Below are 115,343 nucleotides of genomic sequence, written 5' to 3' on the forward strand. Positions count from 1 at the left end.
GTTGTCCCCATTTACCTGTAGGATCCACTCTTACACCATAAATGTCACTACCTCCAAATCCTCCAAGTTGGTTACTGCTGAAGAAAATTGTTTTTTCATCTGCAGCAATTGCAATAGTTGCACCCGGTTCCCATGTAATATTGTTAAAACTCTCATCTAGAAGTATGGGCTCAGACCAATGATTCCCCTCAAGAATGCTCACCATTATACTGCCACTTCTCACCTTACCTATATGAGATCTGTAAAGAAATAGTTTATGTCCATCTGGAGATATTCCAATACAGGCATCATGCAACTCTGTATTCAGTGATACAAGATCTTTTGGAGTCTTCCATCTTCCTAACGAATCTTTGTTACTTATATAAATATCTTCATAATAATGATTATCCTGAAGATCAATTTTCCCACCTGTAGTGCTAGCTCTTCTAGAAGTAAACACAAGAGTAGAACCATCAGCTGATGTCAATGGTACAATATCCGGATAAGAACTATTAATTCCTGGTCCCATATTTTTAACCACCAGAGATAATGTATCTTTTACAAGCTCCTTACCGATTTGACACATTTCAATGTATTCTTCTACCGGAAGCCTATCTTTAACTTTAGTTTTTGCAGTAAGCGTGTCGCCCAAGGCTGTCTGATAAGTTTTGTAAAAATTTATAGCTTCGTCAAACTGATGATTTAAATGAGAAATTCTTCCCAAATAATAATTTAAATCTAAAAATGAAAAACCTTGGCTTTGAGCTTTCTTGAAATAAGGCAATGACTCCCTTCGATGCTGAAGATTAAACATACAGACACCTATACGGAATGGTATTTCGGCATCTCCGGGTTTTAAACTGTCCAATCTTTCATACAATACCAAAGCTTTCTGGAATTGCTCCGTTTGGTAGTAACTAATTGCCTCTTGCTCTAGTTTTTTCACTGCACGACTTTGAGCATTCGCTTTTGTAAAAGATGCGAAAAACACAATAATACAGATCAGACTGTAAAAGTTCCTTTTCATAGTAAGATTAATCGTTAAAAATTTTTAATTGGTAGATACAAACTTACAAACCATCAAAAATGGACAAAATCTACCAATCAATAGCGAAATTAACTCACTTTGAACAATTAAAAAAGGAAATTCAACTCAAAGAATTGTACTATTAAATTAAAAATTTAAACATTATTACAAAATTCAATAAAAATCTTCTGGGTCTTCTACTTCCATTAAAGAATCAGATACAATACTATCTGCTAATATTGGCTCTGGTCTGGGTGGACAATTTATGTTTATAGACAGCTTTTTAGGTCTCTTGAAATAGCCTTTAGGGATGTTCAAACTATCATCTGAATAAACTTTTTCCATGTATAGGCCAAAAATTGGCAAGGCAATTTTTGATCCTTCGCCCAATTGAGAAGTTCTAAAGTGAATACTTCTATCTTCTCCTCCAACCCATACACCCGAAACTAGATTTTTAGTAATCCCCATATACCATCCATCAGAGTGATTGGAAGTTGTTCCTGTTTTTCCCCCAACCTCATTTCCTCTGAAAATATTGTATTTAAATAAAGCCTGAGAGGTTCCTCCCCTTTCTTCAACTCCACCTTTCAGCATGTGTACCATAACATAAGCAACATCTTCAGACAGTGCGTCACGGGTTTTTGGAATTACCTCATGAAGAATATTTCCATTGCGATCTTCTATTCTTGAAATAAAATACGGCTCTACCCAGACTCCGCTATTTACAAAGGCACTGTATGCACCCACCATTTCATAAACACTAACATCACTAGATCCAAGACATATAGATGGCACTGGTTCAAGCTTGCTTGTTATTCCCAGTTTTTTCGCTTCATTAATAACGGCATCAATACCGATCAATTTAAGTACTTGTGCTGCTATAGAATTAATAGACCGGCCTATAGCCTGCCTCAAAGTCATGCTGTCACCAGTAAATACCCAATCTGCATTTTTCGGTGACCAGGTTTTCATTTCGCCATTTTCTTCGTATCTAAAGGTAATTGGAGCATCAGGTAAGAGATAACAAGGTGTGTATCCCTTCTCAATAGCAGCGGCATATACAAAAGGTTTAAATGAACTCCCTGGTTGCCTTTTTCCCTGTTTTACATGATCATATTTAAAGTACTTATAATTGATTCCTCCAACCCATGCTTTAATTTCTCCACTTGATGGATCCATTGACATGAAGCCAGAATGAAGAAAATGCTTATAGTACTTTAAAGAATCTAAAGGGCTCATTATTGTATCTTTCTCCCCTTCCCAGCTGAATACGGTCATTTGTACAGGTGTATTCATCACAATATTTATTGAATCATGACCTTCTCCAAATTTCTTTACAAGCATTTTATAAGTCAATGTTTTTTTGGATGCATCCTCAATAAAATTGGTTATTTCTTTCTTATTTTCATACCTCCATGGATTTTGCCCTTTCCAATGTTCAAAAAACTTCTTTTGAACAACTTTCATGTGCTCAGCTACTGCATCTTCTGCATGTTTCTGCATTCTTGAATCAATAGTAGTGTATATTTTTAATCCATCTCCATACAAATCTTTCCCATTCTCTTTACACCATTTCAATAAGTATTTATTTAAAACTCCTCTGAAATAGGTAGCAATACCGTCTGTTGAATTTTCTACTTTGAAATCTACTTTAAGTGGAATTTTCCTAATAGAATCATAGTCTTTTGCATCCAGAATATTATTCTGAACCATTAAATCAAGCACAACATTTCTTCTCTCCAAAGAATTTTCAGGTCTGTACACCGGATTATAGAGAGTGGTTGCTTTTAATGCTCCTACCAAAGTGGCAGATTGTTCTATTGTGAGGCTATCTGGTGAGGTATTGAAAAATGTTCTTGCAGCTACTTTAATTCCAAAAGCATTACTTCCGAAATCAACAGTATTCAGATACATATTAATAATTTCTTCCTTCGTATAATTTCGTTCTAATTTTATTGCCAACATCCACTCTTTAGCTTTATATAAAAGGACATTAACTACAGGTACATAGCCCAGTATACCTTGAAATTCATCATTTCTTGTTTTAAAAAGATTTTTGGCCAACTGTTGACTCAATGTACTTGACCCTCGCTGATCCCCCTTAACCATATACCAGAATATTGCAAAAAATCCCTTCGCATCTATTCCAGAATGTTCATAGAATCGGACATCTTCCGTTGATACCAGCGCATTGACAACATTAGGCGAAATTTGAGTTAAATCAACCGGACTCCTGTTCTCTCTGAAGTATTTTCCAAGTAAAATATTATCTGCTGAATAAATTTCAGAAGCTTGATCTGAAGACGGATTTTCAAGATCTTCAACACCAGGCATTTGCCCAAATAACCACAAAAAATTCATTTGTAACAGTATTACAAATCCAATAATATAATAAAGAATTCCACCAGCTATAATCCAAACGTATTTGGCTATTTGTTGAAAATCGAACTTCCTGTTATTCTCCATGACCCCGCAGCTAACTTCTAATCTTAATGACTGACTGTTATTGGTTGAAATTTACTCTTCATCTACGATGATAAAAACGTCCTCGTTCTTCTTTTTCATTAAATAATTTTCACGAGCAAATCTTTCCAATTCTTTAGGATTATTTAAAAATGCTTCCCGTTCTTTCTTCACTTCCTCTATCTTCTCTTCATAAAAGGTTTTCTGACTTTCCAAATCTTTAATCTTTCTACTAGCTCTGAATTGATTAATAAAATCATTTGAATCGAAAAATATCATCCATATTAAAAAAATGATACTTGAAATAAAAAAGAAGTTTTTTGTAAATGGCGGAAGTTTTGATAACATGTTCTTTGCAGGAGATATTTTGCTAAAAATAGAAAATGAGAGGGTAAAAAAAAAGTCCCTGTTAAAAGGGACTTTCTAATATTAGATTTTTCTGAAGTTTTTACCTGGGTAATAGGCAATCTCTCCAAGTTCTTCTTCAATTCTAAGAAGTTGATTGTATTTAGCCATACGATCAGAACGTGAAGATGAGCCGGTTTTAATTTGACCAGTATTCAATGCTACTGCTAAATCTGCAATAGTATTATCTTCAGTTTCACCAGATCTGTGTGACATAATGCTTGAATAAGCATTTCTCTTAGCTAAAGTTACAGCATCAATAGTTTCTGAAAGTGAACCAATTTGATTAACTTTAATAAGAATTGAATTAGCAACACCTTTATCAATACCTTCTTGTAAACGTTTAACATTTGTTACAAAAAGGTCATCACCTACTAGTTGAGTTTTCTTACCTGCAAGATCAGTTAATTGCTTCCATCCAGTCCAGTCATCCTCAGCCATACCATCTTCAATAGAAACGATTGGATATTTATTAACCCAGTCATTCCAGAAATTGGCCATGTCTGAAGATGATAATTTATCTCCTGTAGACTTTTTGAAATGATACATTTTAGTTTCAGCATCATAAAATTCAGAAGCTGCAGCATCTAAGGCAATAAACACATCTTCTCCTGGTCTGTAACCAGCAGTTTCAATAGCCTGAAGAATGATTTTTAAAGCCTCTTCATTTGATGGGATATTTGGAGCAAAACCACCTTCATCTCCAACATTTGTAGACATCTTCTTAGATTTCAACACCTTTGCAAGGTTGTGGAAAATTTCAGATCCCATTCTCATTGCCTCAGAGAATGACGCTGCGCCCGAAGGAACGATCATGAACTCTTGAAAATCTATCGAATTATCAGCATGACTACCACCATTCAAGATATTCATCATTGGAACTGGCAAAGTTACTGCATTTACGCCACCTACATATCTGTAAAGGGGCATACTAGCTTCCTGAGCGGCAGCTTTCGCAACAGCAAGAGAAACTCCTAGTATTGCATTAGCACCTAACTTTCCTTTGTTGTGTGTTCCATCCATTTCGATCATTATCTGATCAATTAGCTTTTGCTCAAAAACTGATGCACCAACTAATTCTGCAGCAATCTTATCATTTACATTTGCAACAGCCTTCAAGACTCCTTTGCCCATGTATTTTGATTTATCACCATCTCTCAATTCTACAGCTTCGTGGCTTCCTGTTGAAGCTCCTGAAGGAACGGCAGCACGCCCAAGGAACCCATTTTCTGTAATTACATCTACTTCTACAGTAGGGTTACCTCTTGAGTCAAATATTTGACGGGCAACGATTTGTTCTATTAAGCTCATTTTTTTGTTAAAAATTTAATTAAAAATTTATTTTCTAAGTAATGAAATAAATTCCTCAAATAAGTAATGGGAATCATGCGGTCCCGGAGATGACTCAGGATGATACTGAACTGAAAACGCTTTCTTATCTTTAATCCTAATCCCTTCTACCGTGTTATCATTAAGGTTAATATGAGTAACCTCAACTGATGCGCTATTCTTAACTGCGTCAGCATCAACGCTAAATCCGTGATTTTGTGAAGTAATTTCACTTTTACCTGTCAATAGATTCTTAACCGGATGGTTTAACCCTCTGTGCCCATGGTGCATTTTATAGGTTGGAATTCCGTTGGCTTCCGCCAAAATCTGATGCCCTAGACAAATACCAAACAAAGGTAAATCTAAATTCAAGATCTTCTTAACAGTATCAATTGCATATTTAGTAGCAGCAGGATCTCCAGGGCCATTAGAAATAAAATAACCATCAGGCCCCCATTCCTGCATTTCTTCAAAAGAAGTAGTTGCAGGGAATACTTTACAAAATACATCTCTACTGGTAAAATTATTCAAAATACTTCTCTTAATACCTAAGTCGAGCACTGCAACTTTTAAAGTAGCATTTTCATTACCTGCAAAATATGCATTTTGTGTACTAACAATACTGGATAACTCTAAGCCATTCATAGAAGGAATATTTTTTACCTCTTCCAGTAATCTATCTGCATCAAGTATTTCGGAAGAAATAATGGCATTCATTCCACCTTTACTTCTAATGTGTCTTACCAGTTCTCTTGTATCAATCTCACTGATACCTACAATATTTTGCTTTTCAAAATACTCCTGAAGCGTGCCCTCTCCATTTTTTCGAGAATAAATATCTGAAAAAGTTTTGCAAACGAGGCCACTAAATTTAACAGAATCCGACTCCTGCTCATCATCAACAACACCATAATTTCCTATGTGAGCAGTAGTATTAACTATAATCTGACCATAATAAGACGGGTCAGTATAAATCTCCTGGTACCCAGTCATTCCTGTGTTAAAACAGATTTCGCCACGGGTTGTACCAATTTTACCCACGGCCAGGCCTTTATAGAGAGTGCCATCTTCAAGAACAAGGAGAGCCTCCTTGCGAGTGTTGTATTTCATTGAGGAATATATTTGCGCAAAATAAAAAAAGGATTTGACAAAAGTCAAATCCTTTTTTTATTTATACTATTTTAAAATAGCTATATTATTCGCTGTCTTTAGATTCTGAATTTTCACTTGACTTAGTTTCTGAAGACTTTTCAGCTTTACCTTTAGATTTAGCTTCAACAGCTGTTTCATCAGGTTTAGAAGTTTTTCTACTTCTTCTAGTTTTAGTTTTACCAGCCTCTTTTGCAGAAGATTTAGTATAAAGTTCGTTGAAATCAACTAACTCAATAATACACATTTCTGCATTATCGCCTAATCTATTTCCAGTACGAAGAATTCTTGTATATCCACCTGGACGATTAGAAATTTTTTCTATTACATCAGAGAATAACGCGCTAACAGAATCTTTATTCTGAAGGTAGGAAAATACAACCCTTCTTGAATGAGTAGTATCATCTTTAGCCTTTGTAATCAGTGGCTCAACATACTTTCTTAAAGCCTTAGCTTTTGCAACAGTAGTTGAAATTCTTTTATTAATGATTAGAGAAGAGGCCATATTTGAAAGTAAAGCCTTTCTATGACTATGGGTTCTCCCCAAATGGTTATCTTTTTTACCGTGTCGCATTGTAATTAATCTTCATCAAGTTTATACTTAGCCAAATCCATCCCAAATGTTAGGTTTTTATCGGCAATTAAAGCTTCTAATTCAGCTAATGATTTTTTTCCGAAATTTCTAAATTTCATCATGTCTGAAATATCCAAAGCGGCTAAATCACCAAGAGATTTAATATCCGCGGCTTTAAGACAATTATAAGCCCTTACTGACAGATCTAACTCAGAAATTGGAGTTTTTAACAATTTCCTCATGTGTAATAATTCCTCATCAACTGTTTCTTCTTCGTCCGGTTTCGCGGTCTCAAAAGTCATAGTTTGATCAGAGAACAACATGAAGTGCTTAATAAGAATATTGGCAGCCCCTTTTAATGCGTCTTCTGGGTGAATTGAACCATCTGTCTCGATATCAAGAATCAGTTTCTCATAGTCCGTCTTTTGCTCAACCCTAGTATTTTCTACGCTATACTTAACATTCTTTATAGGCGTGAAAATTGCATCAATTGGAATAAAACCAAATACTTGTTCAGCTGGCTTATTTTCTTCTGCCGGAACATATCCTCTACCCTTCTCAAGAGTAAGTTCAACATCCATACTAACAGAATTATCAAGATGGCATATTACATGCTCAGGATTTAAAATCTGAAAAGAAGAAGTAAATTTACCTATATCTCCAGCTTTAAAAACTTCTTGCTTTTTTAGGGATACTACAATTTTACTTTCATTTGTATCAGCAACCTTTTTAAACCTTACCATTTTAAGATTTAATATAATTTCTGATACATCTTCCATTACACCTTCTATTGTAGAAAACTCATGAAGAACTCCTGGAATTTTGATTCCAGTTACAGCGTAACCTTCCAAAGAAGAAAGCAAGATTCTTCTGAGTGCGTTACCTATCGTTACTCCATAGCCCTTTTCGAGAGGTTTAAATTCAAACAGACCATGAAAATCGTCTGCTTTTTCCATTACAACCTTCTCAGGCATTTGAAATGCTAATATTGACATATTCCGTTATTTCTTTTGGATCCGATAAAAAGAAAATATAAAACAATATATTATTTGGAATAAAGCTCGACGATAAGCTGCTCCTGAATATTTTCAGGTATTTCCTCTCTCTGAGGATAGTTAATATACTTACCTGTCATTGAATTGCTATCCCACTCAAACCACGCAAACTTCTTTCCACCTTTTGCAGATAAACTTGCAGTTATTACTTCCAAAGATTTTGATTTTTCTCTAACAGCAACTATATCACCAGGTTTCATAGAATAACTAGGAATATTAACAACCTCCCCGTTTACAACTATGTGATGATGTAACACAAGCTGTCTAGCCGCCCTTCTTGATGGTGCTATCCCTAATCTATAGATAACATTATCAAGTCTTGATTCAAGAAGTTTAAGTAAGTTTTCACCAGTAACACCACCCATCCTGGCAGCTTTATCGAATGTATTAGAGAATTGTCTCTCTAAAACACCATAAGTATACTTTGCTTTTTGTTTTGCTGATAGCTGAACCGCATACTCAGACTGCTTCTTTCTTCTTCCTCTACCGTGCATTCCAGGAGGATAGCTCTTCTTTTGTAGAGCCTTACTCGCTCCTAAGATTGGTTCACCGAACTTTCTTGAAATTTTTGTTTTCGGGCCTGTATATCTTGCCATTTCTGAACAATTATTTATTATAAATACTTAAAAGTAAAAAGGATTAAACCTTTAAACGGTAATTAAACTCTTCTTTTCTTTGGAGGTCTGCATCCATTGTGTGGCAGAGGAGTTACATCTTTTATAATCGATACTTCGATACCAGCATTTTGAATAGTTCTGATTGCAGATTCCCTTCCGGAACCAGGTCCTTTAACAAAAACTTCTACCTTTCTTAATCCTAAATCAAATGCTACCTGGGCACAATTCTGAGCAGCTACCTGAGCAGCATAAGGAGTATTCTTTTTAGAACCTTTAAAACCCATTTTTCCAGCAGACGCCCAAGAAATTACTTGACCTGCATTATTAGTAATGGAAATAATGATGTTATTAAAGCTAGCCTTAATATGAGCCTGACCTGTAGATTCTACAACTACTACTCTCTTTTTGGCTTTATCCTTTCTTTTGCCTGCTTGTTGTTGTTGAGCCATATAATTTATCTATCTAGATATTTATTTATTATTTAGTAGCCTTTTTCTTGTTAGCTACTGTTTTACGTTTACCTTTACGAGTACGGCAATTATTTTTAGTTCTTTGCCCTCTAACTGGAAGTCCCTTACGATGTCTAAGGCCTCTGTAACATCCAATATCCAATAAACGTTTAATGCTTAGTTGAACTTCTGATTTAAGAACTCCCTCAACTTTAAACTCAGCACCAATAATATTCCTAATTGCAGTTGATTCCTCTTCGGTCCATTCACTTGCTTTTTTATCCCAATTAACGCCTGCTTTTGATAAAATAAATTGCGCAGATTTTCTACCTATACCGTAAATATAAGTTAATGAAACTTCGCCACGTTTGTTATCCGGAATATCTACACCTGAAATTCTAGCCATAGTAATAATTATTAACCTTGTCTTTGTTTAAATCTTGGGTTCTTTTTATTGATTACGTAAAGTTTACCTTTTCTTCTGATTACTTTACAATCAGCACTTCTTTTCTTAATAGATGCTTTAACTTTCATTTTTTGATAAATTTAAGTAGCTCTTCGCTAAAACCTATTTATATCTATATACAATTCTTCCTTTTGATAGATCGTATGGAGACATTTCCAAACGTATTTTATCTCCTGGCAAAATTTTAATGTAATTCATTCTCATTTTACCAGAAATATGAGCTATAACTTGATGTCCATTTTCCAACTCTACTTTAAACATAGCATTAGACAATGCTTCTACTATTGTTCCATCTTGCTCTATAGAGGACTGTTTTGCCATTATATTACTTCTTCTATGTATTTAAATGTAGTTAGTATTTCTGCTTTTCCTTTTCTAATGGCAACAGTATGTTCAAAATGAGCTGATGGTTTTCTATCCTTCGTTCTAATAGTCCAACCATCCTCTTCCTGAACGATCTCCTTTTTCCCTAAATTAATCATTGGTTCAATGGCAATAACCATTCCTTCCTCTAACTTTACCCCTTTACCTCTTTTTCCATAATTAGGTACTTCTGGACTTTCATGTAATTTCTTGCCTACCCCATGACCAACTAATTCCCTTACAACCGAATACCCCTTAGCCTCAACGAAATTTTGTATTGAAAAACCGATATCACCAGTCCTTTTACCAACAATAGCTTCTTCAATACCTAAATATAATGATTGCTTAGTAAATTCTAATAATTGTTTAACTTCTTCAGCAACATTTCCGACACCATACGTATAAGCACTATCACTATGATATCCATTCAAATTTACCCCACAATCAACAGAGATAACATCACCGTCTTTTAATATATAATCGCTAGGAAATCCATGTACAACTTGCTCATTGACAGAGATACATAATGTGTAAGGAAATCCATTATATCCTTTAAATGAAGGAATTCCTCCATTTTTTTTTATAAAATTAAATGCTATTTCATCTAATACCTGAGTTGTTACTCCAATCTTGACAGCCTTTGCAATTTCACCATGCACTTGACCTAAAAGATCTCCACTCTTTTTAATTAGATCAATTTCTTCTTCAGTTTTATAATAAATCATTAGTTAGAAGAAGAAATCGCAACATTTTCTGACCTTCCTTTAATTCTTCCAGATTGCATCATACCTTCATAATGTCTCATAAGAAGATAACTTTCAATTTGTTGAAGTGTATCTAACACAACTCCTACCATTATCAAAAGTGATGTACCTCCAAAGAAATATGAAAACTCTCTAGTTACACCAGCAACATGTGCAATCGCTGGTAATATTGCGAGGGTTGCTAAAAATACAGCTCCTGGTAACGTTATTCTAGATAAAACATCATCAATATAGTCCGAAGTTTGTTTTCCTGGTTTAACTCCAGGAATAAAACCTCCATTTCTTTTCATATCATCTGCTATCTGATTAGGATTAACCGAAAGTGCAGTATAGAAGAATGTAAACAAAATGATTAGTATAGCAAACGTTAGATTATATTGCCAGCTTGTAAAATCTGAAAACGTAGCTCCAATAGATCCTGCAAAATCACTGGTATCAGAGAACATTGATGCTATCATTGCTGGCAAAAACATAATTGATTGTGCAAAGATAATTGGCATAACACCAGCAGCTATTACTTTTAATGGGATATATTGTCTTTGCCCACCGTAAACTTTATTTCCAATTACTTGTTTCGCATATTGAACAGGAATTTTTCGTGTCGCTTGAGTCAGCATTACAACTCCCATTATAATAAAGAATAAAACACCCAGTTCAATTATAAAAGGCAAGGCGCCCTTCATTCCTTTCGCAGCACCTTCAATTACAATAGCTTGAGGGAATCTAGAAATAATACCTACCATAATTAACATAGATATACCGTTTCCAATACCCTTATCAGTAATTTTCTCACCAAGCCACATACAAAACATTGTACCCGCAGTAAGAATAAGCATAGCACTTATTGTAAAGAATGCTCTATCAACTCCAGGAAATAACATTTCTTGATTTACTGTAGCTGCTAGATATCCAACAGATTGAGCCAAGGTTATGAATATGGTAAGTACCCTTGTAATTTGGTTGATTTTCTTTCTTCCAGATTCTCCCTCTTTTTGCAACTTTTGAAAATAAGGAACAGCAAATGTTAAAAGTTGCAAAACTATACTCGCTGAAATGTATGGCATGATACCCAAACCAAAAATAGAGACATTGCTGAATGCACCTCCAACCAAGGTATCCAACAATCCCAAAATGTTGTCCTTATTAGATCCTCTTTCTATAGAAGCAGGATCGACACCAGGAAGGACTACATAAGATCCTAGACGAAAAATCAAAAGAAAACCTATAGTATTCAGAATTCTGATTCTTAGGTCTTCTATTGAAAATATATTCTTAATGGTTTGGATAAACTTTTTCATTATGCAATTTTTATTGCTTTACCACCTGCATTTTCAATTGCCTTTACAGCTGATTCAGAAAAAGAATGAGCTTTAACCTCCAATTTAGTTTTTAGCTCTCCTCTTCCTAAAACTTTGATTTTATCAGATTTAGATACTAATCCATTCTCTAAAAGAACCTTGTCATCAACTAATGACAGCTTCTTTTCAGAAGCAAGATTATTAATAATATCAAGATTTATTGGTTTGAAAACCACTTTGTCTGGATTATTAAATCCAAACTTCGGTATTCTTCTTTGAAGTGGCATTTGTCCACCTTCAAAACCTGACTTTTTAGAGTATCCCGATCTTGATTTAGCTCCTTTGTGACCTCTCGTTGAAGTTCCACCACGTCCAGATCCAGTACCTCTACCTATTCTTTTTCTATTTTTAACGGACCCTTTTGCAGGAGTCAAATTACTTAAGTTCATAATTAGATTTTGCTAACAGTTACCAAGTGATTTACTTTTTTAACCATTCCTTGAATTTGAGGAGTTGACTCTACCTCAACACTCTTATTGATTTTACCAAGTCCTAAAGCTTTAATAGTAAGCTTTTGATCGATTGGACGATCTATAGTACTTCTAACTTGAGTTATTTTAATCTTAGCCATTTTACTTACCGGTAAATACTTTTGCCAATGTAACACCTCTTTGTTGAGCAACAACATGGGGAGCTCTCATTCTTAATAACGCATCAAAAGTAGCTTTAACAACGTTATGAGGATTTGATGAGCCTTTAGATTTAGCTAATACGTCTTTTACGCCAGCGCTTTCAAGAACCGCTCTCATTGCACCACCCGCAATTACACCAGTACCAGGAGCAGCAGGTTTTAAGAATACAAAACCTCCACTATATTTTCCATGTATTGGATGCGGCACAGTACCTTTTAGAACTGGAACCTTGATAAGATTCTTTTTTGCATCATCTATACCTTTTGTTATAGCATCTGTTACTTCATTAGCTTTGCCTAAGCCATACCCAACAACACCATGTCCATCTCCAACTACAACAATTGCAGAGAAACTAAATCTACGACCTCCCTTAACAACTTTTGCAACTCTTTGAATAGCTACTACCTTTTCTTTAAGGTCAATTTCGCTAGCTTTTACTGATCTAATATTTACCTGAGACATATCGATTAGAATTTAAGGCCTCCCTCTCTAGCTCCTTCAGCTAAAGCTTTGACTCTACCATGATAAAGATATCCACCTCTATCAAATACTACTTCTGAAATACCATTACTTTTTGCTTTCTCAGCAATCTTTAAACCAACACTTTTTGAGAGTTCTGATTTAGTTCCTTTTTGGGATTTTAGCTCTACAGAAGATGCACTGATAATTGTTTTTCCTGCTATATCATCTATAATTTGAGCGTATATACCTGTATTGCTTCTAAAAACTGAGAGTCTTGGCTTAACCCCTGTACCAGAAATTTTCTTTCTGATACTTCTCTTTATCCTCAGTCTTCTTAAATCTTTTTTAGTAGCCATCTTAAAACAATTTATTATTTAGCAGCAGTTTTACCAGCTTTACGTCTAACAATTTCGTTAACAAATCTGATACCCTTACCTTTGTATGGTTCAACTTTTCTCAGTGAACGAATTTTTGCAGCCACTTGTCCTATCAATTGTTTATCAATTGATTCCAAGGTTACTATAGGATTTTTACCTTTTTCAGTTAAAGTTTTTACTGCAACTTCTTTAGGTAAAGCAACAAATATATTGTGGGAATATCCTAAGCTTAACTCTAATACTGAACCAGTAGAAGTAGCTTTATAACCTACCCCAACTAATTCCAGATCTATTTTATAACCTTCACTGACTCCAAGTACCATGTTACTAAGCAATGATCTATACAAGCCATGTAGAGCTTTATGTCTCTTTTGATCTGTAGGTCTTTCAACATTCAAATTGGATCCATCTACAGATACTTTAATATCTAAGTCAACAGCTTGAACTAAAGTCCCTTTCGGACCTTTAATTTCTACCAAATTTCCAGAACCAACTTTTACTTCAACCTTAGCAGGTATTGCAATTGGTTTTTTTCCAATCCTTGACATATTATTTTTTTATAATATTAATAAATATAACAAAGTACTTCACCACCAATATTTAATTCTCTAGCTTCTTTATCGGTAATTACCCCTTTAGAAGTAGACAAAATTGCAATACCTAAGCCATTTAAAACTCTAGGCAAAGTAGCTGATTTAGAATACTTTCTTAATCCTGGAGAACTAATTCTCTCTATTTTAACAATTGCAGATTGTTTAGTTAGAGGGTTATATTTCAAGGCGATTTTTATTTTTCCTTGCTTATCATCGTCCTCAAATTTATAATTCTGGATATAACCTTTGTCAAAAAGTACCTTGGTTATCTCTTTCTTTATATTTGAAGCAGGAACCTCAACTATCCTATGATTCGCTTTAATAGCGTTTCTCAATCTTGTTAAATAATCTGCGATAGGATCCATTTTAAACTTTTCTTTATATATTAAAATTAAAAGCCCCGAATCAGGGCTGCAAATTTAAGAAGATTTTTTGAAAAAGAAAATCTTTATTAAAAAATTACCAGCTTGCTTTAGTTACTCCTGGAATTTTACCGGCAGATGCCATTTCCCTGAATGTGACCCTTGAGATACCAAACTTTCTCATATAGCCTCTTGGTCTACCAGTTAATTTACATCTATTATGTAATCTTACTTTGGAAGAATTTCTAGGTAATTTATCTAGACCTAAGAAATCACCATTAGCTTTAAGTTCTTCTCTTTTTTTAGCGTATTTAGCTACGAGTTTGATTCTCTTTCTCTCTCTAGCTTTTACTGATTCTTTTGCCATTTCAATTATTTTTTCTGTCCTGCGAAAGGTAGGCCGAATGATTTTAATAACTCTAGACTTTCTTCGTCTGTATTTGCTGTAGTAACAAAAGTAATATCCATACCTGAAATTTTGCTTACTTTGTCAATACTAATCTCTGGGAATATAATTTGCTCTTTAACTCCTAATGTATAATTCCCTTTGCCATCGAACCCTTTATCACTAATCCCTCTGAAGTCACGAACCCTAGGTAAAGCAATTGACATAAGTCTATCCATGAATTCATACATTCTATCTCCACGTAGAGTAACTTTTGCTCCAATTGGCATATTTTCTCTTAACTTAAAATTAGAGATAGCTTTTTTGGATTTAGTAGCTAGGGCTTTCTGACCAGTAATTATTGTTAACTCCTCAACTCCAACATCAACAATTTTCTTATCTGAAACAGCAGCTCCCATTCCTTTATTAACAACAATCTTTGTTAATTTTGGAACCTGCATCTGAGATTTATACTGAAATTTGCTTCTTAACTGAGCAACAATCTCTTTGTTGTATTTATCCTTTAATCTTGGAATAGCCATATCCTTACTTTATTATGTCTCCAGTTTTCTTTGAATATCTCTGAAGCTTACCTTTTGAATCTAATTTTCTGCCTATTCTTGAAGCGGTTCCTTTAGAATCTACAACCATTAGGTTACTTACATGAATAGGAGCCTCTTTTTTTACGATTCCTCCATTTGGATTCGTAGCAGTTGGCTTTGTGTGCTTTGTTACCATGTTAAGGCCTTCAACTATAGCCTTATTGCCCGCAACATCAACACCTTTAACTGTTCCTGTTTTACCACGAAAATCGCCAGCAATAACTTTTACAGTATCACCTGCTTTTATATGTAATTTTTTATTTGTAGTTGCCATAATATTATAATACTTCAGGAGCAAGTGATACAATCTTCATAAACTGTTTCTCTCTAAGTTCTCTTGCCACAGGCCCGAAGATACGAGTTCCTCTTGGCTCATCATTGTTGTTTAGTAAAACAACTGCATTATCTGAGAATCTTATATAAGAACCATCAACTCTTCTCACTTCTTTCTTCGTTCTAACTATAACAGCTTTAGAAACTGTTCCTTTTTTTAAATTGCTAGACGAAAGCGCATGCTTCACAGTTACTACTACTTTATCCCCGATGGAAGCATATTTCTTCTTTGTTCCACCTAAAACTCTAATAACTAAAACCTCTTTAGCTCCGCTATTATCAGCTACATTTAATCTTGATTCCTGCTGTATCATGGTTATTTCGCCTTTTCAATAATTTCAACTAATCTCCATCTTTTTAATTTGCTCAGCGGACGAGTTTCCATGATCTTTACGGTATCACCGATACCACATTCATTTTTTTCGTCATGAGCCATAAATTTGGTAGTCTTGTTAAGAAACTTACCATATTTAGCATGCTTAACTTTTCTTTCTACAGCTACTGTAATTGATTTTGTCATTTTATTACTAACGACTTTACCAATTCTCTCTTTTCTAAAATTTCTTTGCTCCATAATAATCTAAAGATTAGGATTTGGATTTAACCTTTTCACTCAAAGCTGTCTGAAGACGAGCTATTACTTTTTTTGCCTCCCTAATCTTCATAGGATTTTCAATTGGAGAAATAGCATGTGCAAATTTTAATTTTGCAAGAGCCTCTTGCTCTGCAGAGATTCTACTCTTTAAATCAGCAGCGTTTAGAGATTTTATATCAGAAGTTTTCATTGAATTAACCTTCGTAATCTGGACGAACAACAAATTTAGTTTTTACTGGTAATTTTTGTGCTGCAAGTCTTAGTGACTCCATTGCAGTTTCTTTCGAAATACCTGTTGATTCGAAAAGAATCGTTCCTGGCTTAATCACAGCCACCCAATATTCAGGAGCTCCTTTACCTTTACCCATACGAACCTCAGCAGGCTTCTTAGTTATTGGCTTGTCTGGAAAAATTCTGATCCAAACTTGTCCTTCTCTTTTCATTGCTCTAGTCATAGCAATACGAGCAGCCTCTAACTGACGGCTGGTTATCATACCAGGCTCCAGAGCCTTGATAGCGAAAGATCCAAATTCTATACTAAAACCTCTTGTCGCAATCCCTCTGTTTCTACCCTTTTGTTGCTTCCTAAATTTTGTTCTTTTTGGCTGTAACATTCTTTTAAACTTTTACAGTTGCCTAACCAACTCTTTACTATTGCAGTAAAAACCTCTTGTTATTTTCTTTTTCTTTTTGGTCCGCCTTCGGACTTTTTCTTTCCACCTCTATTTTGTGGAGCTCCACCTTCTGCAGGGGCACTTGCGGATGTACTAGCAAGACCTACATTAGGAGACAAATCCCTTTTTCCAAAAACTTCACCTTTGAAAATCCATACTTTAATACCGATCTTTCCATATACTGTCAATGCTTCAGAAACAGCATAATCAATATCAGCTCTTAACGTATGAAGTGGGATTCTACCTTCTTTATATTGCTCATTACGAGCCATTTCAGCACCACCTAAACGTCCACCTAACTTTATCTTAATACCTTGTGCACCTACTCTCATAGTTGAAGCTATCGCTTGTTTCATAGCTCTTCTATAAGAAATTCTAGCTTGCAACTGCTGAGCTATTGATTCACCCACAAGTTTAGCATCAAGCTCTGGTCTTTTTATTTCAAAAATATTAATCTGAACGTCTTTACCAGTAACTTTCTTTAGTTCCTCTTTAATCTTGTCTACTTCAGCACCACCTTTACCAATGACAACACCTGGACGAGCTGTATTTATTGTTAGAGTAATTCTTTTAAGAGTTCTTTCGATGATGATTTTAGCAATACCACCTTTTGGAATTCTGGCAAAAACATATTTTCTGATTTTTTCGTCTTCAACCAATTTATCAGAGAAGGTTTTTCCTCCATACCAATTAGAATCCCATCCTTTTACGATTCCTAATCTAAAGCCAGTAGGGTTTACTTTTTGTCCCATTGTATATTACTTTTCGGATTTTTTGGTAGCTTTTTTAACTTCTGTTTTTGCTGCAGTCTTAGCTTTCGGAGATTTTGCCTTCGCCTCTTTCTTTTCTCCTTCAACAGATTTTGACTTAGTCTCTTCTTTCTTAACTTCTGTTGCTGGAGCAGCAACTCCGTTAAGGCTAGCTAATACTAGTGTTATATGGTTAGATCTTTTTCTAACTCTATGAGCTCTTCCTTGTGGCGCGGGACGTAATCTTTTAAGTATTCTTCCACCATCAACAAATATATCCTTTACTACTAGATCAGCATCTTCAAGTCTTTCATTAGGATATTTGATTTGCCAGTCAGATATAGCTGATAATAATAATTTCTCTATTTTCTTAGCACCAGACTGAGGCTGATATTTTAGCAAAGCTAAAGCGGCGTTTGCTTTAATACCTCTAACTAAGTCAGCAACTAATCTCATCTTTCTTGGAGATGTTGGAACATTGCGTAGTTTCGCAACTACAGATCCATCAAAAGAAGCTTTTAAAGCCGCTTCTTTCTTTTTCTTTTTAACTACAGATCTTCTTTGTTTAACAGCTGCTTCCATAATTATTTTTTACCTTTGTCTTTTTTAGCTGTGTGACCTCTAAAGTTACGAGTAGGTGCAAATTCACCCAGCTTGTGTCCTACCATATTTTCTGTTACATACACAGGAATAAATTTATTACCGTTATGTACTGCAAATGTATGGCCTACAAAATCAGGAGAAATCATTGATCTACGAGACCAAGTTTTGATAACTGATTTTTTTCCTGATTCATTCATAGTCTGAACTTTCTTATCCAGACGAAAATCAATATATGGCCCTTTTTTTAGAGAACGTCCCATCGTTTAGCCTTTATTTTCTCCTTGAAACAATTAGATCCTTGGAATATTTATTATTATTTCTAGTCTTTTTGCCTTTAGCTAAAAGTCCTTTTCTTGATCTTGGATGACCTCCTGAAGCTCTACCTTCACCACCTCCCATAGGGTGATCAACAGGGTTCATTGCAACACCTCTAGTTCTAGGTCTAACCCCCAACCATCTTGATCTACCTGCCTTACCTGCTGTAAGGTTCATGTGATCCTGGTTAGAAACCGATCCAACTGTTGCTACACAATCAGCAAGAACTAATCTCATTTCGCCAGATGGAAGTTTTACTGTTGCGTATTTTCCATCTCTAGCAACTAATTGAGCATAAGTACCTGCACTTCTCGCTAATGCTCCTCCTTTACCCTTTTTAAGCTCCACATTATGTATAATGGTACCTAATGGTATATCTGAAAGAGCTAAACTATTTCCTATTTCTGGTGCTATTCCTTTACCTGAAACTACCTTTGTGCCAACTTTTAATCCATCTGGAGCAAGAATATATCTCTTTTCTCCGTCAGCATAATAAAGTAGTGCTATTCTTGCGCTTCTATTTGGATCGTACTCAATAGACTTTACAGTAGCTGGAATATTATTTTTATCCCTTTTAAAATCTATAATACGATATTGTTTCTTATGACCACCTCCAATATATCTCATGGTCATCTTTCCGGAGTTATTTCTACCTCCACTTCTTTTAACCGAAGCTAAAAGGGATTTTTCAGGAACATCTGATGTAATCTCATCGAAAGTAGAACCGACTTTAAATCTAGTTCCTGGAGTTATGGGTCTGAATTTTTTAACAGCCATCTTGATTAAATTCTATAGTCCTCCGTAAAAATCAATAATTTCACCTTCAGCAACTTTAATAATTGCCTTTTTATAAGAAGAAGTTTTACCAGCCATTATTCCAGCTTTGGTATATCTAGTTTTCTTCTTTCCAGGTGCGATCAATGTTTTAACTTCTTCAACATTAACACCGTACTGTTTCTCAACAGCCTGCTTAATCTGGATCTTATTAGCAGATTTATCTACAACAAACCCATATTTTCCCTTTTCATTAAGGACTGTAACTTTTTCAGTTACAAGGGGTTTAATTAAAATATTTTTCATATTAACCCAGTAATTCTTCTAATTTTGCAACTGAACCTTCTGCAAGCACAACTTTATCAGCTTTTAGAACATCGAATGTTTTCAATTGATCAAAAGTTATAACTTTAGCATTTTTCAAATTTCTGCTTGACAAAAATACATTCTTGTTTGCGTCCCCAAGAACTAAAAGTGTTTTCTTATCGTTTAAGCTAAGATTTTTTAGTAGGTCAATGTATACTTTAGTTTTAGGTTTATCAAAAGATAAGTTTTCTAATACAGAAATATTATTTGATTTAGCTTTGTAAGTCAATGCAGATCTTCTAGCAAGAGTTTTTAGCTTTTTATTCAGCTTAAATCTGTAATCTCTTGGTCTTGGTCCGAATATCGTACCTCCTCCGACAAATACAGGAGATTTTCTACTTCCCGCTCTTGCTCCTCCAGTACCTTTTTGCTTTTTCAGCTTTTTTGTTGAGAATGCTACTTCGGCTCTTTCTTTTGCCTTATGCGTTCCTTGACGTTGATTTGCCAGAAATTGCTTAACATCTAAATATATTGCGTGATCATTGATCTCAGTTGCGAATATATCATCTGATAAAACAACTTTTCTACCAGTATCTTTTCCTTTATTATTTACTACAGAAAGTTCCATTGTTATTTCTCCAGAATTACGAATGAATTTTTAGCGCCGGGAATTGAACCACTAACCAATAGAAGGTTTTTCTCCGGATAAATTTTTTCTATTCTAAGGTTTTGAATTTTTACTCTATCTCCTCCTGTTCTACCTGCCATTCTCATACCTTTAAATACTCTAGAAGGGAAAGAACATGCACCTACAGAACCTGGGTGTCTCTGTCTGTTATGCTGACCGTGAGTTTGCCCTCCAACTCCTGAAAAGCCGTGACGTTTAACAACACCTTGAAAACCTTTACCTTTTGATGTTCCAATGGCATCAACAAAGTCTCCTTCAACGAAAACATCTGCAACTGCTATTGAATCTCCTAGATTTAAAGCCTTTTCAAATTCTTTAAACTCAACTAATTTACTTTTAGGCGTAGCTCCTGCTTTTTTAAAATGTCCTAACAAAGCAGCTGGAGTATTTTTTTCCTTTTTATCTCCATATGCTAATTGAACTGCAGTGTAACCATCTTTTTCGATAGTTTTAACCTGAGTTACCACACAAGGTCCTGCTTCCACCAAGGTAACTCCGATTGATTTACCATCTTGGAAGATGCTTGTCATGCCTATTTTTTTACCTATAATCCCTGACATTTTCTTGTCGCTTTATTTCTTAATCTAAGGACTCTTTCCGTTAACTTCTTAGTATTTCTAAAAACGGACTGCAAAGTTAACAAAATTTAAATTCCCAGCAAATTTGTTTTGAACAATATTTTTAAAAATGGGTATTGGAGGGGAAAAAAAAGACCAATATTGTTATTATTGGTCCTTTTTGTAGTACCTTCTATATCAAATCAGACTTTGATCTCAACATCAACTCCGCTTGGCAATTCTAATTTCATCAAAGCATCTACAGTTTTTGTGCTAGTTGAATAAATATCAACAAGTCTTTTGTAAGTGCAAAGTTGAAACTGCTCACGAGACTTCTTGCTCACGTGTGGAGATCTCAAAACAGTAAAAATTTCTTTTTCTGTTGGAAGAGGAATTGGTCCGCTTACAACCGCTCCAGTTGCTTTTACTGCCTTCACAATTTTTTCAGATGATTTATCTACCAAATTGTGATCGTAAGATTTTAATTTAATTCTTATCTTCTGATTCATAAAATTATTTCGTTACTGCTGCTCCTTTTACTTTTGCTATAATTGAATCTGCTAAGTTACTAGGAACAAATTCATAATGAGAGAATGTCAATGTTGCTGTTGCACGACCTGAAGAAAGTGTTCTTAAGTCTGTTATGTACCCGAATAGTTCACTTAATGGAACATCAGCTTTGATAACTTGACCACCTGCTTTAGTATCCATCCCTTTCATAAGTCCTCTTCTTCTGTTCAAGTCTCCAGTGATAGATCCCATGTATTCATCAGGGCAAATTACTTCAACACTCATGATTGGTTCCATCAATTTAGGCCCTGCCTGTCTAGCAGCTTCTCTGAAACCACCTCTCGCAGCAAGTTCAAATGATAGTGCATCGGAATCGACATCATGGAAAGAACCATGGAATAATCTAACTCTCATTGCCTCAATCGGATAACCTGCTAAAGGACCATTTTTCATGGCATCGTTAAAGCCTTTTTGTATCGGAGCAATAAATTCTCTTGGAATAACACCACCAACAATTTCGTTAGCAAAGTCAAGACCTGTTTTATCATCCAATCTAGGTCCAAGTTCAAAATTAATGTCGGCAAATTTACCTTTACCTCCAGTTTGTTTCTTGTAAACCTCTCTGTGTTCAAAGTTTTTAGTAAGAGCTTCTTTGTAAGCAACCTGAGGCGCGCCTTGGTTGATCTCAACTTTAAACTCTCTTCTCATCCTGTCGATGATAATCTCCAGGTGAAGTTCTCCCATTCCTCTAAGGATCGTCTGACCAGTTTCTTGGTCTGTAGAAACATGTAAAGTAGGATCTTCTTCTACGAGTTTAGCTATAGCCATACCCATTTTATCAACATCTGCTTGAGTTTTTGGCTCAATAGCATATCCGATAACAGGGTCAGGGAAGGTCATTGATTCTAGAACGATTTTCGCTTTCTCATCACAAAGAGTATCTCCTGTCTTGATATCTTTAAATCCAACTACAGCTCCGATATCACCTGCACCTAAACGTTCTATTTGATTTTGCTTATTTGCGTGCATTTGGAATACACGAGAAATACGCTCCTTACTTTCAGATCTAGAGTTAAATACATAAGATCCTGACTCTAGTACTCCAGAATATGCTCTGATGAAACAAAGACGACCAACATAAGGGTCAGTAGCAATTTTAAATGCTAGTGCTGCAAATGGTTCTTTTTCATCTGGCTTGCGGGAAATTTCATTTCCTGAATCTGGATCTGTTCCTTTGATATTTTCTTTATCTAAAGGAGAAGGAAGCAAGGCCATAACATAATCCAACATTGTTTGAACTCCTTTATTCTTAAAGGAAGAACCACAAAGCATTGGAACCACTTTCATTGCAATAACTGCCTTTCTAAGGGCGGTAAGAATTTCTGCTTCAGTGATAGAGTTAGGATCATCGAAATATTTCTCCATGATCTTATCATCAAATTCAGCAACAGCTTCAAGTAATTTTTCTCTATACTCTACAGCCTCATCCATCATATCTGCAGGGATAGGTACTTCTTTGAAAGTCATACCTTTATCATGCTCATTCCACTCAATTCCGCGGAAGTTTACAAGATCCACAACACCTCTAAAATTGTCCTCAGATCCAATTGGTAGCTGAAGAGCTACAGCATGGCTGCCAAGAATTTCCTTAACTTGTTTGCAAACATTTAAGAAATCAGCACCAGCTCTATCCATTTTATTTACGAAACCTAAACGAGCAACATTATAGTTGTTTGCAAGTCTCCAGTTCGTTTCTGATTGCGGCTCAACACCGTCTACAGCGCTAAATAAGAAAACAAGACCATCCAATACACGTAGGGAACGGTTTACTTCAACAGTAAAATCCACGTGACCCGGCGTATCAATAATATTTACATGATATTTTTCGTTTCTATAGTTCCAGTTAACTGTAGTTGCAGCAGATGTAATTGTAATACCTCTCTCCTGCTCCTGTGCCATCCAGTCCATAGTAGCCGCACCATCGTGAACCTCCCCTATTTTGTGGCTCACTCCTGAATAGTAAAGTATACGCTCAGTTGTTGTGGTTTTTCCAGCATCAATGTGCGCAGCAATACCTATATTTCTTGTATATTTTAAATCGCGTGCCATTTAATTTCTATAGAAAATTATATTCTGAAATGTGAAAATGCTCTGTTCGCCTCAGCCATTCTGTGAGTATCGTCTTTCTTCTTCACAGCAGCTCCCTCACCTTTAGACGCAGCGATGATTTCGCCTGCCAGACGCTCAGTCATAGTTTTTTCACCTCTGCCTCTTGCATACTGAATAAGCCATTTCATACCCAGCGCCGCTTTTCTTTCTGGTCTTACTTCAGTAGGAACCTGGAAAGTAGCACCACCAACACGACGGCTCTTTACTTCAACATGAGGACTTACATTATTTAACGCTTTTCTCCAGACTTCAAGCCCGTTTTCTTTGGTTCTGTTTTCTACTAAGTCGCATGCAGAATAAAAAATATCATATGCGATACTTTTCTTTCCATCATACATCAAAGAGTTTACAAATTTAGTCACCAATGTATCCCTGAACTTAGGATCAGGCAGAAGGTATCTCTTTTTAGGTTTAGCCTTTCTCATAACGTATTATTTCTTTTTACCTTTTGCAGCAGGGGTTTTAGCAGCAGCACCTGGCTTAGGTCTTTTAGCACCGTATTTTGATCTTGATTGTAATCTTCCATTTACACCTGCGGTATCAAGGGCACCTCTTACAATATGGTATCTTACTCCCGGCAAGTCTTTTACTCTTCCGCCTCTGATTAGCACTATCGAGTGCTCTTGTAGGTTATGACCTTCTCCCGGAATATAAGCGTTAACTTCCTTTCCGTTAGTCAACCTTACCCTGGCAACCTTTCTCATTGCAGAGTTCGGCTTTTTAGGAGTGGTGGTGTATACCCTTGTACATACTCCCCTTCTTTGTGGACACGAATCCAGCGCGGGAGATTTAGATTTAGAGGTCAGTTTCTCTCTACCTTTTCTTACTAATTGTTGTATAGTAGGCATTTACTTAAAAAGAATTAAATCCCTTATTTTTTTTGGAAGGGCAAAGATACGGAAATTAGAATCTTTTGCAAAAACTATATTTTATATTTTTTTGAAAAAATTGTTATTAAACTTCTAAAAAAAGCATAACTATTTATTTATAAGCATTTTATAACAAAAAACTATCTTGATCATAAGAGAAAATTTATTTTTTTATTCTGCTCCCACCATAATAAAAGCTCCCCAATAGATCGGATCCTTATATTTCTCTTTAATTAATCTCTTAGCTTCCAAAAATGATTTTCTTTTAGATCCTGTAGTGATCCATCTATCATAAAATGCAGTCATAAGGTCCTTTGTCACTTCATCTGAAACTTTAAATAAACTCATTATTACTGAATTTGCTCCGGCAATCAAAAAGGCTCTTTGCAAACCACATACTCCTTCGCCTAACTGTATCTTACCTACGCCTGTTTCGCAGGCACTCAATACCACTAAATCTGTATGATCGAGATATAAATTCATTGCTTCATAGGCAGTTAAAATACCATCCTCTGAATTCAATTTATATATATTATCTTTTGCAAGTAGTACCCCGCCATTTTTTAGCAATAAACCTGACCTCAATAAAGGATTTTGTAAGTTCTTGTCTGTAAATCCGTCGTGATATCCTTTCTCCATGTCCTCCATGAAAAATCCATGAGTTGCAATATGGAATACTTTGGGATCTTTTATTGCTTTGAGATTTTCTTCTGTGGCTTCATTATTCAAATAAGTTTCCGTTTCCCATCCGCTTTTGATAAGCAATTCACTTAAGTGTTTTATCTCTCCTTCTGCTCCTGGAAGTTGGGGTATCTTTTTACCATCTGCTAAACTTAGTGATGTCTTAAAATATAAAGAATCTTTAGTCTTTGAGTCATTAGTGTCTTCATAATACGTTGGATTACCAAATAACCTTATCTTGTTCACCAACTCCGTAGCGGTAACATTCTTTTTCTCCGACTTGATTTTATTAACTCTTATCAGATCCTTTGTATTGCTGACAAGAACAATGTCGTACTGATTTAATAAATAAGTTTTATCAGGAGCACAAATTGTTTCCAGGTTTATCTGGTTATAGACACCATCACCAGAAAGGTAAACTGTGGAATTTTGTTTTATGGAGTTATTAAAAGGCTTCCAAAATTTTTCAAAAGAGAATTGATCCTCTACATTAAGCTTGATACAATTTCTATAATAGTTGAGATATTTATTCTCCAGGTCATTGCCATTAGGTATTAGAATCAACTCTGGTAACTTTGAATTCTCATTGACAATAAGGCCAGCATAAAGTACTGAATCAGAAAAGTCTTTTTCGAAGTATCTGAATCTTATTACTTCTACAGCATATTCATTAGGCTTCAAAAGGCTTTTAACCTGTTTCCAATCTACATCCGACTTTTCGTAATTCACCTGGAAGGATTCAGACTTTTCACTTAAGTCTTTTTCAAGAATTTCTATTTCTTTTTCTAAAAGCTTTACATCTATATTATTCTCCTTCTGTTGCTCTACATTCATAGATAAAGCTGATGTCAGAAATTCTTTCTTTTCTATCCAACTTTCATATTTTTTTATTAACTCCTGATTGTTGCTGCTAAGAATTCTTTCTTTTACTTTAATTGATGAATTTAATAAAATTGCTTTTGTTTTAAGATTAAAGTTGTAGACGTTTTGAAGCAACTCGGGATTTTCCTTTGAGAATTTTATTGCAAGTGTGTTATAAAATTCAAAGTCATCTTTGATCAGGTTCCAAAATTTATTTTTCTCTCTATCACTTAGTGAAGGGAAATACTTTTTGATAAATTTTAAATCAGCAAGAGTGGTTTCGTCAAGGCATTTAACTGCTGCTTTGTAATCATTTAAAATGAACGCCATCTGTCCTTCTTTACTGAGAGCTTTGATATAATCCGGATGTTCACTATCAAAAATTTTCCCATAGAGATTCTTACTGTTCGCAAAGGATTCTTTGGCATCTGAAAATTTCTCTTCTTTTGAGAAGTATATACCTCTAGTAAATGCGGCCTCTGCAGAATGGATATTTACACTTCCCAGCTTTGAAATCCAGATTTTATTAGCATTGCTAAGAAATTCTTCGGCTGATTGATTTTTCCCATTTTCAATGTAAAACATTGACAAGTTTTTCAACACTTCTGCATAATTCAAATTATTGTTCCCTAGACAAGTATTGATTATAGAAATTGCTTCAGTGAATAATTTTTCTGCTTCAGGATCATGTGGGTTGTTATAAAACTTCACCATAGCAAGGTCGTTCAAAGTTGAGGCGACCTGTAAGTGATTTTTACCGTAACAGACTATCTGGATTGCAAGTGCATTGTTTCCTGCTTCCTCAGCTTTATCATAATCACCAATTGCAGTATAAATTTTCAACAGCAATTTGATATTTTCAGCATGAATGACTGAGTTTGTTCCAAAAATTTCTTCACTGATTTTATATGCTCTTCTTACTAATTTTTCTGCTTTATTATAATCTCCAGTAATCAGGTAAAGGTTACCCAGCTGGCTCAGAGGATTGATAAGACTTCGGTGTTTTACCCCGAATTTCCCTTCACGTATCTTAATAATCTCTAATAGGGATTTCTCCGTTGCAGCATAGTTCCCTATAAGAATATTTAAGTTTGTAAGTTCATCTGAGATGGTAGATACTTTTTCATTTTCATTCGCATTCTTAGTAATCTTTATTGCTTTTTTCAAAGTCTTCTCCGCTTCACGGAGTTTGCCTTGTACAGTGTAGAACTTTGAAAGTGTTTCAAGACTATGTGTATAGTCTATATTTTTGTCATTGTTATTTTGCGAATTAAAAAATGCTAGAGATTTATTAATATTCTCTTCTGCTTCATTGTACTTTCCTAGCAAAAGCTGTAGGGACGCATATTTTTCCAGGAAAATCGCATATTGCATGGAAGGATTTCCATAGTTTCTTTCTACTATTGATTTTGCATGGTCAAGTGTAATTAATGCCTTCTCATATTTATCCCTAAATTGATAAAGTTTAGCCTGACTATATAATCCTTCAATGTATTGAAGATTATTGTGAGGCACCTCTTTTTCCAAAACATCATTCAGACTGGATACAAAGATCTTTTCTGCTCTTGAGAATTGATCACCATAGCTAACAATATATTTAGCCTCTTCCACCAGTCCCATATGATAATTTGGGGCATCTTTTCCATATGCATTCAGATTAATTTCTGAGATCTTCTTTAAAGTTGATTCTGCAGCAAGGAAATCTTCATTTTCAATTTGAGATTTATACAACAGCTCAAGGACTCCAGCTCTTTTTATATGATTTTCCGGAAAAACAATCTTCTCTCTAAGAATAGATTGAAATTTTGCCTGAGCTCTGGGATAATCTTTTTCCCGAAAAATCCTAGCTGCAACAATAAGCTGAGTTCTAACGAAAGCGTAGTTTTCTTTGCCATAAAATCTTTTTATTCTAGCTTCTAATTGTTTTTCCCGCTTACTGGCCTTTCTGGAATGTCCTGCTTTTCTGAGTGTGGGAATCAGCTTTTCATAATAGCTAATTGCATGCTTACTATGGACTTTATATTTTACATCTTTGCTTTTGTATGAGCTTTTTAAAGCTTTGGCAAATTTGGTCCCGGCCCTGGAAGCATCTCCCCTATTTTCATAGATTAAACCTTTTAAATACAGAGCTCGCGAATATTCAATCTTCTTCTTACCTAGGTTTGATGAGATCCATTTTAAATTTATACTAATAAGAGAATCTGCATTCTTAAAATCTGAATTTTTAATTTTTATTTCACTTAAAAGATTTACAGCTCTGGCTATATCAGACTTTTTATCTTTTATTTCTTTCGAGCTCAATTTTGCTTTGACACCAAAAGGATTTGCCAGAATATCCTTCCGAAGTTTTACCAATTCAACTGAAGACAACTCTGCTTTCTTGTAATATCCCATTTTAAACAGGACCAGACTTTCTCTTTCTTGAATATCCGCCTTGAGGTCAGGATGCTTGATTTTGTTCTCTAATAGCTTTTTTGCACTTTCAATAAGGCTTGCAGCTTTTAAGTATTCTCCATATTCGCTAAATGCAGAAATTCCTTCAAGGCAAGTGTGAATATATAAAACCGTATCTTTTTGGTCTGCTTTCGTCAGATTTGCAGATCCAGTCTCTGCACACTGCTTATATTCTTCAAATCTGCCAAGCGCATCATAAACTTTGGCTATTTTAAAATTTATTCGAGCTGCTGTCAGGAAGTCATTCGGGTTTTCTGAGGATTTGGCAAGAATATTTTTTGCTTTTTGAAGCGCAAGCTTGTAATCTCCCTTGTTATAATCTCTATCAACCTTTGCAAAGTCTTCTTCTTTAATACCTGAGGAAAATGAAAACTGAAATGAAACAAAAGATATGAATATCAAAAGAAGTTGGGACTTTCTCATAGAAAAGTTTTGATCAAAATACTGAATTGTGACTAGTTAAATTTACAGTATTTTGATCTACGGGAAAAGTCCTATTGAAGATTTGGCATAAATGACTGTTAATACTTCCCAATAAAATCAGTCCTTAAAAATTCAATTTATACGGTTTTGGTAAGTAATTTGACCACCTTTGCGGGAATACCTTCGACTACGGAATATTCCGGCACATCTTCGGTAACGACTGAACCAGGAGAGATTACGGCCCATTTACCTATTTCAACATTTGGAGATACAATAGCTCCCGCTCCAACAGCCGCTCCCTCTTCAATTTTGGCATAACCTCCAATTATAGCTCCTGGACCTATATTTACATAATCACCAATCTGGCATTCAAAATCAATTTTTGCCCCCATATTGATTATGCAATGTTTCCCAACAGTCGTTCCCGCCTGAATTATAGCCCCTTGAAAAATAATTGTCCCTTCTTCCTGACTTACATATTTAGAAATAATAGCTTGAGGATGAATAACAGAGGCAAATTCATGCACAATTTTGGGAACCAAATTTTTACGCAGTAAATTATCTTCTATTGCAATGAGAATAGATTCATTTATGCTGAACTCTTTATTGTAAGGTCCGATAATAGGGGTATTATCTAATTCCAAATCGCGTTTGAAGTCGTCAAAAATAAAATAAACTTCCTTTTCAGAGGCTTTAGCACATTCTTTAACAACTTTTGCAAAACTGTCGGCACCGTATAATAGCATATCTCAATTCCCTTTAAACTTTTCAACTAACTCACCGGAAGCTGTGTTTACCCCATGTCCGGAAATAATTCTTCCGACGGTTAAATAGGTAATTTTCGCATCCAGTAAGAAAGAGCAATTATTAACATAAAAAATATCTAATTCAAATTTTCTTTTCCAGTTAATGGCGTTTCTTCCATTTACCTGTGCCCAGCCTGTAATTCCAGGTTTAACGTTGTGGCGTCTCGCCTGGTCCTCATTATACAGCGGTAGATATTCAATCAGCAAGGGACGAGGACCAATAAGACTCATATCTCCCTTAAGGACATTTATTAATTGCGGCAATTCGTCAAGGCTAGTCCTTCTTAAAATTTTACCAATAAATGTAAGGTCAGGAATTTCCTCATTGGCTACATTATGCCTAGTTCGGAATTTAATGATTTTAAATGACTGGCCTTTGAAACCTGCACGATTTTGAAGATAAAATATGGGGCCAGTATTAAATATCAATATCAGTGCTGCAATTAACAAAAACAAGGGTAAAAAAAACACTAGTGCCAAAAAAGAAAAGGTCACATCAAAAACAGGTTTTAGAATCCTTTGATACATTGTTATTTTTTGGTCTAACGAATTTTAAGCGTTTTTTCTATTTTTGTCTTAAAAATAGCTTCTATTTAATTAATGATTGCTTTCCCTAATGCCAAAATTAATCTTGGATTAAATATAGTTTCCAAAAGACCTGATGGTTTTCACAATCTTGAAACATGTTTTTATCCTGTAAAAATTTTTGATTCCCTTGAAATTCTTCATTCCGATCAGTTTGAGTTTACTCATTCTGGTATAGAAAGTTCTTCCGGAGAAGACAATCTTGTGATAAAGGCTTACAGAGCAATGCAAAAGAAATATGGTATTGGTCAAGTAAAGATTCATCTTCACAAGGCAATTCCAATGGGGGCTGGCTTGGGTGGAGGTTCTTCAGATGCCGCTTTTGCAGTCAAGCTTCTCAATGAATTATTTCAACTTGATCTTTCAACAACTGAAATGGAAGCTATAGTTGCGCCAATCGGCAGTGACTGTCCATTCTTTGTGAATAATAAAGCAGTAATAGGAAAAGAAAAAGGAAATGTATTTTCTCCCGTAAATCTGTCTTTAGATGGTTATTATGGATTATTAATATTTCCCCCTTTTGGAGTTTCTACAAAGGAAGCTTATAGTAAAGTTAAACCCATCCTCCCTCGATATCCAGTGCAAGAAGTTATACAAGGTGACATTTCACAATGGAAAGATAAGTTACATAACGACTTTGAAGATTCCGTTTTCGGAATTTATCCTATGCTAAATGATATCAAGGAAAAACTGTATTCCTCTGGAGCGATATATGCCTGCATGAGCGGAAGTGGATCTACAATGTTCGGAATATTTACCGACAAAAATCAACTTCATAATATATCGATATCAGGCTGCACTACGTTTTCTTTTCCTTTCTAATTACCTGGGAAGTGTTTTATACATTATTAACCCTATCGAAGCAAACACCAAATTAGGAAGCCACGCAGCCAACAGAGGACTGAGGGTTCCTGCATTTGCAATACTTCGGCTCATAATTACAAATATGATATAGATAAAGGCTAGTAGGAACCCAAATGCAATCTGAAAGCCTGCCCCTTCTCTTGTCTTTCTTGCAGAAACCACCACTCCAATTACCGTAAGGATAATGATAGCAAAAGGATATGTATACCGTTCATACATCTCAATTTCATATACTGCTACACTTTCAACACCTTTTTCTCTAAGCTCCTTTATATAGGATTTGAGCTCTGGTAGTGTAAATGTTTCATGAAGCAAATAAGTACTTTCAAAATCTTTAGGATAGAGGTTTATCGTAGTATCAGTGCGGGTTCCAAAACTGATAGATTCCTTGCCATCTACAAACTTTCTGATCATGTAATTTTCCAGTTCCCACTTTTTCTTTTCAGGCAACCAAGTAATCCTCATCGCTTTCAGTTTGCTTTTCAAATTTTTTCCGTCAATTGATTCTAAAGTAAACTGATAACCAGTGCTGATCTGGTTATTATAACTTTCCATGTAGACATAGGTCTCTGGGGCTATCTTGAGATGCACATTTCTGCCTTCATAGAAAAACTGATCTTTTACATATACATTTTCAAAAGCAACCCTTTCCTTATTGGCTCTTGGCAAAAGCCATCCGATAAGAATGAAGATAAAAACTGCAATCATGCTGGCCCCCATAATGTATGGTAACAACATCCTTCTAAAGCTGATGCCTCCGTTCAGAATTGCAATAATTTCAGTATGCGAGGCCATCTTTGCTGTTACGAACACCGTCGCTATAAATACAGTAATCGGGCTCAACATATTAGCTATGTATGGCGCAAAATTCATATAATACTTCATTACCAGGTGAAAGGGTGCATGGCTATTAATGAAGTCATCATTTTTCTCAGTAAAATCAATCACACATATAATCGCCACTAAAAGTATTACTGTAAAAAAGAAAGCACTTAAAAACTTTTTTAAGATGTATCTGTCTATAATTTTCACTTTAAATCAGTTTATAGTCTGGTCATTATTTTTTTAACAGTCAAGTCTTTCCATTCAGAAAATGTTCCCTCTTCAATTTTAGTTCTGGCTTCGTTCATCAACCAAAGGTAAAATGTAAGGTTTTGTAAAGTTGCAATCTGGGCACCTAAAATTTCTTTTGAAGCTACCAGATGTCTTAGATAAGCTTTTGTATAATAATTATTTAAGAAAGAAGGCAGTCCTGGATCAATTTCTGAAAAGTCACTTTTCCATTTTTCATTTTTTATATTGATAATTCCCTCTGTTGTAAAAATCATTCCATTTCTGGCATTTCTAGTAGGCATAACACAGTCGAACATATCAATTCCCAAAGCTATAGACTCTAGTAAATTTGCCGGAGTTCCAACTCCCATTAAATATCTTGGTTTTTCCCAAGGAAGGACTGAACAAACGATCTCCGTCATTTCGTACATAATCTCAGCAGGTTCTCCCACAGATAATCCACCTATAGCATTTCCTTCACGATTAAATGAAGCAATTTTCTCAGCCGAAGCCAGCCTCAGATCTTTGAAGCAACTTCCTTGAACAATTGGAAATAAAGTCTGATTATAGCCATAATTAGGTTTTGTAGAATCAAATCTATCGCAACATCTTTTCAACCAGCGATGGGTCATGTCCATAGACTTCCTTGCATACTTGTATTCACAAGGATATGGTGTACATTCGTCAAATGCCATGATGATATCCGCACCAATGGTTCTTTGAATATCCATTACATTTTCCGGAGTAAAGGTATGTTTGCTCCCGTCTATGTGAGAAGCAAAAGTTACACCTTCTTCTTTAATTTTTCTGGTGCCAGATAATGAATACACTTGATATCCGCCGCTATCTGTTAAAATAGGTCTGTTCCATCCATTGAATTTATGAATACCTCCAGCCTGAGACAGAACATCTAAACCTGGACGCAAATATAAATGATATGTGTTCCCTAATATGATCTGAGCGTTAATATCGCTTTCCAGTTCTCTTTGGTGGATACTTTTAACTGTTCCGGCAGTTCCCACAGGCATAAAAATAGGAGTTTTGATTTCTCCGTGGTCTGTTTGAATTGTCCCTGTCCTTGCTTTACTTTTTTTGTCTGTTGATTGTATTTTAAATACCATTCTTCCTAATTCAATTCCACAAAAATATCGTAATTCTTATTAATTTTAATTTTTAATTTTCGCCTGATGGGGATTCTTACTGTTTTATTTATAATATCCGCGATCATTCAGGTTGTCTATATACTTTGTGTATTTTCCCGGCTTTGGTTTTATACCGAAAATCTAAAGTCAGGAGAAACAGTAAAAGTAAGCCTAATTATCTGTGCCAGAAACGAAAAAGAGAACTTAGCCAAACTTATCCCTAATCTATTAAATCAAAAATACCCCGATTTTGAAGTTATTCTTGTTAATGATCGGTCTGAAGATGATACTCAGGAATTTATTGAAAAACATTTTTTGCAAGATTCAAAGTTCAGATTAATAAATATAGATTCTTTGCCGCTCGGTTGGAATGGGAAAAAATATGCTTTAAAACAAGGGAGCAATCTTGCAGAGGGTGAAATCATACTTCTTACAGATGCCGATTGTCTCCCTGCTTCAGAATTCTGGATTAAATCGGTGACTGAAAATTTTACTTCAGAAATTTCATTGGTCCTTGGTTATTCCCCTTATTCAAAAGAAAATACTTTTTTGAATAAAATAATACGCTATGAAACCGTTTATACAGCAATGCAATACTTCTCCCTGTCATTAGCCGGGATGACATATATGGGAGTTGGCAGAAACCTTGCCTACCGAAAACATACTCTTGTACAATCCAACTCCCTGGATAAATATAGGAGTGTGCAAGGAGGCGATGATGATCTTACAGTACAGGAAATTTCAAAATATTCACAAACAGCTATCACAATTAAAAAATGTAGTCAGACTATTTCCATACCAAAAAACACTTACAGACAATGGTTTAAACAGAAACTGCGACACCTAGCCGTAGGAAAACTTTATACCCCAAAAAGCAAACTAATTTTAGGAACATTCGTAATGGCCAATTTGGGATTTTATGCTAGCTTTTTGTTGTTGGTTTATCTTGAAAGTATTCATCAAATTATTATAATTGTATTTATTTTGAGAACTTTGTTGATAATTTCTAATTTTGTGTTGATAACTCGAAAGCTAAAAGATTCCTTAGCATGGTATTGGTTCCCCATTTTAGATTTCTTTTATTATCTAAATTATCTTTTGGTTGGCATATCTGCCTTATTTTCAAGAAAAATTAAATGGATTTAAGTAATAAGCAATTTTCAGAAAAGGCTAAAAAAGATTTTCAACTTATAGAGCTTGCCAAGGAGCACGGAGATGAAAAAGCCTACGCAGAATTAATGCAAAGGTATAAAAAGCCTGTTTACCATATGATTCTCAAAATGGTAAGAAATGTTGACGATGCCGAAGATCTTACTATTGAAGCATTTGCCAAAGCATTCAAAAATCTGAAAAAATTCAATCCTGAGTTTACATTCAGTACATGGCTTTTCCGGATTGCTACCAATAATTGTATCGATTTTATCCGAAAGAAAAAGCTTGACACATTTAGTATCAGCAATACTTTCAAGGATGACAATGGGGACAATGTTGACATTGATATAAAAGATGCCAGCCTAAATCCTCAGGAAGAGGCTATCAAATCTGAGAAAGTTGAAATCATTCAGACAATAGTAACGAAACTACCACCAAAGTATCAGGTACTGGTAAAGCTGAGATATTTCAATGAACTTTCTTATGAAGAAATTGCAGCCGAAATAGATGCACCTCTAGGAACTGTAAAGGCCCAATTACACAGAGCACGAGAACTTCTCTATGACCTGGTAAAAAACAGAAAAGACGCTATCTAGACTTTGGATTTAATTAAAAAATACTTTCCTGAATTATCTCCGGATCAAATTGCCAAATTTGAAAAGTTAGGAGATCTTTACAAAGAATGGAATCAAAAGATCAATGTTATTTCACGTAAAGACATTGATCTTTTGTATGAACGTCATATCCTTCACTCTTTGGCAATTGCCAAAGTCATTCAATTTAAACCTCAGACAACCGTTCTTGATATTGGCACAGGAGGAGGATTTCCAGGAATACCATTAGCTATATTCTTCCCGGAAACAGACTTTTTACTAGTCGACTCTATTGGGAAAAAGATAAAGGTGGTAGAAGAAGTAAGCTCTGGAGCAGGTTTATCTAATGTTACAGCAAGGCAAGCGAGGGCAGAGCAAATTCCCGAAAAATTCGACTTTGTTGTTAGCCGCGCCGTTACTACGCTAGCTGAAATTGGGAAATGGGCAAAAGGCAAATACTTAAAAGGTGGATTTAATGATCTTGATAATGGTCTTCTTTACCTTAAAGGCGGAGATCTTACTGAAGAGGTGAAAAATATAAAATCCTTTCAGATTACTGATATAAGTAAATTCTTTGAAGAAGAGTTTTTCGATACAAAAAAAGTAGTCTATGTACCTGCTACAGGATGGAAATAAAAAAAGCCCCGAATCGGGGCTTTTTTTATTTTAGTATCTGTAAGAATCAGATTTAAACGGACCTTCCACCGCGACACCAATATATTTGGCTTGATCAGGAGAAAGGACATCCAACTCAACCCCAATTTTTGCAAGGTGAAGACTAGCAACTTTTTCATCCAGGTGCTTAGGCAAAGTATAAACTTTGTTTTCATACTTAGATGCATTCTGCCAAAGTTCAAGCTGAGCCAGAGTTTGATTAGTGAAAGAGTTAGACATTACAAAAGACGGGTGACCTGTTGCACAACCAAGATTTACAAGTCTTCCTTCTGCAAGCACGATAACATCTTTACCTTTTACAGTATATTTATCAACCTGAGGTTTAATGGTATCTTTTGTAGAACCATAGTTTTTATTTAACCATGCCATGTCGATTTCATTGTCAAAATGACCAATGTTACAAACAATGGCTTTGTCTTTCATTGACTCGAAGTGTCTTCCTACAATAATATCCTTATTTCCTGTTGCAGTAACAACAATATCAGCTCTCTTTACTGCATCATCCATTTTCTTCACTTCAAATCCATCCATTGCAGCTTGAAGAGCACAGATTGGATCTATTTCAGTAACAATAACTCTTGCTCCTGCACCTCTTAAAGACTGTGCAGAACCTTTTCCTACATCTCCATAACCGGCAACTACAGCTACTTTACCAGCCATCATAATGTCTGTTGCTCTTCTGATAGAATCTACCAGAGATTCTTTACATCCATATTTATTGTCAAATTTAGACTTTGTTACAGAATCATTGATATTGATTGCAGGAAGAGGAAGTGTTCCTTTTTTCACACGCTCATGTAATCTCAATACTCCAGTTGTAGTTTCTTCAGAAATTCCTCTGATGCCTTTAACTAGTTCAGGATATTTGTCTAATACCATATTAGTTAAATCTCCTCCATCATCAAGGATCATGTTGAGAGGTTTTCTTTCTTCACCAAAAAACAATGTCTGCTCAATGCACCAGTCAAACTCCTCCTCGTTCATGCCTTTCCAAGCATATACAGATGTTCCTGCAGCAGCAATTGCAGCAGCAGCATGATCTTGTGTAGAAAAGATGTTACAAGATGACCAGGTAACTTCTGCACCTAATTCGATAAGTGTTTCAATTAGTACAGCAGTTTGAATTGTCATGTGAAGGCAGCCTGCAATTCTGGCACCTTTCAAAGGTTTAGAAGGACCAAACTCTTTTCTTACAGACATTAAACCCGGCATCTCGGCTTCTGCCAGTTCTATTTCTTTTCTACCCCACTCAGCCAGGGAAAAGTCTTTAACTTTGTATTTGATATACGTCTCAACCATTGATAGCAAAAGTTTAAATTATGTTTAGATTTATTTTTTTCTCTTTAGCAAATATACCCACTTGGCTTGTTAAATTCAACGAAAGCAGATCATTTGTCCATAAAATTCAGGAATTCAACCTCTTTAAACTGAAATGAGTGTGTATTTCCATTTTCTTTAATTAAAAGTTGACCTATTTCATCTACCCCAATAATCATCCCCTTAAAAACAGTTTCTTTTGTCTTATAAAAACCTGCTTCACCTCGCTTGTATAAATCCTCAATATACCTGCTTTTTAGCCTATCGATTCCACCAGTTCTAAGTTGAAGGTAATTTCTTTCCAGAATCACGAAAAATTCATTTACTAGAATATTCCTATCAAATTCTTTTTCGAGCTCTCTGGCCAACGAAGTAGCTTTGCCTTCTGAAAATTCGATCTGATTGATATTTATGCCAATTCCTACTATTGAAGTTTCTATTGTAGAAGATTTAATAAAATTTTGTATTAAAATTCCGCAAATTTTCTTATCCTCAAAAAAAATATCATTGGGCCATTTCACCTTGACCTTTTTTCCCAGATAAGTTGTTAGCAACTCAGATACTGCAAGTGAGATTGTAATATTCAGCTGAAACTGCTCTGTAGGAGAAAGAAAAGAAGGTTTTAAAATGATTGAAAACATCAGATTTTTTCCTTCTTGAGATTCCCATGAATTTCCCCTTTGCCCCTTTCCTGCTGTTTGGAAATTAGCAATGATAGTTGTTCCTTCCGTAGTACTTGGATGATGAATCATTTCCGCAGCGATGTCATTGGTCGAATGACAAGATGGCAGATAAATCAAAGGTTTTCCGATAAAAAGCGTGTTGGCTGTAATATTGTACAAGGTATTTATATATTTGTAGATGAACTAAGAATCAAAATTAATTTTAATTTAAGAGTGAAAGAAAAAATAGTTAAAGAAAAAGAAGATCTGAAAGACCTGATAGTATCAGGAATGAAGGAAAAAAAGGCTACTAATATAACAATAATAGATTTAAAAAGTATTAAGAATGCGGTGGCAGATTATTTTATTATCTGTACAGGTGGTTCGGATACACAAATTGATGCAATTGCAGACTCAATAGAAGAAGAAGTTTATAAAGGAATAGCTCAAAATCCATGGCGCAAGGAGGGTAAAACCAACAAAGAGTGGATACTTCTGGATTATGTACAGGTGGTAGCCCACGTTTTTAAGCGCGACAGAAGACAATTTTATGGACTTGAAGAACTTTGGGGAGACGCTAAAATCATTAATATTGAAGATTAATTTAATTTTTTTATAATAAGCAAGATGACTGATAATAAATCCAAGAAGAAGATCATTCCAAAATCACCACAAAAGCCAAATTATCAGATATGGGTTATAATTATCCTCCTGTTGCTGGTATTTGGTATTACCTACTTTAACAAGAACAATTCTGTCATTGAAATTGACAAGAAAAAGTTCGAAGACATGTACCTAAGCCATGATGTAAAAAAGGTAGTGGTTGTAAACGGGAAATATGTAGAGGTATATCTTAAAGATACGGCTCTTGAGAATGAAAAGTATAAAGATAAATTTGCTCAGAGGGGGCCATTTGCCCTTACACAAGGTCCTCATTTTCAATTTCAGATAAGTTCTGCCGAAAAATTTGAGGAAGATCTGGATAAACTTTCAAGTAAGGTTCCGAAAGACCAAAGAGCTGCTTTTGAAGTTGACAATGAAAGATCCGATTTTTCAACCTTCCTTGTAAACTGGGGATTACTATTCCTTATTTTACTAGGTTTCTGGTTCCTTATGAGAAGAATGACCTCTGGAGGTCCTGGAGGACAGATCTTCAATATAGGAAAATCTAAAGCGGCATTGTTTGATGCAGAAAATAAAGTAAAAATTACTTTCGCTGATGTGGCTGGGCTGGAAGAAGGTAAAGAAGAAGTAAAAGAAATTGTAGACTTCCTTAAGAATCCTACAAAATTTACTAAACTAGGAGGTAAAATTCCAAAAGGAGCTCTTTTAATTGGCCCTCCAGGTACAGGTAAAACTTTGCTTGCTAAAGCTGTTGCAGGAGAAGCGGGCGTGCCGTTCTTCTCTCTTTCAGGTTCTGATTTCGTGGAAATGTTTGTCGGAGTTGGAGCAGCAAGGGTTCGTGACTTGTTCAAACAGGCTAAAGAAAAAGCGCCTTGTATCATATTCATAGATGAGATAGACGCTATAGGACGTTCAAGAGGTAGAGGACAGATTCCTGGAGCTAATGATGAAAGAGAAAATACTCTTAACTCGCTCCTTGTTGAAATGGATGGATTTTCTACTGATTCAGGTGTTATCATACTTGCAGCGACGAACCGACCAGATGTCCTTGACTCTGCTCTTTTGAGACCTGGACGTTTCGACAGACAAATAAGCATTGATAAACCAGATATTGTCGGAAGAGAACAAATTTTCAATGTTCATTTAAAACCATTGAAATTATCTAAAGAACTTGATGCGAAAAAGCTGGCAGCTCAAACTCCCGGATTTGCTGGAGCTGAAATAGCAAACGTGTGTAACGAAGCCGCTTTAATTGCAGCAAGAAAAGATAAGCAGGAGATTGACATGAATGATTTTCAGGATGCTATTGACCGTGTTATTGGTGGTCTTGAAAAGAAAAATAAAATTATTTCTCCTGAAGAAAAAAAGATCGTTGCATACCATGAGGCGGGACATGCAGTTGCAGGATGGTTCCTGGAGCATGCAGATCCTTTGGTAAAAGTAAGTATTGTTCCAAGAGGTATAGCAGCCCTTGGATACGCCCAATACCTGCCAAAAGAGCAGTTTCTTTATACAACAGAGCAGTTGTTTGATGAGATGTGTATGACACTTGGAGGAAGAGCTGCAGAGGAAATTGTTTTCGGTAAAATTTCTACCGGTGCATTAAGTGACCTTGAAAGAATCACTAAAATGGCATACAGCATGGTAACCATGTACGGTATGAATAATAAAATCGGGAATATTTCATTCTATGATTCAAAACAAAGCGAATACTCTTTTAACAAGCCATATTCAGAAGCAACTGCTGAAACAATTGATCAGGAAGTAAGGACAATTATCCAAGAAGCTTACGATAGAACCAAACAACTTCTTTTGGATAAAAGAAACGAGCTTGAATTAATTGCTCAGGAACTTCTTAAGAGAGAAATTATTTTCCAAACTGATCTTGAAGTGTTAATCGGAAAAAGACCATTTGAAAGAGAAACAACTTATCAAGCATATACGAATAGAAAAGTATCTGGCGACGGTAGTGTTGATTTGAACACAAATGCATTAAAAAATCTTGAAGATGAACACAAAGCAAAGATTTCAGAGCAGGAAAAAAAGAAAGAATCAGAATCTCAGTCTCCTGAGAAGGTAAAACAAGAAGGAGATCAGCCGAATAATTAATGGGATTCAATTTATCAAAAGACAAAATATTTAATAAAATCAGGAGTGCGAGTTCTACCGTTCAGGGAGCAGCTCGCACTCCTGACTTTTCCTCCCCTATCTATAGTATCAATAATATGGAAGATTGGGGAATATCCTTTGCGGAAAAATTCACTCAGGCTGGAGGTACTTTCATCTATTGCGAATCAACTGTTCATTTTCAAAACGCCCTGGTTAAATTTGTAAAGCAGAAAAAAAACTCTACTTGCTATAGTGCCGAAACTCTTATAAGTGAAATGGCTGGAGATTTTGGAATAAAATGTCAAAGTCAGATCGATAAGCTTACAGATAATAACCTCTTTATATCGAGCTGCGAATCTCTTTTGGCAGAATCGGGGAGTATTATCGTTTCTTCCAATCAACAGCAAATTCAATCTCCACTTTACTTTCATTCCAACATTCATATCATCATTGCATTTGTTGATCAGATCTTACTTTCCCGAAATGATGGAATCAGGCATCTTGAAGAAAAGTATCAGAAAAATTCACCATCTTTGATTTCAATAGTAACAGGATCAAAATCTTCTTCAAATGCAGAGCAACGACCAAAAGAAGTTGTTTTGTTCTTAATTGATGAAACAGATAATTAATTCGCTTTCCCCCGGAAAAAAAATATTTTTCGCTTCCGATTTTCATCTTGGAGTTCCGACAGCAGAGGAAAGCCTTCTTAGAGAAAAGAAAATTGTAGCTTGGTTGGAATCCATCAGAAATGAAGCTCAAGCAATTTATTTATTGGGTGACCTATTCGATTTCTGGTTTGAATACAAGCATGCAATTCCAAAAGGTTTTATCAGAATTCAAGGTAAACTGGCAGAATTATCCGATGCGGGGATTCCCATTTATATTTTTACAGGAAATCATGATATGTGGATATTTGATTACTTCACAGAAGAATTAAATATTCCTGTTTTCCGAAATCCAATAGAGCTTACTGTTTCCGGCAAAGAATTTCTTATAGGACATGGAGATGCGCTGGGCCCTGGTGAAAGAACCTTTAAATTGCTCAGAAAATTCTTTCATAACCCAATGTGTCAGTTTCTTTTCAGCTGGATTCATCCGGATATTGGTATAGGACTTGCAAACTATTTTTCCAAAAGCAGCAGAAACAAAACTCGCAAACATGGAGAGGAATTTCTTGGTGATAAAGAATTTCTTTATCAGTATTGTATTGAACAGGAAAATCTAAAACATAGAGATTATTATATTTTCGGACACAGACATTTGAAGTTAGAGATGAAAGTTGGGTCTAATTCCGTTTATATAAATATTGGAGACTGGATTAACTATTATACCTATGCAGAATTTGACGGAAGGAAACTTGAGCTTAAAGAATTCAAAGGTTAAATTCTTTATTTCCACGATCCTGTTATATTTTTTTGTCCAAAACACATTTGCACAGGAAAGCCATCTCAATTTCCTAAAATCAGTAAAGATCAATACTGCAGTAAAAAAAGTCTCCATCGATACCTATTTCAATTTTTATACAGCTGACGCAAATGGCAATGTTAGCAAATTTGATTCGGAGGGTAATTATTTATTAACCTTTTCTCCTCAGAAAAAAAGTAATGTTACTTTGCTTGAAGCATGGCGAAATGTGAATATCTTCGTCTTCTATAGAAATTTTCAGCAGTTTTTGTTTTTAAATAGATTTCTCACCCCCTCACCCAACACAGATCTAAATCAAGAACTTGTAGGCTTTGCCAGAATCGCAGCACCTTCATCCGACAATAATTTATGGCTGGTGGATGAGACCGATTTTTCTCTGAAAAAATACAATCTTACTTTCCATAAGCTAGATATAAGAAATCCTCTTGAGCTTATTCTTAATCCCCAGAATTATGATCTAACGTTTTTAAGAGAGTATCAGAATTTGCTATTTATAAACGATAAAAACTCTGGAATTTTAATCTTTGACAATATGGGTAATCTGAAAGAGCGAATTTCAGTTAAGGGATTAGATTATTTCAGTTTCATCAAAAACAATCTTTATTATATTCAGGACAACAAGCTTATAATTCTTGATCTTTACACTAAAAAGGCAATGGAAATTGACCTTCCTTCAGAAAAAGCATATAATTTTGTCCTCTTAAGCGAACAAAGAGCTTTTCTTTTCGATCAGGAATCAGTAGACATTTTTTCTTTCTCTCTTCCCTAAAGACGCTACATAACTAACTCAATACCAACACACATCATTTCAATAAAAAACATTTCTTTAGAATCACAACTTAATTTTATAAAAAGGAGGTATGTGATGAGAAGGATATTTTATAGCATGATAATTTTTTCCCTGGTATTGGGATCCTGCAGCTCCAAAGGTAGGTCAAGAGGCAGATCCTATATGAATACAAAAGGTGTAAATAAGGGAAATATCGCAGCTAGTTCACCAACCAAAAAACAACAAGAGACTGAAGAAAGCAATGTTGATTCTGATGGCTATGCATACAGCTTTTCTAGGACTAGAATAAATTTTCAAGGGGCTTCTGGGATGGGTATGGGAGGAAGTTATGCTTCTACCTATTTCGCTGGTGAAGACAAGAAAATTGCAGCAGAAAAGAAACATCCTTCAAAGCCTTCACCAACTGTAAAAAAATCTTATGCTGACACTACTGCATATATACAACAAAGTTATCCAGAGACAGACTCTGCATATAGTAGCAATAAAGACGCTGATACCAGCGCTTATAAGCAGGAATGGCAGCAATATAACTGGTAAAAACTATGAAAAAGATTATAATAGCTCTTTCATTGGCAATGGTAGTTTTCGGATTTGGATGTAAAAGCCAAACTGGTACTGAAAGCTATAGCATCAATACAGAGCGGGAGTTGCCTGAAGGAGCATCTCAAGACACGGAATATAATTATAATAGCGCGAGTCCCGAAGCCGAAAACGGTCCTGTTGAGGGACAGCAGGGGGCACACGGTACCAATGCATGGTTTTTCAATGGGAGAACGAGAGAATAAAATCAAAATAGCAATGAGATGAAAAGGATTTTCAAATCGGGATTGTTTCTGATAGCCTTGGGTACAATCTTTTCTTGTGGCAGAGACTATGAAACCGTCGATGCAGCATTTAAAGATACATTAAAGGTCAATGATGTACCCAATAAAGAGCTTCAGGAAAAAGATCCCGCAAATCTTGTGGATACCAAACCGTCTGCTCCTGGAGCAGCTGAATCAGACACAAAGAAAGCTGATGCTCAGGCTAGCGAAAGCGTTAGTGATAGTAGCGACAAGAAATAAATGTATAAACTATTCTGGTATTTTAATTCGATCCAACATACCAGAATAGTTTTAAAACATTATTTTATCTTAAGGGTAATTTTTATTAAAATGTATTTCCTCTTCTAATCAAAGAGATTTATTCGATAAATTAGTTTACAGACATTTTTATAACAAATTGCAATGCATCTAACTATTTAAAAAGTACGTTAACATGATGGTGAGAAATAGCATTCTAGTTTTGATTTTAGCAATCCTTGCCTCATTATTCAACAACCTGTATTCAGGAACGGGTCACCTGGTGCTGACCAAAAATGAGGTCAGAAAGGAATATAAAAAAGCAGACTATATTTCCAAATATGACAGCCTTATGAAAGAGTTTGGGCAAAACAAAATTTTGCCTCAAGGTTATGAATTGCAGGCATTAATAGCCTTATCTCATTTCCCTGAACTGAAAGGAGTGAAAATTAAATTTGTCATGAAGCCTGCATATATTCCACTTACCTCACAGCCAAACCTCTGGACAATTCTGAGGAAAACTGATCATAGGGAATATTTGGTAATTATTAGTAGTCAGAGCAGTCCAATTATGGATAATATCATCCTCAAAAGTCTGTCATTTAATGCTCAGATAGGAGTTATTGGTCATGAACTCGCTCATACAGCTTTTTACATCAATAAAAGTGGGGAAGAATTAGCATCTGTTGCTCTGGATTATATATTCCCCAATACAAGATCTCAATTTGAAAAAGATACCGACCGCCGGACAATAAGACATGGTTTGGGTTGGCAACTTTATGAGTATGCTGCTTATGTGAGAAGTCTTCCCGAAATGGAAGGTGATAATGACTGGATTGATCAGTATTATATGAGCCCAAAAAGAATTCTGGATTATATGGCATTATTACCAGAATATTCTCTTCACCAATAAATCTCCAGCTTAATAAAATTTGTTACCTTCTTTGTTGCTCAAGGAATGATTGTAAAATAATAGTAGCGCTTATTTTATCTATATTGCCTTTCTCTCTCCTATCCTTCTTTTTCATTCCTCCGGCAATCATAGCATCTAAAGCCATGGAACTCGTAAATCTTTCATCCACAAAGTGAATAGGAATTGAAGGTAGAGCTTTAATTAATTTCTCTGAAAAAGCTTTTACATATTTTGCATTTTCAGAGTCATTATTATCTAGGGTCTTGGGCATACCAACTACGAAGGTTTCAACATCTTCTTTACTGCAATATGCTTTTAAAAAATCAAGAGCCTTGGATTCTTCAATTGTATCAAGTGCTGTTGCTATAATTTTTAATGGATCTGTTACAGCTAGTCCCACTCGCCTTCTTCCATAATCAATAGCTAGAATTCTACCCATATTCTTATATCATTAATATTCATATACCCAGATATCAGCCCAATTACGGTTTACTTCTGGATTGTGATGAAATGCCGTCACCTTTTTAGGGTTTCGTTTTAAAAGAAAAGGTCCTTCACCTATAGTTATGACTTTTCCCATTTTTAGTCTACCTATCTTTTCCTTGTCCAACTCCACACTATAAAACTTCCCTTTCACCTTTTGAGCCTCGAGGTAGTAATTGATCGACTGAACAGAAATAAGATTCAGGGAATCATTTTTACCATCTTCTATCTCATCTACATACATTTTTGCCTGAGCAAGAGCAGTGGGATTCATATGTTGAACCACAAGGTAAACAGTAATGCTAATATTTGTAAACAGAAAAACCAGAACCATTAGTTTTGCTGATAGATAATTATAGTTTACTATGAAATAAATAATACCATAAGAAATCGTAATCAGAAAAAAAGGGATAAGAGGCAAAACATCTACCGATCCATGATATTGATTTGGAAAGATAATAGCCCAGATTCCATATAGCCCCAAGGTGCCCGAAATGACGTAGTTTTTGGCTTTTGGATAGTCAAAACTTAATAAAATGATGATTCCAAAAAAAGTACAGAAAAGAATTCCTACAGAAATGATGAGCGTAAACGGGCTACTGTCAATCCAAAAGCCTCCCAATCCATCTCTCCAAAGATGTTCTACAAAACTAAATATTTGAGTTACTTTAAAATTCGTTAACCCGAATATGAAATAGTTTTTTGTGTAATCAGTGGAAAGATTAATAAAATCTGTCCACCCCGTAGCAATAATAACTGGCATTAACCATAGCAACACCCCTATTATAAAGTACCCCAAACAAGGAATGAATTTATTATTACTAATAAAAGCATACACTAGAGGAACTATCAAAAATGGGAAGTAACCCAATTTAATACCTAACACCAATCCAGCAGCAAAGCATCCTTTGTAAACCTGCTTTATTTGATAGTGATCTGGAACGAGGTAGTAAAAACATGCCATCAATCCGGCCACGGCCAAGACATCTGGGAGATACCTGTTACTTGCAAGCCAGATTGCCTGACTAAAGAATATTAACAATGCTGTAAGGCTACCTTCTAAAGACACTAAAGGAACTTGAAGAACATTTAAGGTAAAATAAATAAGTAAAAAAAGCCCAAATGCACCAATCACGGAAAAAGCGACCGGCATGTTACCTGTAATAAGATATGTAACCTTGGTAATTGCAACAAACAAAGGGGCTCCTGCATAATCAGCCTGAGAAAGCGCCCAATCAAAATCCATGACATTTAAAGCATAATGAAGATTTTCTACATCTTCCACATAGTAAAGTGATGTGAGAATCCTGCTAATCAAGCACAGCAAAAGAAGGATAATATTTGGAATATAAATTCTCAAAAATAAAAATATTATATATTATTATATTACAATTTTTTCCAAAACTAAGCAAATTAAATACATCATTTGTAACGATAAGTATAAATTATTTGCTGATAAACAGAAATAAAAACAAGCTTAATTTGCTTAATTCTGAATGATTAATATGAATGAACCTTTATACTCAAAGAGAGAGTATTATTCGGAGGATATTCAACAAAGGTTGTATTAAACTCATTTTAATAAATTATCTACAATCCTTTTTTTTAATCCAGCTTTCTATTCCATATATTAACCTTTACATTTCATCAGTTTGAATAATAGTTAGGGAGAAAGATTCAACAAACTGCAAGAATTTATGATTTGAATATCTTAAATTAATAACTTTACAAGCGATAATTGGTTATAGAATGTACAACAAATAGTTAAATTTTTTTACACGTGACTCAAAAAACGAATCCAAGAAAATACTACAAATTCCCAATTTTTCTGGCTCTAGCTGTGATTTGTGGAATCTTTATCGGTGCTGTCATGAACAGCGACGGAAGCAAGAATAATATTACTCAAAGCTTTAAAAGGTATTATGAAATTCTCAATTATGTGGAAAATGATTATGTTGATACGGTCAACATGGATGAGCTGGTAGATTTTTCCATAGTAAAAATGCTGGAAAAATTGGATCCACACACAGCATATATTCCAAAAAAAGATATCGACATTGCCAGATCTCAGCTAGAAGGTGATTTCGAAGGGATCGGGATTGAATTTAATATTATCAAAGACACTATCTACGTTGTCGCTCCCATTAGTGGCGGACCATCTGAAGCTGTTGGACTAATGGCTGGAGACAAAATAGTAAAAGTCGATGATAAATCAGTTGCCGGAGCTGGCATCACCAATGGTGATGTGTTCAGCAAGCTCAGAGGCCCTAAAGGAACTAAAGTGAAAGTAACGATTGTAAGAAAAAATGCCAAAAAACCTCTGGATTTTGTGATTACTCGTGATAAAATACCTACTTATTCTGTAGATGTATCTTATATGGTTGATCAGACAACAGGTTACATCAAAGTCAGTAGATTTTCTGCAAATACTTATACAGAATTCAAACAAGCGCTTACTGGCTTAAAAGCCAAAGGTATGAAACAGCTGATTATAGACCTGAAAGATAACCCTGGAGGTTACATGGACAGGGCTACAAGAATTGTAGATGAGCTTTTGGATGATAGAAAACTGATTGTTTATACAGATGGAAAGGATCCTCGCTATGACTCCAGGATAGAAGCTTATATGAATGGTGATTTTGAAAAAGGTCCTGTTATTGTATTGATAAATGAAGGTAGTGCCTCTGCTTCAGAAATCGTTTCTGGCGCATTGCAAGATAACGACAGAGCTCTTATTGTAGGCAGAAGATCATTTGGAAAAGGATTGGTTCAAATGCCTATCCCACTGAGTGATGGATCAGAACTAAGACTGACAATTTCCAGGTATTATACACCAAGCGGCAGAAGTATTCAGAAGCCATATGATAAAAATAATACTGATGATTATAGCTCCGATCTTCTGAAAAGATACCAACATGGAGAATTTTTCCATGCAGACAGTATTAAATTCAATGACTCATTAAAGTATAAGACTACGAAAGGTAGATACGTTTATGGAGGCGGAGGCATCATGCCTGATATTTTTGTTCCAAGAGATACTACAGCATTTACCACCTATCTTGTAGAGCTTTTTAACAAGAATATTATCAGAGAATATACTCTTGACTACTATTCAAACAATAAAGAGGAACTTCAGAAAATGACTTTTGAAGAATTTAAAAAGACTTTCACAGTCACCGACAAAATGCTGAAAGAAGTAGTTGATCTGGCTACAAGGTCAGGAGTGAAATTCAAAGAAAGCGACTTTAATAAATCTAAGAATATGCTTAAAAATAATATCAAAGCATATATTGGAAGAAGCGTTTGGGGCAATAGTGGATTCTACCCAATCATCAATGAAACTGATGAAATTTATCTTTCCGCATTGAAACAATGGGATAAGGCAAAAGAAATTGAATTAGGGAAAAAGAAGAAATAAAAGTTGAAAGCTCAAAGTTAAAAAGTAAAAGGACCGTGCGATCGGTCCTTTTTTTGTATTTGGTCATTTTGTATATTATAATTCACCCCAATAATATCTTTTGTTCAACTTGTAGCAATGATTAACTTAACTAAGTTCAGTTCTCTGAAAGTATTACTCAAAGAAAAAGGTTGCCTATACTTAAGCAACCTTTTTCTTTTAAAGCACTTTTCACTTGGAAAATCAAACCTGTAAATATTTTAAAATTCCGGTTCAAAACCTCTGTCCTGATAAAGGATCGAAATTATCTGCTGGGCAAGGTATTTCACCCTTCGGCTGCTGGTATTATTTAAAATAACAATACAATTATTATCCTTTGTAAATCTGATAATGCAAGTATTAGCTCCCCTCCAGTGTCCAAAATGATAGACGATGTCCGGCTCATTTTTAACTTTTCTCCATCCAAACCCATAATTTATACGCTTACCATTAGTCAGCACAGAATAATCGAATGCTTTTTTTATTGTAGAATCAGCCACCAGAATGTTTTTTGCCAAGGCACGGTCCCATTTAAAAAGGTCAATTGCTGAGGAATAGATTCCTTTTTCACCAACCATTCCATTTCTGAGATCATTTTCATCTGAACTATGTCCGCCCCTGTAAGGACCATAGATTCTTACCCTATTTCTGATTTTACCCTCATCATTAATATTATATACATGAGAATTATTCATTCCCAAAGCCTTAAAAATTCTATCTTCTATGAATGATTCATAAGATTGCTTGGAGACTCTTTCTATAATTTCAGCCAGAAGTACATAATTGCTGTTATTATATGAGAATCTACTCCCGGGTCTGAATTGCACCGGTGGATGAAAATTTTTATATATGTAAATCAAATCTTTGTTTTTGGCAATTTCGCAGCTATCCCAATAACAGAAAAAATTAGGAAGATAATTGAGAATATTAGGCACTCCGGAACTATGATTCAACAAGTTTCTGACTTTAATATCCTTGTAAGGAATTTCGGGTAGGTACTTTTGAATGTCATCATCTAAAGAAATTTTCTTTTCTTCACTCAACATCATTATTCCCATCGCAGTGAACTGCTTCGAAACAGATGCGAGGTGAAAGGAAGCACTGTCAGAAAGAGGAGTTTTTTTTCTCCAATCAGAAAATCCATAAAAATTATCATAGATGATTTTCCCATCTTCGGAAACTAGGACACATCCATTAAACTGTTTTGACCGTCCCAGTTTTTGAACAAGGTCTTCTATTTTGGCGGATTTTGTTTTTTGTGACTGCGACAGGTTTACTTTAAGAGTATAATAATTCTCTGCAATTTTTACATTATTAGAAATATCACTTTTTTTATTTAAAAAGGACAATTGCCCCTGTGGTCCCTTCGAGTCACATCCACCCAAAAACAATGTAACCAACAGTAAATAAAGGAGTTTTCTCATAAATACTTTTGAAGTGTTAACAAAATCTGCGAAAATCCGTATATGATTTTGCTTTTATCGTGTCTCTTTTAAGAAATATTTAACCAAAACGGTTTAAATTGGTTTTTAATTCAAATATGTTATTAAAAATTGATTATTATTATTAATTTTAAACTGGAAAAGAATTTTCAGTTTTTTGATCTTTAAGACAAAATGAAATCAAGGAAAAAACTTTACATTTTTACAATATTTTGTTTATTGTTTTCCCACTTGGGTTTCTCTCAGGCAAGACATAACCGACTGGTAAACAGGTCTGGATATTTAATGCAGGAGAAGCTTAGCGTTACAGCCCAGCTGGGTCTTTCATCTTACTATGGTGATTTGTGTGATAAGTTTGATTGTATGCAATTCCGACCTAATTTCGGAATCGGCATGGCTTACAGGTTTAATCCCAACATATATGGAAGAGCGGAAATAAACTATGTAAGATTAGCATCAAATGATGTGCATAAGGAAAGAAATCTTGATTTCAGATCCGGAAATTTGGAAGCATATGTTGCAGGAGTATATGACTACTATCCATATACCAAACATTTCAGACGTAGAAAACTTATAAATCCTTACGCATTCTTAGGAGTAGGAATTACTTACTTCAACCCTTACGGTTCACTGAATGGGCAATGGTATAAACTTAGACCTTTGCATACAGAAGGTAAATCATATAGCCCGGTCACAGCAATCATCCCAGTGGGAGTAGGTTTTAGAATTAAGTATACAAGACAATTAGAGTTTATGGTTGAAGGTGGTTACAGGTTCACTTTCACAGATTATCTGGATGACGCAAGTTCTTATAAATTCTTGGATGACAGCCAATTTACAAATCCTGTAGCCAGAGATATTTCGAACAAGATAAAATCAGGAGAAACTCAAAATTTCCAGAGAGGTAATCCGAAAAGAAATGATGGATATTTTGTATTTCAGGTAAAAGCAAGATACACCTTTGTATCCAATATCAATAACTTTAGAGGCAGAAGCCCAAGATTCTTAAGAAAGACATACTAGTAGATTGTGATTACAATCAATTAATTCCTAAAAGCCCCAAAATAATTTTTGGGGCTTTTTAATTTAAAATTAAATTAATATTTCATTTAAAATCCTTCTGCTGAACAGAAGAATTTTAAATGATCTTAAAACAATAAGTATTCTATCACTTTTCTGCCTGTTGGAGAATACTCTCGCTTAACGATAGTATTATTCCTATTTTTTCATTTTAAAACACATAAATCAGGCCTTTTTTTTCATTTTTCCAATTGAGAGTTAGTCCCTACTTTATAAATAATTCATTAAATCAAGTCAACTTTTAATAAAACAATATGAACGATTACCTGGATTTTATTCAATTGCAGTACTTCAGCTGCTTATTCAACAAATTACATCTTACCAAAAATCATTGACCTTCTTGATAAAAAAAACAAATGCATATTGGATCTTGGCTGTGGCAATGGCTTGATGACAAAAGCTATTCGGGAAATGGGATATGATATTTATGGAATTGATGCTTCTGAAACAAGTATAAACATTGCCTTTAAAAACCATCCAAAGTTTTTTTTTCAGCATATTTCAGACAACAATCTTCCAGTTGAAATTATAGATAAGAAATTTGACACAATTATCTCTACGCAAGTGATACAATTGGTACATACTTATCGAATGCGGATATAAAGTAAAAAAATATTCAGGGGGCAGGGACGTTTTCCCTATTTTTGGAAATCAATGATTGTTGAAGGTGAACTAAACAAGAAACCTTGATTATTTCTGATAATAGTTAAAAGTCATAATAAAAATTCTGCAAATTGGTAGAAAAACCAACTGAATAATAGTGAGTCATACTGTTTGGATCTCCATAACCAGTTATTATCCTGTTAACATAGCTGAATGTTAATCGCATGTTGGTTTTAGGATTTATCAAATAACCAGCTTTAAACTCCAGATAATGCAGGTTATTTTTAGGACCTTGTGCCGGATGTTTTGCATAAGGGAATTGGTAATTCACTCCATTGTAAATTCCTCCATAATCTGGAATAAAAATATTCTTGCCATAACTCACATTCCCAGTGTCTACTCCATATTGAGTATAGATATACTTTAATTCAATAAAAAATCTCCTATATCGATAATCAACAATTGTCACTAACTCTTTAAAATTAGCACCAAGAGGATGTGCAAGGGCTTGATTATAATGGCTGTAATTCTGTTCTATTGTCCGATGAGAATAAGTATATGGCATTACTACATTGTATTCTCCCTGAAGTGCTAGATTCTTAATATTTAAAGGATCAAAGACCCTTGTGCCTATCTGATATCCATATTTCTGTTGGTACCTATAATCTTTATTCTTGAATTCATCCAGTTTAAAATCATCAAGAATAAATTGTCCGTAGAAATACCATTTACTGTTTATCTTATATTTCAGATTTAACCCCATTAAAGCATTGTCTGAGCTTCCCTGTGAAAACTCAACGGATCTATAAAATATTATCGGATTAAGATAAGCCAAATCATATCCCCTTTTCGAGGTTGAATCGCCTCCCGGCCAGATAATACTTTCAAAAAGACCGACTGTCAATGACTTTCCAATATCAATGCTTAGAAAATGAAATGTCCCGAATTTTTTGGGATATCCAGTTCCTTTACCATTCACAACTAACTGGCTTCCCCTTATATCCTGGAATTGTGTAAAAAGATTCACATATTTAATCTTCCATACAGATGTGGTGACTTTTAAAAATGGATAAGCAAAAGAATTATCCGATAGCAACAGAGACCTATAACCATCTCCAATAAAATTCTTTCCCTGCCCAAACTGAAAATTAAAGTATCTGCTCGGTGTATAAGTAACCCAACCATAGGCCATATTAAAGTCATAAGCTCTTGATAATTCCCCTGGTTTAAATGGTTTTGACTCTCCCTGACCCGGCACTACTTTATATTCTGTGATAAATGTGTCAATGTAAGGCGAAAAAGTTGCCTGATTTTCATAATAAGAAGTATAAAAGGACACTTTCTTTCCTATTGATCCAAATACCTGAATTCCACGCGTATTAGTATAGACCTTTTTCCCGGAAACAGTTTCTCTTCCTAAATCTACGTTTAACAATGGATCTGCATGTAGGACTAAACCTGCAGTATCAACATTTACAAGATGTCTGTTCAGCAAATTATCCGCTATTCGACCCATCAGTCTTTTCCTGGATATATTAAACGGTCTAAAATCATACAACGAATCTATATTGATAAGGGTATCAAGCTCCGCAGAATTATACGGTTTTATTGCAGTATGAAATTCAATTTTCTTTTGAGCTAGAGCTCTGTCATAAGGTAGAAGGAATTCTCTATTAAGAGGCAAAAAATCTTGAGCATGCAAATGTTCCACAAAAAAAATAAACACTATAAACAGGGATCTCCAATAGTTCATATCAATTTATTTGGCATTTTCTTCGCCTCTTATCATATTAAATACAGTAAGAAAGATTATTTGGAGATCAAGCAACAGACTCCAGTTTTCAATATACCAGACATCGTATTTCACTCTTCTGATCATTTTTCTAGGGTCCTCAGTTTGTCCACGAAGACCACTTACTTGAGCCCAACCTGTGATTCCCGGCTTCACAAGGTGCCTTACCATAAATCTGTCTACTATTTTCGAATACTCTTGAGTGTGTTTAAGCATATGAGGTCTTGGACCTACTACTGACATATTACCAATGAAAACATTAAAGAACTGGGGCAATTCATCAAGATTGGTTTTCCTCATAAACTTCCCGATTTTAGTAACACGAGGATCTTCTGCTGTTGCTTGTTTAGAGTCAGCCTCTTGATTTACTTTCATAGATCGGAACTTATAGCAAGGAAATACCTGATTATTCTTTCCAGATCTTTTCTGAATAAAGAAAATAGGCCCCTTCGAACTGAGCTTAATAAGTATAACAAAAAGAGGGAACAACCATGAAAAGAGGAATACAATCACAAATAGAGAAAAGAGGATATCAAAAGTCCTTTTAACAAACCTGTTCAGGACATTTTCTAAAGGCTCTTTTCTGATAGTTAAAATAGGCACTGAATTGTAAAATTCCAGATTAACCTTCTTGCTCAGAAATCCTCTGAAATCCGGTACTATTTTAAATCGAATTAGATTATTGTCAGAAAACTCGGCTAATTCTCTTATCAGCTTTGAAGAGTTTAGGGGAAGTGCACAAAATATTTCGTCTATTTTGAATCGTTTGGCCACTGTTGGTAAATCACTCACTTTGCCGATAATCAGGTTCCGGTGAAGACATTTATCGGGATTATCATCTAAAAATCCAAGAAACCTGTATCCTGCAGAATTTTCAGATCTGAAATAATTAAGCATAGAATTACCTGCTGAACCAGCACCAATAATAATTACATGTCTGAAATTAGCACCTTTTCTCCTATACCTTTTCAGCAAATAATAAAAAACAAGCCTCCAAAATACCATTCCAACAATACAAATTGCATAAGAAAGCAAAAGGTGACTTCGGGAATAGTAATATCCATGAATTATGGCAATAAATGAAAAAATTGTGAGAGCATGAAGGACAAGAGCCTTGAACATATTCCACAAAATCCTTTCTATTCTGGTAAAACGTTCGATATCATATATCCTGAGCAAAAGAACAATTACCAGCCAGAGGAGATTCAAGAGAATAGTTAAAAATACGAAATGGTCATTATACCCAAGGTAATAACGTAATTTCAGATAAAGATAAGAACCCAGAAATCCTGCATTCAGAATCGCCAGATCCCCCAATAAACTTATTAACTTTAAAAACCTACTGTAACCTTTTCTCATTTTGAGCTGCTTGCTCGTTTTATATATATATTGTTGGGGCGAAGATAAAACAAAATTCTTTACGAAAGACCTGAAATTACGTTTTGAAAATCCTTCAGTATCTCATCTTTATTTAGGTATTTCAAGGCATACTTCCTTGCGTTTTCTTTTTTAAGAGTATTTTCTAAAGGGGAATCAATAGCTTTTTCCAATATACTGATCAAATTTCCTATATTTTCAGGCTCTGCGAGCCATCCTGCATTTGTTTCTCCTATCATTTTATGAAGTGAGGAGTTGTCCACAGCCGTCACAATTGCACATCCTCCCGCGGAAAGGATAGACAAAAGCTTTGAAGGCAACAATAAATCCGAAGCAGCTTTTTTCTGTAATACAAGATGAAAATCGGCGATAGCAAGAAATGCGGAGAGCTTTTCATAAGCCTGAATAGGAAGAAAGGTTATATTCTTCAAACGATTCGCTTCTGTTTCTTTCATCAATCGTTCTTTTGCGGCACCCTCTCCCGCCAAAACTATTTTCACTTCTGATCTATCCGCAAATTTCTGAGCTATGGGAATCACAGCTTCTAGTCCTTGCTTTTCACCCATATTTCCGGAATATAAGATGATAATATCTTTCTCCTCAAACCCTAATTCACTCCGCATAGAGTCATTTTTGGGCATAGGTCTGATAAAATCAGTATCCACCCAGTTCGGAAGCATGATATATTTTCCTGCATCGATTCCCTTCCCGAGAATTTTCATTTTCATTCCATCGCTTATTGAGGAAACGTAATCGGCCTTTCTGAGGAAAAACTTCTCCATGTACTCAAGTACATTTAATAAACGGTCATTTTTAATCAAGCCAAGGTCTCTGGCTGCATCTACCTGTAGATCCTGAATATGAAATACCCATTTCGTCTTATGAAATCTTGAGTATATATATGGCCAAGCCCCAATGATCAATGGTGGATAGGGAGATATTACAAGATCATATTTTCTAAACAGGGATTTAAACCACCAGATTGAAGAGGATAATAAGAAGGAAAATTCGTGAGCAATTCTAGTTGTCCCCGTCACTTTCTCCGGAACATAAAAAACAGTTCTTCTGACTTTTACTTTATTAATCGTTTCGGTAAACCACCATCTGCCCTGATAAGCTTTTCTGATCTTCCATTCCGGGTAATAAGGCATGGAAGTAATCACCTCTACTTCGTGACCATGTTCAGCAAGCCACTCGCACATCTCTCCTGTATATTTACCAATCCCTGTTAACTCAGGTGCATAATTTATTCCAAATACTAAAATTCTCATTAATCTGCTTTATCCGGCCAGTTTAATTCCACCTCAATCACGAAATGGGTTTTCAAGTTATTATTTATTTCAGATATTTTAACGCTAAAAATACTTATTCAATCAGTTAAATCTAAAAATTTATATTAAAGATTATTTAATATAATCAGGTCCCGAAACATCCACGTTTTTTTTCTGAAATATTTGAAAAAAGGCCACTATTTGAAAACTTGAATACTAACTGAAGAAATACTGGGAGTATTATGATTATCTTCCATAAATCATTATCTGAAAAAATCCAAGAACATATTATAATAGAAACAATATATAAAATTAGTATTATTCAAAGCTGGAAATTATAAATACTATTTCTATACTTAATTTGAAGAAGGTAAAGTTTTGATTGCAAGTGTTCTTTCTTGTCCATACCTTCAGCCAAGAAGGGCGGTTATTGAAAGATGATCTTTACATTTATTTACTAACCTTCACAGACATCACATTTGTGTTAGTAGAAAGAAGTCCTTTTTTACGTATTTTTTGCCCAAATGAAATACTTCTTAACTCAATTAATTTATAAAACAAATATGATATTAGAATTATTGTAAGATATGCTAAGGTAACACCTAATACAGTATTTATAATGGGTCCCTCTGTACTAGGTTTATAAAATTGTATTAAACCTTCGAGAATTGGCTGATGAATTAAGTATATACTATAGCTTATCAATCCGATGAATGTCAATACTTTTATAAATAGCCTATTTATTGTAAATCGACTCAAACTCTCATTTTGTAAAAAGGTTTCAATTAGTGCTAAGCACGTAAGTGAAGCAGGAAGTAACATAAAAAAGGATGTAACTTTAAACAGTTTAAAACTTAAAAACAAAGCATAGAATAATAGAAACCATACAAAAGGTTTGTAAAATATTCTTTTTTTATTGTAGTATCTGTCTGCTAGAAATGCCCCAGAACACCAAACAATCCAAAACTTTAAAACAAAAGCAGTGTAGGTTAATGAATTGTATCCCGATACACATCCAAAAATAGATAAAGCTAAATTTAATGATAATACGATAATTGTAGTTTTTGAAGCACTGAAATACTTAAGTAAAACTAAGTATAAAGGGTAGATTAGATATAACTGAAATTCAAGAGCTAAGCTCCAAAAGCTTGGATTTATTGCAAAAAATGTTCTATTACTTAAGTTATGAACAAAAAAAACGTGAGTAATTATATCAAAAAAACCTTTTAATGAGAAATCTTTTTGCATGAAGGAAAAGAAAATAAGAACTAAAAAATATGGAGGATAAATTCTCCAAAACCTTTTACTAAAAAATTCCTTTGCGCTAAAAGAGCTGCCGTTTTTCAAGTAATTTAAATGTATCAAAAAGCCACTTATTACAAGAAAAAGTTCTACACCCATCGCACCTTGTCCTATTGGATTAAAAGTTAAGATAAGCGATTTTATATTATTAATAATTAAAAATCCACTGTCTGAATATGTTTTAGCCTCAAAATTAGGACAAATTATAAGTAAAGTATGATATGATAATACCAATAAGATAGCAATTCCTCTTAATGCATCAATCTTCTCAATGTATAGTTTATTCATTATATTTCAGGTAACTTTGACTTTTTTACTTATTAAACTTTAATCCTCATTTACACCTCGAAGTCCATTATATGATTTCAACAGAAACGTCCTTTCTCTTTTTGATCCTCCTTAAGGGATTGCCTGCAAAAACATATCCGCCTTCTATATTTCTAAATACAGAACTTCTTGCTCCCACCACCGCACCTTTACCAATTGTTACTCCAGGACCAATAAATACATCTGACGCAATCCAGGCTTCATCTTCAACAATAATTTCTTTTGCAAAAATATCAAATGTAGTTTTCTCAAAATCGTGAGAGCCGGTGCACAAATAAGATTTCTGAGAGACTACGGCATTACAACCAATATTAATTTTCCCTAAGCTATAAAGTACTACATCATCTCCTATCCATGAATAATCGCCTATGCATACTTTCCAGGGATACGTTGTTTTTACCGAAGGTCTTATTATGACACCTTTTCCAATTTTTGCACCAAAAACTCTTAGCAAGAAACGTCTCCACCCATATAAAATTTGGGGAGAAGGATTGAAAAATAATGCTTCAACAACCCACCAGATTTGTACAATAATACCAGATCTACCACGAAAATGTGGAGGGACTGAGAAGGTATTTAAATTTTGATAATGCTCCTCCATAATTCAACTAAGAATTGCTCATTTTAACTTTTGCCGTTCTTATTCCAAGCTGGTTGATATATTTTTGAAATTTCATTTCCATCAAATAGGAAAACCCTCCAACAAAAAGTAAAACTATTAGTATCTTAATATAGATCGGAAAGTTTATTGGTAAATATGAAATTCCTTTAACTAATGGATAATGAAAAATATAAATTCCAAACGAAATTGGAGCTATTCGAGAAAAAATCCCAAAAATTAAGTCAAACCCTAGAAATTTAAAATGTTGCCACGTTATGGCAATCACAATAAAAAATATTGAACCTAGAAAATGCCTTAACTCAAGAACCGGATGTAAGCCTATTTGAAGCGAACCAGGATATCTAATAACTGGAATTAAAAGCATTAATGAAACAATGCTTAATCCTATAAGAATAGGACCAATATCTTTATACCTAATGAAGCCTTTGATTAAATATAATTTAGCAAGTTCAGCTCCTGTCCACCAAACTATTAAGTATGTCAAAATTAAAGAAGCCGAATTGGGAAATATAGAATATGATATAAAACCTACCATAGAAATTGCTAATACACCTATAAATTGTCTGGTGATAGAAATTTTTATAATAATCCAAAAAATCATATAAAACCACCATTCATAGCTTAGTGACCACAGGGGTAAATTTCCATAATATGGATCAACCCAAACTCCAGGTTTGCCTGCCGAAAAATCCTGCAAATTAAGTAAGTTACCAATTAAAATTTCACTTTGAGGAGGCAAAATTTTTCCTGAATACATACAACTTGTTATGTATGACAACAACAAAGCTATAATAAATAATGGATAAATTCTTTTGAACCTCTTCACGAAATAACTTTTAAAATCTCTCAGCTGATTCTCCTTGGAAAATATTGAATAATAAATCACGAAACCAGACATCAAAAAAAATAATATTACAGCTTCTTGTCCGAATCTGAATAAATAATTCAAGTAATTCCATTTAAATGGATAAAGCTGATTTATATGATGAAAAACAACATACAATGCAGCCATTCCTCTTATGCTTTCAAGTTTTGCTAATTTTTTATTGGACATTTCAGATTTAGCTATAAGTATTTATTTTCTTTTCAGCTTTAATACCTATCCTGGTCAATATACTTATTTTGGTAGGCTATAATTGTAATTTTTTCTTAGAACTTCTTTTAAATCTTCATTTGCTGACTTCGTCTTAAGCTTAATCTCCAACACTTTGGCATCTATTAAAAAACGAAACCAGAAAGCCTGAAGCACATGAAATACTAATCCTTCTTTTCCATCCAAAAATCCCATCTGAATAAAATACCTGTAGAAAAAATATATAAAGCTTCTCATGAAAAGAGGGGTTTTATGAAATAAATTGTTCTTCATCCACCTCTTTCTCTCTATAGGGCTGCCCCAAAATGATGCCTTTACTTCTCCTCCTTCTTCATTTTGGATTACATCAATAGCTTCCAAAAATGCCCACTTATTATGACTTGCAATGAAATTATTTAAGTTATCAGCTACTTCACTGGTTATATCTTTTCTTTTAATTACCAGAGTCTTCCCATTAACAATAAAATGCTGATCATAGGCTTTGGCTTCACATCCACCTTTTTGAGATCTATAGAGTCTTAGATGATAATTATAATGCGACTTAATCCATCTTTCCATAAAAATTGCCCTTCTGCCAAACATATATCCATCAATCTCCGGAGTGGGCTTAAAGTCATTGATTAACCAACTTCTTAATTCATCTGTTAATCTTTCATCTGCATCAAGATGAAAGACCCAGTCTGTTTTAAATGGATTATTTTCCTGAGCCCAGTTTCTTTGTAAAGAGTAGTTTTCAAAAGGGTGTTGCAGAAAACATACGTTCCTTTCCTTTACAATATCAATAGTCTTATCGTTTGAATATGAATCTACAACCAAGATCTCCCCAGGCAGATCTTTAAGATTGCCCAGAAGCTGTCCTATATTCTTTTCTTCGTTGTACGTTAATATAATAAATGTGATGTTATTCATTATTTTTTAAACTTCTTTCAATTTTCTTCTAATGGCCTAGGCCAAGCTATTGATTATCTATTCCCAGTAATAAGATTATAAAACCGCAGCTGGTACTTTTTAAATAACATAGCAAAAAATAAACTTATTAATATCGTTAAAAATGGAGATAAAAAATAAATAAGTAGGACATTTATCTCTGAAAATCCCAAAATATAGAATAACATCTTTTTTATAATAGTCATGACCGGTTCGTGAAATGCATATATAAAAAAGGAAAAAGAAAACAATTCAAAATACCATTTTGATGAAAACTCAACATTTTGAAGAAACAAATCATAAAGTCCCCATACTGCCACAATGCCTATAAGGTTGGCTACCTTTATAAAAGGGCCGTTTTCCGGCTCCTTGATAACTAAAACTCTAATTATCAAAATAAGAATCCAAATTATTGAAAGTATAATTGATGTCCTTTTAATCCATAATCTATTGACAACAACTTTTTTTATAGCAAGAAATGAACCTAAGGTAAAGAATAATAATGCTTCTCCTGTAATTATGTAAAGATTCTTATTAAGAAAATAAAGAGACAGAATTGGCACTAAAATTAAATAGGATAACTTATTGATGGTTAATTGAATGATTGGAGTTAGTAAAACTAAAAAAATTAAATTTTGCATAAACCACAGCTGGTAAGGTAATGGATTAACAAACAATTTTAATATTATTTCATAACCTGATAGCTGCCTGATTGGCTGATTTCTAAAAAACTGGCTCGAATATGGCATAGACTGTAATCCCCAAAAGAACAAAAGCCCCCAAAAAGACCATATCAAATAAGGAATTAGCAAGGTTTTTATGCGCTTATTTAATTTCTGAATGTACAATTCGGATGTTAATGACGTATTGTAAAAAAACAGAAAACCAGAAATAAGGAAAAATATTGGTACTGAGATTCTGGCAAGCCCTCCAGAAATAAACCCTTGTACAAAAGTATTATATTGGTTAGTAGAAACTAAAGAGGATGAATTAAATTTAAGAACAAGGTTATAACTATGTATAAAAACTACCATAATCATAGCCCAAAATGAAATAACCTTAATTTTATCACTTGTATAACTTGTAAGTTCCATAATTGCCTTTATCTATATTATAAGGGTTTCTTACTTATAAATCTCAATCATCTTGTTTGCAATATTTTCCCAGTCGAATTGAGCTGCAAACTTTTTTGCATTTAATTTCAGACTATCATTTTCAGTATTTAATAATTTAGACATAGCACAAATTAATTCTGGTTCTGTATTTGAAATCCAATCTCCACAATTATGATTAACGATGCCTTGCCAGGGTGTATAAATACTTGTAATAACTGGAGTCCCGGAAGCTAATGCTTCAGCCACAACTATTCCAAAATTTTCATTATAAGATGGCAATACGAACAAATCTCCCACTTGGAGAAATTTTATTTTATCTTCTTCATACAATGCAGGAAGTAAAAAAACTTCATCTTTAAGGTCTAATGCCTTAATAAGATTTTTTAGATTGCCCTTTTCACCTTCATCTTCTCCTGCAATTAATAATAGTAACTTTTGACTACTTTGTTCTGACAATTTCTTAAATGCCTTAATCAAAATATCAAACCCTTTCTTTTTATGCATCCTACTCATCCCAATGATGATCTTATCCGCAATGATTTTTTTGCCTACCACTTTTTCAAGAAAGGCTTCCTTCGAGATTGAAAGAGCTTTTGAGTATTCGTTTACATATATTCCAGCTGGAATAACTTCTATTTTTGCTTTAGGATAATGAGATAATATTTCTTTCCTTTCCTGTTCAGCTGTTGCATGCCAAATTACTTTGTTTGCGTAAGGCTTTATAAACGTATTCAGCCAGACTCTTTTAAAAGGCAATCCCTGATTAAGTATCCAGTCACCTAAAACTCCATGAGGTGACAAAATTATTTTCTTGTTTAATCGATTAGCCCAAAATAAAGCCACTGCAGTTGAAGAATTAAAAATCGCATTAATATGGACCACGTCAGATCTTTCAATATCCCTTTTAATATTAAAAAATAGAGGCAAGGAAAACCTGTTTAATAAAGTATCATGGTAATACCGTACAAACATTCCGTTATCTAACTCTATGGATTGCTTAGTATCTACTTCCAGATAGCCCTTCATATTTGTGTTAGTCGTTGAAACATGCACCTCTATTCCCTTTGCTGCAATAGATTTACATAAATCTAGTGAATAAAAAATCGTTCCTCCGAATGAAGTTGCAGGATAAAATGAGGGTATGATAAAGGAAAGCTTCATGTGTTCTGTATCAGTTCTAGAAATCTGTTTTTAAAATGAGCCGTTGTAAATTTCTCCTGATATCTCTTATATCCATTGAGACCATAGTTTTTAATCTTTTCTGGCTCTTCATCAATTTCCAGGAGCATTTTATAAAGCGTTTCGGGATCATTATCAGACAATAATCTTCCTGTTTCATAATCTGAAATTATTTCCTCAGCAGGCTGATTTGCGATACCAATACATGCTTTCTTAAAAAACATTGCTTCAAGAAATACTAACCCAAATCCTTCTCTAATACTTGGAAAAAATAGTGCAATTGACCTTGAATAAAAATTTATTAATTCGTTGTCGGAGACTTTTGTAAAAACATGTACCGAACCTTCTAGATCCAATTCTTTGATATAAGACTTCACTGCACCTTCATCATCACCATTGCCTATTATTGCTAATCTTAAACCCAGTTTATTATTTTTTTCGTAATACTTTTTAAAAGCTTTAATTAGCTCAAAATGGCCTTTATACCTATGTTCTTTCCAAAGTCTTGACACGAAAATACAAAATGGTCTTTCGCTATTAATCCATTCTGCATTATCCATATCGGTAATATTAGCCTTAAACGCTTCTGGTACTCCAGCTAAAAGGCAGACTTGTGTCTTATTTGCAAATGCTGAATTATTTTCTATAAATCTTTTAAAGGTGTAGTTTGAATTACAGAGCAACAAATCAGACCTAAGAAGACCTAGTTTATGCCTTCCTGTTACGCATTTCCAGGCCTCTTCGTCATGCAGAAACGTTACAACCTTTGTGGTAAGTATCTTCGGCATAAACGCCAGAATGCTAGCTATTCCTACGTGATCACAAACAACAAGTGATGGTCGTTTTCTAATTACGTAAGAAAAAACATCAAGCATAAATCTCTTTCTGTTATTATTAAAGTATGAAATTGAATTTTCAGAATGTCCGTTTCCATGAAGCGAAAATATCTTATCAAATTTGGTTGAATTATTTATAAGATTTGAAACTCGCGCAATCCCTCCTTTCCCAGGACGAAAGTCCATCGATAAAAGAATTCTATAACTTTTTACCATATAGTCTGTAACTTTTCAATCAAAAATTTCCGATTCCAATTACTTTAATTCATGATAATTACCACGAAAATTTTATTGTTAATGCGCCTCCGTCTTCAAACTGGAGAGCAGCAAACCTGCTGGAAAAACTGCAAAACCCAATGCAGTAGGCTGCGCCCACGTTCCCATCAGAACTAATGTCCCACAAAAACTGAATAGCAACCAGGGTAAATAATTCCCATGATTAATCATTTTCCATGCATTTACAAACATACTTGAAGCTAGGGCAAAACGCATAGCTATAGCAATAAAACCTAATAATATTCCCATCTCCCCAATCAAACGTCCCAATTCTCCTTCAGATATTAAAAAAACGCTTTTCCCTGTCAATAAATTTGCGCCTGCGTTTGTTCCCATCCCAAGGCCTGCACCCCAAAAGCCTATATCAATATCATTAGTTAATGCTGATAGAGACCCTCCAAGATATCTGTCAATCAAAGTCCCTTCCAATCCCCCTTCTACTTCCGAAGCTTTAGTATATCGATCAGTAAATGCCATCATTGCCGTTTGGAAAAAACTGAACATAGTTAATAAATAAAAGAGGATTGCACCACTCAAGAAAGCCCCCAAAATTTTAAAAAGAGTCTTGGGTCTTTTAGCAGTTGCAAATATGGAGAATATTGCAGTAACTATAACTTGAAAAAAAACACCTCTACTAATACTTAATGGTATGGCGGCAAGTAGGCAGAAAGATGCCAATAAGAGCAACCATTTAGGAATTTTCCCTTCATCATCCAGCCAAAAATAAAAAACAAAAACATTAACAAACCCAAAAAAAGAGGATAGTCCATTTGTAAATGAAAAGGTTCCTGGAACTCTGAAATATCCGCCTCCTCCGGTAAAGCCCGAACCTTCCATCTCACCTCCAATACCACGGTTTACCCACGCCGTCTGCGGACTAAAAAATTGAACTGCTACCAATAATGTCATTCCGATATGAATCCAGAGTAAGACCTTTCCCATCTTAACAACGTCACTTTTGTCGAATATTTGGGCGACTAAGAAAATCACAGGAAACTGTAAGAAAAAAATACGAAAGCCGTATAGCGCAACAATTGCATTTCCATGACCCCAAAATAAAGTTGTATAAAGGGATAGTGTGACTATAGTCCAGGCTAAAACAATGTATCCATTTACTTTAAATATTCCCTTCTGATAAGCTTTTACCAAAAGCCAGGCAACTAATGGATCTCTAATAATCAACAAAGGGGTAGAAAGGCTGGGCAAGACCCATTTGCGAAGAGCACCTTCAAATATGAGGAGTAGGAAATAAAGCCATACTCCTTGTTTTAACATAAACAAAGGGTCGGATTTTTTTCCTTCATGCAGCTGTACCTCCTCCTTTTTTAATTCAGGAGTAATAGAGGAAATCAATGAAGCTTTATTCGCTCGCATTTTTTATAGTTTTACTGTATTGAATTCTATTATCACTATTCCCAAAGTTGATGTTAATAGAAACAATAATAATTAATAATTTATAATGCATTCAGACAATTCCCGACCATAAACATGCCATGGGCGCTTTATCGCAGTTTCCATTGCTCCTTTTCCTACTGAAACAATCTTTCCTGGATTGTACAGCAACTCTTCCAATGCCTTAATTAAGGCGTCAGTAGAACCCGCCTCAATAATCCATCCGTTTTCTCCATTTTCGATCAAATCGGGACCTGCTGTGCGATCTGTAGTTATAACAGGCGTCCCCTGAGACATTGCTTCTGTTATGACTAGGCCAAATCCTTCAAAAAGAGACGGAAAGACCAGCACATCCTGCTCCCTCATAATTTTTAAAATATCCCCGTGAGATAAACTTGGTATCCATTTATGTTTACTCAAGGAGGCATTTAAAGGCTGGCAATCCTCCACAGGTCTCTGGCCAACTATAGTTAATTCAACTGCCGCACCTAAATAATCTGCTGCTTCAAACAAGTATGCAATACCCTTTCTTTGTGACAATCCCCCTACAAATAAAACCTTAAGAGATTTGTGGTGTCCATATTTCCTTGATTCTCCAACTGTCGGAAATCCATAAGGAATAATATCAACTTTTGCTAAATTTCCGGGGTAATCTTGAAGTGTTTTTGCAGTAAAAGTACTGGCTACAAAAATTCTATCTGCAAGTTTTAATTCTTTGTCTTTGTTAGATAGTTTCTCATCAGAGTCTTTAAACCCTGTGAGAGTCCCGGCCCATTCTGGCCATTTTTCCAACTCGGATTTCATTAGATTTCTTGCGGTCCTCCAATATCCAATCGGCAAATCATAATAACAACTCAAGCCTAAGTGCTTTGCAATGTCAAAAGAATGCAATGCTCCATCTTCATATGCATATACAGCACTGAAACCATTATTCTTTTTTATTAAAGTTTTAGCTACAATCTTATCTACCCTCCTGTAAACTGAATCTACACAAAAGAGGCCTTTTTCATGTTCAATAAGGGAAGAAAAACCAACCTTAGAAGAAATCAACCGGCCAATTTCCCAAAGAGGGGATGAATATGTTAAATCTTTTAAAGAAGGATCAAATACCCTTCTACCCATTTCAGAAAAGGGGCCTCTTAATCTGGACAATTTAAACAAAGGATCGTCTGGGAACACTGCAATTGACGTATGAAACTCATTCAATAATCCAGCCTCTTTCATTCCAACTGCCGCCGCCCTGACATTGGCATTCCCCGTCGGATGGGATAAAATTATTTTCATTTTTTATGTCCTTGCAGATTCAATAACTTCCAGATACTTTTGTGCGACGACCTCTGGCAAATGATTTCTTAAATGATTAACTGAATTACTTTTTAATTTCCCTCCTAGCTCTTCATCAGAATAAACCGCTTTCATCGTTTTAATCAAGTCATTCAGATTCCCTCGTTCGAATACTAAACCGGCATCTCCTACCGCGTCCGGTAATCCCCCTCCATTCGATACAATTGGAATACACCCACAAGCCATCCCCTCCAATGCTACATTTCCAAATGGCTCTTCCCATAAAGAGGGAACCAAAAGGAATTTATGTTCATTAATCGCTTTTACCAATGCTTCTCCTGTTAATGGTCCAGTAAAACAAATATTTGATTTCATCTCAAGTTGATTTACTAGTGAATTTAAACTGCCAAATTCAGGTCCATCTCCAATAATAGTCAAAGTAGTTTTTTCAACTGAGTCATTTTCTTTTATTATTGAATGCAAGGCTTTAATTGCAAGATCTGCTCCTTTGTCTGAAACTAATCTCCCAATAAATACAAAATCTTTCGACCTTTTCAAACCTAAATCTTTGAACAATCCGTTTCGAAATGGATTTCCAATAACTATAGCTCTGTTGCTTGAACGTTTTTGTACCGAATTACTAATCGCAATGATACCATTAGCGTATCGTAACCAATAAAGTTTCAAATAATCTTGCCAAGCCTTGCTACCGTCAATTCTTCGGATCCAGGTTCTTATTGCTACTACATTCTTTTTTCTTAGAATAAGTGCTGGCCAAGCTAAACGAATACAAGGGTTATTTTCAAATACTACATCCGCCCAGATATGCAACTTCAACAAGTTAAAAAAATCAGGATTTCGAATAACTTCAAATGGGAATTTTTTTGTGCTGTCTCGATCCTCTGTCCAGGTTACTACGATAACTTCATGTCCCTTTTTTTGGAATTCGAATGCTAATATTTCTGAATTTATCTCTATACCACCAATAAACGGGTAAAATTTATGTGTAATTAATAAAATCTTCATAGTGAAATATGGCGTTGGAATTGTTTTTTAATCCAATCCATTTTTCCAACATTTCTGGCTTGGTTAAAAATTGGATCATTTTCTTCATAACCACTTTTATAAACCGGATCTTGCCAATCCACAACTTTGTCTTTTAATCCAATTAAATGAATAGCAAAAGTTGTCTCATCAGGTCCCTTATAAGGATTTCGACAGATAAATTGATTAATATCCGGACAATCAATTCTCTTTTTACTTCTTCCAAACAATAATGCCCAACAAGACTGTTCTGAGAGCCAATTTATCTTTCTGACATCTGGCAATCCAAGATAGTATTCAATAAAATCCAAATCAAATTCATCTGTATGGTAGGAAAAATAACCAGAATTAAACTGTAAAGGTATTTTCCATTTGTATTTAAATAAGCCATCTCTGAGAGTAAATGATAATTTTATTCCATCAGTAATCAGATAGGTATTTTCTTTGCGTTGAAAATATGCTTCACATTTTTTTAGATAAAGTATATCCCCGTCTGTAAATATAAACCTAGGACTTTCGTTCATGGCCAATAATGGGACATCTAATAATTTAAATGCCAAAGGAAAACTTTCTCTATATCTAAGACAATTTGGATGTTTAGAAAGAATAGTTGTTATCAATTGTTCCCTTTGAGAACGCAGAATTACTGTTATTTTAGGAGAAATGGAGCGGACCTCATGGGCATTTTCTTCAGAAAAAGAACCGTCGTCAATAACAATAAGTTTTTGATCTTGAGATAAAAATTGTATAATCTTTGGCAATGTGATCTTCGCCATTTCTAAATCTCTCTTACACAAAAGAGTATATATATTAGGATTCATATTACTTCAAATAGTTTTCAATTGTGCCATAAATTGAACTGCGATATTAGATAACCTTTCTTCTGGTCCTAGCTTTTCAATTCGACGAACTGCTTCGTATAAATTGGAATAAATGATTTCCCTTCGAAAATCAAAATCCAGAAGATCATTTCCATTTAATTTGGGGAGCCAAACAGGCAAACCATGTTCAAGCATTGATATAGCAGAACCACTTTTTCCTAACAAATCAGGCTCAGATCGAGCAATCCCTACAGTTGCTCCATACTGCATTATGGAGCTTAGATCCTTTTCCTCCAAGAACCCTAAATCAATAATTTTAAATTTATCGGGTATTAGTTCCAATAATTTCTGGACAAAAATAGTTTTGTCTAAATTTTCATTGGTTGCTAATAAAAGTTCGCATGACACCCCGATGCCATATACAAATTCTACAATCTTGTTGATCAAAACATCTCTGAAGTCTGCTCTAGGTGAGACTCCAAAATAAAGTAATTTTATAGAATCAGAATTTGTAACTAAACAATCATGGGATATATCAGATGTAACAGGAATATTTCCAAACAATTCTAAAATAGAAGAAGATATTCCATTTTGAGTTAGCTTATTTTGATTTTTCTTGATTGAAACGTTTATAACCGAAGGCTTTATCTTTCTTACCAATGTAGCAATAATTTTTTGTTGCAAAATTGAAATTATCCTTTGCTTTAATGCACCTCGATTTTCTAACCATAGTTCGTGGAACATGATGTGCCAATTACAGCACTTATAGATTTTCTTAAGATCATTTACCAATTGATATGGTAATCCTCTGGATTGATATGCATATGGAACAAATTGGAGTGAGATATAGTCCGGTTTAAATTCTACAGCAAAGTTGTGGGCTATTTGTATCTTTTCATTCCTGGAAATAGTAGAGGAAAATCGCAAAACATCAATAGGAGTTTCACGGTCTAAATGAACCTCACGAATTGAGTTATTTACAAAATTATCATTTAATGCAATTATCTTCGCATTGTGTCCTATTCGGATTAACTCACCTGATAATCTCCTACAATAATCTCCTACCCCGTCTTTGCCCACTTCCAGAGATCCACTTAAAAACAATATTTTCAAAGTCAAATTTATTTATTACCCAACAATTCCTTTTTTATAAAAAAAGTCCGGACCTTTTCAAATCCATTATTTAGCATATTGGTCCAGAGCACCCTTTGAGAATCCAAAATCTTGCCGAGGAAAGAAACCACTATTAAAACTACCATCGATGCGATAGCCATATCTATATAATCATTTACCTTAATTCCAAACACTACCTTCCACAGTGATAAAAATGGAAAATGTAGAACATAAATCGGGAATGTCAGATCTGCTAATTTTCTGACCTTCTTGGCTAATTTATCTTTTTGGATCTTTTTTTCATCTTGAACAGGTATGAACCAAAGTCCAATTGACACGAGTACTCCAATAGTCCAATCAGTCACAAATTGAGCGGCAAAAACCAATGGAAATGTTCCAAGGGGGGCAGGAAATGACGGCATAAAAGAAACTACGATACCACAAATTCCAAAGAATAATATAACCAATAACCAGGACCAAATTGCTTTAATATTTATTGGTTTCAATTTATAGGAGAAATATCCCATAAACCATATTGGCATTAAGACCATAATTTTCGGCCCGGCACATAAAACTGCGACAATTGGTAGTATTATTCCTTTCCATCCTATACTTCTATAAAACCAAAATCCGAATATAAGATAATACCAACCTTCAAAACTAAGTGACCATAATGGTCCATTCATTCTGGGACCGGCGCACAAAAACCAAGTCTCATTCTGAAAAAAAAAAGTCAAAATATATCTTGGCCATGATAGTCCCCTTGAGTAATCAAGACTATGAATCTGAGGATCTAAAAGATAAATATTAAACTCTATTAAAGCTGTGATTAGAATTGCAGGTATGAGTACTGAATATAACCTACTGAGTCTGGCGATTGTGTATTGCCTCCACCCTCTGTTATTGGCAGTAGTAGTGTATCCGATTACATAGCCAGATAAAACAAAGAATACGACTACAGCTACGTGAGATAAATTTACTCCGGTAAAAATCTCTGATTTTGACTGAAACCAGATTTCATCTGCATGCACCCAAAATACAAGAAGAGCAGAACTCAGCCTCAAAAAATCAAGTACGATACTTATATTTGCTGAAATTGGCTTTACCTGACTTTGCTTGATATTCATTAGAATTTTATTACGAATAAATAGATCAGTTAAATGAAACTGAATTAATTATAATTTTTCTACCTTCCATTTTTTCCTTATACATTTCATTATTGGGTTTTACCATTAATAACCCCTTCAATAACACCCATTCGAAATATAATCTACTCAAAATTACTTTTTTTACAATGCTAGAAACCCCCAGTTTATTGTGTTTTTTTAATAACCTCCATCGGCTGTTATAAAACAATAATACCCTTTTATAATTAATCTGGTAGGAATTGCCGCCTTTATGAGAAACTGTTATGTCTGAATCATACTTTAAGATCCAATTTGAACGATGTATTCTCATACTTATATCATGGTCAGCATCTAATACAGGGAAATTTATTTCATCCAGATACTCCATGTCTTCAAGGCATTTTTTGCGAAAGGCAACGGCACAGGAATAAGGTAAAAGATTTCCTTTTTTACCATTTAGAAAACTTAACTTTGCTTCTAATTTTTGTCCCAACATTAACCCATATACATTGGGCTCATATCTAAAATTTCCAACGGGGCTCCCTTCGTCATCAACCGTAGCAAATCCAATACACCCTAATCGCTTATTCTTTCGAAAAGCATCAATGACTTTCCTTATAAATGATTCAATTGGGTAAGCGTCAGAATCTAGTAAGACAACAATATCTGAGCTTGCTTTTTTCAGTCCAACATTTACCGTTCCAGCATATCCTTTATTAGTAATATTTAAAACCTCCTTAACGATCGAATCATCAAATACATATGGATTTTTTTCTGGAGAACAATCATTTACAAAAATTATTTCATGAATTAAATCCTTATCAAACTTAATCAATGAATCTATATTTCGCTTTAACAAGTGCCATTGTCCATATACAGGAATTACAATAGAGACCTTATCCATAATTAAATCAAATTACCATACTTAAAACTTCAAACTGACCCATCTTAGGATTCTTTCAGTCAATCATTATTGACGAATCCCTATTCTTTTTGCAGGGACCCCTCCCCAAATTTCATTCGCGGGAACCGATTTGGTAACTACTGCTCCTGCAGCTATTACTGCTCCATCTCCAATTGTTACTCCTTTTAAAACGGTTACATTTGTGCCTAGCCATACATCTTCACCTATGCTTATAGCAGCCTTTACTGACTCCTGGGGGCCAATTCGCATTCCTAACTTTATGCCATGATCATGGTCAATAAAAGAACACCTTGATGCTATATTACTATATTTTCCAATATTGATACCAGAACTAATGTTGAACTCTGTATCAAAACCAATAAATACATTGTCTTCAATTACGATTGAAGGACCTTTTTCCCAAATTCCATCATATTTAAATTTGATCCCGGTTTCAAGAACACAATTACTTCCAATCGAAGTCTGATGCGGCCACGTAGTAAAGATAGAAGGCAATAAAGTATTCTTTCCTACCTGCATCCCTTGTAACAAATAATATTGAGTCCTTACTAATTTAAACAGAGGATTAAAATACCTATACCTAAGTACAAAAAAACACTTATGAATAAATTTCATAATGAATCCAATTTACTTTATAACGCATACTAGGAGTTTTTCAAGACAAAGTTAGCTACCTCATCTGACACCAATTTCCAATTAAAATTCTTCATTTTTTCTTTTGCGCTCAACCCAATTGTTTGACATAGTAGTGTATCTAAAACACAACGTTTAATTAATAAAGCAAGCTCTTCATGATTTCCAGGTTCAAAAAGCAAACCATCAATATCATTTGTAATTATATCTTTTTGTCCACAACAATTAGTCGTAATACAACATTTCCCTATTGCCATTGCCTGAAGTAAACTTAAAGGTTGTCCCTCTGAAAAACTGGGAAGTATGAATAATAAAGCTTGACTTAGCAATTTGACTTCCTCGTTCTGAACAAATCGAGGAACTACAGTGATAAATGAGTGCAAATATTCTGGCCAATCAGCTAATACTTCTTCTTTATTCTTAATAGTACCAATTAATAAATACTTTATTATAATATTTTCTTGATATAGTAAATTGGCAGCTTTTATTAGAGTATGTATACCCTTTCTTTCTATCCAGGTACCGTTAAAAACAATAGTATAACTAAAATTCTCCTCAATTTTAGCATCAATATCAGGAACGAAATTTACTCCATTCTTGAAAACAAATATATCTTCATTATTCCTTTTATACTTATACTTCACGTACTGACTATCATCACTATTAATTAGCAATAATTTATCTGCATGTTTCAGCCCTTTATCACAATTATGTAATCGCCATAATGGAAATAGGAGTCTCGTCTTATATGACGAAATCTGCTCCTTTAAATTGTTACTTTTAAAATTCTTATTTTCCCATGCACGCCTTTCCACTCCATGACTTTCCACAAAACAAGGAATGCCTCTATTTACAAATAACCCGGAAGTTGGTTCATGGGCAATGATTGCACGTGGATGGATGTTAAGGTTCTTAAAATATTTAAAAGCAGCATAGGGAAATAATCCTTTATGGGAAACATGCCCAACTTCCTTTGGACCAATATGAATGAAATTCATTCCAAAATCTTCAAACGCCTTTTTCCAATGCGTTTCAACTCTTCCCATCCCTGTCTCTAGAGAAATATCAACCTCTGAAATATGAACAATAGATTTCATTACCTCCAACTTTTCTGCAATTTTCTGACTGATTATTTTACTGTATATTCCTCTCTAAAATGTTCAAAATATTTAATAATCTTGATTCAACTCTGTCAATTCACTTTCAAGATATCCAACAACCTTTTCCCATTATATAAAATATCCATTAAACGGGTAAGATGTAGGAATTTAATTATCTCGTTCGATTACATTTTAGAACTTTCTAGTCTATATTTTTCAAATGCATTCAATAATATTCTAAATGAAATTTTGCCTTTGATTAATTCAAAAATTAATTGGGATGTTGTTGAATATACATTAAAGATAGAAACTTGATGTTTAAATGTTAGCATCAGCATGCAGAAGATTCTACATTCTTCAATTGTTTTATTCTGCAATTCAGAGGCTGTGGTTGCATAACTTTTATGAATTACAAAAGTAGATTGAATATGCTTTATGTTAAAGCCATTCTTTTTCAATCTTATTCCATATTCTAAATATAATATTCCAAATTTATAAGTCTCCAGATTTAAAACCTTGCTTTCAATCACAGACCTAGGATATATAGTTGCTCCGCATGAAATTCCAAAATATCCATTCATATCTGCAGGAACGCAAGAATATCCTTTGGGATGCAATTGTCCTGGTATAGGTGCCGGCAAGGATCTTTCTTCATTGGGAGGACAATATTCTCCAATCGTCCAAATTGCATCAGGGTCTCTTGCTATTGCATCAAAACACTCCTTCAAATGGTTTTCAGGGAATTCATGATCATCATCCATTGTCCTGATATGAGAGCCATTGCACTTTTCCGCCACAAAATTCCGATTTGCATATAATCCTTTTCTAGGACCTGTAAAATAAATACAATTATAAGATTTACATATCTCAATGTTCTGTTTAATCACAGAATCAATATCAGAATCATCTGACACCAATATTTCATAAGGTTGAATTGATTGCCCCTTTAGAGACTCAATAGCACTTTTCAAATTTTGAGAGCGATTCCTTGTCACCAAAGCAATAGATAATTTATAAAAATCAGACTCCATAAAATCTATTTAAGAGTGAATATATTTTTATAAGAATTTTTTTTCTCCTGATACTGTTTTTGGAATAACATTTAATCACACTGCCTTCGGCAAAATCCCAGTATAGTTTATGAACAGGCGCTATTTTTCGTCCTGAAATGAAAGTTTTAAAAAAATTGATATTCCATGGCTTGACACTCCCAGTAGCATGAAACATTGTCCAACCGCCTGGTACAAACCCCATTGCTTCAGGCCCCATTTCAGAAAGCGGCACATCGCAACACATTGCAGTAATATTTAGAGCGTCCTGATCCTGGGCCTGAAACGGATGTGTTCTATCTAATTTATGTTTCCATTGATTGTTTGCCAATTGAAAATGCGCCTTTCCAGTTTCAAATATTCTAACCCATGTATGCAAGAAAGACATATTGCCTCGGGAGACTCCTACAAACCCACCATTAAAATAGCTGTTAAGGTTATTATTAATTACTTTTAAACCGGCTTTATCAATTACATTTCGCCAAATTCCTCTAATGGGATGGTTACTAGGCATATCTAACAACGCTATTTCATGAACTAAAGCTACACCGAAACTGGCCCATTGTTGGTAAAAGTGCCAAGGTGCGGTATTAACAATATCAGGGTCAAAATAAAAAATAGATTCAGCATCTTTAGCAGGCCCCTCCCATAACTGAAGCATAAAATTAGGTTTATAATTTGTAAGGTGCCAATCAATTTCTAGTGGTAGAAAATGAATTTTGAAATCATTCGTCACTTCCAGTGTTGTTCCGCCATTCCAATCAGGGAATCGACTATTTTTTCCTGAAGAAACCCAATCAGGTAGCGTGCCTCGATATCCTGCATAAATGGCCCCCCGGAAACCATGTTTGTAAAGAGAATTTGCCAATGCAGCTACTCCATAATGATAATTCCCTTCAAACAAAGTACAAATAATTGATTGCATATATATTAATAAAAATTAGAGAGTTTCAGAACCTTTTTTCAATTGATTATCTGCGTTTATAACTTAAGTATCCTAAATATGCAGTAAGAGCCATTTAATAAAACCTGAACTGAGCATATAAAGATATTGAAAGTTAAAAACCCCTGAAGGGTTGATATATCTATTAGTAATAAACCTGATATAATAGACAAAATGCTTACGGGAATTGACACGAATGGACTTATTATCCATCCTCTGCATGTCAGTAATGAAAATGAAAGACCAGCAAATAGTACTAAGCAGCTTCCGATTATATTGAGGAATAATTCAATTTGTAAATTTGAATATTCACGACCTAATACCCATAACACCTCTTCCGGAAATAACCAAACTACTCCAATTATAGAGAGTAATAAAAAAAATAAACCCGTATGGAGTTGGATCGCACGGGATAAAAGTAACTTTTTATTTGCCTCCAGGCGCGCAAACCGGGGAACTGCAAGAGTAGTTAAAATAGTACCTACAAGACTAAGAATCATAGCTAATCGGCTTAGTGCTCCTATCTGTGCAACCGAATCTATAGATCCAAAGATTGAAATAAGCCAAATTGTAATCTGACCATAAAGGCAATAATAAACTGCTCCTGGAAGAATCCGCTTAACTATTACCAGCATTTCTTTTTGAACACCCTCATCTACTTTTTGATCCCAGTCTGCGTGCTCATCAGAAATTTTCCTCAATCCGATATTCGCCCAAATTTGGGATAGCCCTCCTGCCAATACTGCAATCCATGCAAAAGGGAAAAAAAACAATAAAATTGACAGTAATATTAAACGCAAAACATTTACACTTACTTGATTTTTCTGCAATGGCAGGATGTCTTGCCGAAGTTTAGGGGTAACCTGAAGCAATGAACCAGTAAGAGATGTAAAAAATGAAGGTATAAGCGCAGCAACAATTAGTAATGACATTTGCCATTTTATATCATGTTTATAAAACATATACATGAGTACAGGAACAGCAATAGCCAAACTTCCTATTGCAAATTTTCGTCGTAGACTTAATCCTGTAACTAAAACAGCACCCAATTTCCCTCTATCCCTCCATACTTGTCCTCCAAGAGCCATTACTCCAGATGAAATACCCCCGTCGGCAAGAAGTATCATTGTTCCCAGCATTGAATTTGCTAAGGTATATAATCCGTATTCCTGCGTTGACAATAATCTTATCACTAAAATTCCCGAAACAAACCCTATTGCTTGAATGATAATCTGAGCACTACCACTGATTGCAAGAAGTTTACTCCATTCAGTAACTTTTTGAAGAGAAAGATTATTTTCTCCTGAAAAACGATTAAATAGGACTTTCATTCGCATTTTTTAAATCCCTCCCTTATATACTTCGGGTTAAGATTTTACTTTTCTAAATACCTTCCGCACCACAAATGTGGGTAGTTTTAAACTAGAAAATGAAAACAATTCATTATCGGAAGCTTTTAACAATTGCCATCCGCTTGGCTTTCCTTTTAGAATGTCTTTTATACCCAGATAATATAGCATAAATCTGCAATCTCGAATTTTCTTATGAAGAATCATATCGCAAAATCCATAATTATCAGACTTTAGCAGACTTGTATAAAAATAGTACATTGCCAACAAGCTTTTATTGTTTGCAAACTCATGCGACACTTGGGTTGGATGAGACCTGTTTTGGGTTAGTATTTCATCAATTATAAATAGGTTTCCATTCAACAATAACCTAAACCATAAGTCCATATCAGACCACCAAGTAGAAGCAATATTAAACGTTCCTAAATATAAATGATCTCGTCTGAAAATGACCTGAGTGGGACATCCTATATAATTTTGAGTTTGAAGCAATTTACTAATTGCTATTTTTCCATCTTGTTTTTCCGCTCCTTTAGATGTGATATACATTTTTTCTTCATCACCGAAAGATTTGTAATGGGATGTCACAAGACTCACATCTTTATGTTCATCAAGAATTTTAACAAAGCATTCCAAAGCTCTGTTATTTAAAATATCATCAGCATTTAGAAATTTTATGTATTCGCCTTTTGCATAATACAAACATGAATTCCAATTCTGAACCATGCCTAGATTTCTTTCATTCTGATATATTTTTATATTAGGGTTGTTATTGTATTTGCTTAATTTCTCATATGTATTATCAGTCGACTTATTATCTACAATAATTATTTCAAAGTGAGTAAATGTCTGATTTAAAACTGAATTAATTGCATCTTCAATATATGATTCCATGTTATACACAGGTATCAATACTGATACTTTGGGAGTATTATCTAATGACATAAATGGTTCATATTTCAACTTTAAGATTTAAATATTTGAATTGCAGTCTTTCCATAAATTCAGTCTCTAATTTTTATGTTCGACTTGCTTAAATATTTTCAATCTGTTTAATATCGTAGCATTGCAGAAGCTCTATTAATTGGTCCAACAGATATTGAGAAGATCTTACGAAGCGACATTATTTCAAATATTGGTTTATGACAGATGCTAAATATTCATAATGTTTCTCCTCAAGACCTGGCCATACACCTAACCAAAAAGATCTGTTCATTACAATATCTGTGTTTGTCAATTCACCAACAACCCTATATTGAGTATTCGAATATGCCGGCTGTTTAATCAGATTACCAGCAAATAATAATCTTGTGCCAATTTTATTACTTTCAAGATGCCTGGTCAACGCCGTTCTGTCTATTTTACTGTTTTCCCTTACGGTTACCATAAAACCAAACCAGCTCGGATTGGAATCCGAAGTTGGCTCATGAAGGATAAATTCATTTTCAAATGGTTTTAGATAAGAATAGAGTAACTTGTAATTCTCCCTTCTTCTGGCTATAAATCTGTCTGCTTTATTCAATTGACTCAAACCAAGTGCGGCCTGCATATCTGTTGCTTTCAGATTGAATCCTATATGAGAATAAATATATTTATGATCATATCCGTCTGGCAATTCACCTAATTGATGTCCGAAACGCTTGCCGCATGTATCATCTTTACCTGGCGCACACCAGCAATCACGCCCCCAGTCTCTGAAGCTTTCTACTATCTTCTTTAATTGAGCATTGTTAACAAGCACTGCCCCGCCTTCTCCCATTGTAATATGATGCGCCGGATAAAATGACAGAGTTGACAAGTCTCCGAAAGTCCCTGTCTTTATACCTTTGTATTCTGCACCCAAAGCATCACAATCATCCTCTATCAACCATAGGTTATACTTCTTTGCAATAGCTGTTACTATCTCCAGGTTAAAGGGATTTCCCAATGTATGAGCCATCATGATTGCCTTGGTCTTGGGCGTTATAGCTTGCTCTATCAATTCTGCCTTTATATTATAAGTGGGGATGTCTATATCCAGAAATACAGGAACACAGCCAAATTGCACCATGGGATTTATTGTAGTCGGAAATCCTGCTGCTACTGTAATAACTTCATCTCCTGGCTTCAATGCTCTTTCACCTAATTTGGGAGATGTTAATGCGTAAAATGCTACCAGGTTTGCCGACGATCCGGAATTTACCAGATAAGCCCATCGTGCGCCGGTCCACTTAGCCAACGCCTTTTCAAAAGCCTCACCATACCTTCCCGTAGTAAGCCAACCATCTAGAGAGGCATCTACTGAATGTAATAAATCTTCTGCATCCAATACTTTACCTGTAACAGGAATATAGTCCTTTCCAGGCTCAATGGTTTTACAAGTGTTTTTTTCGGCTATAGCTGACAACTCAGCTTGTAATTCTGGATGAAAATTTTTATACATCTTTAATCTACTTTTAAATACTCCTTTATTCCCTCTGTTATATTAATTTTAGCATTCCAATTTAGCTGATTTCTAGCCTTTTGGGTATCTAGCATTAAAACATCCATCGATTGATCCTGTTTTTTTAATGTCCCAAAGTTAAACTTCCCGTCTACTCCTACCACTTCGCTTATTTTCAAAACTAACTGCTTTACAGTTACCACTTCTTCTCCCGCAAGATTATAAATTCCTTTCAACTTTTCACTCTCTATTAATTCCGCAATAAGATTATTCACATCTTCAATATGAATATATTGTCGTATTTGTTCGCCAGAGGTAAGAGATATTTCCTCATTTTGAAGAAGTTTATCTATTACAAAAGGTATAAGTCTGTTCTCATTTTCACCCTTACCATATACTGTAGCGAGCACTAAATGATAATAACAGAAGGGTAGCGATGTACTAGCAAAAAAACGGGTCAATATTCTTTTAGAAATACAATAGTCATTAGGAACCAGCGATTCGGCCGATATTACCTCCTCCTCACTGTAATGGTCTTTTTTAGTGTTATAACCAATTTCAAAGTAGGAGCCGAAACTGATAAACTTTCCTTTGAAGGATTTTTCTGATAGAAAATTAAGTATCCTGATTGGTTCAAAAGCGTTCACCTCATAGATAAGGTTTTTCTCATAAGTCTTACTAGATTGAACACCTGCACCTGCTGCGTAAATAATTACATCAGAATTCAATAATCCTTCATATTTAAGCGGAGCATCTGGGATTCTAAATAAATGAAAATCGCCATCAGTATACAAATTTTGGCTACCGAACAATTGGAACCTAAAATTACCTTTCTTTTTGAAGGAAGCAATAACTCTCTTTGCGAGAAATGAATTACATCCAATTATAGAAATTAATTTTTCCAATTGAAATAAGAATTGATTTGACTTTCGGTAAACTCTACTGGATTCGCTTCGAAATGTCGATACCATTCCATAGTGAACTCTATTGCTTTTTCAGCATTTAATCTGGGATACCAACCTAACTCATTAATAGCTTTGTTAATATCAAGTTTCAATAACCCAGCTTCATGAACTGCATTGGTCAATTGCAAGTGTTCAAATGTTCCCTTCCCCCATTTGGAAATAGCAATCTCTACCAACTCATGGACAGTCCGGGTATCTTCTATAAAAGGGCCAAAATTGAACGAATCCGCAAATTTTACCGGATTTTCAACCATTCGTGCACCAAGAAGCAAATATCCTGTTAATGGCTCCAGAACATGCTGCCAAGGTCTGACAGCTTTGGGGTTCCGGATCTTAATCGGATCATCCTTTTGTAAGGCCTTTACTATATCAGGTATTATTCTATCTTTTGACCAGTCTCCACCTCCGATTACATTTCCTGCCCTGGTGCTTGCTATCGATTTCTTATGAAGATGATAATCATTCGGATTAAAAAAAGATTGTCTGAATGAATTGATAACAATCTCTGCGCATGCCTTGCTTGCACTATAAGGATCATAACCTCCTAATCTGTCATTTTCCCTGTAAGGATAAACCCATTCCTTATTCTCATAAACCTTATCTGTTGTAATCAGAATAAGCTTGCATTCTTTATTCAGAGCTCTTACAGAATTAAGTAAATTCGCTGTCCCAATTGAATTTACAGCAAATGTTTCCACAGGTATCTCATAGGATAATCTGACTAAAGGTTGTGCGGCAAGATGAAAGATAAAATCCGGTTGAAAATTTAGTATCTCCTCACCAAACTTCTTCGCGTCCATAATATCTCCTATGACGGAGTCTGCGTAACTTTTTATGTTCAAAAGGTTATAAAGATCGTTGTCATGTTCAGGGTCCAAAGCATATCCTTTTATCTGCGCACCTGCCATTTTTAGTACTTGGCAAAGCCAAGCTCCTTTAAAACCAGTATGGCCAGTAACAAGGACTTTTTTATCTCTATAGGTTGACTTTAAAAGTTCTTTTAAGTCCATAGCTTCCATTTAGCGGTTCCGTTATTCCATTCATCTTCCAATTCAATCTTATCCCTCAACGTGTCCATTGGTTTCCAGTAACCTGTATGCTTAAATGCTACCATCTGACAATCTTTGGCGATTCGTTCCATAGGATCTCGCTCCCAGATTGTAGCATCATTGTCTATATAATTAATAACTTCTGGTTGACAAACAAAAAATCCACCATTAATCCATGCACCATCACCTTTAGGCTTTTCATAAAAGGAGGTTACCTCGTCGCATTCTCCCAAATTCAAAGCACCAAACCTTCCGAGGGGTTGTACAGCTGTCACTGTCAATAACCTTTTACTCTCTTTGTGAAATTCTACCAACTTCTTAATATCGACATTACCAACGCCATCTCCATAAGTCAATAGGAAAGGCTCATTATTCAGATATTTACTTGCTCTTTTAATCCTTCCTCCGGTCATGCTATTATTTCCTGTATCAGCAAGCGTTATTTTCCAGGGTTCTGCCTCTGAGGAATGAACTTCCATTTTATTTTCCACCATATTAATTGTTACATCTGATTGATGTAAAAAATAATTGGCAAAATATTCTTTGATCACATATCCTTTATATCCCAGACATATAACAAATTCATTAAATCCCTGCTGAGAATAAATTTTCATAATATGCCATAATATTGGTTTACCTCCAATTTCAACCATAGGTTTAGGCTTTAAAGAAGTCTCTTCAGACAATCGAGAACCAAGTCCCCCCGCAAGTATTACAACCTTCATTGATCTAAAAATTATGACAAACTAATTTAATAAAATCATTTTTTTATTTGAGTCCATTTGAATAGATACCTTTTCAAACTATTAATCCTTTTATATTTTGTATCCCCTTCCTCATAATACCCATAGCCGTAACCATAACCATAATCGTAACCATACCCATACTTGCCATCACTACTATAAAGATCATTAATAATAATATTCATATTATTTATTTTCCCCTCACTGACAAAGTTATTGACCTTATCCAGTAATTTTATTTCTGTATACTTGTGTCGTACGATGTATAAATTGATATCAGAATACTTCATCAGGATAAAACAATCCGATACCAGTCCTATTGGTGGTGTATCAATAATTATGTAATCGTATTTCTGTTTCAAATCCTCCATCAGTACATTTAATCGGGTTGACAGAATCAACTCTCCTGGATTAGGTGGCACTGGTCCTGCAGAAATAATATCAAGGTTATTCACTTGTGTCTTGAGTATTATTTGTTCCATTTTATGCTTACCTGCAAGGTAAGTGCTTAGTCCGTTAGAATTTTCCAACCCAAAATCTTCAAAAATTTTGGGTTTTCGTAAATCACCACCGATTAAAATCGTATTCTTTCCAGACATGGCAATAATAGAGGCAAGGTTAATTGATGTAAATGTCTTTCCTTCACCGCTAATGCTGGAGGTAATACAGATAACCTTTTTTTCTTTATCTGGAGCAAGATATTGCAAGTTAATTCTTATGGACCTAAAAGATTCCGCTATTCCTGACTTAGGACTATTTAATACAGCCAGATTTGAGAGATTATCATTATGGCCAACTATGCCTATAACAGGTATATCTGTTCGTTCTTCAATACTTTTTCTAGATTGAATCTTGTTATTAAAATAGCTCCTGAAAAATAAAAATACCAATGGTATTGATAGACCTACAAATAAAGCATTTGTGTAGATCATATTTGTCTTAGGGCCAACTTGAAAAGCATTAAAACTCCTAGCTTTTTCGACAATTCTGTTATCTGGAATATTGGAGGCTTTAGCTATTCCCGATTCTGCCTTCTTTTCAAGTAGATAATTATATAGGTGATCGTTGAGGTTAAACCGCCTTTGAATATCAACCAGTTCACGTTCATTCTTTGGAAGATTTCTGACTTCTTTTTCCAATTTTACAATTCTCTTTTCAATATCATCAAGGGAAATTCTGGAGCCATTAATGATATTTTTAACGTTTTCCAAAAGAGCTTCCTTAGAGTTTTTTATTTTGATTTCAAGAGAATTTAGAAATGGATTGTTTCCTGTCGTATTTCTTCCTAATGAAGACTTTTCCCTATTCAACTCAACAAGATTTAATGTAAGACTATTTAACAGTGGATCCTCTATACCCATAGTTGAAGGAGCTACAACGCTGCTGAGATCCTTGTTGGTACTTACATATTCAAGAACATAGTGATAATACTTATCTTTCAGCAATAATATTGCCTTTTCCGCTTCCAGCTCGTCAAGTTTGGCAAATACTGAAGTTGCCGCGGAAGATATGTCCATCACCTTATTGTTCCTCCTGAAGCTCTCCAGTTCTGTCTCAGCATTATTTAAAGAAGAAGCTATTGATGCCAATTGACTATCTATGAAATTAATAGTATTACTCGCTATCTGATTTTTTTCATCTAATCCGCTTTGAATATAGACTTCAGTAAGCTTATTCAGATAATCACACTCTCGCTGAATATTATTTCCAACCGTAGATAACTCAAGAATACTGGATTCTTTTCCTCCCGAATTAGTGATTTGCAATTTATTTCTATAAAGGATTGCCAAACTTGCCGGATCATGTAGCTTAAAGTAATAATGATCTGAGACCTGAAGATTTTCCTCTGTCTTGACAATTGTGAAAGATAAATTTTCGAGCTTTACCGGTTCTCCAAAAGAAAAGGTTTCTTTTAATTCAGCGGATTTCCCTATTGTCAATTTATAATCATTGGAAGAAATTATATTTATAAAAATTGGGATATTATAACCCTGTTTTTTAAAAGTAGTATCAATGATTACCTTGAAAGGAGTTGCCTGATATAATTCGATATCCCTTACTTGTCCCTTATGAAAATATGAAACATTAAATTCCAACTGGAGTAGTGTCTTATAAGCCATTTCATAAGAATTCAGAATCGCCATTTCATTGGCCTTCTTTTTATCCTGCCGAAACAAGTCTATCTCTTGAAATCCTGAGATCTTTTCATTTGGTTTTATAAGTATTGTAGATACAACATTGTAATAAGGTTCTGTATAATACCGGATGTATATATAAGCATAACCAAGTGACAGGAAAAGACTTAAAGCAAATAAAGGCCAATACTGGTAAGCCTTACTTAAAATTGCTTTAATATCAATTGTTTCATCTTCTCTCTTTTTCACTTTAGTTTGATTTAATAAAATTTATAATGAGAAACAATGCAGAAAGTCCTGCAAATACTGTCGTAACTAATACTAGGTTATTCCTGTCAATTTTTGCCTTCATTGGAGCAACGTAAATTACATCGTTCGGTTTCAAATAAAAATATTGAGACTTCAGGAGATCCTTATCAGTAAGATCCAGATGTACTATTTCCATTCCACTTTCTTTAGGGCGCATTAACTTAATATTTTTTCTGCTCCCATACTCAGATAGATCACCAGCCATCCCTAACGCCTCCAACAGAGTAAAACGTTCATTGTACATGTAATGCATTCCCGGATTTCTCACCTCTCCAAGCACTGTTACTCTGTAACTTAACAACTTAACAACGACAGTTGCATCCGAAACTTGTTCTCTTACAATTTTTTCAATATTACTTTGAATCTCTGATAATATCTGGTCTTTAACTCTCACTTTCCCAATTATTGGAATATTCACAAATCCGGAATCACTTACTAAGTAGCCATTTAAATATATGCTACCCGGAGTTACAGTTTGACTTGGGGTCTGTTGAATATTATAAAAAGAAGTCACTCTTGTATCAGGACTGACAATACTAATATGCAAAATATCCCGTGGTTGGATTTTATAAACAAACTGCTCCTGCTCAATAAACATTGAATCATTTTGCTTACCTTGAAAATAAACGACTTTTTTTTGCGGAACACAGGAAAAAATGGAGATGGCTAAAAGAAAAAGATATATAAATCTTAAATAAAATTTCTTATTCATTTTTACAATTCTAAACTTAGATATTTTCGAACTCGAAAGGCAAACTACGTTCTGACAAATGAAAGGTTCTTCAGCAGTGTAAATTTTTCCTTTGATTTTATGACAATAACTGCAAATATATATAAAAAGACTTTATCGCCTAAACTTAATTTTGTTATAATTTTGAATAAGGATCTGAGACAAAACAGTCTTCATAAAGTGAATTACCATCATGAAGCGGATACATTTTTTCCGTAATTATAACTTTCACATAATTAAAATATTACACAGTGATGATTTAATTTTTTCGGAAATCATTTCCAATTAAAGGTCAACCCAAATTGAATAATTATCTAACATCTACGAAGAGGTATAAAAAAATGAAATATACCAATTCCTCGTCTAAACAAGTTTTATGACCGGAGAATTTAATATCCTGCGCTTTCCGAATAATAAAAGTTACTTCAACCTATACAATTATATTTCCGTATACCTGTCAACTGCATAAATCTTAAAAAAAGACAAAAAAATCAGCAATAAATTCACACCTTAACTCTCATTACAGAGAATCTCTTTGCCTGATAAGTAAAACAATTTCCGAAGTCATCGATTGTATAATGATTTTGGTCTAAACTGCATAGAAAAATCATAAAACTATTCGTATATTTCCTTGAAAATTACTGCCCATCAAAAGGGATATTTTTCAGGGAATTGGCTTCTAACTCATTAAAAAAATAGACCATCATATAATTAACTAAAATCTATTCAGTTCTTTTGTACAGAAAATAAATCATAATTATGAAAAAAATTTTTACACTTTTGGTAATAATCTTCCTACTGTATGCTGGGCCGGGGTGGGCAACAGTGTATTATTCCAAAGCTACTCTAGGATTTGTAGGTTTAACCTCCAGTTGGGCTGATGGATCAGGAATTTCTCCTGCAAATTTTTCTAATCCTGCAGATGAGTTTCATATAAAAGGAACTCATATAATGAGAGCAAACAATATCTGGACTGTAGCAGGAAAAGTTGTTATTGAAACTGGAGGAACATTTAATGCGGCGACCTATGATCATGATATCACTATAGATATGTGGGCAAACGCAAAATATAACATAACGGTCCCAGAATTTGATATTTATACATATGACAATTTGAAATTTGGGACTTTGGATAACTCAAGTACTATCAGGATAACCCTTTCAGGTGCAGGAGATGGAGCTATAGTTTTAAGAAGTCTCACCTATCCCACACTTACTTTAGCAGGAGCTGGGTTTGCAATCATCGATTCTGATATCCAAACTAATAAAGATTTTAATATCGAAGGAGCAGTAAACACTTATTTAACCAGCTCTCTAATTATTAACCAAAATCTTTCTGTAAAAGGTGGGATTTTAAATATAGATAATCCTGCATCTATATCAATTGGAGGAAATTTAAATGTTATTGGAGGGGAACTAACTGGAAATACGGCTGGAGGAGGAGCAACAACAATCAATATTACTGGAGATTTAATTATTTCATCTGGTATTCTTAGTGGTTCTTTCTCTGATGATGCTTTAGGTAATTCTATTTTTAATATTGGAGGCAATTTTAATATGACAGGGGGAACTTTCAATGGTGTTGGAGGGAACTCAAATTCAATCTTTAATATAACAGGAAGCTTTTTATATCAAGGGGGAACATATAATGGAAAAAGTGGGGTTGGAACTGGTTTAACGACTCTTTCATTAAATGGCACTGGAGATATTTCGAGTCTAACGATGACCAATAGAAACCAAAAAGTTAACATTGCTGGAAGTTATGGACTACAAACTGACTTTACTGTGGGAAATGTATTAACACTTTCTTCTGGAAATTTGAGCTTAAATGGTCATACTTTAACCCTGAATAATGCACTTACAATAACCGGAGGTACTCTTACTGGAGACAATAGTGCGGGAATGACTTTTGGCCCAGCCTCAGTTGGAGCAAGTCTTCCAGCTGTAACACTTGGGACATTAACGATAAACAGAAGTGGACAAACAATTTCACAAGCTGGAAATGTGACTGTCGCTAACACATTGAGCTTATCCACCGGAACCCTTTCAATTGGGGCAAACACACTTACCTTAGCAGGTTTAATCAGTGGCACTGGGGCAATAACCGGAGGAATTAGTTCAAACTTAGTTTTGAATGGATCGGGTTCATTAACCTTACCTTCCATCATATTGCAAAACCTTACAATCAACAGAGGAACATCAGATATTGTAACGCTTTCAGGAAATGTCACTGTTAATAATTCTCTAAACCTTACCAAAGGGCAATTAGATAATTCTAGCTTTTTATTATTACTGGCTAATAATGCTACAATTTCTAAGGACCTTGGAGAACTTGTAGCAATACCAACCTTTGGAACCAAAGTAAATTTGATCTACGTTGGAAATGTAGCTGTAAATACCGGTTTTGAACTCCCTACAGATCAGGTAACCTTAAATAATTTAACTGTTTCTAAAACCGGAGCTACGGGGTTAACTCTTAATACAGATGTTACTGTTAACGGAAGCCTAACAATTGCAGCTTCTTCAAAATTGAACGGAGGTTCTCAGGTATTAACAGTAAAAGGTAATTGGATTAACAATGGGACATTCACTCCTTCGACAGGTACTGTGGAATTTGCTGGTTCTACAGCTTTGTCTGGTACGGTAGTAAATACAACCTTTAATAACCTTTCATTAGCATCCGGAGCATCTTTAACTGTACCTGTTGGCTCCATAACTTCTATTACTGGAGATTTTACGGTATCACCAACAGCTTCCTTCAATCATAATAACGCTACAATTGCATACACTGGGACTGCGACACAAAACATAGCAGGTATAAACTATTATAACTTAAGTAGCTCGAATACCGGTGGCAGAGTTTTAAACGGCACGATTGGAGTAGCTAATACCTTTACTCCTGGCACCAATGTCTATATAACAACCGGAAGTACCGTTAACTATAATGGGACCAACCAAACAATCAGCACATTTACCTATAATAATCTTAGTCTGTCTAACAGCGGCACCAAAACTCCTGCCGGTATTAGTTTAACTACTAATGATTTGACACTAGCAGGTTCTGCTGTATTGGATGGCAATGCTAAAACCATCAATGTAGCCGGTAACTGGATAAGCTATGGAGCAACAGCATTCTCTGAAACCGGCAGCAAAGTTGTATTCAATGGATCTGCACCACAATCAATTACAACTGCAGGAGGAGAAATATTTAATGATCTTACTATAAATATGACCATCTCTTCTACTGTTTCTTTAAATTCTTTAGTTACAGTAAACGGAATACTTGCACTTACAAACGGTACCCTGGCATCTGCAGGAAAACTGACAGTTAACCTAAACTCTGGAAGTGTTGCGTATGCACCTACTGATGCCGGAATTGTTACCGGCAACATTAAGATCTCAAAATCAATAAATTCAACAAAAACTCATTACCTTGCATGCCCACTTACAGGTACTACAGCTAACGATTTTGCGGACAACACTCCAGTAACTGATCCATCTAAACCTGGCGGTACGAGATTGTTTGAATATATAAATGGTTCTTGGTCTCAAATCACAGATATGAACACAGGGTTGGCTCCGTTTAAGGCGTACTCATTATACTTTACAGCTCCAACTACACTTGATTTCACAGGCAATTACGAACATGGATTTAATCCATCCGAAATTACGTTTCCTAATTCGACTTCTGAATTCAGAATGGTTGGTAACCCATTCCCTTCTACAATTGACTGGTCAAAGGCTGGATGGACAAAAAATAACATCAATAATGCTATCTACTACTGGGATGCTGCGACTAGCAAATATGCTACTTATGTTAATAATTCAGGGACCAACGGTGGAACTCCATATATTCCGGCTTTGCAGGGGTTCTTTGTTACAACAAGCGGCTTAGGTGGTACTGCAAGTTTATCGATGAATAATAATGTAAGAACATCAACTCAGAATCCTTCCTTGTGGAGAACTTCGATTGAAAATCAGCCTGTATTAAATTTAACTGCTCAAAATGGAACTTATTCTGATGAAACTGTTTTAAAATTTACTGAAGACGCCTCTGATTTATTTGACGGCAATCTTGATGCACTGAAATTAAAAAATGCTGGTGATAACCCAAATTTATCAACCTTGACCAATGGAAAAAGCTACTCAATCAATAGTCTACCTTTAAATTACATTGATTCTACTATCCCTCTTAAACTTGAAGCTCCAGTAACAGGAAACTATGTAATTGCTGCGAATCAATTCTCAGGTTTTGATACAACAGACATCATTCTTATAGACAAATTGTTAAACATTTCATATGATTTAAAGTCTTCAAATGGCTACTCTGCTGCAATCACAAAAGGAGATACAACATCTAGATTTTATATAAAATTCAGGAAATCAGACGTTGTTACTGGAATAAGTGACCAAGTTGAAGGAAAGGTAGCAGTAAATGCTAATGGAAAAACAGTAAATGTATATTTTTCAAATATTGAAGAAAAAGAAGCATCAATTGTATTCCTTAACATTATAGGTCAGGAAGTAGATAGGGCAGAGAATGTGAATATTTCACAAGGTCTTTACACAAAGAACCTAAATGTATCGACTGGAGTCTACATTGTAAAGGTAAAAGCCGGAGCTAAAGTATATACAGAAAAAGTTTACATAAACAACTAAGAATCAATTGATAATTTTTATCTTTGATATAATGAAAAGAACAATAAAATTTCTGACACTAATCACGTTGTTTACAACTAGTATAGTGTTTTCAGCAAGTGCTCAGGATGAACCTCCTTGCCCTCCAGGAGGCTGTGATGACGAAGACCCTATCGACATCCCTTTCGATGGCGGAGCCAGCTTACTGCTTGCTGCCGGTCTAGGGATAGGTGGAAAGAAAATCTATGACGGTTTTAAAAACAGAAAATAAGAAATATTCTACCCCATATGAGAAAGTTCCTCAATGGGGTAGAATTCCTTTATTTATTTTTTTTACCCTCCTAATTTTCTTCTCTTTAAAATATACTTTCTATGCCTATGTGGGTCTGTTAGATCCTAAAGGTGAATATTCATTGCCTTTCCTGGAAAAATTCAGCCTTATTCAAGGTATCCTTAATCTTTTAGTTTATCCCTCTGGATTTTTCTTAAATCTTCTGGGCTATGATACAATCCTGACCTATAACTCAGTAAAAATCGCAGGATCCGGGGCTGTTAGAATTGCCTTTCCATGCATGGGGATTGAAATCATGCTTTCCCTCATAGCTTTGATTCTTGCTTACCCAGGAAAAAACAAGAAGATTTATCTCTTCGCCGGAGTAACAGGAGTTCATACTATCAACATCATACGGGTTACAGGTTTAGCTCTGTTAAGACACTTGGATACAAAGGTGAAATTCCCAGGTCATGATGTATTTAATTTCATTTGCTACTCTTTCATTATAATAATTTTTTATTGGTGGGTAAAAAATCACTCTACAGATTTGTTGTATTCCCCAAAAAGGAAGCAACAGCAATAATCTAAAAGCCATACCTATTTTAGTGTATAACTCAAATATAGTTCTCACTTACTTTAACCGTTTCTTTATAATAAGCTACTTCTTACTGTTTGCTTTATGAATTAACCACACCTTCACCCAAAATTCAAAAACTGCACTACGATTCTCCTTACGTTTTGTTACATACTTTTTCCTCCATCCAGAAATTCTAGTGGCTATTATCTGTAACTTTATACCCAAAATTCCCCCCTCCACCGAAAGCTTCTTTCTGTGTTACAACCTTTTTTGTAAATTAAACTTTTTAAAGGCTACTAAAAAATCTTTTATATGATCAAAAATTACCGCATCAGGCTAATATTTTTTATCCTGATAATTTTTCATTCATCATTAGTCTTTTCTCAAACTACATTAGGCTTATACCAGTTCACCGGTAATACCTGTGCGTCTCCGAAATTTGGAGTAACCACTCAGCCTGCTTATGCTACGTTTGGAAATTTGACTACCAACCTTATCTGCAATGAAGCTGCAAATAAGTATCTGTCCTCTAACTGGAGTATGAATAATTCCGGACCGAGTAATACCTATGTTCAGTTTTCTTTAACAGCAAATTCGGAAACCAATCTTATTATCTCCGGAATAAAATATACCAGATATAGATCCGCTACAGGTCCTGGTGCCGTGATTCTAAAATACAGCACTGATGGTGTAAACTTTTCTGACTATGCCACAACTGTTGATTCTGTTAAAACCACAAGCTCCAGAAAGTCACTAACAAAATCTATTATCACTGAAAAAGGAGCAACCTTAACCTTTAGACTTTATGGATGGCTGGCTACTGACGCTGCAGGACAATTATCTTTGGATGAAATAGAGGTATTGGGAACAATCCTTACCGGTCCAATTACCTTTTACAGCCAGGCTTCAGGAAATTCCAATGCCAGTATCTGGGCGACCTCTGTTACAGGTACAAAAATACCAGCAGTCTTCAACTCCGAGAACTCTTTTGTAATTCAGACAGGGCATTCCGTAAAGGCTTTGAATAACATAGTTGCAAAAGACCTCTCTATTGCCAGCACTGGTAAGCTTTATGCCGGTTCAGCTACAGAATTTTCGGTAACTCTTTATGGCAACTTGGTGGTGAACGGAAACTTCGGAAACGGAGCATCTGCTTCTGATAAACTGACTCTGAAAACAATTAACAATGCGACTATAACCGGGACCGGAATATTTCATACCTATGGCCTGCAAAACTCTGGGACTCTATCAGTAGGTCTTCCAACCTATATTCAGGGGAGTTTAGTAAGCTCGCAGCCAGTAAACTTTAATAATTATCCCGTAACTTTCAAATCTCCTTCTTCTCCTTATGAAGCCCAATATATTTCCGGAAGCCCTCTGACTGTTAAAAATATCTATATTTCCAATTCAGTTGGAGTTACCAACCAGACTTCCATTACTATAACAGGAGTCCTTAATTTAACGTCAGGAACATTCAATACTTCCAATAATGTAATACTTGACCTGAACACTGGTTATATCTCAAGATTTGGTACTGGCACGTTGTCAGGTAAGATCAAAATAAAGAAAAATATTTCAGGAAATGAACCAGGGTATCACCATGTATCATTCCCACTTACTAATGTAACATTATCAGAACTTGCAGATAATGCAACCCTGGAAAAGGGCGGATATTCTTGGATTTACACTTACAATGAAGCTGATAAACATCCCAGTATCGACAGCGGCTGGGTGGCGGTTTCAGGCCTAAGCACACCTTTAGTAAACACTACCGGTTATACTTTCTACTTCAACAAACCGACTTCACTTGATTTGTCTGGTAACTTTGTTAATACCAGCTCTCCGGTTAAATTCAATGTAACGAATACGAATTCTGGAGATAGTCAGAGCGATGGATGGAATCTGATCGGGAATCCTTTTCCTTATCCAATCAGTTGGGTGCAGGATACCGGGTGGAGTAAAACCAATGTAACCAACGCCATCTATATCTGGGATACAAAAGCCAACAAATACAGAACATACATCAATGGTGCAAGCCTTAATGGCGGCAGCCCAGTCATTCCTTCGATGCAGGCTTTTTTCATAAAGGCATCAACAGGTTTAAAACCAACTTTGTCTGTTAACAGAAAAGCATTTACCAACCTGTCCAACCCAGCAGTGACCAGAACAGAAGTAGTTTCATCCGGGTTAAAGCTTAGTGTTTCAAGCAACATTGGCTCTGACGAGACCCTTATTCGCTTAAGTACAGAAGCGGACACCTCATTTAACGAAGAATTTGATGCTTATAAATTATTAAACTCCGGTAACTGCCCGTCAATCTTCACTCAATTGAATGGGATTGATTATGCAGTAAACTCAATTCCCGATGAATTTAATTCAGTTGAAATTCCATTAGTGATTGCTGCAGCATCTGCTGGTAATTATCTGATTTCAGCCTCAGATCTAAGCTCAATCGGAGAGGATTACAATATATCTCTTACTGACAAACAATTTGAAAAAACACAAAATCTAAGAACTAATCCGAATTACTCTACTTATATTAATCAAAATGAAAACCCGGAAAGGTTTTATCTGACATTGGAAAAAGCAAGAACAGATGTTGTAACTGGAGTGAATGGTAACACTGCTCAAAACCTGAGTCTGTATTGTTTTGACAAAAAAATATTCTTCAATTTACCTGAATCGGTAAATTCATCTTTAAGCTTAAGTATTTCAGACGTCTCAGGGAATCAATTGCTAAGCAATAAAGAATTGACTGTTGATGGCTCAACCGCGGTTTATAATGTTGAAAATTTAAAACCAGGGATGTACCTTGTTTCCGTTTTTGACGGACAAAAGTTTGTGACTAAAAAAATTATCCTTTATTAATTTTTCACATATGAAGATGAAATCAATAATTAAAATAGTATCAAAAGTTATATTTATAGTATTGCTTGCGATAGCCGCAGAAACAGCATATGCACAACCTGGCGGTGGTGGAGGTGGCCCTGGAGGATCTGGAGGTCCGGGTGGAACGGGTAACATACCAATGGACGGAGGTATTGGAGCTTTTCTGATCGCGGGTGCTGCATTTGGAGCAAAAAAAATTCACTCTCATTATAAGAAAAACAAAGAATTGAAATAGCACTAAAAGCGCAGTCAACAAGGCTGCGCTTTTTATTTAATGATATCTATTTATCCAAAGGCATGATAGATGTTTAGTAATCTCATATATACTGCGATTTCAGTGGGAGACCCTAACATAAATTTAAGCTTCCAGATTTTAAAACCTATTCAACTCCTTCCCTACAATACAGTAATTCATTGGAATATCATATTGATCCACATCTTCAATAATATCTACCGGGGGGAAATAAGCCAAGCCTACTTTTAATACATCCACACGACAGGTAGCCAAAAACCTGTCATAAAACCCTTTACCATACCCCACTCTGAACCCATGGTTATCAAAGGCAAGCATAGGTAAAAACACAAGGTCTATCAACTCATGGGGCGTAGGGCGAGCATTGATAGGTTCAGGAATTTTCCAGGGATTTTCTTCTAAAACAGTGGTAGGTGTAAAATAATAACTATCAATTGTATGATTATCCACATTAGATTTAGGAATTGAAATATCAATCGAAGGATAGTTTTTCCAGAACCTGTCGATAATGTATTTGGTATTTATTTCAGCTTTTAAAGGAATGGGGAGAAATATGTGAGCACATTTCACATTCTTCAAATCAAAGTTATTAAAAAAACAATCTGCAGATTCCTGGCTCAGCTCTTCGAGCTTTTGGGAAGAAATGTTTTTCCTTTCATTTAAAAAGTGTGACCTTATTTCTTTCTTTGTCATTCCGGCAACAAAACTTTAAACCTGAAATCAAATGGATCTGCAGTCATCAATTTGTTTATCAAATCCGGATCATTGATGTAAAAATTAAGGAAATTATCATAACGTTCCTGAAGTGTATTTGCCGGAAACAACTTCTCTTTCAAACCAAGTAATTGGTGAATTCCTTGTTCATGCTTTTTCTCCAAAGCTTTCTTAAATCGCTTTTCTACATTATTAATTATATCACCTGCCCTCTTTGCTTCTGCTTCTGTAAAGGCAACCAGAGTCGGGTCTATATCAGCAGCTTTAGTCTGAAGCATTTTAAAAATATATTCCAACAGTGCATGCTCCTCTACAGTTTCAATATGCTCTGAAGAATGCTTTTCCAGATATAATTCTTTTAATTCAAAAGCTGATTTAAATAAGTCTTCTTCTGTAAAATTTAGTTTAGCTATCTTTTTACTATTCGCTGAATTGATAATTAAGAAAAACAATCTCGGCATCAACATTGGAAATGTTATTCCGAAGTGATTGAATACGCCTTTAAGCTGCAGCCAGTATGTCACCTCTGCTGGTCCTCCGACATAAGCAAGGTTAGGTAGCAACATTTCCTGATACAATGGCCTCAAAGCCACATTAGGACTAAAAACTTCCGGCTGTTCTTCTGCAAGCTTATATATTTCTGATTTACTGAAAACAATGTCTGTATTATTAACACTAAAATGATCTCCCTCATTGATAATTCTTTCTCTCAAGCCTTCTTTTAAGTAAAAAAGATTTATCTCTCTTGGAAATATCTGTCTATCATAGCCAAGATCTTTCAGAGCTGTGGTTGTTTTTTCTACAATTTTACAAACCTTATCTCCTTCAATTTCTTCCTTGATTACTGGCTTCAATACTTGCTTTAAAGATTGATCATCACCATCAAGTACTACCAATCCATAATCTCCGAAGAGTTCATTAAGAATGTAGCGTGTAGCATCTGTTAAAGTTCTGCCGTTTTCTAAATATGCTTTTTCAAACAGCTCAACCTTTTCCGGAAGTTCATTTAATATCTTTTCAATACCTTCGCAAGTCAACCTCCCTACTGCTCCTTTTTGCTTGGTTTCCCAAGTATATTTTTTTCCGAAAAGATGAAAATGGTTAATTTCTTCGAAATCATGATCCTCAGATGCGATCCAGAATATGGGAACAAATGAACATTTCGGATATTTACGTTTTAAAATCTCGCAAGCTTTAATGATAGCAACAGTCTTGTAAATCAAATACAAAGGGCCTGTAAACAGATTTAACTGGTGGCCAGTGGTAATTGTAAATGTATTTTCTTTTAATAAATCTCCAATCCCCTTACTTGCTGTGTCCTTTATTACAATATTTGAATATTGCCTTTTCAAAGCATCAGTCAAAAGCACTCTTTGATCTGCATTAAACTTCTTCTGAGCTATTTGCTGCTCAATATTTTCTATTGAAGGAAAAAGATTATAAAAAGGCGAGAGATCCTCTTTCTTTGAAATGTAATCAATATATAATTTTGAAAAAGCACCGGTTTTTTCAGCTTCAACAGGAAGTATTTTCATTGATGGTGGTGGAAATTTAAGGCCAATTTAAGCCTGATTTTTCAATAGACAAATACAACGAAAAAAAATGAAATTCTGGTAACATCGGAAGGTATTGGAAACGGAGGACTTAAGCATAAAAAAAAATTGGTTCTGGTGAAATGCCAGAACCAATTTCGTACTTTAATTAATCCTAAGTTTTATCTGATTAGCTGACAATTTTACCATAAAGATCAAATTCAGAAGCAGAATCGATTTTTACGTTTGCAAAATCACCAACTCTTACATAAGTATTTTCTGCTGAAACCAAAACTTCATTGTCTACTTCAGGAGAGTCTGATTCTGTTCTTCCAATGAAATATCCACCTTCTTTTCTGTCAAAAAGTACTTTATATGTATTTCCAACCTTTGCCTGATTTAATTCAAGAGAAATGCCTTCCTGAATACCCATAATAGTGTCTGCTCGCTCTCTTTTTATTTCAGCAGGGATATCATCATTTAAAGTATATGCATGAGTATGTTCTTCGTGAGAATATGTGAATATTCCCAGCCTGTCAAATTTCATTTCCTCTACAAACTGGCAAAGCTCTTCAAAATCCTCCTCTGTTTCACCTGGATGCCCGGCAATCATCGTTGTTCTTAAAGCTATATTCGGCACTTTATCTCTAATAGCTTTTATCAACTCTTCAGTTCTGTTGCGGGTGATGCCTCTTCTCATAATCTTCAACATATTTGAAGAGGCGTGCTGAAGCGGCATATCCAGGTATTTGCAGATGTTATCTCTTTCAGCCATTACATCAAGTACATCCATTGGAAACTGAGACGGATAAGCATATTGTAAACGTATCCAGTCAATTCCATTAACGTCAGACAGTTTCCTTAACAGTTCCGCAAGATCGCGTTTGCCGTAAATATCAAGACCGTAATAAGTAAGATCTTGAGCAATCAGAATTAATTCTTTCGTTCCATTTTTGGCCAGGTTCTTTGCTTCCGTTACTAATTCATCAATACCTCTTGATACATGTTTGCCCCTCATTACTGGTATTGCACAAAAAGAACACGGACGATCACAGCCTTCTGCTATTTTCATAAAAGCATAATGTCGAGGAGTTGTGATCAGACGCTCTCCCAGCAATTCATGTTTATAGTCAGCTTTAAACTTTTTGAGAAGTATTGGAAGATCGCTTGTACCAAAAAAAGCATCCACCTGAGGGATTTCCTTTTCAAGATCATCTTTATATCGCTGAGAAAGGCAACCAGTCACATAAATCTTTTCTACAAGTCCGCTTTCTTTCGCATCTACATATCTTAAAATTGTATCTATAGACTCTTGTTTGGCATTGTCAATAAAGCCGCAGGTATTGATCACTACCACATTGGCGTCATCCTTTCCTGATTCGTGCGCAGCATCAATATTATTACCTCTCAATTGGGTTAGAATATTTTCCGAGTCTACCAGATTTTTAGAACAACCTAATGTAATGATATTTACCTTTGTCTTTCTTGTGCCTTTAGTTTTCATCTTTAATACTGGAATAGTGATTAGAAGCCGGAATAAATGGCTATTCCATCAGCGCTCCAATCCCCAAAATTACTTATTATTTTTAAACTATTCAGAGTAGTGTGCCATGTAGTCTACTTCAAAAACTACATTTGTAAGTTTATTTTTTTCCACCTTTACTGGAAACAGGTAATAATCAGGAGAAATTTTAGAATACAATCTTCCCCCCTCATTTATGACCAGTGAATATTTTCCAACTTCCAAAGGCAACTTGAAAGTTCCGTCTTGTTGGCTTAGAATTGTGTCTAAGGGAGTTGTTGAGATGGTTTTAAAAAAATCTCTCTCGGCAAGTTCCGATTCTTTTAATGAAGTAAGCGGATATACATAGATTTCTCTTTCGATACCCAAAATTTTACCTTCCTCAGGAAGCTCTTCGGTTGTGAAGAAATTACCCTCTTTGAATATTAATTTGCCTGTAATGCCTTGACTTGTGTCTGCTGAGACAGAAACTGTTTTTCGGGAAACGCAGGAATACTCTGAAAAAGAAAACAGAAATATTAACCCCAGAATCAGGATTAATTTATTGCCTGTTAAAGAGAGAGTCAACGAACTCATGTTTATTAAAGACCTGAAGGTCATCTACCTTTTCTCCTACTCCGATATATTTTACTGGTATTTTAAACTGGTCTGATATTCCTAAGACCACACCGCCTTTTGCTGTACCATCTAACTTTGTGATTGCCAGAGCTGATACCTCGGTAGCTTTAGTAAATTCGGTAGCCTGAACGAATGCATTTTGGCCGGTACTTCCATCCAAAACTAAAAGGACTTCATGAGGTGCTTCAGGTATAAATTTCTGAATAACCCTCTTTATTTTAGAGAGCTCATTCATAAGATTTACTTTAGTATGCAATCTTCCTGCAGTATCAATGATTACTACGTCAGCTTGCTGATCAACACCTTGCTTTGCGGCATCAAATGCTACTGAAGCTGGGTCTGTGTTCATGCCGTGAGATACTACAGGTACTCCAACCCTTTCTCCCCACATTTTCAATTGGTCTACAGCGGCAGCCCGGAAAGTATCTGCAGCTCCCAGAACTACTTTTTTTCCTTTCTTTTTAAACTGCGCTGATAGTTTACCAATGGTAGTCGTTTTACCGACACCATTCACTCCGACAACAAGAATTACATATGGCCCGGATACTTTTGGAACTTCATAGTCAGACAAATCCTCTGAGTTATTTTCAGCGAGAAGGCCTGCAATTTCTTCCTTCAGAATTTTATCAAGATCGGAAGTAGTTACATAGTTATCCTTTTCAACTCTCTGTTCAATTCTTTTGATAATCTTTAAGGTAGTCTGTACGCCGACATCAGATGTAACCAGCATTTCTTCCAGATTATCCAAGACCTCGTCATCAACCTTGGACTTTCCCACCATGGCCTTGGTTAGCTTAGAAAAGAAGCTATCCTTGGTTTTCTCCAGACCTTTATCCAGAGACTCCTTTTTATCCTTTGAAAAGAAATTAAACAGCGCCATGAAATAATCTTTTTCTTAAAACACTAAAATAATAAAAAAGTCCCGTTAAGGGACTTTATCATTAATAATTTACAAAGAAGCAATTATTTCTTCAATGCTTCTTGAACCTGATCTACTGGTACGATTTCTTCTTTGAAAGCGTAAGCTCCAGTTTTATCGTTCTTTACTGCCTTAATAATTTTGGCAAACCCTTTTCCAGCATCAGCCTTCTTCAGGGTAGCAACTACTTTCTTTGCCATGGGTTATTTAATTTCTTTATGAGTGGTCACTTTTTTTAACACAGGATTGTATTTTTTTAATTCAATCCTTTCAGGAGTATTTTTCCTGTTTTTAGTAGTGATATATCTGCTTGTACCAGGTAGACCACTGTTTTTGTGCTCGGTACACTCCAGAATCACCTGAATCCTGTTACCTCTTTTTGCCATGATTTATTGCAATTTCTCTTGTAAAAACCAAATAATTAAACGGCCATTCCGTTTGCCTTAGCCTCTTTTAATACAGCGCTAATGCCTTTTTTTGTAATTGTTCTTAAAGCAGATGCAGACACTTTAAGAGTTATCCATTTGTTTTCTTCAGGAATAAAAAATTTCTTAGTCTGAAGATTAGGATAGAATTTTCTCTTTGTCTTGTTGTTGGCGTGAGAAACATTGTTTCCTACTCTAGTTCTCTTTCCTGTAATTTGACAAACTCTAGCCATTTTTCTAATTTTTTATATTATAGGGTTGCAAAGATGCGAAAATAAAATCTAAATACAAAATTTAGATTTATTTTTTCTTTCGAAGAAAAGTAATTTATCCTTTACATATATGGAGTAAATGTTCTTTAGCCTCAATTCTTCCTAAACAAAATTACGTCAAAAAACTCTTTGTGAGAAATATTTTTTCGAGAAGTCAGCCCAGAAATCCCCTCTCCTTTTTAAAATTTCATTGCCATCTCCTTAATTTTCTGCACTATATAATACCAATTAAAAACTCATTTCTATTTTTCAGGAAACCATTCAATTCATTAAGAAAAGAATACTTTTATTTCTAAATTTGAAATTCTTTCCTGAAAAATTTCCTTATAATCCTGACATATTTATTCTGTGGAAGATTAGATGGAAAATTAATGATTTCAGGATATTTTCCTTTTTAAATTTAAAATACAAACTTATGATGGGGACTATTTCCGCAACTGCACAGGCTATTGAGCTGGAAGAAAAATATGGAGCACATAATTATCACCCTCTGCCGGTTGTCCTTTCTAAAGGAGAAGGAGTATTTGTCTGGGATGTTGAAGGAAAACGTTATTACGACTTTCTTTCTGCATATAGCGCTGTAAATCAAGGACATTGTCATCCTAAAATTATTAATGCACTGGTGGCACAGGCCCAAAAACTTACTTTAACAAGCCGGGCATTTTACAATGAGAGACTTGGGGAATGTGAGAAATTTATCACCGAATACTTTGGATATGACAAGGTGCTGATGATGAATTCTGGTGCTGAAGCAGTTGAAACTGCTATTAAGCTAGCAAGAAAATGGGGCTATACCGTTAAAAATATTCCAACAAATCAAGCTTTAATAGTTGCTGTAGAAAAAAATTTCCACGGCAGAACAACGGGAGTCATTGCTGCTTCTACGGATCCTGATTCGACAAAAGATTTCGGACCTTTCAATCCAGGATTCCAGATTATTCCATACAGTGATACTACAGCACTTGAAAATGCACTGAAGAATCCGAATGTCTGTGCATTCCTTGTAGAACCTATTCAAGGTGAGGCAGGGGTTTATGTACCTACCGAAGGCTATCTGAAAAAAGCTGCAGAACTTTGTAAAAAACATAATGTTCTATTCATCGTGGATGAGATCCAGACAGGAATTGGAAGAACCGGAAAGCTACTTGCCTCTCAATATGAAGATGTAAAAGCTGATATTCTGATACTTGGCAAAGCGATATCAGGTGGAACATATCCTGTATCCGCAGTACTTGCAGATGACCCTATCATGCTCACAATCAAACCAGGACAGCACGGATCCACATTTGGTGGAAATCCGATGGCTTGCGCTGTGGCTCAAGCTTCTCTGGAAGTAATTCGTGATGAAAAACTTACTGAAAATGCATTCAAAATGGGTGAGTTATTCAGAAAGAGAATGACAGAGCTGCAGAAAAAATCTGATCATGTGCTAGCGGTAAGAGGAAGAGGATTATTAAACGCAATCGTAATTAAACCTACAAATGACGGTAGAACTGCGTGGGATGTATGTGTGGCGCTAAAGGATAATGGTCTTTTAGCTAAACCTACTCACGGAGATATTATAAGGTTCGCTCCTCCTTTAGTAATTAATGAGACTCAGTTAAACGAATGTTGCGATATTATCGAAAAAACAATACTTGAATTTTAACTTCAAAACCTGAATAAACATGCGTCGTCCGAGAAGAAACAGAAAGTCTGAAGCGATCAGATCTATGGTAAGAGAACATCAGGTAAGCACTAACGACCTGATTTATCCAATGTTTATGCAGGAAGGTAAAAATGGGAGATCTGAAATAACCAGTATGCCTGGAATTTTCAGATATACACCTGATCTTTTAATCAAAGAAATTGAGCTTTGCATGAAGCTTGGATTAAAGACGTTTGCGCTTTTTCCTAAAATAGAAGATTCTTTAAAAGATCCTCTTGCTAAGGAAAGCTATAATGAGAAAGGTCTGTATTTAAAGACAATCAAGGCTATAAAATCAGCACTTCCTGAAGCTTGTATAATGACAGACGTAGCAATGGATCCATACAGTTCTGACGGTCACGATGGCATATTAAAAAATGGCAAAATTCTGAATGATGCCACACTTGAAGTGTTAGGAAAAATGGCTTTAGCGCAAGCTGAAGCCGGAGCAGACATTATCGGCCCTTCAGACATGATGGATTTTAGGGTAGGATACCTTAGAGAAATGTTAGACACCGAAGGCTTTGATGATGTATCTATAATGTCTTATACTGCTAAATATGCAAGTGCATTTTACGGACCATTCAGAAATGCTCTGGATTCTGCCCCAAAGGCTGGTGATAAGAAAACATACCAAATGGACCCGGCAAATCAGGCTGAAGCATTGATAGAAGCTGAACTTGACTTTGCTGAAGGTGCTGATTTCCTGATGGTAAAACCTGCATTGGCTTATCTTGATGTCATTAAACTTTTATATGACAATTATGAGCTTCCGATTGCAGCTTACAATGTAAGTGGAGAGTATGCCATGATAAAAGCAGCTTCTGAAAAAGGTTGGATTGATGGAGAAAAAGCAATGGCTGAAGCTTTGCTAAGCATGAAAAGAGCAGGAGCCAAAGTGATCCTTACTTATTTTGCAAAAGAATTTGCAGTTCTTTCAAATTATTAAAGCGAAAAGCAGAGTGCTGAAAGTAAAAAGAGGTAAATGAAAACACATTTACCTCTTTTTTTATAAACCTCAACGTATAGAGTGGCGTTGAATTTCTTTTCACTTTAAGCTTTTTGCTTTACGCTTTCAGCTTTTACAAATCCTCTCTCACAAGCATTAATATACTTGGCTGAGGCACTATAAAATACTTCTCATTATTAAAGGTAATCTCATAAGCGCCATTCTGTAGATAAATTGCAAGATCGCCTTCCTGAGCCTGCAATGGTATATACTTAGTTGAGTCCTGCTTTTCTTTCCAAGGTTCCTGATTACTTTCATCCGGGATAGGAATAGGATAGCCTGGTCCAACTTTGATAACATATCCGCTCTGGATCCTATCTTTTTCAATTACTCCCGGAGGCAGATATAGTCCCGAAGAAGTTTTATCAGTTAATGTTTTTGGCTTTATTAATACTCTATCTCCTACTACAATTAGTTTGTCAAGAGATCTGTCTATTGAAAGCATTATGAAATTATTTTTTTCTACAAATTTAATAAAGGCAATTCAATTATACATAAGCCTCCATAACAAACAGGGGAAAAGCCTGAATAAAAAAGGAGCTGTATTGCAGCTCCTTTTAATTAGTTTATCATTGAAATGAAATTATCTCTTCACATTAAGCAGAATCTTATCATCCTTCCCCCCCGGAAGATCTATCACATCTGTTATTTTAATAGCAGCGTAAGAAGAATTCGATTTTCTTCCTAGCCTGGTTAAAATAATCTGGCCTGGTTCCAGGTTCGAAATTTTATCTACTTTTTGTCCCGAGTTATATGCATCCTGCAAAGTCAAAGCTGTTGCATTTACATAGTCAAAACCATTGAACAGTACAAACTGCCCACCTGCAGGACTAATAATAGATTTGGATAAAACCGAAGATGTATCACTTGCTGAATACATCTGGATATCTCTTAAACTGTCAGGTGAAAGACCGGAGAATTTTGCAGTCATGGCCACCAGGTCAAAAGCATCAGCATTTCCAGAAGCTTTGGAATATAAAGAAGCGCCAGAAAATTCTGTCAGTAAAATTTCCTTGCCTTTGACAAGAATCTTTCTTGCTTCTGTTTTATCACGGCCTTCATTATCAATAATCCTGAACGTTAACAGAAGGGTATAATCTTTCTGTTTTTCAGGAATAACATACTCAAGTTTATAAGTTGAATTTCTAATCCCATTCATCATGGAATCTAATATGATCTTTGATGCACTACCAACTTCCTGTTGTGAAATAATTAATCTATTAAGCCCGTCTTTAGATGATGCATTAAAATAAAAGTTTTTAACTTCGCCGCCATATCCATTCAATACTATTTCTGAAGGGTCAACGGATGTTATCAAAGGATCCGGATCTTCTTTTTTACAGTTTTGAAAAAGTATAGCCGAAAGAAGAAATACAAAAATTATTCTGAATTTTATCATTTGATTTAAAATTAAAAAAAACCTAAGAAGATCTTAGGTTTTTTTTATGGTTTAATTTCAGGCAACAAAGTTGTTACTATTTTTCTTTTAATTTAAAAGCTTTTGCTTTTACCTGGATTGTTATCTTTCTTCCAAGGAACATTCTATCTACCACTTGAGTAAAGCCCAAAGGAAGAACGAAATCAGCCTCTGGTTTAGATTGCAATGCATCATAATATGCATTGTTAAATCCTCTTCCACGAAGTCTGAAGTTGAATACCCCTGTCGGATTTAGTCCAGGAGAACTGTAGTAAAATCTTCTTCCGCCTACAGGAATAAATCCTAAAAGATAACTTTGAGTGGCAGACCCTTTTATTTCACCCAGATATTCAAGATCTGCGGTTGTGAAATTAACTCTGGCATCCAAAGGAGCAACTGGCACTGCTTTATAATACATTCTGCATGAAGTAGCCAGGCTCAATAATAGGGCGCCTATGAATAATTTATTAAAAATGCTCTTCATCCTGATTAGTTAAAATAAATATTTAAGATTAATCTAAAGTTGCTGTTTGTATCCCAGGTTGTAGATCTTTTCTTCAGCTTGCTGTATTGATATGGGTCAGCATTACCTGCACCATCTGTAGTCTGAGTATAATAATCCTGAGATGTTGTTACACCACCAACTCTTTGTTCAGACTCAACGTGTGTTTTTCCTCCTAGAGTCCAAAGACCTTGCAAACCATATTCCATACCAACAGACAAAGGTAGATTAAGAACGAATACGTTAAAACCTACAACTCCACCAAGACCAACTAAGGTAGAAGGTGTTTTAGCAGAATAGTGATCAAAATCTCCATCGACATAATCGATTTCGTCTTTGTTCACTTCTCTTTTGAAACCTAGATAAAGATCACCACCAGCGTATACATCGAAGATGTTTTTGTTACTGAAATGTTTTTCAAGACCTGGTACAAGTACATACTCTCTAACACTTGCCTTTGATGATGTACTTTTTACAGTAGGGAAATTTGTTGGATCTACATCTCCTTTAGAAGTCGTAGACTCTTTTGTGATTCTGATACCGCCTCTTACAGCTACATCATCTTTAATGAAATACTTACCGCTAATAAGCCCGCCTTGTCTAAGGTCGTTATAATTGTCAAATACACTTTGGTTCATGTTAAATCCAAATGTAAGGACTTTAGATCCTTTCAAAGGTCTGGCTCCAATGTTGTAAACACTAGTATCGTTTAGCCTCTCTGATAATTGGGCAAATGATGTACTGGCAATTAATACCAGCAAAAAGATTACTGAAATTTTCCTCATGGTTAGAATTAAAATATGTACTTAAAAATAATTAATGTTTCAAAAATACAGTTTTTTAATGTTATGACAACTATTTTCTTCCTCTTGTCATCTCCTTTTTTCCCGGAGGGCCAGGAAGCGTCTCAACAAAAAAGCCTGCAGCCTTCAAATTTCTTTTAAATTGACCACTGGCACAATAACTTACGATTACGCCTTTATTTTTCAACCATCCATAAATTCTTTCAAAATTCCCTAACTCCCAAAGTTCAGGTTGTTTTGAAGGTGCAAATGCGTCGAAGTATACGAGGTCAAGAAATTCAGGTTGCATTTGCAAGTGTTCAAGCTTTTGCAAATGCTTTTGAAAGACGAAATCTTTGCTAAACTGTATTTTTTCACCAAAAGGAACCTTATGAAAGTCATAAAAAAAACTGCTTTTATCCGGAGCTATTATATCGGGATAATTCAGTGCTGAAAAAATATTTTCTTCTAATGGATATGGCTCGATTGTCTGATAAAAAATTTTCATTGCATTTTTTTCACTTTCAAGAAAAGTTAAAAATGTATTGAGCCCAGTCCCAAAGCCTACTTCAAGAATATTGATTTCGTTACCTGTATTTATTAAATCCAGTCCGTTTTTTATAAATACATATTCTGATTCACGCAATGCTCCGTGAGTTGAGTGATAGGTCTCTTTCATGTCAGGTATATAAAGAGAATGAGACCCATCTTCTGTTTTTATTATTTCAATTTTAGATTGCATGCTTTTTTAAAATTTTATATACCGATTCAAACTGATAATGCTTTTCTATTTCTTTACTTGAAAATCTATCTGTCTTTAGAAGGCCCGCCCTTTTAATTTCCATATTTTGATTTATTTCACTGACCGAATAATCATGCTGAAACAAATCATTGTCTATGGGGAATGGTTCTTTAAATACTTCGAAAACTTCTTTTAGATCTTTAACATCTTCACATTCATAATTCAAATATTTTAATTCGGGAGTGCAAAGCGTATTGACATACACAATGGAATTATCATCGAGAATCTCTTTATACTTGCCAATTGATGAAGAGGAGATCAATTCACTTTTCCCAAATGATGAATTGCTTTTCCAAATATTCCCCTGCTGATCTATGAGCCTCGACTGCAATTCTATTTCTTGGACATTCATAAACCCAGCTAATTCTTTCATTACAGACATAGGAGACGTAACAAGATCTTCATATCTGATAGAGTAAAAAAGTGGATGTTCAGAATAATGAATACGAAATGCAACAGACTTCCTCCACATTCTTATTGTATACAGCAATGGCCTGACTTTACCTGTATACTCTTTTCCTAATGCTGCAGAACTGAGCACATCTCTAGGATCTCTTATTATGTGAATTACACGTATACCATTTTCAAGAAGTGTTCCGATAAAATCTTCACACAATATCTCCTTACTACCCACATATAATGTTTCCTTTGTTATTAAGTCCTTTCCTGCTGCTACCTGAAGCTGTTTGAATAAATCAATAAAGCCATCGCTGGAATGAAGTAAAGATTCACTTCCTAAGTTTACCTTATCTGTTTCGCTAAGCTTATAGCGATTGAGAAATTCAATAAAATCCTGCATTTCAAAATACTCATTATCCAATCGAGTATTGATAGGATAAACGGATGAAATATTTTGCATTTCATTAAATCTCTTTTTCACTAAATGATAAAAAGACGGATACGGCTGAAATGCAATGCTGACAGAAGGGTGCTGGAATAAAAGCTTTTCCAGGAGGGTTGTTCCTGACCTATATAAACCGGTGACGAAAAAAAATTTCAACTTTTATAACTTTTAAGGAATTCGATCGAGTGTTTTCCTTCATTAAATATAAGGTCTAGAATGCTTACTTCATGAATGAAGGGAGGAAAGAGCTGATTGTATTCTTTATAACCGGAATAATCAAAGTATCTCAATGATATCCCTTTTTCTTGTATTGATTCTTGCTTCAAATAATTTTTCACTGCGGGCCCACACAAAAATTCTGTTGCTTCAGTCTTTAAAAGAATATCTATTAAACGACCTATTTTATCTCCTTCCGGAGCATATATGGAAGAATCATTAAATATGGTTTCTATTCCCAAACAAGTAGAAATTTCTTTTATTGCAAACTGATTATACTCTGATAATGTCTCAATTTCATTAAAATACAATTTATTAATCAGAGGTAGTGAAACCTCATAGAATGGCGCTTTAGAATAATATTTTTCAAGTATCTGGAAGTGCTTTCTTTTCCAATCATTATTTATAAACCTTACTTCTTTTATCGTTCTTTTAATATTATCTCCAACAGGAATGGAAAGCCACTTTGTACCTTCATCTGTTTTTATTTTATTTCTGTTTCTCCAGTCGCCAGTAGTGTATTGAACGTCATCATAAAAAATAAATTCATCAGCACTATTGATTAAATCAAAATATCCTTTCCAGGGAATATAATTTGACTGAAGAATGACTACAGTCTTTCTCATCTCAGTCTACTGATTTTTCCCTGACAACATAGGCAGGCTTCAATTCTACACCATTAATGATCCTGATCAGATATTCTCCAACTATGCCAATTGAGAAAAGCATAAGCCCTCCGATAAATAAGGTCACTGTCACCAAAGATGCATAACCTGGAACCGGTATTCCTACAGTAAGCTTTTTTATAAAATAGATCAAGGCTAACAGAAAACTAAAAAACGAAATAGAGATACCGACATATGCAATTAGCTTCAACAAAAAACTACTATTATTAAAAAGCATATTCGCAAAGGTAGCAAACATCTTTTTCAGTGTAAAGCCGGATTTGTCATAAGGCCTTTTTGCGTGGCGAACATTTACATTCTTTACATCTTTGGTAACATAAAAGAGCAATGCACTTACAGATGGATTTGGAGTTTTAATTTGCAAAAAGGCTTTAACAACTTCCGCCTTTATAAGCTTGAAAGGACTATTTCTGATATGTGCAGGTTTACCAAGCAGCTTAGCCTCAAACCAGTTATTAATTCTGCTAAAAATTCTTTTGCTTATGGTGTGTTCTTTTTTATCAAACCTACCAATAACCACATCATGAGAATTTAGCGCAGTAAGAGAAGGAATATCTTCCGGAAAATGCTGTAGATCGTCATCTATTGTAATGATATAACGACCTTTAGCATTGGTGAAACCACAAAGCAAAGCGCCCTGCTTGCCGAAATTCCGCATCAGACGGATGCTTGTAACTTCTTTGTATTTTTTTGAAAGACCATTAAGAAACGGCCATGTCAGTTCATTTTCAGAGCCATCATCAATAAAAATAAGTTCGTATGTTTCCTTCAATTCATTTTTGAAAACAGCATCAATTCTGTCTCTCAGCTCCACAAGAGAGTGAGAACTGTTAAATACAGGTACAACAACAGAATAACTAATTTCAGAGGAAATCATACAAAAACTTTACGCAACTTTCAGCTAAGAAATACTTCATCAGAAGCACAGATAAAACTACTGTTAAGCAATGACTCTTTGTTGTATTCAAATCTTTTTTTACCCAGATTTACTACAACCCCACCACTTGCTTCCACAATGGCCTGGCCTGCGCCAGTATCCCACTCCATAGTCGGGCCATGTCGATAATAAAGATCAGCACTTCCTTCAGCAAGGAGACAAAACTTCAATGAACTTCCTTTGGAAATTCTGTCTGCCACATTAAATTTTGAGAAAAAATCTTCTTCCTCTTTTGCAGCATGTGAGCGGCTTCCAACACCAATTAGATCGGTTTTTCTGTCGCTTACTTTAATGGGGAAAGTTTTCCCGTTACTGCTTTTAAAACTTCCTTTGCCAAGCTGACCGAAATACATTTCATCCAAAGCAGGCGCATAAATAACACCAGCAACCGGATAACCATTTACAATCAAACCTATGTTTACAGTAAATTCACCGTTTCTTTTAATAAACTCCTTTGTTCCATCAAGAGGATCTACCAACCAGAAAATTGACCAGTTTTTTCTTACGTCAAATGGAACTTCTTTTTCTTCTTCTGAAATAATAGGAATTTGCGGGGTAAGACTCTTTAAGCCAGCAACAATAAAATCATTGGATTTTCTATCAGCGAGCGTTAATGGTGAATTATCGGCTTTAGTATCAATAAGGTCAGTAAAGTCGGGCAGACTGTAGACTTCCATGATTAATTTGCCTGCCCCCAGGGCTATTTCTTGAACTTTATCAAAATTAATTTCAGGCAGTTGCATGATTCCTCTATTTATTGAGTTTCAAATTTAGATAATTTTGATCATTCTCTCTTTTTTTTACTGAAAATGTAGTATTTTTACAGATTAAAATTTCTTAACATCCATTGGAAAATATTCATCCTATATTTGATCGAATTCTTAAAAGAGAAGATAAGGAAACGATTTTACACCAAAAATCTGTTGTGATCTGGATGGTGGGTCTTTCTGGTTCCGGGAAAAGCACTTTGGCTAAAGCCATTGAACAAGAACTACATAAAAACGGATTCCTGACACAGCTGCTGGATGGCGACAATTTAAGGACAGGTATAAATAACAATCTTGGTTTTTCTGAATCTGACAGGATAGAAAATATCAGAAGAGCAGCAGAGGTATCAAAATTATTTCTTAATTGCGGAATTGTAACTATCTGTTCTTTAATAAGTCCAACAGAAGAAATCCGTAATATGGCCAAAAATATTATCGGTGCTGAGGATTATTTCGAACTTTATGTGAATTGTCCATTCGAGATATGTGAACAAAGAGACGTAAAGGGATTGTATCGCAAAGCCAGAAATGGGGAATTAAAGAATTTCACTGGATTGGATTCACCTTTTGAAGAACCCCAGAATCCTAGTCTGGAAGTAAGGACAGATCTTAAGCCTTTGGATATGTGCAAGGAAGAGATCTTAACGGCAGTTTACAAAAAGATAAAAATAAATTAACCTTAAAATTGTAATAGTTAAGCCATATTTGGCTTTTCAAACCTTATAACCTATGATTTCCTACAATTTAAGTCACCTGAAACAGCTTGAGGCGGAAGCGATATTCATCATGAGAGAAGTGGCCGCACAGTTTGAGAGACCAGCATTACTTTTTTCGGGAGGAAAAGATTCTATTGTGATGGTAAGACTTGCACAGAAAGCATTCTGGCCAGCAAAACTACCATTCCCATTGATGCATATTGATACAGGACACAACTTTCAGGAAGCTCTGGACTTCAGAGATGATCTTGTGAAAAAAGTTGGAGCAAGACTTATTGTCAGAAATGTACAGGACTCAATAAATCAAGGAAGAGCTGTTGAGGAAAAAGGACCAAACCCAAGTAGAAATGGACTTCAGACCATCACCCTTCTTGATGCGATTGAAGAGTTTAAATTTGATGCATGCTTCGGCGGAGCCAGAAGAGATGAAGAAAAAGCTAGAGCGAAAGAGCGCTTTTTCTCTCACAGAGACGAGTTTGGTCAGTGGGATCCAAAAAATCAAAGACCAGAACTTTGGAATTTATTCAATGGCAAAAAAAGCCCAGGAGAACACTTCAGAATATTTCCTTTAAGTAACTGGACTGAAATGGATGTGTGGCAATATATCGCCATGGAAAAACTTGAAATTCCAACAATTTATTTTTCTCATAAAAGAACCATTGTTGACAGAAACGGAATGCTTTTAGCAAAATCTGATTATATCACTCTTTTAAAAGATGAGCATTATGAAGAGAGAACTATCAGATTCAGAACTGTTGGTGATATGACTTGTACAGGTGCTGTTGAATCAGAGGCGTCTACCCTTGATGAAATCATCCAGGAAGTTGCTGCTGCGCGTCAAACAGAGCGTGGTACCAGAGCTGACGACAAAAGATCAGAAGCTGCAATGGAAGACAGAAAGAAACAAGGATATTTTTAATAAATCAATTTCAAGACGTACAATTTTCAAACAGTTAGCCGACTGAAATTATAACAGCCTTAATGCAATGACTGAAACACAAACTAAAAATAGCTATCTTGAAATGGACCTTCTAAGGTTCACCACAGCGGGAAGTGTAGACGACGGAAAAAGTACCCTGATTGGAAGACTGCTTTACGATTCAAAATCTATCTTTGAAGATCAGCTGGAAGCCATTGAAAGAACCAGTGAGCAGAGAGGTGACGGATATGTTAACCTGGCATTACTCACAGACGGACTTAGAGCTGAAAGAGAACAAGGTATTACCATAGATGTGGCTTACAGATATTTTGCCACTCCAAAAAGAAAGTTCATTATAGCAGATACTCCGGGCCATATTCAGTATACAAGAAACATGGTAACTGGAGCTTCTACAGCAAACCTAGCTATCGTACTTGTAGATGCAAGACATGGTGTTGTGGAACAAACTTGCAGACATGCATTTATTGCATCTTTGCTTCAGATAAAACATATTATCATTTGCGTTAACAAGATGGACCTTGTTGACTATAAAGAAGAAGTTTTCGAAAAAATAAAACAACAGTTTTCCGACTTCTCTTCAAAATTATCTGTACCAGATATCCGTTACATTCCTATCTCTGCGTTGCATGGAGATAACGTAGTGGATGAGTCTGAAAACATGCCTTGGTATAAAGGAGGAACACTTCTTTATACATTGGAAAATGTAAACATCAATTCTGATCTTAACTATGTTGATTCAAGATTCCCGGTTCAGTGGGTGATCCGTCCGCTAAGCGAGGAGTATCATGACTTCAGAGGTTATGCAGGAAGAGTTGAAGGTGGAGTTTTCAAACCAGGCGATGAAGTGATTGCACTTCCTTCAGGATTTACTTCCAAAATTAAAACTATTGAAACCATTGATGGAAAACTTGAAGAAGCATTTCCTCCAATGTCAGTTACAATAACACTTGAAAATGATATTGATATCAGCCGTGGAGATATGATTGTGAAGCCAAACAATCAGCCAAGTGCAAGTCAAGATGTTGAATTGATGATCTGCTGGTTGAATGACAAAAAATTAAACCCGGCAGCAAAATATATTATCAGACATACTTCAAGAGAAGCTAAATGTGTTGTAAAAGATGTTCGTTACAAAGTTAACATCAACACTTTACACAAAATTGAAGATGATAAAACTATCGGACTTAATGACATTGGAAGAATCCTTATTAGGACTACCAATCCTTTATTCTTTGATAGCTATAAGAAAAACAGATCTACAGGAAGCGTAATACTTGTAGACGAGTTTACCAACGAGACAGTTGGAGCTGGAATGATTATCTAAGAATTATCTGATTAAAAAATATCAAAAAAAGCGAAGAGAAACCTCTTCGCTTTTTTATTTAGCGACTTTCGTTCTTCTAAATTAATTGCTACGCTTGTCAATAAAGATTAGCTTTTCTACTGTACAATTTTTCACGCGACTGAACCATAGCACAGAAGGATTATGTTGAGGGTTTATAAATAATTCAGGGCTCTATATCACAGCCAGATTTAAATTTCAAATATCCTCTATGTTTTCAAATCTTTTAAGAAAAGGAAAAAAAATCATCCCCTATTCGCTTGCATTGACGCTACTATTTTCTGCTTGTAAAAAAGAGAAAGAAGTGGAGCCTACAACGCAAACCCCTACTTCACCAACTACACCTCCATCAAGCGGAAACAAAGACGAATGTCTGACAGCATCAGCACTGGACAACGGACAAGTCATTCCAGGCCAGTATATTGTAAAATATGCTGAAACAGGTGAAAAACTGGGTACAAGGACTTTTCATAAAGTACTAAGATCAAATAAAATTGATCCGGAAAAGATACTTCGTACTTTTGACGGTAATCTTAAAGGCGTTGCCATAAAGCTTGAAACAGGAGAAGTAGAAAAATTAAAAAAGGATCCTAATATAGAATATCTTGAACAAGATAAGATTGTCTCTATCAGTGATTGCCCTGCCCGGGTTGAATATCAGGCAGCAGGCTGGGGAGCAAAGAGGGTTGGTCACGCCGAAGGATCTGGAAAATATGTTTGGATAATCGATACAGGTGTTGATCTTAGCCATCCAGACCTGGTAGTAGACGCATATAAATCAAAGTCATTTATTCCCGGCACAACTGTTAATGACGACCATGGCCATGGCACCCATGTTGCCGGGATCATAGCAGCTAAAGACAATGGATTCGGAGTTGTCGGAGTTGCTTCAGGAGCTACTGTAATTGCTCTGAAATCTATGGATGCTCAGGGGAAAGGAAGTATTTCAAATATTATAGCAGCTGTACAGCATATTGAACAGAATGGAAAAGCCGGAGATGTAGTAAATATGAGCTTAGGAGGAGGATATTCTCCCTCTCTTGATAAAGAAGTGCTTAACGCTGCCAATAAAGGCTTTGTATTTTCAATAGCAGCAGGAAATTCAGGTATTAAAGCAGATAGTTCTTCTCCTGCCAGAGTCGACCATCCAAATATCTACACTGTTTCAGCCATGGATTCAACGGACACTTTTGCGTCATTCTCTAATTATGGGAAAACTGTTGACTATTGTGCTCCAGGAGTAAAAATTCTTTCAACATACAAGAATGGAGGTTATGCAACGATAAGCGGCACTTCTATGGCAGCTCCTCACATGGCTGGAATCCTTGTGATGCGTGGCAAGAACTTTAAGAAAGATGGATCGGTAAAAAATGATCCTGACGGGTCAGCAGATCCGATACCACATTTATAAGCTGAAAGCACAAAGCGAAAAGCTGAAAGTTAAAGTTCTGTTTTTCGCTTTGTGCCTTATGGTTTTCGCTTTCAGTTTTTAAAAATAAGAGCAACAGCAAAAGCATTCGCACCTTCCTCCCTCCCAATGTATCCCAACTTTTCATTAGTAGTTGCTTTGATCGAAATATCCTCTTGTGGGATATTCATTGTTTCTGACAGGATCTCCTGCATTTTAGGAATATGAGGATTAATTTTAGGCCTTTCCATTGCAAGACTGGCGTCTATATTACTTATTTCCCAACCTTTTTCTCTTATCAGTCTGCACACTTCCTTAAGAAGAATTTTACTATCAGCGCCTTTCCATCGAAGATCAGTATTGGGGAAATGAAAGCCTATATCTCTCATATTAGCAGCGCCAAGAATAGCATCGCAGATTGCATGAATTAATACATCCGCATCACTGTGCCCAAGCAAGCCTAACTTCGCTTCTATCTTTACTCCACCTAGCCAAAGGTCGCGTCCTTCGGTCAGTTGGTGTACATCATACCCAAACCCAACTTTAATTTTCATTTACTTTTGATTTTGCTCTGTAATAAAGAGTACTGCTATTTTCAGGTTTGAATGTTCTTTTAGCAGCAGCTATAATTGAATCTTTCGTAACATTTTGAATCATTTCAGATTCCTTATTTACTATTTCCGGATCTCCTAAAAATGCAGCAAATGCAAGGTTCATAGAACGATTAAGCAATTCCACTTCACCAAATAATACTGAGGCTTCCGATTGATTTTTCACTTTTGTTACTTCATCATCTGTAATATTACCAGCTACAAGCTCATCAATTATTTTCTGTACTTCAGCCTCTCCAACTTCCAATGTATAACTGCCATTAAGCTTTCCCTCTATAATAATTAATCCAGGATCTGCTGTACCTGACACATGTGCAGAGATTGAGCTGAATATTTCTTTTTCTTTTACAAGTCTATCGTAAAGCCTTGAAGACTTTCCCCTCCCGAGAATATCACTTAAAAGATCATAAGAATAATATTCAGGATCTATTCTACCTGGCATGTGGTATACTTTATAAAGAGCATCCAAAGGAACGTCAACAATAACTTCCTGTCGTCTTTCTTCCTTTTGGACAGGCTCTGCTGGCAGATTCCTCAAATAAGGTTTTCCTGCAGGTATAGGGCCGAACCATTTCTCTGTCAATGCTTTTGCTCGATCAAAAGTAATATCCCCAGCAATAACAAGGATTGCATTATTGGGAATGTAAAATTTATAGAAGAAGTCTTTCACATCTTGCATCTCAGCGCTTTCAATGTGACTGATTTCTTTACCGATGGTTGCCCATTTATATGGATGGTTCTTGTAGACTAGTGGGCGCAACTTCAGCCAAACATCTCCATAAGGCTGATTTAAATATCTCTGCTTAAACTCTTCAATCACCACGCTTTTCTGAACATCCAGTGTTTTTTGTTCAAAAGATAGAGAGAGCATTCTGTCAGATTCCAACCAGAATGCAGTTTCAATATTTACTGAAGGAATTGTGATGTAATAGTTAGTGATATCAGTGGAAGTAAAAGCGTTATTTTCTCCACCAGCCCTTTCTAATGGTTCGTCGTAAGAAGGGATA

124 protein-coding genes (2 of these 124 cut by a window edge) are annotated in these 115,343 nt (G+C 35.1%); 28 read left to right on the forward strand and 96 right to left on the reverse strand.

The features are described 5' to 3' along the window. The 3 genes from J7604_RS05335 to J7604_RS05345 all read right to left on the reverse strand — a co-directional run. Positions 1–1,006, reverse strand: partial view of an OmpA family protein gene (locus tag J7604_RS05335; protein ID WP_293892211.1) — the 5' portion only. 1,415 nt of this gene lie to the left of the window's left edge; 1,006 of the gene's 2,421 nt are visible here — the first part of the coding sequence; it begins with the start codon at positions 1,004–1,006; its stop codon lies off the left edge, out of view. Positions 1,007–1,180: 174 nt separating this feature from the next. After that, entirely contained in the window at positions 1,181–3,367 is a 2,187-nt protein-coding gene (locus J7604_RS05340; RefSeq protein WP_293892214.1) for a transglycosylase domain-containing protein, read from the reverse strand. A 156-nt stretch (positions 3,368–3,523) separates the two neighbouring features. After that, entirely contained in the window at positions 3,524–3,748 is a 225-nt protein-coding gene (locus tag J7604_RS05345) for a septum formation initiator family protein (RefSeq protein WP_342665062.1), read from the reverse strand. 13 nt (positions 3,749–3,761) lie between these two features. Here J7604_RS05345 and J7604_RS05350 point away from each other — a divergent pair, with 13 nt between their 5' ends. Further along, the gene (locus J7604_RS05350) at positions 3,762–3,896 is read left to right on the forward strand and encodes a hypothetical protein (protein ID WP_293893173.1); all 135 of its coding nucleotides are present in this window, start codon (positions 3,762–3,764) and stop codon (positions 3,894–3,896) included. 2 nt (positions 3,897–3,898) lie between these two features. Here J7604_RS05350 and eno read toward each other — a convergent pair whose 3' ends face one another. The 38 genes from eno to J7604_RS05540 all read right to left on the reverse strand — a co-directional run bounded on the left by eno (position 3,899) and on the right by J7604_RS05540 (position 30,306). Continuing rightward, positions 3,899–5,185 (reverse strand): phosphopyruvate hydratase, encoded by a 1,287-nt coding sequence (gene eno / locus J7604_RS05355; protein ID WP_293892218.1) that lies wholly within the window; start codon positions 5,183–5,185, stop codon positions 3,899–3,901. 27 nt (positions 5,186–5,212) lie between these two features. After that, complete coding sequence (carA, locus tag J7604_RS05360; RefSeq protein WP_293892221.1) at positions 5,213–6,313, reverse strand: glutamine-hydrolyzing carbamoyl-phosphate synthase small subunit; 1,101 nt, start codon at positions 6,311–6,313, stop codon at positions 5,213–5,215. 85 nt (positions 6,314–6,398) lie between these two features. Continuing rightward, complete coding sequence (gene rplQ / locus J7604_RS05365; RefSeq protein ID WP_293892224.1) at positions 6,399–6,926, reverse strand: 50S ribosomal protein L17; 528 nt, start codon at positions 6,924–6,926, stop codon at positions 6,399–6,401. A 5-nt stretch (positions 6,927–6,931) separates the two neighbouring features. After that, complete coding sequence (locus tag J7604_RS05370) at positions 6,932–7,921, reverse strand: DNA-directed RNA polymerase subunit alpha (protein WP_028981567.1); 990 nt, start codon at positions 7,919–7,921, stop codon at positions 6,932–6,934. Positions 7,922–7,971: 50 nt separating this feature from the next. After that, entirely contained in the window at positions 7,972–8,577 is a 606-nt protein-coding gene (gene rpsD, locus J7604_RS05375) for a 30S ribosomal protein S4 (protein ID WP_293892228.1), read from the reverse strand. 62 nt (positions 8,578–8,639) lie between these two features. Next, positions 8,640–9,047 (reverse strand): 30S ribosomal protein S11, encoded by a 408-nt coding sequence (gene rpsK / locus J7604_RS05380; RefSeq protein ID WP_028981565.1) that lies wholly within the window; start codon positions 9,045–9,047, stop codon positions 8,640–8,642. Between the two features lie 28 nt (positions 9,048–9,075). Next, positions 9,076–9,453 carry a 30S ribosomal protein S13 gene (rpsM, locus tag J7604_RS05385; RefSeq protein WP_028981564.1) on the reverse strand — a complete coding sequence of 126 codons (378 nt, stop codon included), beginning with the start codon at positions 9,451–9,453 and terminating at the stop codon, positions 9,076–9,078. Positions 9,454–9,464: 11 nt separating this feature from the next. Then, positions 9,465–9,581, reverse strand: coding sequence for a type B 50S ribosomal protein L36 (ykgO, locus tag J7604_RS05390; RefSeq protein ID WP_028981563.1), 117 nt, complete (start codon positions 9,579–9,581; stop codon positions 9,465–9,467). Positions 9,582–9,615: 34 nt separating this feature from the next. Beyond that, complete coding sequence (infA, locus tag J7604_RS05395; RefSeq protein ID WP_028981562.1) at positions 9,616–9,834, reverse strand: translation initiation factor IF-1; 219 nt, start codon at positions 9,832–9,834, stop codon at positions 9,616–9,618. After that, positions 9,834–10,601, reverse strand: a complete 768-nt coding sequence (map, locus tag J7604_RS05400; RefSeq protein ID WP_293892238.1) for a type I methionyl aminopeptidase — start codon at positions 10,599–10,601, stop codon at positions 9,834–9,836. Before map ends, infA begins: the two co-directional genes overlap by 1 nt. After that, positions 10,601–11,938 (reverse strand): preprotein translocase subunit SecY, encoded by a 1,338-nt coding sequence (gene secY / locus J7604_RS05405; RefSeq protein ID WP_293892241.1) that lies wholly within the window; start codon positions 11,936–11,938, stop codon positions 10,601–10,603. Before secY ends, map begins: the two co-directional genes overlap by 1 nt. Beyond that, entirely contained in the window at positions 11,938–12,387 is a 450-nt protein-coding gene (gene rplO, locus J7604_RS05410; RefSeq protein ID WP_293892244.1) for a 50S ribosomal protein L15, read from the reverse strand. Before rplO ends, secY begins: the two co-directional genes overlap by 1 nt. Positions 12,388–12,389: 2 nt before the next feature. Beyond that, positions 12,390–12,569 carry a 50S ribosomal protein L30 gene (rpmD, locus tag J7604_RS05415; protein ID WP_028981558.1) on the reverse strand — a complete coding sequence of 60 codons (180 nt, stop codon included), beginning with the start codon at positions 12,567–12,569 and terminating at the stop codon, positions 12,390–12,392. 1 nt (position 12,570) lies between these two features. Continuing rightward, positions 12,571–13,092, reverse strand: coding sequence for a 30S ribosomal protein S5 (gene rpsE, locus J7604_RS05420; protein WP_028981557.1), 522 nt, complete (start codon positions 13,090–13,092; stop codon positions 12,571–12,573). 5 nt (positions 13,093–13,097) lie between these two features. Further along, positions 13,098–13,448, reverse strand: a complete 351-nt coding sequence (gene rplR / locus J7604_RS05425) for a 50S ribosomal protein L18 (RefSeq protein WP_028981556.1) — start codon at positions 13,446–13,448, stop codon at positions 13,098–13,100. Positions 13,449–13,462: 14 nt separating this feature from the next. Further along, complete coding sequence (gene rplF / locus J7604_RS05430) at positions 13,463–14,017, reverse strand: 50S ribosomal protein L6 (protein WP_293892252.1); 555 nt, start codon at positions 14,015–14,017, stop codon at positions 13,463–13,465. A 17-nt stretch (positions 14,018–14,034) separates the two neighbouring features. Next, the gene (rpsH, locus tag J7604_RS05435) at positions 14,035–14,427 is read right to left on the reverse strand and encodes a 30S ribosomal protein S8 (RefSeq protein ID WP_293892255.1); all 393 of its coding nucleotides are present in this window, start codon (positions 14,425–14,427) and stop codon (positions 14,035–14,037) included. 94 nt (positions 14,428–14,521) lie between these two features. Next, on the reverse strand, positions 14,522–14,791 hold the full coding sequence (rpsN, locus tag J7604_RS05440) for a 30S ribosomal protein S14 (RefSeq protein ID WP_028981553.1): 270 nt from the start codon (positions 14,789–14,791) through the stop codon (positions 14,522–14,524). A 5-nt stretch (positions 14,792–14,796) separates the two neighbouring features. Further along, a complete protein-coding gene (gene rplE, locus J7604_RS05445; RefSeq protein ID WP_293892261.1) occupies positions 14,797–15,351 on the reverse strand; it encodes a 50S ribosomal protein L5 in 555 nt (184 codons plus the stop codon). A 4-nt stretch (positions 15,352–15,355) separates the two neighbouring features. Then, positions 15,356–15,685, reverse strand: a complete 330-nt coding sequence (gene rplX, locus J7604_RS05450) for a 50S ribosomal protein L24 (protein ID WP_028981551.1) — start codon at positions 15,683–15,685, stop codon at positions 15,356–15,358. Positions 15,686–15,689: 4 nt separating this feature from the next. Next, the gene (rplN, locus tag J7604_RS05455; RefSeq protein ID WP_028981550.1) at positions 15,690–16,058 is read right to left on the reverse strand and encodes a 50S ribosomal protein L14; all 369 of its coding nucleotides are present in this window, start codon (positions 16,056–16,058) and stop codon (positions 15,690–15,692) included. Positions 16,059–16,060: 2 nt separating this feature from the next. Then, complete coding sequence (gene rpsQ / locus J7604_RS05460; protein ID WP_293892268.1) at positions 16,061–16,318, reverse strand: 30S ribosomal protein S17; 258 nt, start codon at positions 16,316–16,318, stop codon at positions 16,061–16,063. Positions 16,319–16,331: 13 nt separating this feature from the next. Then, entirely contained in the window at positions 16,332–16,529 is a 198-nt protein-coding gene (rpmC, locus tag J7604_RS05465) for a 50S ribosomal protein L29 (RefSeq protein ID WP_028981548.1), read from the reverse strand. Between the two features lie 4 nt (positions 16,530–16,533). Next, positions 16,534–16,953: a 50S ribosomal protein L16 gene (gene rplP / locus J7604_RS05470; protein ID WP_028981547.1), complete on the reverse strand. Its 420-nt coding sequence runs from the start codon at positions 16,951–16,953 to the stop codon at positions 16,534–16,536. A gap of 59 nt (positions 16,954–17,012) precedes the next feature. Further along, a complete protein-coding gene (rpsC, locus tag J7604_RS05475; protein ID WP_293892274.1) occupies positions 17,013–17,765 on the reverse strand; it encodes a 30S ribosomal protein S3 in 753 nt (250 codons plus the stop codon). A gap of 6 nt (positions 17,766–17,771) precedes the next feature. After that, a complete protein-coding gene (rplV, locus tag J7604_RS05480; RefSeq protein ID WP_293892277.1) occupies positions 17,772–18,344 on the reverse strand; it encodes a 50S ribosomal protein L22 in 573 nt (190 codons plus the stop codon). Positions 18,345–18,346: 2 nt separating this feature from the next. Next, complete coding sequence (rpsS, locus tag J7604_RS05485) at positions 18,347–18,625, reverse strand: 30S ribosomal protein S19 (RefSeq protein ID WP_028981544.1); 279 nt, start codon at positions 18,623–18,625, stop codon at positions 18,347–18,349. 10 nt (positions 18,626–18,635) lie between these two features. Then, the gene (gene rplB, locus J7604_RS05490; RefSeq protein ID WP_293892281.1) at positions 18,636–19,457 is read right to left on the reverse strand and encodes a 50S ribosomal protein L2; all 822 of its coding nucleotides are present in this window, start codon (positions 19,455–19,457) and stop codon (positions 18,636–18,638) included. Between the two features lie 12 nt (positions 19,458–19,469). Continuing rightward, positions 19,470–19,760, reverse strand: a complete 291-nt coding sequence (rplW, locus tag J7604_RS05495; RefSeq protein WP_028981542.1) for a 50S ribosomal protein L23 — start codon at positions 19,758–19,760, stop codon at positions 19,470–19,472. Position 19,761: 1 nt separating this feature from the next. Further along, on the reverse strand, positions 19,762–20,388 hold the full coding sequence (gene rplD / locus J7604_RS05500) for a 50S ribosomal protein L4 (RefSeq protein WP_293892286.1): 627 nt from the start codon (positions 20,386–20,388) through the stop codon (positions 19,762–19,764). Between the two features lie 2 nt (positions 20,389–20,390). Continuing rightward, positions 20,391–21,008 carry a 50S ribosomal protein L3 gene (gene rplC, locus J7604_RS05505; RefSeq protein ID WP_028981540.1) on the reverse strand — a complete coding sequence of 206 codons (618 nt, stop codon included), beginning with the start codon at positions 21,006–21,008 and terminating at the stop codon, positions 20,391–20,393. Between the two features lie 200 nt (positions 21,009–21,208). Next, a complete protein-coding gene (gene rpsJ / locus J7604_RS05510; protein WP_028981539.1) occupies positions 21,209–21,514 on the reverse strand; it encodes a 30S ribosomal protein S10 in 306 nt (101 codons plus the stop codon). A gap of 4 nt (positions 21,515–21,518) precedes the next feature. Further along, on the reverse strand, positions 21,519–23,624 hold the full coding sequence (gene fusA, locus J7604_RS05515) for an elongation factor G (RefSeq protein WP_293892293.1): 2,106 nt from the start codon (positions 23,622–23,624) through the stop codon (positions 21,519–21,521). 17 nt (positions 23,625–23,641) lie between these two features. Beyond that, a complete protein-coding gene (gene rpsG, locus J7604_RS05520) occupies positions 23,642–24,109 on the reverse strand; it encodes a 30S ribosomal protein S7 (protein WP_028981537.1) in 468 nt (155 codons plus the stop codon). A 6-nt stretch (positions 24,110–24,115) separates the two neighbouring features. Next, positions 24,116–24,532: a 30S ribosomal protein S12 gene (gene rpsL, locus J7604_RS05525; RefSeq protein ID WP_028981536.1), complete on the reverse strand. Its 417-nt coding sequence runs from the start codon at positions 24,530–24,532 to the stop codon at positions 24,116–24,118. A 192-nt stretch (positions 24,533–24,724) separates the two neighbouring features. Then, a complete protein-coding gene (locus tag J7604_RS05530) occupies positions 24,725–28,972 on the reverse strand; it encodes a CHAT domain-containing protein (protein ID WP_293892300.1) in 4,248 nt (1,415 codons plus the stop codon). A gap of 137 nt (positions 28,973–29,109) precedes the next feature. Then, complete coding sequence (locus J7604_RS05535) at positions 29,110–29,718, reverse strand: acetyltransferase (protein ID WP_293892303.1); 609 nt, start codon at positions 29,716–29,718, stop codon at positions 29,110–29,112. Between the two features lie 3 nt (positions 29,719–29,721). Then, positions 29,722–30,306, reverse strand: a complete 585-nt coding sequence (locus J7604_RS05540; RefSeq protein WP_293892307.1) for a sugar transferase — start codon at positions 30,304–30,306, stop codon at positions 29,722–29,724. Positions 30,307–30,378: 72 nt separating this feature from the next. Between J7604_RS05540 and ispE the strand changes: the two genes are divergently transcribed. Beyond that, positions 30,379–31,185 carry a 4-(cytidine 5'-diphospho)-2-C-methyl-D-erythritol kinase gene (gene ispE, locus J7604_RS05545; RefSeq protein ID WP_293892310.1) on the forward strand — a complete coding sequence of 269 codons (807 nt, stop codon included), beginning with the start codon at positions 30,379–30,381 and terminating at the stop codon, positions 31,183–31,185. On the opposite strand, the gene J7604_RS05550 is transcribed toward ispE, so the two are convergent. Together J7604_RS05550 and tgt are read right to left on the reverse strand one after the other, a co-directional pair. Continuing rightward, on the reverse strand, positions 31,186–32,259 hold the full coding sequence (locus tag J7604_RS05550; protein WP_293892313.1) for an LptF/LptG family permease: 1,074 nt from the start codon (positions 32,257–32,259) through the stop codon (positions 31,186–31,188). Positions 32,260–32,270: 11 nt separating this feature from the next. Beyond that, positions 32,271–33,401, reverse strand: coding sequence for a tRNA guanosine(34) transglycosylase Tgt (gene tgt / locus J7604_RS05555; protein ID WP_293892316.1), 1,131 nt, complete (start codon positions 33,399–33,401; stop codon positions 32,271–32,273). Between the two features lie 66 nt (positions 33,402–33,467). Here tgt and J7604_RS05560 point away from each other — a divergent pair, with 66 nt between their 5' ends. Genes J7604_RS05560 through rsmG form a run of 3 tightly spaced genes read left to right on the forward strand, consistent with a single transcriptional unit; the run spans position 33,468 to position 35,803 of the window. After that, entirely contained in the window at positions 33,468–34,568 is a 1,101-nt protein-coding gene (locus tag J7604_RS05560; protein ID WP_293892319.1) for a glycosyltransferase, read from the forward strand. Next, positions 34,559–35,170 carry a sigma-70 family RNA polymerase sigma factor gene (locus J7604_RS05565; protein WP_028981529.1) on the forward strand — a complete coding sequence of 204 codons (612 nt, stop codon included), beginning with the start codon at positions 34,559–34,561 and terminating at the stop codon, positions 35,168–35,170. Before J7604_RS05560 ends, J7604_RS05565 begins: the two co-directional genes overlap by 10 nt. Positions 35,171–35,173: 3 nt before the next feature. Further along, complete coding sequence (rsmG, locus tag J7604_RS05570) at positions 35,174–35,803, forward strand: 16S rRNA (guanine(527)-N(7))-methyltransferase RsmG (protein WP_293892324.1); 630 nt, start codon at positions 35,174–35,176, stop codon at positions 35,801–35,803. Between the two features lie 30 nt (positions 35,804–35,833). On the opposite strand, the gene ahcY is transcribed toward rsmG, so the two are convergent. Then, positions 35,834–37,141: an adenosylhomocysteinase gene (gene ahcY / locus J7604_RS05575; protein ID WP_293892327.1), complete on the reverse strand. Its 1,308-nt coding sequence runs from the start codon at positions 37,139–37,141 to the stop codon at positions 35,834–35,836. Between the two features lie 89 nt (positions 37,142–37,230). Continuing rightward, positions 37,231–38,001 carry a biotin--[acetyl-CoA-carboxylase] ligase gene (locus tag J7604_RS05580; RefSeq protein WP_293892330.1) on the reverse strand — a complete coding sequence of 257 codons (771 nt, stop codon included), beginning with the start codon at positions 37,999–38,001 and terminating at the stop codon, positions 37,231–37,233. 54 nt (positions 38,002–38,055) lie between these two features. Between J7604_RS05580 and rsfS the strand changes: the two genes are divergently transcribed. The 9 genes from rsfS to J7604_RS05625 all read left to right on the forward strand — a co-directional run bounded on the left by rsfS (position 38,056) and on the right by J7604_RS05625 (position 44,743). Continuing rightward, complete coding sequence (gene rsfS, locus J7604_RS05585) at positions 38,056–38,424, forward strand: ribosome silencing factor (RefSeq protein ID WP_028981525.1); 369 nt, start codon at positions 38,056–38,058, stop codon at positions 38,422–38,424. A gap of 24 nt (positions 38,425–38,448) precedes the next feature. Continuing rightward, positions 38,449–40,554, forward strand: coding sequence for an ATP-dependent zinc metalloprotease FtsH (gene ftsH, locus J7604_RS05590; protein ID WP_293892338.1), 2,106 nt, complete (start codon positions 38,449–38,451; stop codon positions 40,552–40,554). Continuing rightward, positions 40,554–41,183, forward strand: a complete 630-nt coding sequence (locus tag J7604_RS05595; RefSeq protein WP_293892342.1) for an LUD domain-containing protein — start codon at positions 40,554–40,556, stop codon at positions 41,181–41,183. Before ftsH ends, J7604_RS05595 begins: the two co-directional genes overlap by 1 nt. Continuing rightward, positions 41,167–41,937, forward strand: a complete 771-nt coding sequence (locus J7604_RS05600; RefSeq protein WP_293892345.1) for a UDP-2,3-diacylglucosamine diphosphatase — start codon at positions 41,167–41,169, stop codon at positions 41,935–41,937. Before J7604_RS05595 ends, J7604_RS05600 begins: the two co-directional genes overlap by 17 nt. Beyond that, on the forward strand, positions 41,888–42,748 hold the full coding sequence (locus J7604_RS05605; protein WP_293892349.1) for a hypothetical protein: 861 nt from the start codon (positions 41,888–41,890) through the stop codon (positions 42,746–42,748). The genes J7604_RS05600 and J7604_RS05605 overlap by 50 nt, the downstream gene beginning before the upstream one ends. A gap of 96 nt (positions 42,749–42,844) precedes the next feature. After that, positions 42,845–43,306 carry a hypothetical protein gene (locus J7604_RS05610; RefSeq protein ID WP_293892352.1) on the forward strand — a complete coding sequence of 154 codons (462 nt, stop codon included), beginning with the start codon at positions 42,845–42,847 and terminating at the stop codon, positions 43,304–43,306. A gap of 5 nt (positions 43,307–43,311) precedes the next feature. Then, positions 43,312–43,554: a hypothetical protein gene (locus J7604_RS05615; RefSeq protein WP_293892355.1), complete on the forward strand. Its 243-nt coding sequence runs from the start codon at positions 43,312–43,314 to the stop codon at positions 43,552–43,554. A gap of 18 nt (positions 43,555–43,572) precedes the next feature. Further along, complete coding sequence (locus J7604_RS05620) at positions 43,573–43,833, forward strand: hypothetical protein (protein WP_293892358.1); 261 nt, start codon at positions 43,573–43,575, stop codon at positions 43,831–43,833. A gap of 193 nt (positions 43,834–44,026) precedes the next feature. Then, positions 44,027–44,743 carry a hypothetical protein gene (locus J7604_RS05625; protein ID WP_293892361.1) on the forward strand — a complete coding sequence of 239 codons (717 nt, stop codon included), beginning with the start codon at positions 44,027–44,029 and terminating at the stop codon, positions 44,741–44,743. Positions 44,744–44,765: 22 nt separating this feature from the next. Here J7604_RS05625 and ruvX read toward each other — a convergent pair whose 3' ends face one another. Together ruvX and J7604_RS05635 are read right to left on the reverse strand one after the other, a co-directional pair. Beyond that, positions 44,766–45,182 carry a Holliday junction resolvase RuvX gene (gene ruvX, locus J7604_RS05630; protein WP_293892364.1) on the reverse strand — a complete coding sequence of 139 codons (417 nt, stop codon included), beginning with the start codon at positions 45,180–45,182 and terminating at the stop codon, positions 44,766–44,768. 12 nt (positions 45,183–45,194) lie between these two features. Further along, positions 45,195–46,586 carry a hypothetical protein gene (locus tag J7604_RS05635; RefSeq protein WP_293892367.1) on the reverse strand — a complete coding sequence of 464 codons (1,392 nt, stop codon included), beginning with the start codon at positions 46,584–46,586 and terminating at the stop codon, positions 45,195–45,197. A gap of 420 nt (positions 46,587–47,006) precedes the next feature. Here J7604_RS05635 and J7604_RS05640 point away from each other — a divergent pair, with 420 nt between their 5' ends. Next, a complete protein-coding gene (locus J7604_RS05640; RefSeq protein ID WP_367113551.1) occupies positions 47,007–48,644 on the forward strand; it encodes a S41 family peptidase in 1,638 nt (545 codons plus the stop codon). A gap of 239 nt (positions 48,645–48,883) precedes the next feature. On the opposite strand, the gene J7604_RS05645 is transcribed toward J7604_RS05640, so the two are convergent. Then, on the reverse strand, positions 48,884–50,086 hold the full coding sequence (locus tag J7604_RS05645) for a serine hydrolase (RefSeq protein WP_293892370.1): 1,203 nt from the start codon (positions 50,084–50,086) through the stop codon (positions 48,884–48,886). 192 nt (positions 50,087–50,278) lie between these two features. On the opposite strand from J7604_RS05645, the gene J7604_RS05650 reads away from it, so the two are divergent. Continuing rightward, complete coding sequence (locus J7604_RS05650; protein ID WP_293892373.1) at positions 50,279–51,127, forward strand: DUF6089 family protein; 849 nt, start codon at positions 50,279–50,281, stop codon at positions 51,125–51,127. A gap of 384 nt (positions 51,128–51,511) precedes the next feature. Then, positions 51,512–51,787 carry a class I SAM-dependent methyltransferase gene (locus J7604_RS05655; RefSeq protein WP_367113556.1) on the forward strand — a complete coding sequence of 92 codons (276 nt, stop codon included), beginning with the start codon at positions 51,512–51,514 and terminating at the stop codon, positions 51,785–51,787. A gap of 103 nt (positions 51,788–51,890) precedes the next feature. Here the strand turns inward: J7604_RS05655 and J7604_RS05660 are convergent, their stop codons facing one another. From J7604_RS05660 to J7604_RS05800, 29 genes are all read right to left on the reverse strand, one after another. Next, positions 51,891–53,540 carry a hypothetical protein gene (locus tag J7604_RS05660; RefSeq protein WP_293892376.1) on the reverse strand — a complete coding sequence of 550 codons (1,650 nt, stop codon included), beginning with the start codon at positions 53,538–53,540 and terminating at the stop codon, positions 51,891–51,893. A gap of 6 nt (positions 53,541–53,546) precedes the next feature. Further along, complete coding sequence (locus tag J7604_RS05665; RefSeq protein WP_293892379.1) at positions 53,547–54,938, reverse strand: undecaprenyl-phosphate glucose phosphotransferase; 1,392 nt, start codon at positions 54,936–54,938, stop codon at positions 53,547–53,549. Positions 54,939–54,997: 59 nt separating this feature from the next. Beyond that, the gene (locus J7604_RS05670) at positions 54,998–56,227 is read right to left on the reverse strand and encodes a WcaI family glycosyltransferase (protein WP_293892382.1); all 1,230 of its coding nucleotides are present in this window, start codon (positions 56,225–56,227) and stop codon (positions 54,998–55,000) included. A 450-nt stretch (positions 56,228–56,677) separates the two neighbouring features. Beyond that, complete coding sequence (locus J7604_RS05675; protein ID WP_293892385.1) at positions 56,678–57,817, reverse strand: acyltransferase; 1,140 nt, start codon at positions 57,815–57,817, stop codon at positions 56,678–56,680. Positions 57,818–57,884: 67 nt separating this feature from the next. Continuing rightward, positions 57,885–58,457 carry a putative colanic acid biosynthesis acetyltransferase gene (locus J7604_RS05680; RefSeq protein WP_293892388.1) on the reverse strand — a complete coding sequence of 191 codons (573 nt, stop codon included), beginning with the start codon at positions 58,455–58,457 and terminating at the stop codon, positions 57,885–57,887. A gap of 7 nt (positions 58,458–58,464) precedes the next feature. Further along, positions 58,465–59,532, reverse strand: a complete 1,068-nt coding sequence (locus J7604_RS05685; protein ID WP_293892391.1) for an acyltransferase — start codon at positions 59,530–59,532, stop codon at positions 58,465–58,467. Positions 59,533–59,595: 63 nt separating this feature from the next. After that, positions 59,596–60,480 (reverse strand): glycosyltransferase family 2 protein, encoded by an 885-nt coding sequence (locus J7604_RS05690; protein WP_293892394.1) that lies wholly within the window; start codon positions 60,478–60,480, stop codon positions 59,596–59,598. 53 nt (positions 60,481–60,533) lie between these two features. Next, positions 60,534–61,592 carry an acyltransferase family protein gene (locus J7604_RS05695; RefSeq protein ID WP_367113552.1) on the reverse strand — a complete coding sequence of 353 codons (1,059 nt, stop codon included), beginning with the start codon at positions 61,590–61,592 and terminating at the stop codon, positions 60,534–60,536. A gap of 30 nt (positions 61,593–61,622) precedes the next feature. Further along, positions 61,623–62,774: a glycosyltransferase gene (locus J7604_RS05700; protein WP_293892397.1), complete on the reverse strand. Its 1,152-nt coding sequence runs from the start codon at positions 62,772–62,774 to the stop codon at positions 61,623–61,625. Continuing rightward, positions 62,771–63,844, reverse strand: coding sequence for a glycosyltransferase (locus J7604_RS05705; protein ID WP_293892400.1), 1,074 nt, complete (start codon positions 63,842–63,844; stop codon positions 62,771–62,773). Before J7604_RS05705 ends, J7604_RS05700 begins: the two co-directional genes overlap by 4 nt. Before the next feature lie 78 nt (positions 63,845–63,922). Continuing rightward, a complete protein-coding gene (locus tag J7604_RS05710; protein WP_293892403.1) occupies positions 63,923–65,278 on the reverse strand; it encodes a hypothetical protein in 1,356 nt (451 codons plus the stop codon). 72 nt (positions 65,279–65,350) lie between these two features. After that, positions 65,351–66,580, reverse strand: a complete 1,230-nt coding sequence (locus tag J7604_RS05715; RefSeq protein ID WP_293892406.1) for a glycosyltransferase family 4 protein — start codon at positions 66,578–66,580, stop codon at positions 65,351–65,353. Between the two features lie 3 nt (positions 66,581–66,583). Continuing rightward, a complete protein-coding gene (locus J7604_RS05720; RefSeq protein WP_293892409.1) occupies positions 66,584–67,606 on the reverse strand; it encodes a glycosyltransferase family 4 protein in 1,023 nt (340 codons plus the stop codon). Further along, positions 67,603–68,445: a hypothetical protein gene (locus J7604_RS05725; RefSeq protein WP_293892412.1), complete on the reverse strand. Its 843-nt coding sequence runs from the start codon at positions 68,443–68,445 to the stop codon at positions 67,603–67,605. Before J7604_RS05725 ends, J7604_RS05720 begins: the two co-directional genes overlap by 4 nt. A 6-nt stretch (positions 68,446–68,451) precedes the next feature. Beyond that, the gene (locus tag J7604_RS05730) at positions 68,452–69,558 is read right to left on the reverse strand and encodes a hypothetical protein (protein WP_293892415.1); all 1,107 of its coding nucleotides are present in this window, start codon (positions 69,556–69,558) and stop codon (positions 68,452–68,454) included. A gap of 8 nt (positions 69,559–69,566) precedes the next feature. Then, positions 69,567–70,685, reverse strand: a complete 1,119-nt coding sequence (locus J7604_RS05735; RefSeq protein WP_293892418.1) for an acyltransferase — start codon at positions 70,683–70,685, stop codon at positions 69,567–69,569. 25 nt (positions 70,686–70,710) lie between these two features. After that, the gene (locus J7604_RS05740; protein WP_293892421.1) at positions 70,711–71,589 is read right to left on the reverse strand and encodes a glycosyltransferase family 2 protein; all 879 of its coding nucleotides are present in this window, start codon (positions 71,587–71,589) and stop codon (positions 70,711–70,713) included. Between the two features lie 66 nt (positions 71,590–71,655). After that, complete coding sequence (locus tag J7604_RS05745) at positions 71,656–72,225, reverse strand: acyltransferase (RefSeq protein ID WP_293892424.1); 570 nt, start codon at positions 72,223–72,225, stop codon at positions 71,656–71,658. A 29-nt stretch (positions 72,226–72,254) separates the two neighbouring features. After that, positions 72,255–73,340 (reverse strand): glycosyltransferase family 4 protein, encoded by a 1,086-nt coding sequence (locus J7604_RS05750; RefSeq protein WP_293892427.1) that lies wholly within the window; start codon positions 73,338–73,340, stop codon positions 72,255–72,257. Positions 73,341–73,528: 188 nt separating this feature from the next. Further along, positions 73,529–74,374 carry a glycosyltransferase family 2 protein gene (locus tag J7604_RS05755; RefSeq protein ID WP_293892430.1) on the reverse strand — a complete coding sequence of 282 codons (846 nt, stop codon included), beginning with the start codon at positions 74,372–74,374 and terminating at the stop codon, positions 73,529–73,531. Continuing rightward, entirely contained in the window at positions 74,364–75,317 is a 954-nt protein-coding gene (locus J7604_RS05760; protein WP_293892433.1) for a hypothetical protein, read from the reverse strand. The genes J7604_RS05755 and J7604_RS05760 overlap by 11 nt, the downstream gene beginning before the upstream one ends. A 56-nt stretch (positions 75,318–75,373) precedes the next feature. Continuing rightward, entirely contained in the window at positions 75,374–76,666 is a 1,293-nt protein-coding gene (locus tag J7604_RS05765) for a polysaccharide biosynthesis protein (protein WP_293892436.1), read from the reverse strand. 36 nt (positions 76,667–76,702) lie between these two features. Beyond that, positions 76,703–77,629, reverse strand: coding sequence for a glycosyltransferase (locus J7604_RS05770; RefSeq protein ID WP_293892439.1), 927 nt, complete (start codon positions 77,627–77,629; stop codon positions 76,703–76,705). 178 nt (positions 77,630–77,807) lie between these two features. Further along, the gene (rfbH, locus tag J7604_RS05775) at positions 77,808–79,106 is read right to left on the reverse strand and encodes a lipopolysaccharide biosynthesis protein RfbH (RefSeq protein ID WP_293892442.1); all 1,299 of its coding nucleotides are present in this window, start codon (positions 79,104–79,106) and stop codon (positions 77,808–77,810) included. Between the two features lie 2 nt (positions 79,107–79,108). Continuing rightward, a complete protein-coding gene (locus J7604_RS05780; RefSeq protein WP_293892445.1) occupies positions 79,109–80,011 on the reverse strand; it encodes an NAD(P)-dependent oxidoreductase in 903 nt (300 codons plus the stop codon). Beyond that, entirely contained in the window at positions 79,999–81,081 is a 1,083-nt protein-coding gene (gene rfbG / locus J7604_RS05785) for a CDP-glucose 4,6-dehydratase (RefSeq protein ID WP_293892448.1), read from the reverse strand. Before rfbG ends, J7604_RS05780 begins: the two co-directional genes overlap by 13 nt. Then, on the reverse strand, positions 81,072–81,845 hold the full coding sequence (gene rfbF, locus J7604_RS05790; protein WP_293892451.1) for a glucose-1-phosphate cytidylyltransferase: 774 nt from the start codon (positions 81,843–81,845) through the stop codon (positions 81,072–81,074). The genes rfbG and rfbF overlap by 10 nt, the downstream gene beginning before the upstream one ends. A 35-nt stretch (positions 81,846–81,880) precedes the next feature. Then, the gene (locus tag J7604_RS05795) at positions 81,881–84,247 is read right to left on the reverse strand and encodes a polysaccharide biosynthesis tyrosine autokinase (protein WP_293892454.1); all 2,367 of its coding nucleotides are present in this window, start codon (positions 84,245–84,247) and stop codon (positions 81,881–81,883) included. 1 nt (position 84,248) lies between these two features. Beyond that, complete coding sequence (locus tag J7604_RS05800; protein ID WP_293892457.1) at positions 84,249–85,019, reverse strand: polysaccharide biosynthesis/export family protein; 771 nt, start codon at positions 85,017–85,019, stop codon at positions 84,249–84,251. 777 nt (positions 85,020–85,796) lie between these two features. Here J7604_RS05800 and J7604_RS05805 point away from each other — a divergent pair. The 5 genes from J7604_RS05805 (at position 85,797) to J7604_RS05825 (ending at position 93,650) form a co-directional block, all read left to right on the forward strand. Then, positions 85,797–89,696: a T9SS type A sorting domain-containing protein gene (locus J7604_RS05805; RefSeq protein ID WP_293892460.1), complete on the forward strand. Its 3,900-nt coding sequence runs from the start codon at positions 85,797–85,799 to the stop codon at positions 89,694–89,696. Between the two features lie 31 nt (positions 89,697–89,727). Continuing rightward, positions 89,728–89,946 carry a PID-CTERM protein-sorting domain-containing protein gene (locus tag J7604_RS05810; RefSeq protein ID WP_293892463.1) on the forward strand — a complete coding sequence of 73 codons (219 nt, stop codon included), beginning with the start codon at positions 89,728–89,730 and terminating at the stop codon, positions 89,944–89,946. After that, the gene (locus tag J7604_RS05815; RefSeq protein WP_293892466.1) at positions 89,921–90,532 is read left to right on the forward strand and encodes an exosortase/archaeosortase family protein; all 612 of its coding nucleotides are present in this window, start codon (positions 89,921–89,923) and stop codon (positions 90,530–90,532) included. The genes J7604_RS05810 and J7604_RS05815 overlap by 26 nt, the downstream gene beginning before the upstream one ends. 306 nt (positions 90,533–90,838) lie before the next feature. Then, positions 90,839–93,394: a T9SS type A sorting domain-containing protein gene (locus tag J7604_RS05820; protein WP_293892469.1), complete on the forward strand. Its 2,556-nt coding sequence runs from the start codon at positions 90,839–90,841 to the stop codon at positions 93,392–93,394. A gap of 16 nt (positions 93,395–93,410) precedes the next feature. After that, entirely contained in the window at positions 93,411–93,650 is a 240-nt protein-coding gene (locus J7604_RS05825; RefSeq protein ID WP_293892472.1) for a PID-CTERM protein-sorting domain-containing protein, read from the forward strand. 138 nt (positions 93,651–93,788) lie between these two features. On the opposite strand, the gene J7604_RS05830 is transcribed toward J7604_RS05825, so the two are convergent. From J7604_RS05830 to rpmB, 8 genes are all read right to left on the reverse strand, one after another. After that, the gene (locus J7604_RS05830) at positions 93,789–94,361 is read right to left on the reverse strand and encodes a 5-formyltetrahydrofolate cyclo-ligase (RefSeq protein ID WP_293892475.1); all 573 of its coding nucleotides are present in this window, start codon (positions 94,359–94,361) and stop codon (positions 93,789–93,791) included. Further along, complete coding sequence (gene bshC / locus J7604_RS05835; protein ID WP_293892478.1) at positions 94,358–95,917, reverse strand: bacillithiol biosynthesis cysteine-adding enzyme BshC; 1,560 nt, start codon at positions 95,915–95,917, stop codon at positions 94,358–94,360. The genes J7604_RS05830 and bshC overlap by 4 nt, the downstream gene beginning before the upstream one ends. Positions 95,918–96,104: 187 nt before the next feature. Then, on the reverse strand, positions 96,105–97,418 hold the full coding sequence (gene rimO / locus J7604_RS05840; protein ID WP_293892481.1) for a 30S ribosomal protein S12 methylthiotransferase RimO: 1,314 nt from the start codon (positions 97,416–97,418) through the stop codon (positions 96,105–96,107). A gap of 87 nt (positions 97,419–97,505) precedes the next feature. Continuing rightward, positions 97,506–98,012 (reverse strand): hypothetical protein, encoded by a 507-nt coding sequence (locus J7604_RS05845; protein WP_293892484.1) that lies wholly within the window; start codon positions 98,010–98,012, stop codon positions 97,506–97,508. Beyond that, positions 97,978–98,934, reverse strand: coding sequence for a signal recognition particle-docking protein FtsY (gene ftsY, locus J7604_RS05850; protein ID WP_293892487.1), 957 nt, complete (start codon positions 98,932–98,934; stop codon positions 97,978–97,980). Before ftsY ends, J7604_RS05845 begins: the two co-directional genes overlap by 35 nt. Before the next feature lie 83 nt (positions 98,935–99,017). Next, positions 99,018–99,173, reverse strand: coding sequence for a DUF4295 domain-containing protein (locus tag J7604_RS05855; RefSeq protein WP_081671085.1), 156 nt, complete (start codon positions 99,171–99,173; stop codon positions 99,018–99,020). A 3-nt stretch (positions 99,174–99,176) separates the two neighbouring features. Next, positions 99,177–99,359, reverse strand: coding sequence for a 50S ribosomal protein L33 (gene rpmG / locus J7604_RS05860; RefSeq protein WP_028981480.1), 183 nt, complete (start codon positions 99,357–99,359; stop codon positions 99,177–99,179). A 35-nt stretch (positions 99,360–99,394) separates the two neighbouring features. Then, the gene (gene rpmB, locus J7604_RS05865) at positions 99,395–99,631 is read right to left on the reverse strand and encodes a 50S ribosomal protein L28 (RefSeq protein WP_028981479.1); all 237 of its coding nucleotides are present in this window, start codon (positions 99,629–99,631) and stop codon (positions 99,395–99,397) included. A 454-nt stretch (positions 99,632–100,085) separates the two neighbouring features. On the opposite strand from rpmB, the gene rocD reads away from it, so the two are divergent. Both rocD and hemB read left to right on the forward strand, forming a co-directional pair. After that, a complete protein-coding gene (gene rocD / locus J7604_RS05870; protein ID WP_293892496.1) occupies positions 100,086–101,318 on the forward strand; it encodes an ornithine--oxo-acid transaminase in 1,233 nt (410 codons plus the stop codon). A 19-nt stretch (positions 101,319–101,337) separates the two neighbouring features. Beyond that, positions 101,338–102,306 carry a porphobilinogen synthase gene (hemB, locus tag J7604_RS05875; RefSeq protein WP_037576494.1) on the forward strand — a complete coding sequence of 323 codons (969 nt, stop codon included), beginning with the start codon at positions 101,338–101,340 and terminating at the stop codon, positions 102,304–102,306. A gap of 133 nt (positions 102,307–102,439) precedes the next feature. Here the strand turns inward: hemB and J7604_RS05880 are convergent, their stop codons facing one another. The 9 genes from J7604_RS05880 to cysQ all read right to left on the reverse strand — a co-directional run bounded on the left by J7604_RS05880 (position 102,440) and on the right by cysQ (position 109,295). Next, complete coding sequence (locus J7604_RS05880) at positions 102,440–102,811, reverse strand: co-chaperone GroES family protein (RefSeq protein ID WP_293892503.1); 372 nt, start codon at positions 102,809–102,811, stop codon at positions 102,440–102,442. A 138-nt stretch (positions 102,812–102,949) separates the two neighbouring features. After that, positions 102,950–103,765: a hypothetical protein gene (locus tag J7604_RS05885; RefSeq protein WP_293892506.1), complete on the reverse strand. Its 816-nt coding sequence runs from the start codon at positions 103,763–103,765 to the stop codon at positions 102,950–102,952. A 76-nt stretch (positions 103,766–103,841) separates the two neighbouring features. Continuing rightward, entirely contained in the window at positions 103,842–104,267 is a 426-nt protein-coding gene (locus J7604_RS05890; RefSeq protein WP_293892508.1) for a hypothetical protein, read from the reverse strand. Positions 104,268–104,272: 5 nt separating this feature from the next. Next, positions 104,273–105,070: a hypothetical protein gene (locus tag J7604_RS05895; protein ID WP_293892511.1), complete on the reverse strand. Its 798-nt coding sequence runs from the start codon at positions 105,068–105,070 to the stop codon at positions 104,273–104,275. A gap of 70 nt (positions 105,071–105,140) precedes the next feature. Then, on the reverse strand, positions 105,141–105,809 hold the full coding sequence (gene mnmD, locus J7604_RS05900; protein WP_293892514.1) for a tRNA (5-methylaminomethyl-2-thiouridine)(34)-methyltransferase MnmD: 669 nt from the start codon (positions 105,807–105,809) through the stop codon (positions 105,141–105,143). After that, a complete protein-coding gene (locus J7604_RS05905) occupies positions 105,799–106,869 on the reverse strand; it encodes a sulfotransferase (protein WP_293892517.1) in 1,071 nt (356 codons plus the stop codon). The genes mnmD and J7604_RS05905 overlap by 11 nt, the downstream gene beginning before the upstream one ends. Continuing rightward, positions 106,866–107,555, reverse strand: coding sequence for a WbqC family protein (locus tag J7604_RS05910; RefSeq protein WP_293892520.1), 690 nt, complete (start codon positions 107,553–107,555; stop codon positions 106,866–106,868). Before J7604_RS05910 ends, J7604_RS05905 begins: the two co-directional genes overlap by 4 nt. A 1-nt stretch (position 107,556) precedes the next feature. Next, positions 107,557–108,492, reverse strand: a complete 936-nt coding sequence (locus J7604_RS05915; RefSeq protein WP_293892523.1) for a glycosyltransferase family 2 protein — start codon at positions 108,490–108,492, stop codon at positions 107,557–107,559. Positions 108,493–108,512: 20 nt separating this feature from the next. Continuing rightward, positions 108,513–109,295 (reverse strand): 3'(2'),5'-bisphosphate nucleotidase CysQ, encoded by a 783-nt coding sequence (gene cysQ, locus J7604_RS05920; protein ID WP_293892526.1) that lies wholly within the window; start codon positions 109,293–109,295, stop codon positions 108,513–108,515. A gap of 104 nt (positions 109,296–109,399) precedes the next feature. On the opposite strand from cysQ, the gene cysC reads away from it, so the two are divergent. The 4 genes from cysC (at position 109,400) to J7604_RS05940 (ending at position 113,728) form a co-directional block, all read left to right on the forward strand. Further along, positions 109,400–109,996, forward strand: coding sequence for an adenylyl-sulfate kinase (gene cysC / locus J7604_RS05925; RefSeq protein ID WP_293892529.1), 597 nt, complete (start codon positions 109,400–109,402; stop codon positions 109,994–109,996). A 52-nt stretch (positions 109,997–110,048) separates the two neighbouring features. Continuing rightward, complete coding sequence (gene cysD, locus J7604_RS05930) at positions 110,049–110,954, forward strand: sulfate adenylyltransferase subunit CysD (protein ID WP_293892532.1); 906 nt, start codon at positions 110,049–110,051, stop codon at positions 110,952–110,954. 67 nt (positions 110,955–111,021) lie between these two features. Continuing rightward, a complete protein-coding gene (cysN, locus tag J7604_RS05935) occupies positions 111,022–112,299 on the forward strand; it encodes a sulfate adenylyltransferase subunit CysN (RefSeq protein ID WP_293892535.1) in 1,278 nt (425 codons plus the stop codon). 229 nt (positions 112,300–112,528) lie between these two features. Beyond that, positions 112,529–113,728, forward strand: a complete 1,200-nt coding sequence (locus tag J7604_RS05940) for a S8 family peptidase (protein WP_293892538.1) — start codon at positions 112,529–112,531, stop codon at positions 113,726–113,728. A 71-nt stretch (positions 113,729–113,799) separates the two neighbouring features. Here J7604_RS05940 and ispF read toward each other — a convergent pair whose 3' ends face one another. Continuing rightward, complete coding sequence (gene ispF / locus J7604_RS05945) at positions 113,800–114,279, reverse strand: 2-C-methyl-D-erythritol 2,4-cyclodiphosphate synthase (protein WP_293892541.1); 480 nt, start codon at positions 114,277–114,279, stop codon at positions 113,800–113,802. Next, a protein-coding gene (locus J7604_RS05950; RefSeq protein ID WP_293892544.1) for a pitrilysin family protein crosses the window boundary here: on the reverse strand, positions 114,269–115,343 show its 3' portion. It continues 179 nt past the right edge of the window; only the last 1,075 of its 1,254 coding nucleotides appear in the window; its start codon lies beyond the right edge, outside the window; it ends in the stop codon at positions 114,269–114,271. The genes ispF and J7604_RS05950 overlap by 11 nt, the downstream gene beginning before the upstream one ends.

Source organism: Sporocytophaga sp. (genome assembly GCF_017745095.1).
Lineage (GTDB): Bacteria > Bacteroidota > Bacteroidia > Cytophagales > Cytophagaceae > Sporocytophaga.

Coding starts and splice junctions, on each gene's coding strand:
- J7604_RS05340 (WP_293892214.1), bottom strand. CDS start 3,367: ATGAATTTTTTGTGGTTATTTGGGCAAATGCCTGGTGTTGAAGATCTT.
- J7604_RS05345 (WP_342665062.1), bottom strand. CDS start 3,748: ATGATATTTTTCGATTCAAATGATTTTATTAATCAATTCAGAGCTAGT.
- J7604_RS05350 (WP_293893173.1), top strand. CDS start 3,762: ATGATACTTGAAATAAAAAAGAAGTTTTTTGTAAATGGCGGAAGTTTT.
- eno (WP_293892218.1), bottom strand. CDS start 5,185: ATGAGCTTAATAGAACAAATCGTTGCCCGTCAAATATTTGACTCAAGA.
- carA (WP_293892221.1), bottom strand. CDS start 6,313: ATGAAATACAACACTCGCAAGGAGGCTCTCCTTGTTCTTGAAGATGGC.
- rplQ (WP_293892224.1), bottom strand. CDS start 6,926: ATGCGACACGGTAAAAAAGATAACCATTTGGGGAGAACCCATAGTCAT.
- J7604_RS05370 (WP_028981567.1), bottom strand. CDS start 7,921: ATGTCAATATTAGCATTTCAAATGCCTGAGAAGGTTGTAATGGAAAAA.
- rpsD (WP_293892228.1), bottom strand. CDS start 8,577: ATGGCAAGATATACAGGCCCGAAAACAAAAATTTCAAGAAAGTTCGGT.
- rpsK (WP_028981565.1), bottom strand. CDS start 9,047: ATGGCTCAACAACAACAAGCAGGCAAAAGAAAGGATAAAGCCAAAAAG.
- rpsM (WP_028981564.1), bottom strand. CDS start 9,453: ATGGCTAGAATTTCAGGTGTAGATATTCCGGATAACAAACGTGGCGAA.
- ykgO (WP_028981563.1), bottom strand. CDS start 9,581: ATGAAAGTTAAAGCATCTATTAAGAAAAGAAGTGCTGATTGTAAAGTA.
- infA (WP_028981562.1), bottom strand. CDS start 9,834: ATGGCAAAACAGTCCTCTATAGAGCAAGATGGAACAATAGTAGAAGCA.
- map (WP_293892238.1), bottom strand. CDS start 10,601: ATGATTTATTATAAAACTGAAGAAGAAATTGATCTAATTAAAAAGAGT.
- secY (WP_293892241.1), bottom strand. CDS start 11,938: ATGAAAAAGTTTATCCAAACCATTAAGAATATATTTTCAATAGAAGAC.
- rplO (WP_293892244.1), bottom strand. CDS start 12,387: ATGAACTTAAGTAATTTGACTCCTGCAAAAGGGTCCGTTAAAAATAGA.
- rpmD (WP_028981558.1), bottom strand. CDS start 12,569: ATGGCTAAGATTAAAATAACTCAAGTTAGAAGTACTATAGATCGTCCA.
- rpsE (WP_028981557.1), bottom strand. CDS start 13,092: ATGTCTCAGGTAAATATTAGATCAGTAAAAGCTAGCGAAATTGACCTT.
- rplR (WP_028981556.1), bottom strand. CDS start 13,448: ATGGCTACTAAAAAAGATTTAAGAAGACTGAGGATAAAGAGAAGTATC.
- rplF (WP_293892252.1), bottom strand. CDS start 14,017: ATGTCAAGGATTGGAAAAAAACCAATTGCAATACCTGCTAAGGTTGAA.
- rpsH (WP_293892255.1), bottom strand. CDS start 14,427: ATGGATCCTATCGCAGATTATTTAACAAGATTGAGAAACGCTATTAAA.
- rpsN (WP_028981553.1), bottom strand. CDS start 14,791: ATGGCAAAAGAATCAGTAAAAGCTAGAGAGAGAAAGAGAATCAAACTC.
- rplE (WP_293892261.1), bottom strand. CDS start 15,351: ATGGCTATTCCAAGATTAAAGGATAAATACAACAAAGAGATTGTTGCT.
- rplX (WP_028981551.1), bottom strand. CDS start 15,685: ATGGCAACTACAAATAAAAAATTACATATAAAAGCAGGTGATACTGTA.
- rplN (WP_028981550.1), bottom strand. CDS start 16,058: ATGATACAGCAGGAATCAAGATTAAATGTAGCTGATAATAGCGGAGCT.
- rpsQ (WP_293892268.1), bottom strand. CDS start 16,318: ATGGAGCAAAGAAATTTTAGAAAAGAGAGAATTGGTAAAGTCGTTAGT.
- rpmC (WP_028981548.1), bottom strand. CDS start 16,529: ATGAAAACTTCTGATATAAAATCTCTAAACGCTGCTGATTTAAAGAGT.
- rplP (WP_028981547.1), bottom strand. CDS start 16,953: ATGTTACAGCCAAAAAGAACAAAATTTAGGAAGCAACAAAAGGGTAGA.
- rpsC (WP_293892274.1), bottom strand. CDS start 17,765: ATGGGACAAAAAGTAAACCCTACTGGCTTTAGATTAGGAATCGTAAAA.
- rplV (WP_293892277.1), bottom strand. CDS start 18,344: ATGGAAGCAGCTGTTAAACAAAGAAGATCTGTAGTTAAAAAGAAAAAG.
- rpsS (WP_028981544.1), bottom strand. CDS start 18,625: ATGGGACGTTCTCTAAAAAAAGGGCCATATATTGATTTTCGTCTGGAT.
- rplB (WP_293892281.1), bottom strand. CDS start 19,457: ATGGCTGTTAAAAAATTCAGACCCATAACTCCAGGAACTAGATTTAAA.
- rplW (WP_028981542.1), bottom strand. CDS start 19,760: ATGAAAAATATTTTAATTAAACCCCTTGTAACTGAAAAAGTTACAGTC.
- rplD (WP_293892286.1), bottom strand. CDS start 20,388: ATGGAACTTTCTGTAGTAAATAATAAAGGAAAAGATACTGGTAGAAAA.
- rplC (WP_028981540.1), bottom strand. CDS start 21,008: ATGTCAGGGATTATAGGTAAAAAAATAGGCATGACAAGCATCTTCCAA.
- rpsJ (WP_028981539.1), bottom strand. CDS start 21,514: ATGAATCAGAAGATAAGAATTAAATTAAAATCTTACGATCACAATTTG.
- fusA (WP_293892293.1), bottom strand. CDS start 23,624: ATGGCACGCGATTTAAAATATACAAGAAATATAGGTATTGCTGCGCAC.
- rpsG (WP_028981537.1), bottom strand. CDS start 24,109: ATGAGAAAGGCTAAACCTAAAAAGAGATACCTTCTGCCTGATCCTAAG.
- rpsL (WP_028981536.1), bottom strand. CDS start 24,532: ATGCCTACTATACAACAATTAGTAAGAAAAGGTAGAGAGAAACTGACC.
- J7604_RS05530 (WP_293892300.1), bottom strand. CDS start 28,972: ATGAGAAAGTCCCAACTTCTTTTGATATTCATATCTTTTGTTTCATTT.
- J7604_RS05535 (WP_293892303.1), bottom strand. CDS start 29,718: ATGCTATTATACGGTGCCGACAGTTTTGCAAAAGTTGTTAAAGAATGT.
- J7604_RS05540 (WP_293892307.1), bottom strand. CDS start 30,306: ATGTATCAAAGGATTCTAAAACCTGTTTTTGATGTGACCTTTTCTTTT.
- ispE (WP_293892310.1), top strand. CDS start 30,379: ATGATTGCTTTCCCTAATGCCAAAATTAATCTTGGATTAAATATAGTT.
- tgt (WP_293892316.1), bottom strand. CDS start 33,401: ATGGTATTTAAAATACAATCAACAGACAAAAAAAGTAAAGCAAGGACA.
- J7604_RS05560 (WP_293892319.1), top strand. CDS start 33,468: ATGGGGATTCTTACTGTTTTATTTATAATATCCGCGATCATTCAGGTT.
- J7604_RS05565 (WP_028981529.1), top strand. CDS start 34,559: ATGGATTTAAGTAATAAGCAATTTTCAGAAAAGGCTAAAAAAGATTTT.
- ahcY (WP_293892327.1), bottom strand. CDS start 37,141: ATGGTTGAGACGTATATCAAATACAAAGTTAAAGACTTTTCCCTGGCT.
- ftsH (WP_293892338.1), top strand. CDS start 38,449: ATGACTGATAATAAATCCAAGAAGAAGATCATTCCAAAATCACCACAA.
- J7604_RS05595 (WP_293892342.1), top strand. CDS start 40,554: ATGGGATTCAATTTATCAAAAGACAAAATATTTAATAAAATCAGGAGT.
- J7604_RS05600 (WP_293892345.1), top strand. CDS start 41,167: ATGAAACAGATAATTAATTCGCTTTCCCCCGGAAAAAAAATATTTTTC.
- J7604_RS05605 (WP_293892349.1), top strand. CDS start 41,888: ATGCAGAATTTGACGGAAGGAAACTTGAGCTTAAAGAATTCAAAGGTT.
- J7604_RS05610 (WP_293892352.1), top strand. CDS start 42,845: ATGAGAAGGATATTTTATAGCATGATAATTTTTTCCCTGGTATTGGGA.
- J7604_RS05615 (WP_293892355.1), top strand. CDS start 43,312: ATGAAAAAGATTATAATAGCTCTTTCATTGGCAATGGTAGTTTTCGGA.
- J7604_RS05620 (WP_293892358.1), top strand. CDS start 43,573: ATGAAAAGGATTTTCAAATCGGGATTGTTTCTGATAGCCTTGGGTACA.
- J7604_RS05625 (WP_293892361.1), top strand. CDS start 44,027: ATGATGGTGAGAAATAGCATTCTAGTTTTGATTTTAGCAATCCTTGCC.
- ruvX (WP_293892364.1), bottom strand. CDS start 45,182: ATGGGTAGAATTCTAGCTATTGATTATGGAAGAAGGCGAGTGGGACTA.
- J7604_RS05645 (WP_293892370.1), bottom strand. CDS start 50,086: ATGAGAAAACTCCTTTATTTACTGTTGGTTACATTGTTTTTGGGTGGA.
- J7604_RS05650 (WP_293892373.1), top strand. CDS start 50,279: ATGAAATCAAGGAAAAAACTTTACATTTTTACAATATTTTGTTTATTG.
- J7604_RS05660 (WP_293892376.1), bottom strand. CDS start 53,540: ATGAACTATTGGAGATCCCTGTTTATAGTGTTTATTTTTTTTGTGGAA.
- J7604_RS05665 (WP_293892379.1), bottom strand. CDS start 54,938: ATGAGAAAAGGTTACAGTAGGTTTTTAAAGTTAATAAGTTTATTGGGG.
- J7604_RS05670 (WP_293892382.1), bottom strand. CDS start 56,227: ATGAGAATTTTAGTATTTGGAATAAATTATGCACCTGAGTTAACAGGG.
- J7604_RS05675 (WP_293892385.1), bottom strand. CDS start 57,817: ATGAATAAACTATACATTGAGAAGATTGATGCATTAAGAGGAATTGCT.
- J7604_RS05680 (WP_293892388.1), bottom strand. CDS start 58,457: ATGGAGGAGCATTATCAAAATTTAAATACCTTCTCAGTCCCTCCACAT.
- J7604_RS05685 (WP_293892391.1), bottom strand. CDS start 59,532: ATGTCCAATAAAAAATTAGCAAAACTTGAAAGCATAAGAGGAATGGCT.
- J7604_RS05690 (WP_293892394.1), bottom strand. CDS start 60,480: ATGAATAACATCACATTTATTATATTAACGTACAACGAAGAAAAGAAT.
- J7604_RS05695 (WP_367113552.1), bottom strand. CDS start 61,592: ATGGAACTTACAAGTTATACAAGTGATAAAATTAAGGTTATTTCATTT.
- J7604_RS05700 (WP_293892397.1), bottom strand. CDS start 62,774: ATGAAGCTTTCCTTTATCATACCCTCATTTTATCCTGCAACTTCATTC.
- J7604_RS05705 (WP_293892400.1), bottom strand. CDS start 63,844: ATGGTAAAAAGTTATAGAATTCTTTTATCGATGGACTTTCGTCCTGGG.
- J7604_RS05710 (WP_293892403.1), bottom strand. CDS start 65,278: ATGCGAGCGAATAAAGCTTCATTGATTTCCTCTATTACTCCTGAATTA.
- J7604_RS05715 (WP_293892406.1), bottom strand. CDS start 66,580: ATGAAAATAATTTTATCCCATCCGACGGGGAATGCCAATGTCAGGGCG.
- J7604_RS05720 (WP_293892409.1), bottom strand. CDS start 67,606: ATGAAGATTTTATTAATTACACATAAATTTTACCCGTTTATTGGTGGT.
- J7604_RS05725 (WP_293892412.1), bottom strand. CDS start 68,445: ATGAATCCTAATATATATACTCTTTTGTGTAAGAGAGATTTAGAAATG.
- J7604_RS05735 (WP_293892418.1), bottom strand. CDS start 70,685: ATGAATATCAAGCAAAGTCAGGTAAAGCCAATTTCAGCAAATATAAGT.
- J7604_RS05740 (WP_293892421.1), bottom strand. CDS start 71,589: ATGGATAAGGTCTCTATTGTAATTCCTGTATATGGACAATGGCACTTG.
- J7604_RS05745 (WP_293892424.1), bottom strand. CDS start 72,225: ATGAAATTTATTCATAAGTGTTTTTTTGTACTTAGGTATAGGTATTTT.
- J7604_RS05750 (WP_293892427.1), bottom strand. CDS start 73,340: ATGAAATCTATTGTTCATATTTCAGAGGTTGATATTTCTCTAGAGACA.
- J7604_RS05755 (WP_293892430.1), bottom strand. CDS start 74,374: ATGGAGTCTGATTTTTATAAATTATCTATTGCTTTGGTGACAAGGAAT.
- J7604_RS05760 (WP_293892433.1), bottom strand. CDS start 75,317: ATGCAATCAATTATTTGTACTTTGTTTGAAGGGAATTATCATTATGGA.
- J7604_RS05765 (WP_293892436.1), bottom strand. CDS start 76,666: ATGAAAGTCCTATTTAATCGTTTTTCAGGAGAAAATAATCTTTCTCTT.
- J7604_RS05770 (WP_293892439.1), bottom strand. CDS start 77,629: ATGTCATTAGATAATACTCCCAAAGTATCAGTATTGATACCTGTGTAT.
- rfbH (WP_293892442.1), bottom strand. CDS start 79,106: ATGTATAAAAATTTTCATCCAGAATTACAAGCTGAGTTGTCAGCTATA.
- rfbG (WP_293892448.1), bottom strand. CDS start 81,081: ATGGACTTAAAAGAACTTTTAAAGTCAACCTATAGAGATAAAAAAGTC.
- rfbF (WP_293892451.1), bottom strand. CDS start 81,845: ATGAAGGTTGTAATACTTGCGGGGGGACTTGGTTCTCGATTGTCTGAA.
- J7604_RS05800 (WP_293892457.1), bottom strand. CDS start 85,019: ATGAATAAGAAATTTTATTTAAGATTTATATATCTTTTTCTTTTAGCC.
- J7604_RS05805 (WP_293892460.1), top strand. CDS start 85,797: ATGAAAAAAATTTTTACACTTTTGGTAATAATCTTCCTACTGTATGCT.
- J7604_RS05810 (WP_293892463.1), top strand. CDS start 89,728: ATGAAAAGAACAATAAAATTTCTGACACTAATCACGTTGTTTACAACT.
- J7604_RS05815 (WP_293892466.1), top strand. CDS start 89,921: ATGACGGTTTTAAAAACAGAAAATAAGAAATATTCTACCCCATATGAG.
- J7604_RS05820 (WP_293892469.1), top strand. CDS start 90,839: ATGATCAAAAATTACCGCATCAGGCTAATATTTTTTATCCTGATAATT.
- J7604_RS05825 (WP_293892472.1), top strand. CDS start 93,411: ATGAAATCAATAATTAAAATAGTATCAAAAGTTATATTTATAGTATTG.
- J7604_RS05830 (WP_293892475.1), bottom strand. CDS start 94,361: ATGACAAAGAAAGAAATAAGGTCACACTTTTTAAATGAAAGGAAAAAC.
- bshC (WP_293892478.1), bottom strand. CDS start 95,917: ATGAAAATACTTCCTGTTGAAGCTGAAAAAACCGGTGCTTTTTCAAAA.
- rimO (WP_293892481.1), bottom strand. CDS start 97,418: ATGAAAACTAAAGGCACAAGAAAGACAAAGGTAAATATCATTACATTA.
- J7604_RS05845 (WP_293892484.1), bottom strand. CDS start 98,012: ATGAGTTCGTTGACTCTCTCTTTAACAGGCAATAAATTAATCCTGATT.
- ftsY (WP_293892487.1), bottom strand. CDS start 98,934: ATGGCGCTGTTTAATTTCTTTTCAAAGGATAAAAAGGAGTCTCTGGAT.
- J7604_RS05855 (WP_081671085.1), bottom strand. CDS start 99,173: ATGGCAAAGAAAGTAGTTGCTACCCTGAAGAAGGCTGATGCTGGAAAA.
- rpmG (WP_028981480.1), bottom strand. CDS start 99,359: ATGGCAAAAAGAGGTAACAGGATTCAGGTGATTCTGGAGTGTACCGAG.
- rpmB (WP_028981479.1), bottom strand. CDS start 99,631: ATGGCTAGAGTTTGTCAAATTACAGGAAAGAGAACTAGAGTAGGAAAC.
- rocD (WP_293892496.1), top strand. CDS start 100,086: ATGATGGGGACTATTTCCGCAACTGCACAGGCTATTGAGCTGGAAGAA.
- hemB (WP_037576494.1), top strand. CDS start 101,338: ATGCGTCGTCCGAGAAGAAACAGAAAGTCTGAAGCGATCAGATCTATG.
- J7604_RS05880 (WP_293892503.1), bottom strand. CDS start 102,811: ATGCTTTCAATAGACAGATCTCTTGACAAACTAATTGTAGTAGGAGAT.
- J7604_RS05885 (WP_293892506.1), bottom strand. CDS start 103,765: ATGATAAAATTCAGAATAATTTTTGTATTTCTTCTTTCGGCTATACTT.
- J7604_RS05890 (WP_293892508.1), bottom strand. CDS start 104,267: ATGAAGAGCATTTTTAATAAATTATTCATAGGCGCCCTATTATTGAGC.
- J7604_RS05895 (WP_293892511.1), bottom strand. CDS start 105,070: ATGAGGAAAATTTCAGTAATCTTTTTGCTGGTATTAATTGCCAGTACA.
- mnmD (WP_293892514.1), bottom strand. CDS start 105,809: ATGCAATCTAAAATTGAAATAATAAAAACAGAAGATGGGTCTCATTCT.
- J7604_RS05910 (WP_293892520.1), bottom strand. CDS start 107,555: ATGAGAAAGACTGTAGTCATTCTTCAGTCAAATTATATTCCCTGGAAA.
- J7604_RS05915 (WP_293892523.1), bottom strand. CDS start 108,492: ATGATTTCCTCTGAAATTAGTTATTCTGTTGTTGTACCTGTATTTAAC.
- cysQ (WP_293892526.1), bottom strand. CDS start 109,295: ATGCAACTGCCTGAAATTAATTTTGATAAAGTTCAAGAAATAGCCCTG.
- cysD (WP_293892532.1), top strand. CDS start 110,049: ATGATTTCCTACAATTTAAGTCACCTGAAACAGCTTGAGGCGGAAGCG.
- cysN (WP_293892535.1), top strand. CDS start 111,022: ATGACTGAAACACAAACTAAAAATAGCTATCTTGAAATGGACCTTCTA.
- J7604_RS05940 (WP_293892538.1), top strand. CDS start 112,529: ATGTTTTCAAATCTTTTAAGAAAAGGAAAAAAAATCATCCCCTATTCG.
- ispF (WP_293892541.1), bottom strand. CDS start 114,279: ATGAAAATTAAAGTTGGGTTTGGGTATGATGTACACCAACTGACCGAA.